Below are 115,343 nucleotides of genomic sequence, written 5' to 3'. Positions count from 1 at the left end.
AAAATGACGTCAATTCGGTAATTAGGCTCCCAACTGCGGAGGCTCACAGCGTCAAAGCCGGGTTTGGCTTCCCACGCCACTGGCGTGAACCGAGCCAGATCCACCCCCCAATGGATCAGCGCCGTACGCAATCCGTGTCGCAGCTTGACCGCAGCGGACAGAAGATCAGGTGAATCGCCCGTGATGAGGTCCGCCTGGCTCAAAGTCCAGGCTGTGAGCAAGCGCAGGGCAATGTTGCGCTGAGGTGTGAGCAGCAGATCACTACCCCACGCGGTCATGACCAAAGGCCGTCTTCCGCAGCGTGCAGCGAGATATCCGTAAGAGGTGATGTAGTGCGCATGCACGATATCGGGCTTTAATTGCTCCACCGCGCGGCGCGCTGCAGACACGCGCCAAAGCCAATCTACCGAGCGGGTAACTGGTGGCAGCACGATCTGCTCCACACCCGGTATGGGGTGCGGGCGCGCCGTGACCACCGAGATCCTCCAGCCACGCGCCAGCATTTCATTGGCCCACCGCTGCACATGCACGCTATTGGCATCGCCCAGTAAACATACGTGATGACTCATGGGCTCGAACCCCGGGAGACGAGCGCGGCCCGCCAACGCCCATAAGCGGCTTGTAAGGATGGGTTTCCCGCCAACCAGCGTTCATCAGCGTCGCGGGTATCGCCCACCAGTTTCGCCGGACTGCCAGCCAGCACCGCGAAATCCGGAAACACGCCGCGAACGCGGCTGTGCGCCGCAACCAAGGTGCCATGGCCGAGCGTGGTGCCAGCCTCTATGGTGCTGTGCGGGCCTATGAAAGAGCGCTCGCCAATGACAATGGGCGCGCGAATCACAGCCCCCGCCCCTTTACTTGGGTCCTGGCCGGAAAGCTCTGCCGCCACACGAACGCTGCGGTGCGTGCTGTGGCTGACAATGCTCACGAAATTGGTAATTTGTGTCCCACGTTCAATGGTGACGCCTGCACTGGCCTCAATGAAATTGAAGTGGCCAATGAACACATCGTCTCCCAGATTCAGTGACTGCTCGTGCTCTATGCACGTACTGGGTGAAATGCGGGTATTGGGCAGGTCCTGGCCTTGCAGGCGCTCGCCAAAGAGCATGCGAAAAAACAATCCATGCCACAGCCGTCTGCGGCACCGGTTGAGCCACGCGCGAAACCCGGTCATGAATGATCACCCTTGTGTTGTGAAGCGTCACGGGGAGCCGGGATAAGAGGCCACCGAGCCAGCCGATAAAAGTACCACCCAAAATAGGGCACCATCGCCGCGGACACCGCCCAGGCACCACCTTGCAGCCCACCAGCGCGCAAACCGAGCGCCAGCGCTAAAACAAACGCCACCTGCCCTACCAAGGCCCAGCGAAACGCCCACCGCTGAGCCTGCCAGGCCATGGTCACCACAGCGAGTGGAGCAGCTACGAAGTGAGTCGCAATATAGGGCGAAAGCGCGCGCGCCAACTCCCCTGCTTCGCGCCAGGTGGGGCCGAACACCAGCTCGAACAACCACGGCCCGGCCACGAGCAGCAGCCCCATCAATGCCAAACCGAGCACGGCTAGAAGCAACATTAATTGCCTCACCATAGCGCGTGCGGCATCAGGGGCCGCCCCGATCAGCCGGGGATATAGCGCCTGCGAGACCGCCGCGCCCACCAAAGTCGCAGGTGCTTTAAGGTAACGCAGTGCCAAACCCCAGAAGCCCGCCGCCGCTTCGCCGGTGTAAGCCACCAAGAGTGCGATGGCGATCGCATCCTGCAAGGTACCCAGGAACGCATGAGGGGTGTTAACCAACGCGAAATCCCGGTGCCGATGAGCGGTGGCATGCATGGCGATTCGCAGCGAGGCTGGCGTTGGCGGCAATACTGCGCGCCAACCACCCGTGGGGGCTGGCCGCAATAACCAAAGACTCGCCAAGGCCTGTGCAAGCAGAGTCGCCAAGACCAAGGCCCATGCGGAATCGGCTCCTAACGGCTTTCCTCCTGCACTACGCCAAAGCAGGTAACCCAGTGCCAGTTGCGCCACGGCAGCTCCGCCCCATTGAACGACTCGGCCAATGGCCAGCGCTTGAAAACGTTGCGCACGGGTCGCCCACATCATCAGCAGTTGCAGCAACGCTGAGAACGCCACCGCGACAGGCAGCAAAGCAGGCAGGGGAAGCAAACCAAGCACATGCAAACCCCAACTCAATGGAATGCACAGCAAGATCACCCCTGCCGCGATGCGCAAAGCGAGCGCTAGAAGCGCATTCGCTTCGTCATCATGCCGAGCCATGGGCAGCGCCCAGTCGTAGCGCAGGCAAGCCGCCACCGCCACGGAGGCGGCCACGGTACTGAACTGGGTGAAAAGCCCCATGGCCTCGGGGGTAAAAAGACGCGCAATGAAAGGCCCCAGCAGCAGCGGCAAAAGCTGCGCCAGCGCCCCGCCCGTCAGCAGCGTGAGTGTGGCTCTTAAAAGGCTGGATGATCGCGCCGTCATGCCGGAATTGCTTGCAGCCGTCTTCCCAAGCAAACGCAAGGAAAACTTGTAGCAATGCGGATAAAGTGAGCCGAGAACATGGGTGTGGCGGACGGCGCCTAAAATGAGGGGTTTGCCAAGCGGGGATTATCCCCGCGCATTTCCCCATCTCATTTCGTAGATCATGTCAGAACCCACCGCACTCAGCTCCGCCGCCCCCGAACAAGACGAGAACAAACTGATTGCGGAGCGGCGCGAGAAGCTCAAAGCCCTGCGTGAAACCCAGGCGCAGAACGGCGGAGTGACCTTCCCCAACGATTTCAAGCCAAAGGATCGGGCCGCTCAGTTGCATGAGGCCCATGGCGCGACGGAAAAGCCAGAGTTTGACGCAGACATTGCCGAAGGCAAGCAGATCAAAGCCAGCGTATCCGGCCGGATGATGCTCAAACGCGTGATGGGCAAGGCGAGCTTTGCTACTTTGCAAGATGCCTCAGGGCGTATACAGATTTACATCGCCAGGGACGATGTGGGCGAAGACATCTATACCGCCTTCAAACACTGGGATCTGGGAGACATCGTAGCTGCCGAGGGCTATCTGTTCAAGACCAAAACCGGTGAACTATCGATTCACGCTACCAGCATTCGCCTCTTGACCAAGAGCCTGCGCCCCCTGCCTGACAAATTCCATGGCATGCAGGACCAGGAAACGAAGTACCGCCAGCGCTATGTCGATCTCATCATGGATGAATCGGCGCGCAAACGTTTCGTGGCCCGTAGCCAGTCTTTGGCGGCCATGCGCGCCTTCATGACCGAAAGCGGGTTCATGGAGGTGGAAACGCCCATGCTGCACCCCATCCCCGGCGGTGCCAATGCCAAGCCCTTCGTCACCCATCACAATGCGCTGGAGCAGGAGATGTTCCTGCGCATTGCGCCTGAGTTGTACCTGAAACGCCTCATTGTGGGCGGTTTTGAACGCGTTTTTGAGATCAACCGGAGTTTCCGCAACGAAGGCATCAGCGTGCGGCACAACCCCGAGTTCACCATGATGGAGTTCTACGCCGCTTACTGGAACTATCTGGATTTGATGGACTTCACCGAGGCCCTCCTGCGCGACACCGCGCAGAAAGCCGTAGGTACGCTGCAATTGCAATACCAGGGGCGTAGCGTGGATCTTGGCCAGCCATTCAAGCGCATGACCATCCGTGAAGCGATCAACACCCATACGGACATTGGCGCGCAGGTGGATGATGCCGCCGAACTGATCAACCGCTTGAAAAAGCTGGGACTCTCAGAAGCCAAAGACAGGCTCTCCACCCGTAGCCTCCCTTCGCTGCAAGTCATGTACTTCGAAGAGTCTGTGGAAGACAAGCTGTGGGAACCCACCTTCATCATGGAGCACCCCACCGAGATCAGCCCCCTGGCACGCGCCAACGATCAGCGCCCCGAGGTGACCGAACGCTTTGAGCTCTACATCACCGGCCGCGAAATCGCTAACGGTTTCAGCGAACTGAACGACGCGGAAGATCAGGCCGCGCGCCTGCAAGCCCAGGTGGCCTCCAAGGACTCCGGTGATGATGAGGCCATGTTCTACGACGCTGACTTCGTACGCGCGCTCGAGTACGGTATGCCTCCCACAGGTGGGTGCGGTGTCGGCATTGACCGGTTGATGATGCTGCTCACGGATTCACCCAGCATTCGCGACGTGATCCTGTTTCCCGCTTTGCGGCGGGAAGCCTGAAGAGCGGCAGGTCAGCGTGGCCCGAACTGGCTTGCCAGTTCGGCAGCAAGCGCCTGCACGGCTTCACTCGGCATGTTTTTCAAGGCGTGAAAACGCTGAAGTTCCTCGTTGTCTTGAAACGCCTGAGTCCACTCATTACGGGAAGTTGAATCGTGGTGCAGGTGAACCAGCGGCGGTAAAAATGAGTGCCAGCGGACACCCAGCTGTGTGGCTCTAAACAGCAGTTCGTTATCTTCACCGCACCAACCCTCCATCCGCTCGTTGTAGCCCCCCACCCGGATGTACTCGCTGCGCTTGAACAACACCACACCGCCATTAGCGGAGGTGTAGAGCATGGTGACCTCTGGAGGGAGCGCGACTGGATCGAGTGCCCCAAAGGCGTCTACATTCCCCGTCTGCAAGATATCGTCCCTAAGTGAGCCCTCCACGTTGAGGACGGGGGAATAGGGGCAAATGGCATCCGACGCGGTGCCGTTTATCAGCGCATCCAGCGCACTGACCATTGAAGAAGGCTGGGCAATGGAGTCGGCGTCGTGAAAGCAAACGATGGCGCTATTGGATAGGCGCACCCCCATATTGCACAAGCGCGCCTTTGGAAAGGGACCGTCGTGCGAAATGAAGACGTGGCGAATTGACGCATCAGCAATACGGGACCAATCGAAGCGAGGCCGCGTATCCGCCTCCATCAGCCAGATGCGACAGTCTCGATAAGTCGTGACCAGATGCCGCAGCACTCCATAGAGGTTTTCGCGTCGCTCATCTGACGCCTCTCGATACGGCACGATCAGATCAATATGCTGGAGCGAAAGCTTTTCCACCTAACCACCTACCCGCCTGAAAAACGAAACCACGTCCGAGCTGTACGCGACAGACGCGCAAATAAGTATGAGCAGCTACGGGCGTCCGCTTTTCGCCAGAGCTCTCAGGGTACTTCCCGCCAAGAGACATCTTGCACTACGGCCGGCTCGCTGCCGCCGGCTGCACTGGTAGCGTCAGCGCGCGGAGTAGTTGCGGCAGCTTGCCGCTTTGGCCAGTGCTGGCGGGTCATTTCCCGGTAACGACGCCAAAGCAAGGTAACGGTAGCTGGGCGGCCGGTGACCAAGCTCATCACCAAGCTGGCGACCACGCCCACAGCCAACCAAATGAGCAGGCTAAGCGCAAAAACCAGGCCGACCAAGGCCAACGTCGCCCAAACCATCACGCCCAATACACGAGCGACGATGCGCTCCACAGTACTGGAACTGCGGGCGTAGGGTGGTGGTAATTGTTGGGAAAACATCTGGTTCATAGCAAATAGACAGTTTTTGAGCGCTGAAGTTCAATTCTGCGCTATTCCGAGCACACTCTAAAGCCCGTTGACGAGTGCCAGCGAGCGCAAATACTCTTGTGAGCGCATCAGTGCTTCCCAATTGAGGGCGCTTTGCCTGGGTAACAAGGCCTGTCTGCGTAATTCGCTGGCATTGCAAGGATTCCATTGGCCTGCCAGAAGTGCCTCCGCCAGGCCTTCTATTGCGTCGTCCAGCACCCTGCCCCCTTCCAGCGACTGGTTGCAGAGAAGTACCAGATCACAACCGGCGGTCAAAGCGGCCAAGATAGCCTCTACAGGGGTGACGGTTCGGCCATCGATGTGGCGTGCCGCTTCCATGCTGAGATCATCCGTGAAGATCGCCCCCTCAAATCCAAGCCGCCCGCGGAGCACCGCCTGCAACCAGCGCGCGGAATATCCAGCCGGCCTGGCATCTACTTTGGGATAAACCACGTGCGCCGCCATCACGGCATCCATAGCGGTTCCAAGCCAGCCATAAGGCGCGGCATCCTGAGCGAGGATGGGTTTTAATCCACGGTTGTCGCGCGGCAGGTGCGTGTGCGAATCAGCCGCGACAAAACCATGCCCGGGAAAATGTTTGCCACAATTACCCATACCCGCTCGCAACAGGCCGTGCATGACACTTTTGGCCAGCATGGTCACCACGCGTGCATCTGCATGAAAGGCGCGGTCGCCGATCACGCCTGAAGGCCCCCAGTCGAGGTCGAGCACCGGTGTGAAGGAAAAATCCACCCCACAGGCTCGCAACTCTGCCGCTAGCACATAACCGCAGGCTGTAGCAGCTTCCTGGGCACCCATCGCGTCTTTCATCCAGTGTTCACCCAGCGCGCGCATGGACGGCAGATGGGTAAATCCATCAGTACGAAAGCGCTGTACGCGGCCGCCTTCATGATCAACACAGATGAGAAGATCGGGCCGAAGCCGCTTGATGCTGGCCGTTAGCTGCGTGAGCTGCTCCCGGTTTTCCCAATTGCGGCTGAACAAAATCATGCCGCCAACCAGTGGGTTAGCTAGCCGGTGGCTATCGACGTCTGTGAGATTTTTACCCGCAATATCGATGATGAGGGGGGCGTGCTGCATGTGCTTCATCCGGCCTTGTTGCCCGCTTCAATGCAACGCAGGTACTCGCCCACCGTCGCAGCGTAGCCCAGCTCCAGCGCGTCTGCGATCAGCGCGTGGCCGATAGATACCTCCGCCACGCCCGGCACCTGCCGTAGAAACGGAGCAAGGTTGTCGCGATTCAAATCATGGCCCGCATTGACACCCATGCCAACATCCAGCGCGGCGCGCGCAGTGGCTGCGTAGCGCTGTAACTGCTCTTGAATGGAGCTTTCTACACCGCTAGCCCATGCTGCCGCATAGGGTTCAGTGTAGAGCTCAACGCGATCAGCTCCCAAAGCGCGTGCCGCAGCCATTTGCTCGGGAAGCGGATCCATGAACAGACTGACACGCACCCCCAAAGCCTTAGCCGCGCGAATCAGGGGTGCAAGGCGCTCCCGCGTGGCAGTGTCATCCAGATTCCAGCCATGGTCGCTGGTAAATTGATCTTCGCTATCAGGCACAAAGGTGCACTGGTCCGGCCGCACAGCGCCGAGAAAATCCATCAAGTTTTGAGTGGGATTGCCTTCGATGTTGTATTCGCGGCCCGGCCACTGCTTCATCAAGTCTGCCAGGTCATGCACGTCCTGTGCGCGAATATGGCGCTCATCAGGGCGCGGATGCACGGTGATCCCGTGCGCTCCAGCCCGCAGGCAGACTTGGGCAGCCTTCGTGACGCTGGGAATACCCAGGTGGCGCGTATTGCGCACCAAGGCGACCTTATTGACATTGACGGAGAGACTGGTGTTCACGATGTAAAGGATTGCAGATCAATCATCATCTGGCGGGTACGCAAAATGCCCCCCCCGCAATGGTAGTGCAGTAATTCCCGCAGTTGGTGGCGCAGGCTGGAACGTTGCTCGCCAGGCAAACCGGCGCAAACTGCCAAAGCCGTGGTGAATGGCGCTTCGTCGTCCAGTGCCGTAGCCAAGCTCAGCCAATGGCGCCCCAGCAGCCACGCGCCGCTTTGTTCTTCGTGCACGGTACGCAAACCACCTTCGGCGACCAGGCTATATCGCTCCTGCGGCATCAGCGGTGCAAAGGTGAGTGTCTGCACATCCAGCGCGGGCAAGTGTCCCGTTTCACGAAGCAACAGCAATTCAAAGGTTCGCAACGCGGCCGCATGAAGGGTTTCGCCTTTCTCCGCGGCGAGCACATGCACCAGAGCGGCGTAGATATCAAACAGGCGCGCATGACCGTCTTCCCGTGCCAGCAGGCGCATGAGCAGCTCGTTGGCGTAATAGCCCGACATGAGCGCATCGCCGGTCGGCATCACATGCCCTCCCGCCCATTCAGCGCTTTTAAGGGTACGAATTTCCGCATCACCGCCCCAACTCAACAGCAAGGGCTGTAGTGGCAGCAACACCGGACGAAAGTTGGAAGACGGGCGTTTGGCCCCTTTGGCCACCAAAGCCATCCTGCCGTACCCGCGAGTGAACGCCTCCACGATGACGCTGGTCTCACTCCAGTCATAGCGGTGCAGGACAAACCCGGGTTCGTGGCTAATGCGTTTCACAGTGCCGATGTTTGGTCGCTGAACAAGCAGCTTTTAATAGGGTGGAGGATTACCACCGCATTGGTGCTCATGGGTGCGCTGACCCTCACCCCTACCCTCTCCCGCCCACGGGAGAGGGAGTAAAAATCAGACGGCCGCGCAGCAGGCCAAGTCAATGGTTGCGCCCTTATCGAAAGATGGTGGAGCATGGCCGCACCCGTGCTCATGGAAGCGCCAACCCTCACCCCTACCCTCTCCCGCCTGCGGGAGAGGGAGTAAGACTCAGACGGCCGCGGAGCAGGCCAACCGGGGTGGTCGCGGAGCTGGCTTTGCCAGGCCGCTGACTGCGTCCCCCCCCAGGGGGGAAGGCGCGAAGCGACTCAGGGGGGAGCCTATTCATACCCAAAGCTACGCAATCTCGCTTCATCATCTGCCCACCCGGAACGCACTTTTACCCACAGCTCCAGGAAGACTTTGCAATCCATCAGCTTTTCAAGCTCTTGCCTGGCTTCAGTGCCAATGCGCTTGAGCCGTTCGCCTTTCTCACCGATGATCATGGCCTTGTGCCCGTCTCGCTCCACCACGATCGTGGCAGCGATGCGCACCATGCGGCCGTGCGCTTTGCTCTTTTCCTCATCGAACTTGTCCAGGATCACCGTAGAGGTGTAGGGCAATTCATCACCCGTGAGGCGAAACAGTTTTTCACGCACCACCTCACCAGCAAGAAATTTCTCGCTCTTGTCTGTGAGTTCGTCTTCCGAATACCACCAAGCCTGTTCGGGAAGATGGCGTTCGCAAATCGTGAGCAGGCGCGCCACATCCTTGGGGGCCTTGGCCGACATGGGCACAAACTCTGTGAACGCATGCCGCTTCTGCATATCTTTCAGCCATGGCGCAATTTCAGCCCGGCGGTGCACCGTATCAAGCTTGTTGGCCACCAACAGCGTCGGTGTACCCTCCTGAAGCAATGCCAGCACCTTGGCATCAGCCAGAGTAAAGCTCCCTGCTTCGACGACGAACAGCACCAGATCGACGCCATCTATCGCGCCCACCACCGTTTTGTTGAGCGATTTGTTCAGCGCCTTGCTGTGCACTGTCTGGAACCCTGGAGTGTCCACAAACACGAACTGCGTACCGCCGCCCGTCCCGTTTGGCAGCGTACGAATGCCTGTAATGCGGTGACGCGTGGTCTGAGCCTTCCGGCTTGTAATACTGATTTTCTGGCCCACCAGCGCATTCAACAGCGTGGATTTCCCGACGTTGGGCTTGCCCACGATGGCGATAAGCCCACAGCGCTGCCCCGCATCTGGCGTAACGGAGGAATCAATTTGGCCTTCGGCGTCCGGGGATTGCTCGCCCTCAGCCGTGCTATTTGTAGTTTCTGTCATGTTTGGTCTGGTTCAGGAGCTTCAGCATGGCTTGCGCAGCGGCTTGCTCGCCCGCCCGGCGTGAGGCGCCGCTTCCGATTTGCTGAAGATTCAATTCAACGATGGTGCACTGCACGTCAAAAGTCTGGCGATGTGCAGCACCGTGGACGCCCGCCACGGTGTACTGAGGCAATTGCATCTTGCGCCCCTGTAGCCATTCCTGCAAGGCAGTTTTCGGGTCTTTGACGGCGGCCTGCATACCTGGGTTGATCTCAACCTGATCGAACAGCCGACGTACCAAGGCCTGCGCGGCTGCGAAGCCGCTATCCAAGTAGACAGCCCCTATCAGGGCCTCGACCGCATCCGCCAAAATCGAAGGCCGCTTCTGCCCACCTGAACGCAACTCACCTTCACCCAAACGCAAGCGCTCAGAAAGGCCCAGGTCCAATGCAAGGCGATGCAAGGTGTCTTGCTTAACAAGATTGGCTCGGACGCGGGAGAGATCGCCCTCCGGTAGATCGGCCAGAGCCTCGTAGAGCAGGTGAGCCACGCAAAGGTTTAAAACCGAGTCGCCAAGAAACTCCAGCCGCTCATTGTGATCGGCCGAGAAACTGCGATGCGTGAGAGCCCGAGCCAGCAAAGCTGGCTCTTTAAAACGGTGCTGCAGGCGCGCCTGCAGAGTATCAAGCGCGGATTGCATAACGATACGAATACGGCTTCAGTTATATCCCCCGTCGGAGGAGCCTCGGTATTTGATCAGCAGGTAGGCTGGACCAAACAACGCAATTTCCTTCTCGTAGGCAAAATTGACCACCACCTTGTCGCCTTGTTTGGTGATATCAAGGTCTTTGCCGGAGATGGAACTGATGTAGTCCACCGATGCGGTCCGATCGAAAGCAGCGCGTACTGCGGGAACAGTGTCACCATCAGCCGCTGCTTTTTTGGCAGCCTTCTGGATAGACATGAACTCCGTTGCAGTGGGCACCACCTTGGCGCCAACAATCGCCAAAAAAGCGACGATCACGCCCAAAAACAGCAGGCCAATGAAAGAGATCCCTCGTTGCGAAGAGATTCGCCCGATGTTCATGCGCCTTCTGTTCATTTTAGTTTTTCGATCCATTGATTAATTAAATGCGCCTATGCGTTTCAGATTGCTGAAATTCATCCACACGAAGAACGCTCTGCCGACCACGTTGCCATCAGGCACGAAACCCCAATAGCGTGAATCCAGAGAATTGTCGCGATTGTCGCCCATCACGAAGTAATGGCCTTCAGGCACCTTGCAGCTCACGCCTTCAACACTGTAACGACAATTTTGCTTGTATTTGAAGTCGTCGACTCCGGGAATGAAGCTGGGTCGCTTCTCATCGACGATGATTCCGTGCTTTTTTGCTCCCAATTGCTCATCAAAGTACTTGAAGTACTCCATGACAGATTCATCAAAGAAATCTGAACCGGGGGTCTGCACCACTGGTTGGCCATTGATCGTGAGCTTCTTGTTCAAATAAGACACCTCATCGCCCGCCACACCCACCACACGCTTGATGTAATCAATACTCGGTTTGGGCGGATACCGAAACACCACCACATCGCCCCTTTGGACCGGGGTTCCTTCAGTGATGCGGGTGTTGAGTACGGGAAGCTTCAAGCCGTACGTAAACTTGTTCACCAAAATCAGATCACCGATGAGCAGCGTCGGGATCATGGACCCCGAAGGGATCTTGAACGGCTCGAACACGAAAGAGCGCAGCAGAAAGACGATCAAGATGACGGGAAACAAGCCCGCTGTCCAATCGAGCCACCAAGGTTGCGCCAGGATTCGCTCACGTGCGGTGGAGATATCTCCATCTACGTCCTGAATGCCTTGAGCGGCCAGATTGGCACGGCGGTGCTCATCATTGCCTTCCAATGTTTGTGCCACAGCGCGCCTGCGCGGCAAAAAAATGAAACGCTCAGCCAACCAGTACAACCCGGTCACCACGGTGGCTAGAAACAGCAGCAGCGCGAAGTTACCTTCGATCGAGCCGAAATACCAAGCTGCGCCGTATCCAACGAAGCCAGCCAGAACAATTGCGGTGAAAAACTGCATCATTCTTCCACCTGCAAAATAGCCAGAAACGCCTCTTGAGGAACTTCAACCGAACCAATCTGCTTCATTCTTTTCTTGCCCGCTTTCTGTTTTTCCAGGAGCTTGCGCTTGCGTGAAATATCGCCACCGTAGCATTTTGCCAAGACGTTCTTTCTCAGCGCTTTGATGTTCTCACGGGCGATGATGTTAGAGCCGATAGCCGCCTGGATCGCCACATCAAACTGCTGACGACTGATGATCTCGCGCATCTTCGCTGCTACAGCCCTTCCACGGTATTGCGATTGGCTTCTGTGCACGATGATGGAGAGTGCATCTACCTTCTCCGCGTTCAAGAGGATATCCACCTTCACTACGTCGGAAGGCCGATACTCTTTGAACTCATAGTCCATGCTGGCGTAGCCGCGGCTCACGCTCTTGAGCTTGTCGAAGAAATCGAGCACGATTTCACCCAGTGGCATCTCATAGGTGAGCATGACCTGGCGGCCATGGTAGGCCATGTTGAGCTGAACGCCGCGCTTCTGGTTGGCCAGCGTCATCACTGGCCCAACGTACTCCTGCGGCATATACAAGTGAACGGTCACGATGGGTTCGCGGATCTCATTGATCTGACCCGGCTCAGGCATCTTCGATGGGTTTTCGACCATCATGACTTGACCATCCGCACGCAGCACTTCGTACACCACACTAGGTGCGGTGGTGATCAGATCCTGATCGAATTCGCGTTCCAATCGCTCCTGCACAATTTCCATGTGCAGCAAGCCGAGAAAGCCGCATCGAAAACCGAAGCCCAGTGCCTGGGACACTTCGGGTTCAAAATGCAAAGAAGCATCGTTCAATTGCAATTTTTCCAGGCTGTCTCGCAGGGAGTCGTACTGGTTGGCCTCAGTAGGATAGAGGCCGGCAAAAACCTGCGGCTGAATTTCCTTGAACCCCGGCAGCGCCTTGTCGGCCGGCCCCAGGTTTCCTGGCAGCTTTTTATCCAAGGTGACGGTGTCTCCCACCTTGGCTACCTTCAGCTCCTTGATACCCGCAATGATGTAGCCCACCTCGCCCGCGGACAGAGCTTCACGCGGAAGTGGCGTGGGAGTGAAGACACCTAACGTGTTGGCCTCATAGGCCGCGCCGGTGGCCATCATCCTGAAACGCTCGCCCTTGTTCAAGCGGCCATCTACGACGCGCACGAGCATCACGACACCCACATAGGTATCGAACCAACTGTCGACGATCATGGCACGCAGTGGCGCGTTAGGTTCCCCACGCGGAGCCGGTACCTTGGCAACGATCTGCTCCAGCACATCGTCGATACCCATGCCCGTTTTCGCAGAGATGGCAATGGCCTCGCCGGCATCAATTCCAATCACGTCCTCGATCTCGGACTTGGCTGTTTCGGGATCAGCTTGCGGCAAGTCCATCTTGTTGAGAACGGGCAGCACCTCAACACCGAGTTCAAGCGCCGTGTAGCAGTTGGCTACCGTTTGCGCCTCGACGCCTTGAGATGCGTCCACAACAAGCAGTGCGCCTTCGCAAGCTGAGAGCGAGCGAGACACCTCATAAGAGAAATCCACGTGCCCCGGCGTGTCGATGAGGTTGAGGTTGTAGACCTGCCCGTCGCGTGCGGTGTAGTGCAGCGCTGCGGTCTGCGCTTTGATGGTTATCCCCCGCTCTTTCTCGATATCCATCGAGTCCAGCACCTGGGCTTGCATGTCACGGTCTGCAAGGCCTCCGCAGCGCTGGATCAACCGATCCGCCAGCGTGGATTTGCCATGATCAATGTGCGCGATGATCGAGAAATTTCTGATGTGGTCCATCAAGGAGTCGAGCCAAGTATTTGAAATAACGGGTAGTGCGCATGAAAAAAGGGCGCGCCAAAGATGTGACGCGCCCTCAACCAACAATCTATGGCAACTGCGATAGTTGGAAGCTTCATTGTAGGCAAAAAGCGCCTTTGTCGAAGCCTCTGATCACGAATCATCGGTCGTTGCGACGCAGCAACGGAATTTTATCAACAGCTTATCAACAGTCTGGGCGGAGTTCCCTTTGGACAAGCTGTGGTCTTTTTGTGGAATGCATGTAAAGTGGTGATGCCAATTTCCGCATGGTGGATTTAAGCACGATCCATATGCAGGTTCATCGGTCAATCGGTGCGTGATTCTATCTAAAACAATATGTAAGCCAAACGGGAACCTGTTGAAACAATTGGCGGCCGAAGCCTCCTGAATCTCATCGCTCAAAAAAGAGCGTCGCAAAAAAGCCCCAATCCCGACTGCGGGCTGGGGCTTTTTCAAGCTGTCACAGAACGCAAAACGCTGAGATCAACCCCTGACCCGACTCGCCCGGGCGCCTGACCCCTTGCTGGGAAAGCGCCTCCCCAGGTCCCTCCCCGGTAGCCCTTTTGTAGAGCAGGCGGGGCAGCCACTCAACGTTTGGCATTTCATGCACCGGGGTAGAACGTATCGAGGTCCCAAGGGCAGCCAAACGTGGCTGGCCCATCAGCGGGAAGGTTTGACAATCACGTATTGCACCAGGTCTCCGCGCAAAATCAGCACAGTAATGGGCTTGGCGCGATCAACCTTGGCTGCTGCCGCCTCGAACTCCTTCACGGAATTGACCTCAGTATTTCCTACCGAAAGAATCACATCGCCCTCGCGCAAGCCCGCACGGGCAGCGTTTTCAACGGCAGATTCAACACGCACGCCCCGCTTGACTTTCAGATCCTTGCGTTGAGCATCAGTGAGTGCGGTCACCGTCAGGCCAAGCGCCTGCACGGACGCCGGTGACTTAGGCGTATCACTGCTGCGCTCCGGTGTACGGAGAGTGCTCTTTTCTGCCTCCATCTCCGCCACGGTAATCGACAAATCGCGGCTGGCCCCGCGCCGGAATACCGTGATCGTGCCACGAGTACCTGGCTTGACGTTACCGACCTGGCGCGGCAAGTCTGAAGCTTTCTCAATCTGCTTGCCCTCGAACCGGGTGATGATGTCGCCCGCCTCGACGCCAGCTTTTTCCGCAGGCGAACCTGCTTCAACACTGCGTACCAACGCGCCCTGCGGTTTGCCCAAACCAATGGATTCGGCAACCTCTTTCGTGACCTGGTCGATCCGCACGCCAATACGGCCACGCGTCACCTTGCCGCTTGCGCGCAATTGCTCGCTCACACGCATGGCTTCGTCGATGGGGATGGCAAAGGAGATGCCCATGTAGCCACCCGAGCGCGAATAGATCTGGCTATTAATGCCCACCACCTCGCCGCGCATGTTGAGCAGAGGCCCGCCCGAATTGCCTGGATTCACGGCTACGTCGGTCTGGATCAACGGCAGGTAATCACCAGTATCTCGCTGTTTGGCACTCACGATCCCTGCGGTCACGGAGTTTTCCAACCCGAAGGGAGAACCGATGGCAACCACCCATTCACCCACTCGCAAGCGGTTTACATCGCCAATTTTCACGGATGGCAGGCCAGTGGCATCGATCTTGACCACCGCGACATCCGTGCGCTTATCAACGCCCACGATCTTCGCTTTGAATTCGCGCTTGTCAGGTAGCGTGACAATGACTTCATCCGCGCCATCCACCACATGCGCGTTGGTCATGACGTAGCCATCATTGGACAGGATGAACCCGGAGCCGACTCCGCGCGGTTGCTCCTGCTCAGGCTGAGGGCGATTTGGGCGTTGCGGTTGCCTTGGCGTAGGCACATTTGGCATGGGGATACCGAAGAAGCGCTTGAAGAACTCCTGCATTTCCTCGTCCATGGGCCCACCCGCACCATCGGATCCGGCGCGTACGCGTTCCATGGTTCGGATGTTCACCACCGCAGGCCCGACCTGCTCCACCAGGTCAGTGAAATCAGGCAATCCGCGAACCGATGTGGCCACTGGAGGCTGCGGGGCCTGAGCCCAGACCGAGCCTGAGAAGCCCACCATTCCGGCTGCCGCCAGCAACGGAGCAATCCACGCAGCCAAGGCCAGTTTCTTGAATTTCAGATTCACCATATCAGGATGCTCACTTCACATGAATATCAAAACGCGCAGCGGGCCAATCCAACCAACCCACGCAGACACGCAAAAAACGCACGTAGATGAACTGCATTGGCCCATTGGCGCTGTTGGCGCTCCAAGACCTGGGCAGTCTTCTAATTCTTTCGCTCCAGACTATCAGTAAAGGCCTTGAGCGTTATCGTTGGCACTTCGCCCACCGCGGTCACCCACCAGTCTCCAGCCTTATCGACCAAGCGCTTTGTCAGCGTATGTGTGGCACCCATGGAGGATTGGCCTTCACGTACGTGTCGCTCGCGACTAAAGGGCTCCATGAAAAGTGACACCGTAGCCAGACCGTCCGAGAAGATCCACTGCACCATCTGCGAGGAAGACGACGGTGGTTTACGGTAACAATTCTGACCACGAAATCCCGCGACAGGTGACTTCAACTGCCATCCTTCGGCAGCCGCAGTCGTTTTAACCTTGTCTGACTTCTCAAGTCGATAGCCGTCTGTTTGGGCCATCATCTGCTTGAGTTTGTCTATACGCACAGGGGCCTCGAGCTGCAGTTCCGAAAACGCCACTTGCTCAAGCACACGACCGTCGCTGCCGAGGGTCTGCATTTTCACTACAAGGCCGGTGCTTTTTTCACTCCAGATGCGATAACCAAAGCGCATGTCGTCGCGCGGCACGAGGTGCACGATGTCGGCATCAAAGCCTGCCACCCTTCCCTGCCCATGCTGGCGGGCGTTGTAGTACTCCGCTGTATCGAATTCTTCAGAAGAATTCAGCAGTGAGGGGAACGCTCCATTGGATTCGCGGCGCTCGTTTTGCATCACGCGCGCCTGCGGGAAAAATGTGACTACCGAATCATTGCGTCGGTATGTCAGGCGTGGCACCCCCGTGAGCGACTCCACACGTTCAATCTGCGTATCGCCTTCGCATATATGCCAGATGCGAGCGCTAGAGAGCGCTCCGGATGATGACGAAACAACAAACGTACCTGCATAGGACGGCACGCGCGAAGCCTGTTGCAAGCGCACCAGCCATTCAGCGACCGTGCGCTCTGGCGGCCCCACCAATTGCTGCCCACCAGGACCGAACTGGCCCATTGGTGAGTTCGAACGCTGAGCTCCGGGGAAAGGGGCTCCCCCGGGCCCAAACTGTCCCCCAGTTTGGGCGCAAGCCAGGCTCATTAGACCGCCAGCCCCAAAAGCAATTGCAGTGCGCAACAACCCACGCAACCAGGATCCAGTGCGGGAGTTACGGCTCACAAACGCGAGCGGGTACGGCGAGGGCGCCGCCAATTCGGTGCCGATCAACGCCCAGATCCTTCAAACGTGGCGTTGCGCAGGAATCCAGAGGCATTGCCCAAGGCAGATGCACCTGAAGCTTGCCTATGCTCGGACAGTAATTCGTCCAAGCGTGCATCGCGCAGCATGACAGGAGCCTCAGTTTCAGCCAGAGTCAACCCCGGTGTCGAGCTCTGTGCCATTTGAGGACCCGCAGCACGGGGCCCCAAGCTACCCAGCGTGCCCCAACCGATAGCTGCCACGGCGGCAAACGATGCCAAACCGGCCACCAGCTTCCAACGGAACACGCCATCGTTGGCAGCAGAGCGCCTAACGCGCTCCTCAACCACCACAGGAATTGGTATTTCCACGGCCACAGGCTTCACCGCAGCCGGCAGGGCAGCTTCCAGCTTCAAACGGCCACTCAGACGCTCCAAGAAGAGCGCATCACGCCGACAATCAGCCAACTCGGACGATCTAAGAACGTCGCCAATGACATGATAGGCGTGCCAACTCTCACGCATTTCGCCCAAAGAGGCGTTTTGCGCTGCGGCGTCGAATTCAGCGCCACTCAATTGACCATCCATCAGTGCTGAAACTTGTTCGCACAATTGGGTTTGTTCTTGCGTTTTCATATTGAACATCTTTAGCACTTCAGCATCAATTCCCGCCTCGTGAGCCATGTTTTCTGGTCGTTCTCAAAACTACCAGCGTTTGCCCATTTGATTACTCAGTAAAGGCTTGACCTTCACGGAAATCGCTTCACGCGCCCGAAAAATCCGGGAACGCACCGTACCAATAGGGCAATTCATAGCTTCCGCAATCTCTTCGTAACTCAAGCCCTCGATCTCGCGCAAAGTCACAGCTTGGCGCAAATCCTCAGGCAAGGCTTCCATCGCCGCATTGACCGCCGCGGCAATTTCGCGTGCTGCCAACTCCGTTTCAGGGGTCTCTTCAGAGGTTAGTTCGTTTTGTGGGCGGGAAGTTTCATCATCGTTATCCGCTGACAGTAAAGCTGCCTCGGACACAGTAGGATCGCGCTTCATTTCCAGCAGCGTTTTCTTGGCCGTATTGACCGCTATACGATAAAGCCAAGTGTAGAACTGAGCGTCTCCGCGGAATTGATGCAGGGCACGCCAGGCTCGAATAAAGGTCTCTTGCGCAATATCCTGGACCAGATCTACATCCCTCACCATACGGCCAATAAGGCGTTCAATACGGCGTTGGTACTTGATGACAAGAAGTTCAAACGCCCGCTGATCGCCCGCAGCGGCGCGCTCGACCAAACGTGCGTCGCTGTCGGCAGCGGAAACGGGAGGTTCAGAAGGTAGGGACAAGGATGAATTGGCCTGCGCTAAGCGCAGCTTGAAAGATCAGAGTTTGGGGGAGCCACCGACAGCCTCAGCTACCGGCCGGTTGGCGGGGGAATATAGCGCACAGCGCAGTAGATGCCAACGCGAAGGGACACTTGTCGACTCGGCCCACAGCCACTTTGCCCGTGTTGCGAACCCACTCCTTGCCTCCGGCCAACGCAAAAGCACTGCCCGCCGGGCATCGAGCACGACAGCTACACAGCCCTCTTCGTTGGGTAGCGGTTTCATATCTGGCCCATACAGCCACCATTGTCCTCCGTCGAAGACCAAACGGTGAGGAGTCTGGGCGCACCAAATCAGCAGCAACCCCAGGCCAGACACGAGTAAAACAACGAGCAACAGACTGAGGCGCCAAGCGAAAGAAGGCCGCCCAGACATTTGGCTGCCCCACCATGCGAGTACTACCATGGCACTCACGAACCAAAGCCCCAGCAGCGCCCATCCCAGCTGACGCGTGCGCCCGACTGGATAAACCACTAAAGGAACTTCGTTCATTTTCCATTAATAGGGAAACTTCGCCTCCCCTCCCCTGTAAGCCCAAGCAAACGTTCAGGCCCGAAGGAAAAGGTGCTATTTACAGGCAACGGCTTCGGGGCCGAGTGTTAGTGAGCCGTTATAGAGCAAAGTTCCCCAACCGATTGGCTGCCATCTCCAGGGAGATGGCCTACCGGGAAGGCGTTTGGTCACACGCGCTTGAATATCAATGACCCGTTAGTCCCGCCAAAACCGAAGTTGTTCTTGACCGCCACGTCAATTTTCATGTCGCGAGCGGTGTTGGCACAGTAATCGAGATCACACGCGGGATCTTGCTCGAAAATGTTGATGGTGGGTGGGCTCTTCTGGTGATGCACCGCCAGCACGGTGAACACGCTTTCGATACCGCCCGCACCACCCAACAAATGTCCGGTCATGCTCTTGGTGGAATTGACAACCACCCGTTTGGCATGATCTCCCAATGCGGCCTTGATGGCATTGGTTTCGTTGGCATCACCCAGAGGCGTTGAAGTGCCGTGAGCATTGATGTAATCCACCGCATCCACGTTGAGGCCTGCGTCGCGCAAGGCTGCTTGCATGGAGCGCTTGGGGCCGTCCACATCGGGTGCGGTGATATGAAAGGCGTCGCCACTCATGCCAAAGCCAATCAGCTCCGCATAAATTTTGGCGCCGCGTTTGACGGCATGCTCGTATTCTTCGAGCACCATCACGCCACCGCCCTCGCCCAGAACAAATCCATCGCGGTCCTTATCCCAAGGACGCGAGGCTGTTTTAGGGTCGTCATTGCGTGTAGACAAGGCCCTCGCCGCAGCGAACCCCCCTACACCCAACGGTGACACAGTAGATTCAGCTCCGCCAGCCACCATGACATCTGCGTCACCACATTGGATGAGCCTTGCGGACACCCCAATGGCATGCAGGCCTGTGGTACAGGCCGTGACGACGGCGATGTTAGGGCCTTTGAAGCCATTCTGAATAGAGACGTGACCGGAGATCATGTTGATGATCGAGGCCGGCACGAAAAAAGGCGAAACTCTGCGGGGGCCACGATTGACCAGTTCCCCATGGGTTGCCTCAATCATGGGCAGCCCACCGATACCGGAGCCAATATTGCAGCCAATCCGCTCTGCCAATTCTGGCGTCAGCGCATCTCCCGTGGGAAGCCCGGCATCGCGTATCGCCTGTGAGGCTGCAGCAATTCCGAGATGAATGAAGCGATCCATATGGCGCGCTTCTTTTTCGGGCATGTAATCAGTGACACTGAATCCCTTGACTTCGCCAGCGAACCTGCACGCGAACGCACTGGCATCGAACTGGGTAATGAAATCTATGCCCGAACGGCCCGCGAGCAAGTTTTCCCAGCTCTCAGCCACTGTGTTACCCACGGGGCTCACACAACCCAGACCTGTGACGACAACGCGGCGCCGGTTCATCGGAAAGCTCATCTCAGTACTTAGGCCTTCTTGGAAGTGGCGTAGTCGATCGCCGCTTGCACAGTGGTGATCTTCTCTGCGTCTTCGTCAGGGATTTCGATGCCGAATTCATCTTCCAATGCCATCACCAACTCCACGGTGTCCAGTGAGTCGGCACCCAGATCCGCTACGAAGGCTTTTTCATTGGTGACTTGTGACTCTTCCACGCCGAGTTGTTCGGCGATGATTTTCTTGACACGTGCTTCGATATCGCTCATGGATTCCCTCTAAGGGTTATAAAAAAAAGGATTTTACCCGCGCTTACAGAGCTACTGCCTGCGAAGCGCTGGAAGAAAAAAGTAAAGGGACTTCGATGTGAGTCGCTTGATGGGTGAAGAGGACTAGGAATGTATGGTTTTCAGGCTCAGAAGGTGTGAATGAATCCGGCGTGTCCGAAAGGACCGTCAAAAGCCGCCCGATCAAGGCGCAAAGCGCAGGCATAGCTTGGGCTATGGCGAGCATTTGCAACGCGGAGCGGGTGGTTTTTGACGGGCAAGGCGGGCATGAGGGATTCGTTCATACCTTCTTAGGCCATGAACATTCCGCCGTTGACATGCAACTCCTGCCCTGTGACATAACCAGCATCCGCGCTCGCCAAATAGGCTACTGCGTGTGCGATGTCTGCGGGCTGCCCAAGTCTACCTAGTGGGATCTGGCCAGTAAGGGCTTTTTGCTGTTCGTCGGTAAGGGCTGCCGTCATATCAGTAGAAATAAAGCCTGGAGCCACGCAATTGACCGTGATGTTACGGCTTCCCAATTCACGGGCAAGTGCGCGCGTCATGCCAGCCACGCCAGCCTTGGCTGCCGCATAGTTCGCCTGACCAGGATTGCCTGCCGCCCCCACCACACTGGTGATGTTGATGATGCGGCCATATCGCTGTTTCATCATGGGGCGTATTACAGCACGACTTGTGCGAAACACTGCTTTCAGATTGGTATCCAGTACGGCATCCCAGTCATCGTCTTTCAAACGCATTGCGAGCATGTCGCGAGTAATGCCGGCATTGTTCACCAGGACATGCAGTTCACCATGCTCCTTGACGGTGGCCTCAATCAGCGCCTCGCAGGCCGCTGCATCGTTCACATCAAGGCGGGCACCACGGCAGCCAGGATGAGCGGCAAGCGCAGCGCTGATTCCAGCGGCGCCTTCATCTGTGGTGGCTGTGCCTACCACTTTGAAGCCGCGTACGGCGAGCTCGCGCGCAATGGCTGCGCCTATTCCACGTGAGGCCCCTGTCACCAGAGCGACCTGGCCTGAAGTGCTTACCGACATTCAATCTCTCCCGGCCACGTTGGCCACCAACACTTTGGCTTGTTCAAGGGACGCTGGATCGTAGACCGCCAAGCCTTCCATGCCAGCATCGATTCTCTTTGTCATTCCGGCCAATACCTTACCCGGGCCGAATTCAACGAGTGTATCTATCCCCATTGCCTTGATCTTATGGACACATTCGACCCAGCGGACCGGGCCAAAAGCCTGGCGATACAAGGCATCGCGGATTCGATCAGCTTCATCCTCGATGGAAACGTCGATGTTATTGACCACCGGAATGCGCGGAACGCTCAGAGCGATTTCAGCTAATTTTTCTCGCAGTTTTTCGGCTGCAGGCTTCATCAGGGTCGAATGAAACGGAGCGGATACCGGCAACGGCAACGCGCGCCTGGCGCCCAAGCCCTTGAGTACTTCACAAGCTTTCTCAACCGCAGCTTTACTGCCTGCAATAACGGTCTGAGCAGGGTCATTGAAGTTAACAGCTTCCACGATTTCGGCATCCGAGCCCATCGCGAGGGTGGCTTCAGCGCAACCAAGGATGACCTTCTCGGCATCGAGCCCCAGAATGGCCGCCATGGCACCTGTGCCTACCGGGACCGCCTCCTGCATGGCCGCAGCGCGAAAACGCACCAGCGGCGCAGCCTGCGTGAGCGTCATCGCCCCGGCGGCGACAAGCGCGGAGTATTCGCCCAGAGAATGGCCAGCCAGCGCAGCGGGCATGTCCCCGCCTTCAGCAACCCAGGCTCGCCATGCGGCGACACCAGCCACCAGCATGACCGGCTGTGTATTGGTGGTCAGCGCCAAGGCTTCCTTGGGCCCGTTGTGAATCAGCGCCGCTATATCTTCGCCCAGGGCGTCAGAGGCTTCGGCCAGCGTTTGCAGCACCGCAGGATGATCACCCCAAGCGTCGAGCATGCCGACCGCTTGAGAACCCTGACCAGGAAAAACGAAAGCAACAGGTTTCATGAATGCAAGGATCCTTTTACCGGATCTTCTGAATCGAAAAATAGCTCGATGGAACTGTGAACAGGAGCTTGGAACATGCCGAAGTGCCGTTTTGGCACTCCAAGTGTCCGGCAGGTTTCCTGGGACGGGGTACTAAAACTCCATGAGGACAGCACCCCAGGTGAAGCCTCCGCCGACGCCTTCAAGCAGCAGTGTCTGGCCTTTGGAGATCTGCCCCGCACGTACTGCGTGATCAAGCGCCAGCGGGATCGATGCCGCCGATGTATTCCCGTGCTCATGCACGGTGACCACCATTTTCTCCGGAGGGAGATGCAGCTTTTTGGCGGTGCCCTGCATGATGCGGATATTGGCTTGATGAGGAATCAACCAATCGATGTCCGCCTCCGATTTCCCCGCTTTGGCGAGCACGGCGCGCGCAGCCTTGTCGAGCACGCCCACGGCGAGCTTGAAAACGGCCTGCCCATCCATGGTGAGCAACGGGCTACCCGTCACCTTGCCGCCAGACACATGCCCCGGCACGCAGAGAATCCCTACGTGTTTGCCATCGGCGTGCAAATCAGTAGCCAAAATCCCTGGCGTGGTACTGGCCTCCAGCACCACTGCCCCAGCACCGTCACCAAACAGCACGCAGGTGGTACGGTCGTTGAAATCCAGTAAACGCGAAAAGACCTCTGAGCCAATCACCAGCGCTCGATTAGCCGTACCGTTGGCAATCATGGCGTCTGCTACCGCGAGCGCATAGATAAATCCGCTGCAGACAGCTTGAACATCAAATACCGGGCAGCCAGCAATGCCAAGCTTGTGTTGCACGATCGCAGCGGTCGCAGGAAAAACCATGTCAGGCGTGGACGTGGCCACTACGATGAGATCAATATCAGAAGGCTGCAACCCCGCCGCCTGAATGGCCGCCTTTGCCGCCGGAACCGCCAGATCGCTGCATGCCATATCAGGATTGACAAAGTGGCGAGCCTTGATTCCGGTGCGCTCAACAATCCATTGATCGGAGCTTTCGATGCCTCGTTGCGCCAGTTCTGTCACCAAGTCTTCGTTGCTGACGCGGCGTGGCGGCAAATAACTGCCGGTACCTGTAATACGGGAATAGCGACGGGTCATGTCTACTTGTGGTCTTCAAACGAGGCGAAACAGCCTCTTTTTTATGCGGTGTCCGCCGCCCACGCTATACGTCCCAGAAGCAACGAACCACGCAAGCGTGGGACGCTATTTTGCCCTTAGAACGTAAACACGTTTAAGCAGCCGTGGGGGCCTGCGGCGCCTCGCTACCGGCAACCGCACCATTAGTGGACGCCATCAGCAAAGGAGCCGCTTGAGCGATACGCGCTTGCACACGACTCAGCAATTGGCGGCTAGCGGCATCATACGCGCGCTCCAGGGCTTGCTCGAACGCCACGGCATCCGCTGAACCGTGACTCTTGAAGACCAAACCACGCAGGCCAAGCAGAGCCGCGCCGTTATAGCGCCGGTGATCCATTCTCTTTTGAAGAGATTTAAGAACAGGATAGGCAAAGATCGCTGCAATTTTCGTAAAGATATTGCGCGAAAACTCTTCTTTCAAAAAGCTCACGATCATGCCCGCGAGCCCTTCACTCGTTTTCAGAGCGACGTTGCCAACGAAGCCGTCGCACACAACGATATCTACTGTGCCCTTGAAAATGTCATTGCCCTCGACATTTCCGAAGAAATTCAAATCATTGGATTTGCCAGCCGCTCGAAGCAAATCACCGGCACGCTTGATCTCATCACTCCCTTTGATCATCTCTTCGCCAATGTTGAGCAACCCAACACTAGGGTGTGGATCATTCTTGAGCACAGAGACAAGCGCGGAACCCATGACGGCAAATTGCAGCAGATGCTCGGCAGTGCAATCGACATTGGCGCCGAGATCCAGAACGGTGGTGGCCCCACCTTTCGCATTGGGCATCTGCGTGGCAATAGCAGGCCGCTCTATGCCTTCAAGGGTCTTGAGAAGATAGCGTGCGATAGCCATGAGCGCACCTGTATTGCCGGCTGAAATGGCAGCCTGCGCGGCGTTTTCCTTGACCTGCTGAACGGCAATGCGCATGGAAGAATCCTTCTTCCTGCGCAAGGCGATTTCAACGCTGTCGTCCATGGTGACGACCTCGCTGGCGGCAACCACTTGAGCCCGCGGGTGCTTGAATGACGCCAGCGCTTCAGGCTGACCAACCAGCAAAAGCTTGGCTTCGGGATGTTTTTCGAGGAATCGCTGGCAAGCCGGCATCGTGACCTTGGGGCCATGGTCACCACCCATGCAATCAACTGCCAAAACGATCATGCATTCCCCATGAAGCTCGGCGCCCCAATGCGCCGGATCCTTTGAATAAGATAAATGCCGTCCAAAAACAGCAAGGGCCCGACGCTACGTATGAGCGTAGACTCGGGCCCGGCAAGTATATGCAAGGAAATCAAGCCAGCGTTGCTGCCGACTTCCTATGCATACTTAGAAGTTCGACTTCAGGCTTCAGCCTTAGGCTTGATGACCTGGCGCCCACGGTAAAAACCATTGGGGCTGATGTGGTGACGCAGATGCGACTCACCTGTAGTAGCCTCTACGGCAGTACCCGGCACGTTAAGTGCGTTGTGCGAACGATGCATGCCGCGCTTGGACGGCGATTTTTTGTTTTGCTGTACGGCCATGGTGGCTCCTTCGAAGTCTAAGGCGGGCTCCAACCATAAGATCGCACGTTAACCGAACGTTCAAACAGCAGGGACCAAGTTGAAATGGTTTTCAAGGCGCTCAAGGCTTAAAGAAATACCCCTTTAGCGCACTAAGCCCGCGATTATAGCCTGAAAAAACAAAGGTTTGTTAGGTATCCTGTTTGTTTTGACAGTAGCACGGAATGTTAATGTCAATTCCCGCAGAAACCGCAGCATGCTCCGCCGTTATTTCGGTTTGGTGCCGATCTTGAGTGAAGCCAGCGCAGCAAATGGTTTGGGCTTGTCTTGCAGCGCGGTTTCGAAATCTGCATCCTGCACGGAACGCGGTAGCACCTCAGGGCACTCCTCATGACGCGGCACCAAGGGCAATGCCATGATCAACTCGTCTTCGATCAGCGCCTGCAAATCGAATTCCGCAGAGAGCGTGAGCACATCGTCGTCTTCCGAGGCGTCGTCCAGCGTGGCCGCCGCGTCTTCGCCTTCAACAAAGATGAAATGGCGATCCACCTCTAGAGGTTCAGCCAACTCGCCCATGCACAACTGACAAGTCAGTGGCACGAGAGCAGCCGCGTGCAAGTGCAAGGCCGGATAGGTAGCGCCATCGACCGCGCGCCGGTGCTCGCCTTCAACCCGCCATTCGATGGTCACTTCAGTTGCGGGCGCGCGCAACTCGTTTGACAGGCGTTCATAATCCTGCAGCGAATCGCGGCCGGACAACTGTGCGTTAGCTTGTGAGAATGCCGCGACGTCAAGCGATTGCGGACTGAAAGTTCTGCTCATCGGAGCAGTATAAGAGCGTGCTTATGATCCCGGCATCGACACCCGGCAAAAAACCAGGCAAGTCCGGCAGCCTCCAGGCATCCAGCCCCTTCAATTGGGTCCGATGGGCGGATATCCGCTCCCGAAATCATTAATTCGCTCTCGCAAAATCAAAGCTATGGCACCGATTTCCTCTACGCCCTCCACTTCCACGCCCACCACTCCGCCAAGCACCGTTCGACCGCTCATTCTGGGCTCCACTTCGCGCTATCGGCGCGAGTTGCTGGAGCGCCTTGGCCAAGACTTCAAAGTCGCTGCACCAAACGTCGATGAGACACCCCACCCGGGCGAAGCACCTCGCGCCTTGGCGGAGCGCCTCGCACTGGCGAAAGCACGCGAGGTGGCACTGCGCCACCCGCACGCGATCGTGATCGGCTCAGACCAAGTGGCTGATTTGCATGGCGAACCTCTAGGCAAGCCCGGAACGCATGAGCGCGCCGTGGAACAACTTCGGCGCATGAGCGGTCAAACTGTGATCTTCCAGACCGCTCTGGCAGTCGTGTGCATGGACACTGGGTTCGAGCGCAGCGATCTGGCCGCTGTTGAAGTGCAATTTCGCACGCTCGACGGCGCTGAAATCGAACGATATTTGCGTGCCGAAGAACCCTACGATTGTGCCGGCAGCGCCAAAAGCGAAGGCCTGGGCATTGCACTGCTGGAAGCCATCGTGAGCGATGATCCTACAGCGCTCGTGGGGCTGCCACTGATACGTACGGCTCGCCTGCTGCGCGCGGCAGGCAGGACACTCCCATGAGCTCAAAACCCATGCAAAAAGGCAAGCTTTACCTCGTACCCGTACCACTGGATCATGGCTGCGAGCAGCAGACGGCCGTCGATGAGGTGTTGCCTCTTGGGACAATCAAGCGCGCGGCGATCCTGAACCAATGGATCAGTGAAAACGCCAAATCTACGCGCGCCTTCCTCAAGCGGGTGAATGTGCTCACTCCACTGGCGCAGCCCATCCAAAACCTGCAGATCACCGAACTCCCGCGAGAAGTACATAAAAAGGGAGACCACGCAGGCGCGGGGACCCAATTCGATGCACGTCCACTGCTCGCGCCCGCGCTCAGCGGAATGGACATCGGCCTGGTCAGCGAAGCGGGTATGCCGGGTGTGGCTGATCCCGGAGGGTCTGTCGTGCGCGCAGCCCACGAACTGGATATAGAGGTGGTGCCGCTGGTTGGACCGGTCTCTATCTTGCTGGCTTTGGCCGCGAGCGGTTTAAATGGGCAAAATTTTGCCTTCGTAGGCTACCTGCCGCAGGACGCAGCAGCGCGCGCGCAACGCATAAGGGAGTTGGAAGCCCTTGCCTGGAAATCCGGCCAAACGCAGCTTTTCATTGAAACGCCCTATCGCAACCAAGCTCTGCTACAGGCTCTGGTGAGCACACTTCGGGAAGATACGCGCCTTGCCGTGGCAGGCGGCCTGACCCTGGAAAGCGCCAGGATCCGGATGCTCACTGCCCGCCAATGGAAACGGGCTGGCGCGGCAGCCATGGATGCGGAAACATCCTTGAAGCTGCCCTGCGTCTTTGCTATCGGGCCTTAAAGTAGTTTTCCAGCTCTTCGACCGCGCCTATGAATGCGCCTATTTAAAGGTGTAGTTGAACTGGAACATCAAGCCTGCGGTACCCAGCACGTTGACTTGTGCGGCCATCTCAGGCGTGAACTGCCAGCCGACGGCCGGAATCGCGGTGACGCCCCAACCGCTTCGCGAGTTGAACGGGATTTTCTTGTGAAACGGCTCTTTGTAGCCATGGATCACACCTGCGGTCACCTTGAGGAATAGCTTTGGCGCGGACGACAAGGGCTCAAAGCGCCATCCGTAGTAGAGATACTGCGTGGGCTGGCCAAACGAATTGCTGAACCATGCAAAACCAGCGAAGTTGCGTTCGCTGAGCCGCTTTTCAGCCGTCAGTAGCCACACGTAGGAATGTGGGACATCGGGCTCGAAGTCGTTCTCTTTCTTGGCTCGGTTGAAGTGATAGGTGTAGGGAGCAACGCTAAAGGTCCAGCCAGACAATGCCGAAGCAGGTCCCTCGGCCTTGTTTCCCTGCGCTGCGGCCGGGGCGGCGACCGAAGCAATGATCGCCAGCGGCAAAGCCGCTTTCCAGAAACCATGGCGCACTTGTAGAACCTTTCTATTTTTTGATTTTTACTTTTGCCGACGCTGCGGGATGTAAGCGCGGAAAATTCAACCCGGAATCATAATATGCAAGATCGTGTTTACAAATTTTCCTGGATCTCAGGACAAATCGTCAACAGGATCTCCAGCTGTGAATGCGCTTACCGCAGCTTTGGAAGCGTATGCAATGCGGCTCCAGCAGCGCCCTGCCCTATAGCGGCACCAAAGCGCTTGGCGAGGCGCTCGGCAATATTTTCTGTGTTGGAGTAGTCCACCAATTTTTCGGCCTTCACCACATCTCGAGCCACTGAATCCAGGCTTCCAAGGCTGTCGGCCAAACCCATGTCTACCGCCTGCTCACCGGTCCAAAACAAGCCGCTGAATGTTTCAGGGGTTTCCTTCAAGCGATCGCCGCGCCCCTTCTTGACCGCGGAGATGAACTGCTTGTGAATCCGCTCCAGCATGACCAGGGCATATTTTTTCTGCTCTTCAGATTGCGGACTGAACGGGTCAAGAAAGCCTTTGTTTTCTCCGGCGGTCAGAAGCCGGCGTTCCACGCCGAGTTTTTCCATGGTGCCCACAAACCCGAAACCATCCATCAATACGCCAATGCTGCCCACGATGCTGGCTTTATCGACGTAAATGCGGTCAGCAGCCGCAGCAATATAGTAGGCTGCGGAGGCGCAGGTTTCTTCAACCACAGCGTAGATTGGCTTGTTATGCAGTTTGCGAAGGCGCGTGATTTCATCATTGATCATGCCGGCCTGCACGGGGCTTCCGCCGGGTGAGTTGATCAGGAGAACCAAGGCCTTGGAACCTTCATCCTCCAATGCACCACGCATGGCGGACAACACGTTTTCCGCACTGGCCTCTCCGCCGTCGGATATCTCTCCCTTGATATTGACCAGAGCAGTGTGAGGACCGGTGGGAGCGGTGTTGGGTAAGCGATTGGATGCCACCACCCAGATCAGAGCACCGAACAACAACATCCACACCAGCCCTTTGAACATGCGCCACCGGCGCGCAGCCCTTCGTTCTCGAACATCGGCTAGCAAGAGCTTTTCAATGGCCTCACGTTCCCAGGAACTGGCTTCAGATTTCACCGCGACTTCACTTTCCATGACTAATGACTTGACTTTCCCGCAGGCTCAACGTTGCCTAATCCAAGAGCACGACGCTCTTAAGTTGACAACGAAAATTCGCGATGACTTAAAACACAAGGGGTTTGAGCAGGTACGAAGTATGCCAACACACCACGTTGTCTCGCTCCGATAGTTCAATTTTCACCAATCCGCCCCGGCACGGCCCGCCCGCACATTCGCCAGAGTCCGGAGCGTAGGCGGCACCGTGGGAGGCGCAAAGCAGCCATTGACCGCTGTCATCGAAGAATTTGCCTTCCTGATAATCCATCTCCATCGCCACATGCGTGCATCGATTCAGGTAAGCATGGACCCCGCCCTCGAAACGAATGGCGAAAGCGCGAGAAGTCTGCCCTCCGTAAATGAGATCAAAAGACACAGCCAGACCGCCTTCTTGCAGATCCGCGCTATTGCACAGGGGTATTGCTTGGGAGTCTTCGTCAACCATGTGAGGGCACTATTGATTTGTGAGAGCGCGAAAGACAACTTTCGTGCGCTTTAAGCATGCTCAGACAACCACTGATGCAGTTCGGCCACGGTATGGGCAACAAAGCGCGGGCCAAGAGCTTCAAAATCGGTGGGCTCGTGGGCGCCGTAACTGACGCCCACACTGGCGCAACCCGCATTGCGTGCCATTTGAAGATCGTGAGTGGTGTCACCAATCATCAGGGTGCGCTCAGGCTCTACGCCAAATTCACGCATTAGCTCGTGCAGCATGCGGGGGTCTGGCTTACCGGCAGTTTCATCGGCCGTACGGGAGCCATCAAACACCCCCTCCAGTTGGCGGGAGTGCAAAACATCATCCAGCCCTCTACGGCTTTTACCGGTTGCGACCGTCAACCAATGGTGACGCGCCTTCAACTCTGCCAACATGGGAAGGACTCCTGGGAACAGGGTTATCACATTTTGCTGCGCAATGTAATGATGACGATAGCGAGCCCCCAGTTCAGGGTACTTCTCCGGGGGCACATCAGGCGCGGCATGCGCCAGCGCAGGTGCCAGCGCCATGCCAATCACGTAGGCGGCGGCTTCGTCGCTCGGCCTCGCAGCGCCTACGTCCACCGCAGCTTGCTGGATGCAGCGCACGATGATCGCGGTGGAATCGAATAACGTTCCATCCCAGTCAAAGGCAATGAGATCAAATTGGCGCGGGCGGCTGGACATGATTTATGAAGGTTTGAAGTTCTGGCGGCAAAGGGGCTAACAACTCTACGCGTTCCCCACTGACCGGATGTGAGAACTGTAAACGCCAAGCGTGCAGAAACATGCGCTTGAGGCTCTGCTTTTGCAAAGCTTTGTTGCGATCAAAGTCGCCGTATTTATCATCACCCGCGATAGGGTGTCCGGCCGACTGCAGGTGCACACGAATCTGATGGGTGCGCCCGGTCTTGATCGTGACTTCAAGCAGCGAGAACCCTGGCAGACGCTCGCGCACCTTCACCAGCGTGATGGCCCGCATGCCGTCCGGGTCGTCTTTGGACACCACCTTGACTCGGCGCTCGCCATCGCTCTTTCCACCTTCGATCAGGTATTTGTGCAACGGCACATCAATGACCTTCAGGTTGGCAGGCCAGTCGCCCAATACCAGCGCCAGGTAGGTTTTACCTGTCTCGCGCTCGCGAAACTGCTCCTGCAGATGCTTCAGCGCGCTGCGCCGCTTGGCAATCAGCAAGATACCGCTGGTTTCTCTATCCAGCCTGTGTACGAGCTCCAGAAACCGAGCTCCGCCCACTTCTCCATAGTGCCGGGAGCTGCGCAATTGCTCAATCACGCCAAAGCTCACCCCGGATCCACCATGCACTGCCACCCCGGAGGGTTTGTCAATGGCCATCAGGTGCTCATCTTCCAGGAGGACCGGAAACTCCCGTGCCGGCCCTGGTCTTTCAGCTTTTTCGGCTATTCGATCTGAAACGCGTACCGGCGGTACGCGCACAGTGTCGCCCGCCTCTACCCTGGTATCAGCGCCGGCCCGCCCCTTGTTCACACGCACTTCGCCCGAGCGAATGATGCGATACACATGGGTTTTAGGCACGCCTTTGAGATGGCGGATCAGGAAATTGTCCAGGCGCTGGCCAGCGCTCTCGGTATCTACGGTCAGCCAACCTACCTCGGGTTTTCCCTGGGACGCGTTTGCCATGTCTTTGACACTTATAATTCTGTTCACTGGCAACCAGCTGTAAGGGGTTGAATTTGATAGGACTTACGCGAACGGGAATGCACAGAGGCCGATTCCACTGGAACAGCGCCTCGTTGGAGCCTTATGCGCGCAGGTCATGTCTGAAAATGGAAGTGAATTCCCTATCCGGGAGTTTAAAGCCACAGAACACCTAGGGAGCTTCTGCACGAATCGATCGGATTTTTGCAAAGGCTCCCTGGCTCATGCCAGTACAGGTCGATGCCGCCCTTGCACAAGAAAGCGCCCTGCCCCGAGCCAAACGCCGCGGCAGCTACGCCAAGAAAAGCGCAAGACGGGCCGACGCGATGAAACATGAATACGGAATACCCAAGGCGTGCAGATTGCTTCTCAGTAAGCCTTCTGCACAGCCGGATCGAAGCGAGACTTACGTCGTGTCTATGATGCTGCCGCCCGCCGAATGGCGCGGGTTTTTGTTCACGCCCTGCAAGGCAAGCAAAGTGCTTGTCGGCGTGAAGCATGGGCGTCAAGCTGCATACCGAGTCGCAACAAGGCCTTGCGCCACCGCTTTCTTCCACGCGCCCCCGCTCGATAAACCGCCACTCGGTCGCTGACAAACAGCGCACCCGCGGCTGCCCGAGCGCCCCGGCAGTTCCTTTCGTTTCACTGCGAATGCCTAGGCATCGTTGTGCCCCCAACAGGGCACACGAACGTGATAGATAACGAAAAGGAACGCATCATGAAGCGGATGCTGATCAATGCCACGCAGGCCGAAGAGCGCCGGTTGGCCATAGTTGACGGGCAAAAACTGCTCGACTACGAAATCGAAGTTGAAGGGCGCGAGCAGCGCAAGGGCAACATCTACAAGGCGGTTGTGACACGAGTGGAGCCTTCGCTGGAAGCTTGCTTCGTGGATTACGGCGAGGAACGCCACGGCTTCCTGCCATTCAAGGAAATCTCCCGCCAGTACTTCGCAGAGGGCGTGTCAGTCAGCCAGGCGCGCATCAACGACGTCATCCGGGAAGGCCAGGAACTGCTGGTCCAGGTGGAAAAAGAAGAGCGTGGCAACAAAGGTGCCGCGCTGACCACTTTTGTGAGCCTGGCCGGCCGCTACGTGGTGTTGATGCCAAATAACCCTCGCGGCGGTGGCGTGAGCCGTCGCATCGAAGGCGATGACCGCGCTGAGCTGAAAGAGGCCATGGATCAGCTCGAATACCCCAAGGGTATGAGCATCATCGCCCGCACGGCAGGGATAGGCCGGACTGCACCTGAACTGCAGTGGGACCTGAATTACCTCCTCAAACTGTGGGAAGCCATCGACGGCGCTTCCACAGGTGGGAAAGGCGCTTACCTGATTTACCAGGAAAGCAACTTGGTGATTCGCGCCATTCGCGACTATTTCAACAACGACATTGGCGACATCCTGATCGACACCGACGACGTGTACGATCAAGCGCACCAATTCATGAGCCACGTGATGCCCGAGCACGCGGCCCGCGTGAAGCGCTATCGCGACAACGCGCCGCTATTCTCGCGTTTCCAGATTGAGCATCAGATCGAATCGGCCTATAGCCGTACGGTTCAGTTGCCCTCCGGCGGCGCGATCGTGATCGATCACGCTGAAGCGCTGGTCGCCATTGACGTCAACTCGGCCCGTGCCATCAAAGGCGGCGACATCGAGGAAACCGCTACCCGCACCAACCTGGAAGCCGCCGATGAAGTGGCGCGCCAGATGCGTTTGCGCGATCTGGGCGGCCTGATCGTGATCGATTTCATCGACATGGAAGAGGCGAAGAATCGCCGTGAGGTTGAAAATCGCTTGCGCGATGCGCTGCGGCAAGACCGCGCACGTGTTCAGTTCGGCAGCATCAGCAAGTTTGGTCTGCTTGAAATGAGCCGTCAGCGCCTGAAGCCAGCGCTCTCCGAAGGCGCCTCCATCCCCTGCCCTCGCTGCGGTGGCTCCGGCCATGTACGCGATACAGAGAGCAGCGCGTTGCAGATCCTGCGCATCATTCAAGAAGAATCGATGAAGGACAACACGGCAGCTGTCAACGTGCAGGTGCCCGTGGAAGTCGCCAGCTTCCTGCTGAACGAGAAACGCCCTGAGATCGCCAAGATCGAGCTGAAACAGCGCGTGAACGTCACGCTCGTGCCCAACAAGACCCTGGAGACGCCGCACTACAAGCTCGACCGCTTGAAGCACGACGATCCTCGTCTGGACGACGTCGATGCCAGCTACAAGATGGCAGAGGAGTTCGAGGACCCCACTACCGTCACCCGTCGCAGCCAGGAACCCACAAACCGGCAGACACCGGTCATCAAAGGCGTTCTGCCAGATGCGCCAGCCCCTCAGGCGGTGCCCAAGCCCGAGCCGGTCAAAGCGGCCGCTCCGCCTGCTGTAGCAGTCACACCCGTACCAACACCAGCGCCTGCTGGTCTGGTGGGTTGGCTGAAAAATCTGTTCGGCGTGGCTCCTCCACCGGCACCTGTCGTGGCACCTGCTCCGGCCGTTCCAGCACCTGAAGAGAAGCGTGAATCGCGCGGTGGCCGTGATGGCGAACGCCGTGGTAGCCGCGGTGGACGCGGACGCGGCGAGGGTCGCTCCAGTAACGGCGAAGGCCGCTCCAGCAACGGAGAAGGTCGTCGCAGCGAAAATGGCGAAGCTCGTCGCAACGAACCTCGCGGGGAAGTTCAGGGCGAAAGCCGAAACGCCGGTCGCGACGGAAGCCGCCGCGGCGGCGCTGAACGTGGCGAACGTGGCGAACGCGGAGAACGCGGTGAGCGTGGCGATCGCCAAGGCTCACGCGAGAGACGCGATGCCCTCGGCGCCCCCGATGCCGGTAACAACGCGCCTTCCGAAATAGCCAACACGCAAGACGCGGCACAGCCGTCGCGTCCTGAACGCGGTGAGCGTGGTGAGCGCAACGAAAATCGACGCGGCAGAGGCGAACGCGGTGAAGGCAATCGCCGCGAGCGCGGTGAGCGCAGTGAGCGCTCCGCTGAACCTCGTTCAGAGCAATCGACTGAGAACGCAGAAGTAAGGGTCTTGGGCACCGAAGCGCCTGAAACACCGGAAAACGCCAACGGCGCACAAGGCGAAGAACGCCGCGAACGCAGGTCGAGGGATCGTTATGGGCGTGACCGCAAGGACCGCCCAGAACGCAACTCCGAGCAGCGTGCTGAGCAACAAAACGGCGAAGCCGAATTCAGCGCACCTGAAATGGTGCCTGAAGCCGCAGTGGCTCATCCCGCAGGACGTTCATACTTCGACCGTGCCAATGGCGCGTCCGAAGCTGAAACGCCGGCACGGGCAGTCGTTGCCTCAGCGCCATCTACGGAGCAGATTGCAGCCCCTGCGGTTGCACCAGCACCTGTTGCAGCGCCGGTAGCGGCACCTGTAGCCACGGCTGCAGTTGCACCTGCGGCAGCACCTGTACCGGCACCTGCCGTACGGGAGCCAGCTCCCGCAGCGGCTTCTACTCCAAGCGCTTCGGTTTCCAGCCCGGTTGGCCTGCCAAAAGTGCAGCCTTTCACACTGTCACTGCCTGACTTAGTCCGAGTGGCCAATGATGCAGGCTTGCAATGGGTGAATTCGGATGCTGACAAGGTAGCCGCTGTGCAGGCAAGCATCAACGCCGAGCCGCGCCCCATCCACGTGCCACGCACGCGTCCTGAGTTGGTTGAAATCAACGACGGCCCGCTGGTTCTGGTGGAAACGCGCAAAGACCTGCGTGAGATGAAGCTGCCTTTCGAACAGCAAACGCACTGATAGCTCCTGTAAAATAGTAGCGTCCAAAGCCGGGCCCGACAGGGCCCGGCTTTTTTATTGCCCCAGGCCGTCCGAAAAAAGAAAAGCCCGTCATGGGGCAGCAGGCCTGGCGAAACGGGGGCGTGGAGGCCATTTAATTGGCATTCGCACTTGATCGATTCTTCACTCCCCTGGACCGAGCGGCATAGTTGCAGCAACAAACGAAACGGCTAAATAACAGTAGCGTCCCGCCCCTGCCATGGTTCTGATGTAAGCTGATGGAAGCGAATGCGTGTCGTCTGGCTTTGCGTTGGCCATGCCTCTCATGGGGTGGGTTCTATCAGCTCCATAGCCACAGACTAATGATAGGTTAGGCAAAATGAATCAAGAATTCAATAGCCTACGCCTATAATTCATCCATCGCCAAATCATTTCCTCACTCATCACTAACTCAAGGAGAAAACATGTCCCTTATCAATACCAAAGTTCAGCCTTTCAAGACACAGGCTTTCCATAACGGCCAATTTGAAGAAGTTACCGAGCAGACTCTGTCGAACGGTAAAAACTGGTCTGTCGTGATTTTCATGCCAGCCGCTTTCACGTTCAACTGCCCTACAGAGATCGAAGACGCTGCTGACAACTACGCTGACTTCCAAAAGGCCAACGCCGAGGTCTACATCGTCACCACCGACACGCATTTCTCGCACAAAGTGTGGCATGAGACCAGCGATGCCGTGGGCAAAGCCAAATTCTTCCTGGTGGGCGATCCAACTCACGCACTGACCAACGCTTTCGACGTGCATATTCCTGAAGAAGGTCTGGCACTGCGCGGCACTTTCGTGATCGATCCTAGCGGCACGATCAAAACCATGGAAGTGCATTCCAACGAAATCGCCCGTGACGTGAAAGAGACCGTGCGCAAGCTGAAGGCTGCTCAGTACACCGCTGCCCATCCAGGCGAAGTGTGCCCTGCCAAGTGGAAAGAAGGCGAAAAAACTCTGAAGCCTTCCATCGACCTGGTCGGCAAGATCTAAGCGGATTTCCCCGCCTTCGCGTCGGCCTCACAGCCAGCGCATGACAGCCGAACGCGACGGGGATCGCATGCCCCGCCGTTCGGCTTTTTATTTACTCAAAATTCTGCCTGGCAGCACCAGTTAAGGTATTGCCAGCAACCAAGCAAGGAGCCATCACCATGTTGGACGACGACATCAAGCAACAACTGACCGCCTATCTCGAGCGCGTGAAAGAACCGTTCGAGATGGTGGCCTCCCTGAATAGCAGCGAAAAAGCCACTGAAATGCGCGAGCTGCTGGAAGAAATCGTGGCCGCTCGCCCGGACATGATCAGCCTGCGCACCGATGGCAATGACGCACGCAAGCCTTCGTTCACTTTGCAGCGCAAAGGCACTGACACCAAGCTTCGCTTTGCGGCCATCCCTATGGGCCACGAATTCACTTCACTCATCCTGGCCCTGCTCTGGACAGGCGGCCATCCGCCGAAAGTTGAAGCCGATACGCTTGAGCAAATCAAGGCTCTGGATGCTGATCTCACGTTCGAGATCTACATGAGCCTGTCTTGCCACAACTGCCCAGATGTGGTGCAGGCACTCTCACTGATGGCCATCTACAACCCGCGCATCAATGTGACGATCATTGATGGGGGTCTCTACCAGAACGAGATCGAAGAACGCGAAATCATGGGCGTTCCCACGGTTTTCCTCAATGGCGAGTTCTTTGCGAACGGCCGGATGAGTGTGGAAGAAATCGTTCAGAAGGTCGACACGGGCGCCGCCAAACGCGACGCTGAAAAGCTGAGTGCCAAGGCTCCTTATGAAGTGCTGATCATCGGTGGCGGCCCAGCAGGCGCGGCTGCAGCGATCTACGCTTCGCGCAAGGGCATCCGTACAGGTGTGGTGAGCGAGCGCTTCGGCGGGCAGGTCAATGACACGATGGAGATTGCCAACTACCCAGGCATCCCGGAAACCAATGGCCCGGCATACGCGGCAGCCCTGGAACAGCACGTGCGCGGCTATGAGGTTGACATCATGAACACGCAGCGCGTGGCTGCGGTGACGCCGGCTGCAGTTCCTGGCGGTCTGATCACAGTCACGCTGGACAATGGTGGCACGCTTAAAAGCCGCACCGTCATTCTGGCAACTGGCGCGCGCTGGCGCAACGTCAATGTGCCAGGTGAACAAGAGTACAAAACCAAGGGTGTGGCCTACTGCCCCCACTGCGATGGCCCCTTGTTCAAAGGCAAAGACGTGGCCGTCATTGGCGGCGGAAACTCAGGCGTAGAGGCAGCCATTGACCTGGCCGGCTTGGTCAAACACGTGACGGTGATCGAATTCATGCCTGAAATGAAAGCCGATGCCGTCTTGATCAAGAAGCTCAAAAGCTTGCCGAACGTAACGGTACACACCAATGCCCAAACCACCGAAATCACCGGTGCGAGTGGCAAGGTCAATGGTCTGAAGTTCAAGAACCGTGGTGACGGAACGGATGCCAGTGTTGATCTGGAAGGTGTTTTTGTGCAGATCGGCTTGGTGCCCAACACCGAATGGCTAGGCACTACCGTGGAGCGCAGCAAGTTTGGTGAGATCGTGGTCGATGCGCGAGGCGCTACCAACGTGCCGGGCGTATTCGCTGCAGGCGATTGCACTACGGTGCCGTACAAGCAGATCGTAGTGGCTGCCGGTGCGGGCTCAACCGCAGCACTGAGCGCATTCGACTACCTCATCCGGACACCGGAACCCGAAGCCGCGTCGGAGGAAAACAAGGAAGCCGTGGCCGCCTGAAGTCAGCAGCCCTCCTGTTTCCGAGCCCGCTCTAGTAGCGGGCTTTTTTTTGGTTTTCTAGCCTTCGATATAATGGTTGCACTCGTCATTGGGGAGTAGCTGTCCTGCGCAATGCAGGAGCTCGCGTCAACATACTTGGCTGATTGGCCATGGCGCGCGCAGCTTGAGGCATCTGCCTCTTGCCTGGCAAGACCTTTGACCATACCGCTTCCGGATTTGGGCCGGAGAAGTGGTGTGGTCTTGTGTCTGTCCGGCCCCTATAAAAATTCCCACATCATGGAAGCATTCTTCGTATCACTCGGCGTCGTGGCGCTGGGAGAAATGGGCGATAAAACCCAATTGCTTGCGATCATTCTGGCCGCAACATTTCGTAAACCCTGGCAAATTGTGGCGGGCATCTTCGTCGCTACCGTGGTCAATCATGCCGTTGCGGGGGCTGTAGGCGGCTGGGTAGCGCAGGCGCTAGGACCAGACCTTATGCGCTGGATCATTGGGGTCTCTTTTCTGGCCATGGCCGTCTGGATGTTGATTCCGGACAAGATTGATGACGACTCAACGACAACGAAGCACGCTTACGGTGCCTTCGGTACCACCGTGGTTACCTTCTTCCTGGCTGAAATGGGAGATAAGACCCAGATCGCCACTGTGGCCCTGGCTGCACGCTACCCAGAACTGGTGCAGGTTGTCGTGGGAACCACGCTGGGCATGATGCTAGCCAACGTGCCGGCTGTTTTTCTGGGAGACAAAATTGCTCAGAAGGTGTCAATGAAGCTGGTTCACTCTGTGGCTGCCGCCATCTTTGCTGTTCTTGGCGTGCTCACGCTCCTGAACGTGGGCAATTTCTTCTAACAGCTGAGGCAGCAAATGCGCAGGATCATCGAGCGTCGGTTCAACGCGACGCCCGTTGATCACCCCTGGGCTGCACGCTTCCAAGCATCCGAAGCTGCCGCCACATCGCCTTTTTGTTCCGCCAATTCAGCAAGCGCGCGCCAGGCGCTACGGCGTAGATCTCCGTCACGCAACTGGCGTGCCGCCTGGGACAACAGCAAATGGGCTCGACCCCACAATTGCCGCTGCAGGCATGCCATGCCAGCGAGGTATTGCAAGGTGGGATCGCGGGGATTGGCCTGCTGCGCGGCTTCGATGCGGGCGAGCCAGTCTCGCTCACCCGGCTCATCCTGATCCAACCCGGCTTCGAGCACACGAATCAGGCGCGCGCCGTGAGCTTCAGCAAAACCTTCAGGTAAGGCCAACATCTGCTCCCATACGGGCTGCAGCCATTCACGCACGACCCCACTCTCACCACCCAGAGTCATCATGCGCTGAGCAGCACGCAGGGCAAGTTCTGGCATGGCGCGCTCATTAGGGTCCAGCGATGCCCAAATGGCTTTCAATTGAGCTGGATCGCGCGCTGTGTCTATCAACTCGCTTGCCAAGCTGCGCAGCAGGCTGCGCGCGGCATCAGGCGAGAAGGCTCGGTGTTTGGCCAGCAAGCGCGCTGTTTCCAGTGCAGCGGAGCTTTGCCGCGCCTGGCGAGCAGCCTTGAGCTTGATGCGCAAGGCCAGCGTGCGCCGGCTGGCGCCTTGTGGAAGCCCTTCGAGCCAATTGAGCGAGGCGGAAGGGTCATGGTCATCCAAGGCCCAACGCGCTGCACGCATGAGTATGCCTTCACGCAACTCCTGCGGCGCGGCGCCGCCCGCAGCGGCTTCCAGCGCCTGCTGCAGATGCGAATCCCGCAAAGCATGGTCTTGTAGTGAATGGGCGCTTGCGGCTACGGAGAGATGCGCGAGTGCTCGCACCGTGGCACCCTGAGGTAACCTCTCGCCAGATGAAGCCATGGACTGCTCCCGGGCCAATGCGTCTTCAGCCGCCTTACGCGCACGAAGGTAACGCCCCGCCGAGAGCTGAACCATGCTGTCCAGAAGCTGTGCATTCGCGGCGCGTTCGCGCTGCTGGGCTCGCCAACGGCGCGCCTGACGCGGCAGCTCCAGCACGGCAGCAAGCGCACGCAAAGCGGCGTAGATCAGCACAAACACCAGCACCAGACAAACCAGCACCAGATTGGCCGACAAATCCACGCGATGGGGAGGCCAGAAGATGGTGACTGTTCCCTGGTTGTCGCCCGCAAACAAGGCAAGAGCCACGGCGGCCGCAAACAAACCTACCAGCCAAAGTGCTGCGCGCATAGCGTTCTACTTGGCCCCAGAAATATGGTTAGTGGCCGTAGCCGAAACCGCAGCGCCCAGGGCCAGCAAAGTCTCGTCCACTCGGGGTAGATCCGCTGCTTTGGTCGCCGCCTGGATCTGCTGCAACAAGGTAGCCGCAGCCTGAGTGCGCCGCGATGCGGGATCAAAGTAAGCCCCCAGGGCGAACTGCGCAGCCGACAGGTTGGAACGGGCGGCTTCGTATTGGCGAGCCAAAATGGCCAGATGCGCCCCTTGCAGACGCAACTTCAGATTCTCTCTCAGGAAAAACACCTGTTCAGGACTCATCATGCTTGCGTCTGGCCGCTCAATCCGGCTCACGCTAAGCAGTTTTCTGGCTTCGTTCAACACCGCCTGACTCATGCGCGCCCACCATCCAGTGGCAGGCTCGCGGGCCGCATCAACGGGTTGTTTTTCTGTTCGGGAACGCCCGACGTCATTCGAGGCAGGCAACTCGTCAATTTGACGTAGCAATTGATCAAGACGTGACAGCAAACCTGCGGTGTCGGGAATGCTGGCCGACTTGACGCGTTCCAGATCGCGGGCCACTGCTCGGCCCACCGGGATCAGACGAGGGTCGCCAGAACGCGCGACTCGCCGCTCAGCGGTGCGTAGTGCAGCCAGCAGAGGCTCGATACGACCGGTCAGCTGTGTCTGGTCCTGGGCGACGTTCAGTGCAGCTTCCAGATCGACGGCCAGATTTTCATCGCGCGTACGAGCTACGCTCTGCACGGCTTCATCGAGTTGGGCCCGGTAGGCGGACAGATCGGCAATACGGGTGTCCAGGATAGCCACCTTGGCTGCTGTTTCGCGCACGGTTTCTTCAGCCTGTCGTGCCAGTGTGCGGGCCTCTACGGAACGGGCGCCGGATTCTCCACTCTGCCGTGCCAGTTGCTCCTGCATGGCAGACACTTTTTGCCACAGCATCAGACTGGCCGCGAGAGCGGCTGCGGCAAGCGCCCAGGCAACGATCAACCCGGGCCGCACTACGGTGCGGCGCGCACGCATGTAGCTTGGCGGAGGCGGTGAAGGGGGTGGCGTTGCAGGTGCTGCAGGTGCCGCTGGTGCCCCACTCTGGGGAATCTCCACAGCAGGAGCAGACACCGATGGAGTAGGTGTGGGCCCCGGCGGAGGTGTCGGCAAGGCAAGCGGTTGCTCGTCGTTCATTCCGTGGATTCTATCGAGGCGGCCACAGCATCCAGTGTTGGTCGTGTCTGGGTGACTCGCCCAAAGCCCGCTTGGCGTGCCGTTTGTGCAATACGCTCATGGGTAGCCAGCGCACGCGCATGGGACCAGTCCTGCGCGGGTAGCAGGGCACAAAGATTGGCAATGGCCTCTGAGCTGCTGAATAGCCACACGCTGCCATCTGCGGCCGCCGCTTCGGCTAGCGTGCGCTGCGCCGCGCCCAGCACCGGCAATGCACGGCGATAGGCAGCCACTTCTTCGACCGTCACTCCCGCTGCACGTAATTGGGTAGCCAGCCACGCGCGCCCAGCCACCTGGCCCTGTGCATCAGCACCACGCACGATCAACACACGCTTGCCCGCTGACGCCTGCGCTTGCACCTCGTCCCAAAGCGATTCGGAGTCAAACTGCGGAGCATCAGGGCTGGGTGCATCGATGGCGGAGGCTGGCCAGCCGGATTCCAGCAACGCGCGTGTAGTGCCGGGACCTGGAGACCATGCCCTGGGGCCCATGGCCAGTGACTCCATCTCAAGCGCCCCGCCCTGCCCTGACGCCTGCATGAACCCGCTCACAGCATTGACGCTGACAAACATCACGGCGGCGTAGCTATCAAGCTTGGATCTCGCCTGGTGGAGCGGCGCGGTCTCGAGCGGCGGCTCAATACCGATCAGAGCCAGCGCGTGCGCCTCCAGGCCTCTCGCTGCAAGCTCAAAAACCCAGCGTTCGGCTTCTTTCGCAGGGCGGGTAACGATCACGCGCGGCATGGTTTTCGAATTTCTTCCGTTCCACGCTTTGAAGTCACTGCGGTCAATGCGCGCCGCCAGCACGGAGCTCGCCTGCAACCCGCGCGCCCAAGGCCTCAGCGACGGCAAAGTCACCGGCGGGGGCAAAGCCTTCTGCGGTGACCAACGTGGGGTCACCTGCGGGATCGCCCCAGGCCGCACGCAAATGAATTTGACCGCCGGCAAGCGTTGCGTGGGCCGCCAAGGGCATGGAGCAACTCCCTCCCATGGCCCGACTGACCGCTCGCTCGGCTGCCACCGCCAACCAGGTAGTTTGATCTGCCAATGGCGCGAGGGCTTGCACGAGCTCAGGGCGCAATGACCGTGTCTCAATGCCCAGGGCACCTTGGCCGGCAGCCGGCAGCATTTCTTCAGGACTGAAGATATGACGAATACGATCACCCATGTTGAGCCTTTTCAGCCCCGCTGCCGCCAGCACAATGCCCGCGTATTGCCCCTCATCAAACTTGCGCAGCCGGGTATCGAGATTGCCGCGCAGCGGTTCGATGCGGACGTCTGTGCGGCCTGCTGCGGACAGCATGGCACGAAGCAGCACCGTGCGGCGCAGGCTTGAGGTGCCAATCACCGCATCCTGAGGAAGATCTGCTGGGGTAGCGCAACTGGCGGAGACCCATGCATCCCGCGGGTCTTCACGCTCCATCACGCAGGCGAGATCGAATCCTTCGGGCAAATCCATGGGTACATCCTTGAGGGAATGCACGGCGATGTCGGCGCGGCCTTCTTCGAGCGCAGCCTCCAGCTCCTTCACGAATAGACCCTTTCCACCTACTTTGCTCAGCGTACGGTCGAGAATTTGGTCTCCCCGAGTGGTCATGCCCAGCAGTTGAACCGCATGGCCGCGTGCCTCCAGCAGCGTTTTGACATGCTCGGCCTGCCACATGGCCAATCGGCTTTCACGGGTGGCAATGGTGATGGGTAAGGCTACGGACATACTCAAATCAGAATGAAATCGGGGAAAGGGAGATGCTATCGCATGCGAGGCACGCCTTTCGGTTACTCGCCCAGGGCTTCTCGTACTGCTGCCACCTGCCTTCGTGACACCACGAGCAGCTCTTCGGCATCTGCCAGGCGCACCGCCCAGCCTTCGGCCTCTTCACCCTCCTCGCCTTGATGGCGCATGAGCTCGCGAATAGCGCTGCGAGCCACCAAGGTGTTGCGGTGGATACGCAAGAAACGGCCCGGGTGTCTTTCTTCCAGCTGGCTCAGGCTGCCATCAAAAAGATGGCTCGCGTGCGGAGTTCGTACAGTGACATACTTCAGTTCAGCCTTGAGGTAACGCACCTCAGACAGCGGGATACGCACCGTACGCCCTCGCTCGGCAATGAGCAGCCACTCGGGCCCGGAGTCTGCCTGCGGCACCTGAGACAGGTTGCCCATGCGCTGCGCCTTATGAAGCGCCGCCTGCAATCGCTCCAGCCGAACGGGCTTGGTCAGGTAATCCACCGCGTCGAGTTCGAAGGCGTTAACGGCGTACCCGGCGTGGGCCGTGACAAAAATCACCATGGGTGGCTCGGGCAGTTGCCGCAGCGCTTCAGCCAGTTGGATGCCATCAGCACCCGGCATCTGGACATCAAGCAAGACCACATCGAATGTTTGGTGTTGCACCAGTGCAAGCGCCTGAGAGGCATTGGCGGCCTCCCCCGCCACCAGCGCGTCTGGTTGGCGGCAATCCCCCAGCAGTGTGCGCAGGCGCGAACGTGCCAACGCCTCGTCGTCCACGATCAGCACCTTGAGCGCCATCAAACGCCCCATCCAGGCATAGGCACCTCTATGCGAGCCAGATACACCTCGCCGTCCATGGCCGCATGAAAGCTGCTTTCGATATCGTGCAGCAGATTGAGGCGATCGCGGACATTGGCCAGAGCGATTCCGTGCCCACGGCGCCCCTCGCCGGCGGGCATGGTGTTGGAAATCTCGATGATGGCCATTTGGCCTTTCAATTCAGTAGAAATACGCAGCTCCGCCCCTGTGGCACTGGGCTCCACCCCATGCTTGACAGCATTTTCAACCAGGGGCTGCAATATGAGCGGCGGCAAACGCGCGCCATGAGCACGCTCGTCCAGCGCCCATTCAATGCGCAGGCGCTCACCAAAGCGCACTTGTTCTATCTCAAGATAGCGCCGCGCCAGCGTAAGCTCTTGATCCAGCGTGGAATTGCCCTCGTGCTCTATGAGGGCGTGGCGAAACAACTCGGCCAGATCCTCCAGCACCATCTCAGCTTTGGCTGGCTCCTGCCTGACCAGGGCAATGGCCGTATTGAGCGTATTGAAGAGGAAATGAGGCCTGATGCTGGACTGAAGCTGCGCCAATCGGGCCTTGGTGGTGGCCGGTAACTGGCCGCGCACCCGCCAGGCCAGTGCCGCCACCAGTCCAGCAGCGAGCGCAGCGCCTGTAAAGGCACTGGCCAGCCAGCGGGCTTGGTCGAAAAGCCCGGCCAAGCTCAGCATGCCGCAGGCATATAACCCCGCCAGTGCCCCCAGCGCCATGCCCGCCGCATACTGCCCGGCCAAGGGAAGCCGGGCGATCTGGCGCTTGGCAGCGCAGCCGATCACCAGCCAGAGCAGCGTAGCAGGCAGCGCCCCGCCTGTAACAATGGCCACCAGGGCCATCCATTCAGAGAAATCGGAGGCCGCATACATCAGCGCGACAGCGAGCACCGTCTCTACATAAAGTACTGCGCGCAGGATCACGCTGACCTGGCAGGCATCGAAAACCAGAGGCCGCGTGGCCGCATCCGCCCCGTGAGTCGGGCCCGGGCCTTGGAAGATCGATAGAATTTGCGGATCTTTCATGAAGCAATCTCTACAGTGTAGAGGCGCTTTGCCTGCTTTCACCCATCCGCGGCGCTCCCGGCCTGTCACGGCACACGTTCCCTATATATGTCTATCAATCAATTCGATAAGAAATCCCAGGCCTGGTCGGCGCTGTTCTCAGAGCCCATGAGCGAGCTGGTTCAACGCTACACCGCCAGCGTGGATTTCGACCAACGCCTGTGGCGCGCGGACATTGCCGGTAGCTTGGCTCACGCGGGCATGCTCGCCACTCAGGGCGTGATCTCAGAACAAGACCGCGCCGAAATCGAGCGCGGCATGGGCCAAATTTCCAAAGAGATAGAAAGCGGCGCGTTCGAATGGAAGCTGGCGCTGGAAGACGTGCATTTGAATATCGAGGCGCGCCTTACCCAACTGATTGGTGACGCGGGCAAACGCCTGCACACGGGTCGCAGCCGCAACGATCAGGTAGCCACCGATATTCGCTTGTGGCTGCGTGAGGAAATCGACCTTATTGCAGACCTGCTACGCGAAATGCAGGGCGCACTGGTTGAGGTGGCTGAAAAGAATGTCGAGGTCATCCTGCCCGGCTTCACCCATTTGCAAGTGGCTCAGCCGGTCAGCTTCGCGCACCATCTGCTGGCCTATGTGGAGATGTTTTCACGCGATGAGGCCCGCATGGCGGACGTACGCAAGCGTGTGAACCAGTTACCACTGGGCTCCGCAGCTCTGGCTGGTACCACCTACCCGCTTGATCGCGAGCTGGTCGCCAGAACCCTGGGAATGGAAGGTGTTTGCCAGAACAGCCTGGATGCCGTGAGCGACCGGGATTTTGCGATTGAATTCACTGCCGCCTCCTCGCTCATCATGGTGCACATCAGCCGCTTGTCGGAAGAGCTGATCTTGTGGATGAGCCAGAACTTCGGTTTTATCAAGATCGCCGACCGGTTCACCACCGGCTCGTCCATCATGCCGCAGAAGAAAAACCCGGACGTACCGGAGCTCGCCAGAGGCAAGACCGGCCGCGTGGTGGGCCATTTGATGGGCCTGATCACGCTCATGAAAGGGCAGCCGCTGGCCTACAACAAGGACAACCAGGAAGATAAGGAGCCCTTGTTCGACACGGTGGACACGGTACGCGACACGCTGCGCATCTTCGTTGAAATGATTGCAGGCCAGGCTGACGCACAGACTGGTGTCCGCCAGGGCGGTATCACCGTCAACGCTCCGGCAATGGAGCAGGCCGCGCTGAAAGGCTACGCCACAGCGACCGATCTGGCCGATTACCTGGTCAAGAAAGGACTGCCTTTCCGCGATGCACATGAGACCGTAGCCCACGCGGTCAAGGCCGCACAATCACACAACTGCGATCTCTCAGAGTTGCCACTTACCGTTTTGCAAGGTTTTCATCCAAGCATAGAAAAAGACGTTTATGAAGTGCTTTCTCTGCGCGGCAGTTTGAACGCACGCAATACGCTGGGTGGCACAGCGCCAGCTCAGGTGCGCACGCAGATTGCCCGACACAAGACGAGGTTGAGCACAGCGCACTGATTAATACGTAATACTGCGTTCCTGCAACGACATGACATGGAACGCAAAATCAGGGTCTCACAGTGAAACGCTCCCGGTTTTTTGCCCTGAACTACCGGCGATACATTGGCATTTGCTACCCTATTAGCGCTGAACGCCCTCCCTGGAGCTCCACATGCAATTTCACACTCATTTTCGCCAAGCCGGACGGGCATTTGCGCTGTCTGCGGCGTTTTGGGCTCTGGGCGCACAAGCGCTCACCATTACCAGTGTGTCGCCACAGGGAGAGGTGGCCAAGGTCAGGCAATTGGTGGCCAAATTCAGTGAGAACGCTGTCAATTTTGGTGACCCCAAGGCCCCCTCCCCTCTAAAACTCACTTGTGATGACGCCACCGCCTCACGCGGCCAGGGCCGATGGAACAGCGCCCGTGAATGGGTGTATGAATTTGAAAGCGATCTTCCACCGGGCGTTCGCTGCCGCGCTGAGGCGGTCGCAGGCTTCAAAACGAGTTCAGGATCGGCGCTGACGGGTACCACCCAGTTTCAGTTCAATACCGGCGGCCCTTTTGTCCAACAAATCAGCCCGTCAACCCCGGGCCCGATTGAGGAAGAACAGGTTTTCATACTTCGCTTGAATGGTGATGCCACGGCAGATAGCGTGCGCAGCAACGTTTGGTGTGCCATAGACGGTGTAGGCGAGCATGTGCCGGTGCGCTTGATAGAAGGCACAGAGAGAACGGGTTTGCTGAAAGCCATTGGCAACGAGCAGGAAGCCACCAAGACGCCACAGCGCTATCACGCCCTGGTGTGCAACCGGCGGCTCACGCCAGCCACGCGAGTGCAACTGGTGTATGGCAAAGGCGTGGCCACTCCCAGCGGCATCGCCAACACGCAAGAGCGGCGCTTTACCTACAAAGTGCGCGAACCCTTTACGGCCAGCATGAGCTGCGAGCGTGAAAACGCCCAAGCTGCGTGCATGCCTATCCGGCCGGTCACCCTCAATTTCACCGCACCCGTATCGCGGCGCATACTGGAGACGGTACGCCTGCGCTCCAGCAAGAACGAGTTCAAGCCCAGCTTTGATGAAGGTGATGCTGACGCGCTGGTTGACCGCATCCAGTTCAACGGCCCGCTTCCAGAACGCACGCCCCTCACCCTGGCACTACCACCAGACCTCAAGGATGCCAGCGGTCGCGCCTTGAGCAACGCCTCCACTTTCCCGCTCCAATTTGCCACCGCGCCGATGCCGCCACTGGCCAAATTTGCGGCCCAACCCTTTGGCATCGTCGAGCGCTTTGCGGATGGCCCTGAGAGCCAGCCCCTGTTTCCGGTGACCCTGCGCCGGGTCGAATCCAACCTCAACGCCAGCGGCGTTCAGGTCAGCGGCCTGCGGCCCCAGAGTGATCCAGACATCATTGACTGGTTCCGGCGCATTCAGCGCTACGACGGCTTCTACATCTCGCGCAAGCTCGCAACCAAGGATTTACGCCGTGGCCTGCCTCCAGTGGTCGATGCGGAAAGCAAAGAGACGGTGCAGTCGCGCATGGTGTCATTGCTGGCAGGCGTGAACGGTGTGCAGACCCTGCACGTTCCACCTTCAAATGATGGCCAGAATGCCCGTCCATTCGAAGTGGTGGGCATCCCTCTCGTCCCGGGCTTTCATGTGCTGGAGATTTCCTCTCAGCTCTTGGGCGCATCCTTGCTGGACGAAAAATTCGGACCCTCCCGCACGATGTACGTGCGCAGTTCGGCGCTGGTCACCAATCTTGGTGTGCACTTCAAGCTTGGGCGAGACAACTCCCTGGCCTGGGTCACCTCGCTTGACAAAGGCCAACCGGTGGCAGGCGCCACGGTTCGCGTCTCCGATTGCAGGGGCCGTGAGCTGGCCAAGGCCACCACAGACATCGAGGGCATTGCGCGCTTCAAGGGGCTATCTCCTGCAGCGCCTGTTTGCCAGGCAGAGAGAGACGATTACAGCGACTACCCTGGCGGCTATTTCGTTAGCGCCCGCACCACGCGGGACACCGTGGATGACTTGGCCTTCACCTGGTCGTCCTGGCAAAAAGGCATTGAACCATGGCGTTTCAATGTCCCGACGAGCAACGATGTTCGCCCGGATGAGCGCGCGCACACCGTGTTCGATCGCACTTTGCTGCGTGCAGGTGAAACCGTCTCCATGAAACACCTGCTGCGCTCGGAAACGAGTGCTGGCTTTGGATTGCCTCAGGAGAGCCCGGACACCCTGGTCGTCACGCACGTGGGCAGCGGGCAGGAATACACCCAGCCACTCGCCTGGCGCCGCACCAAAACCGGCGGGCGCAGCACGGAAAGCACCTTTGCCATTCCCCAAGCCGCCAAGCTTGGTGTTTACCAGGTCACGCTGCGGCAAACCAGCCAAGGCAAAAATGCTGGTGAGGGAAGCCGCAGCTTCGAAACGGGGCAGTTCCGCGTCGAAGAATTCCGCTTGCCCGTCTTTCAGGGCCGCGTGAGTACCGTGAGCAAGGAGCCCTTGATAGCCGCCACCAACGTTCCTGTGAACGTGCAGGTCAACTATGTGGCCGGCGGTGCCGCCGGAAATCTTCCGGTGCGCATTTCAGCGCTCACGCGCGCCAAGGATCTGCGCTTTACGGACTACGATGATTTCAAGTTCGATCCACCTCGTACGCGCAGCGAGCAGGAAAGCGGCAGCGAGGGCGAGGAAGAAGCAACCTCGCGTGAAGATCAGCGGGTGGTGGCCGACAAGCTGGCCGTGACGCTCGATCGCAATGGCAGCGGAACAGTCGCCATAGATAAATTAGCCGTTCCCACCCGCCCTCAGGATCTGCTGATCGAAGCCACCTACGCAGATCCCAACGGAGAAATCCAGACCCTGCGCGGCAACGGCACGCTGTGGCCAGCCGGTGTGGTGGTAGGGATCAAGACCGAGGGCTGGGTTTCCGCCAGCCAGGCGGTTCAGATGCAGGCCCTGGCGCTTGACCTGGCAGGCAAACCCAAAGCAGGCGTCACGCTGGATGTAAAAGCCATTGCACGGATCACCACCACCAGTCGCAAGCGGATGGTGGGCGGCTTCTACACCTACGACAACCGAACCGAAACCAAGGATCTGGGTACCGTCTGTACCGGCTCCAGCGACTCGCGTGGCTTACTGACCTGCAGCATCAAAATGAACCAGCCGGGAGAAATTGAGCTGGTGGTCACTGCGCGTGATGACAAGGGCCGTACCGTCAACGCTGCCAGCTCGGTGTGGGTCACCAAGCAAGGCGAGTTGTGGTTTGGCGGAGAGAACCATGACCGCATGGACCTCGTGCCTGAGAAAAAGCTCTACCAGCCCGGTGAAACTGCCCGCTTCCAGGTACGCATGCCCTTCCGCTATGCCACGGCCCTGGTGGCCGTCGAACGCGAGGGCGTCATGCACACACAACTGGTGCAGTTGCGTGGTGACGACCCCACCGTGAGCCTGAAAATTGAAGAGGCTTGGGGCCCGAACGCCTATGTCAGCGTACTGGCCTTGCGCGGCCGGTTGCGTGATGTGCCTTGGTACAGCTTCTTCAGCTGGGGCTACAAAGCGCCGCGTGAATGGTGGCAAGCCTTCTGGCATGACAGCAAAGACTACGTAGCGCCCACCGCCATGGTGGACCTCAGCAAACCCGCGTTCCGCCTGGGCATGACGGAGATCCGCATAGGCACCGGAGCACACCGCATTGATGTGTCCGTGAAAGCTGATAAGGAAAGCTACACCGTCCGCGGCAAAGCCAAGGTCACCATTACGGCCAAGCTTCCCAATGGCCAACCCGCGGCAGATGCGGAGGTGGCACTCGCCGCCGTGGACCAGGCCCTGTTGGAACTCATGCCTAACGGCAGTTGGAACCTGCTCGATGCCATGATGCAACGCAGAGCCTGGGGCGTGGAAACTTCCACCGCGCAAATGGAAATCATCGGCAGGCGCCACTATGGCCGCAAGGCGGTTCCCACGGGCGGTGATGGCGGCGGCAGAAACCCCACACGAGAGCTTCTAGATACGCTTCTTTTATGGAATCCGCGCGTGCAACTCGATGCACAGGGCCAAGCTGTGGTGGAAGTGCCTCTGAACGATGCGCTCACCACGTTCCAGATCGTTGCCGTGGCTGATTCAGGTACGGGGCTCTTTGGCACTGGACAGACCGCCATCAAAGCCACGCAAGATCTCCAGATCATCAGCGGCCTGCCGCCACTGGTGCGCGAAGGAGATCAGTTCAAAGCCATGCTGACCTTGCGCAACACGACACAAAAAGCCATGAAGGTGGAAGTGTCCCCACGCGCCACACTGCTCGAATTGAAGCCGCAGACCATTGAAATACCCGCAGGTGAAGCCCGTGAGTTGCAATGGGACGTAACCGCACCAGCGCAATTGGCTGCCACCCGTGCAGAAGCATTGATGTGGGAGATTGAGGCCAAGGACAGCGCCGGCACCGCTCGCGATGCACTGAAAGTGAGCCAGCGCATCATCCCTGCTGTGCCACTCACCGTGCAGCAAGCCACCCTGGAGCAGCTCAATGGCTCCCTGACGCTTGATGTCGCCCCTCCGGCGGATGCACTACCACTTGGTAGCGAAAAGCGCGGTGGTGTCCGCATATCCTTACAGCCTCGGTTGTCAGAAGGTCTACCCGGCGTGCGTGACTGGTTCGCGCGCTACCCCTACTCCTGCCTGGAGCAGAAGACGAGCAAATCCATTGGCCTGCGCGATGAAAAGCTCTGGCAACAGACCGTGGCGCAATTACCAGCCTATCTGGATAGCGATGGTCTGGCCAGCTACTTCCCGCCAAACAACGGAGAGTCCAATCGTGGGAGCGATACTCTGACCGCCTGGCTGCTGGCAGCCACGCACGCAGCCGGCCAGATCAATACGGCGTTTACGCTGCCGGATGAGCCCCGAGCCCGCATGATTGCTGGCCTGACGCAATTCGTGGAAGGCAAGATTGAGCGCAAATTCTGGTCGCCTCGCAACGACCTGGATGTACGCAAGCTGGCGGCCATTGAAGCCTTGTCTCGCTACGAGGCCGCCAAGCCCGCCATGCTCAGCAGCTTGACGATTGCGCCCAACCAGTGGCCCACCAGCGCCGTGATCGATTGGATCAGCATCCTGAAGCGCTTGCCTACTGTGCCGAACAAGGCGGCGCAACTGGCGCAAGCCGAACAGGTTCTGCGCGCTCGTCTGACCACCCAAGGCACGCGGCTGGCCTTCAGTACCGAACAAGACGATTACTGGTGGTGGCTGATGGCCGGCGGCGACGTGAACAGTGCCCGCCTGCTGCTGCTGGTCATGAATGATCCCGCCTGGAAGGATGATCTTGGCCGCCTGGTAACCGGCTTCATCGCTCGCCAACAAGGTGGCGCATGGAACACCACTACCGCCAACCTTTGGGGAGGCTTGGCTTTGGAGCAATTCTCGAAGCAGCACGAGTCCACGCCTGTAGCGGGGAAAACCACCGCTACCCTGGGTGCGTCCTCTGCTGAAATCGAGTGGTCCAAGGTCACACGCCTGACGAGTAGCGACAGCCTAGGCGCTGCGCACCAAACCAGCATTTTTGGTGCGCCCTCCTCGCCTGGCCAGTTGACCAACAACACCGCCCTGCTCTCTTGGGGAGATGCCAAGCCCGGCACCAAACAACCGCTCGTAGTCACTCAGGTCGGAACAGGCAAACCGTGGGTCACTCTGCAGTCGCTGGCAGCAGTAGACCTGAAAGCGCCTTTCAACTCTGGCTATCAGATCAAGAAGACTGTCACGCCTGTAGAGCAAGCGAACAAGTCTCTACCTTCAGGGCAGTACACCCGCGGCGACATCCTCCGAGTGACGCTGGAAGTCACCGGCAATAGCGATATGACCTGGGTGGCAGTGACTGACCCCGTGCCCGCGGGCGCCACCATTCTGGGCGGTGGCCTGGGGCGCGATTCGCAGATCGCCACTCAAGGCGAGCAGCGCAGCGGTGCAGGATGGCCGGCTTTCGAGGAGCGCAGCTTCGAAGCTTTCCGCAGCTACTACGAGTACCTGCCTAAAGGCACCGTGAAGGTGGAATACACCGTTCGCCTGAACAATGCCGGCGCATTCAGCCTGCCCCCTAGCCGGGTGGAAGCCTTGTATGCGCCCGAAATGTTTGGGGAAATACCGAACGCGCGGGTCACGGTGCAAGCGCCGTAGCAAAGTCATAACAACTCACGGGGGCTGGCCCCCCTGTGTAAACGTAGCCACCCGAACTTTCTCTGATCAAGATCGGCAAAAAACCCATGGATCTCAAGCAGGAACTGGAAGAATTTAACCAATCGATTGAAGAGATCGATCCAGATTTTTTCAATTTCCATATTCTGCGGTTTGACGCTCCATCCACTGATGAGCAACTTGGGTTGCTTCAGGAGCGCTGCAATATTTCAATTCCGGAAGACTTGAAAGACTTCTACCTGCAATATGGAGGTCTTGAACGGAATGAAAAATACAGTGAGTGCTATTTGGAAATTCCAGGTGTTTCCAAAGTCTTGAAGTTGCTCAATAGCATCGGGGAGCTAGCTAGCCTGGGGCTGATTGACGGAATCAAGCATTCCTGGGGAAATGATCGTTGGGAGTTCGAGGAAGATGAGTTTTTCTCATCTGCAGAACTCCAATCATTGAATGACAAATACAAATTCTTCGGCCTCTACAGACCAGACCTAGAGCGAGCACATTATTTGTATTTCGATCAACAGGGAAATTTCGGCGAACTATTCTACGACCAAGATTTATTTGACGATGCCGAGACCGAACTGAGATCCATGCTTCTAAAAAGCCCTGCGTCCCTGGATTTCCATTCACTGTTGAAAAACGGTTTGCAAGCCTTGCTGGAGTTCAGACGGGACGCTGCAGAGTAACCCCTCGGCAAAGCCGGCGGCTTTCGACACGTGAGTTGGGCAGCACAGCTAAACGGGGCCACTTACGTCGCCCCCACTCTTGGGCAGCCTGCTAAGGCCGTTCTCCGTAGCCCCTACTTTTTTGCTCAACTCGATTGTTCGCCGGCGACCGCCCGGTTAATTCCGGGGTCATAGCTACCGCATCAATCCGCCTTGATCCCGCGTGCTTTCACGATAGGCCCGAACAGCGCGCTTTCCGCCTTCACCATGGCAGTAAGTTCTGCAGGTGACAACGCAACTGGCTCCGCGCCAACGTCCGCGAACCGAGCCTTGATGGCCGGCTGCATCAGTAGCTTGTTGAGTTCACGGTTGAAATGTGCCACGTTCGCCGCCGGCATGGCTGCGGGTGCATAGACCGCGAACGGTGTATCTACATAAACCGGGCCAAAGCCTAACTCGTTCACAGTGGGCGCTGCGGTGTAGTAAGACGCTCGTTGACGGCTAGCCACGGCCAGCAACTTGAGTTTGCCGGCCTTCACGCTGGGAAACACGGTACCCGGCACGAAGGCGTAATCGATCTGCCCGGCCATCACATCCTGGATGGCTGGTGCCATACCCCGGTACGGAATGTGCGTTGCGAAGATGCCCGCCGTCTGTTTGAACAGCTCGCCGCCCACATGTGGCGTCGTGCCATTACCGGCTGAGCCATAACTTAGCTTACCGGGGTTGGCGCGCGCGTAAGCCACAAACTCGGCCAGCGTGTTAGATACGAGCGTGGGTCGCGTGACGAGGAATAACTGAGTGTTGGCCAGCAGTGCGACGTGCTGCAGCTCTTTGGCCGGGTCCAGCGGCATGCGCCCGAACATGAGGGGGTTCACCGACTCCAGTGTCGTCACGTTCACGAGCAGCGTATGGCCATCCCCGCCATTGCGCGCCACTTCCACCCCTGCCACGTTTCCACTGGCACCTCCCCGGTTGTCGATCACCACGGGCTGGCCAAGCACCTCAGTAAGCTGCGGCACCAGCATGCGAATCAACACATCGGCTAAGCCACCGGGGGGAAAGGCCACCACGATGCGTAGCGGCCGGCTGGGCCAGGGCGCGGGCTGGGCTGACACGTTTGTGGCGGCCAATCCGGCGGCAAGGCCGAGCAAGTGTCTACGCGTAAGAGCAAGGTGTGATGCGTGCATTGAACTTCTTCCGGAAGAAAAATTAGAGCGCCTGGCAGTCAACAATGGTCGCGCTAGCGTGCAAGCCTAGGTCCGTCCCGCAACCATTGGCCGCAGTAGCAATGCACGCAACAGCGCGTGACCTACCGACCGATTCCCTTCCACGTTTGGAAGGAGATAAGTCAATGAAATCCATGATTTTGGATTGATTGTATTGACGAAGAACAAAAAGTAAATACATCCATATTCATGGATTTCCCTAAGAGACAATAGCCAAATCCGGCGCGCAATGTGCTTTCGTAGAAGGCATGAAGCAAGTCGATCTGGCGCAGAAGCGGACCATGGAGCGAACGAGAGTTTCTCGACGAGATGAAGGGTGTGGCACCGTGGACGGCATTGGTCGATCTGACCAAGCCCCATGCAGACGAAAGCAAGCAGCGCACGGTTCCTGGGCGCATGCTTGTTGCAGGCAAAAAATCCCGCGCTACAGCCGGCCCACGACGATGAGCTGGAGCTTGATGGCCGAGCGGATGCGTTTGAACTAGCGGGCTTGGGCGTCACGTCCGGCCTTGAGAGTCAGCTCTTGGCCTTCCTTGGGAAAGCGTTGCTTGAACGCGATGCCCACGTCTTTGGCAGCCTCCATCAGCTCGGTGCGCGCTGTCCCCAGCAAGCAGCTATCGGTGGGGTGGGCAATCGCTTAGTGTTGCACCGGCCTATGGACTATGGCCTGGGCAAGCTCCTGCAACTTGATCAGCTTGAGATCTAGGGCCACGAAAATGGTAGGGCAATGCAGTTAGCTCCACAATCTGCACATAAGGTCGCGACCGGAAGCTTGCCTCATGCAGGCGGCGTATCCGAAGGGGCGGCAAGCCCCAATTTATGAGAATTGATTAAATGTCTCGAAAACTCAACTACAGCAGCAGTGCTCACGACAGAGCGTACTTCTCTCCAGCCTCAGAAGAGAAAATTAAGATCTTTTGCTCAGATTTCGATATCGTTCTACCTAAAGACTATTTTGGGTTTCTAAAAAAATACAATGGCGGGAGCTTTATTGAAAGTCACTTACCAAAAACCACCCTTGGCGAATTAACAGTATCGCGCTTCTACACATTAACGGATAGTGAAAATTACTCAATCACAAATTCAATAGGAAATTTGGAGGGCTATGTACCGATCAAATTTATTCCAATCGCAGATGACCCCGGTGGGAATTTATATCTGCTTGCACTAGATGAAAAACACTACAGCGAAGTTTATTTTTGGAATCACGAAGCTCCATTATTCAGCCAGGACGGGGATTTTGATGAATTTGAAAATCTAACAAAACTATTTAATTCTTTTGAAGAATTTATAGAATCCCTTGAAAAATCAATTTAATACAATTACAGACCCATGGCCAGGTGCTATTTTTTCAAAAACGGCATTACCACCGTAAAAAACTCCTATCACACGCCGGCCCGGACCATAAGGGTATTTAAAATCTCCCCGAGCTATTCGATCTCAGGGAACTCTCAAGGGGAGATTATTTAGTCAATTGCACCTTCGCCGCGAACGCCTTGGTGTCTTCGTATTCGAACTTTATCTTTTTAGCGAAGTCCGCTCCGTTCACACCGGTAATGGGAGACATACCCGCTGAGCTGAACTGTGTGCGCAACTTGGGATCCTCCATGGCGGTTGCTACAGCGTCAACCAGCGTTTTGGTGATCTCGGCAGGTAGTCCCTTGGGAGCCACTATGCCGTACCAAGGACGCATGTTGAGATCCTTGTAACCCAATTCATCCAGCGTGGGCACGTTAGGCAGGGACTTCAACCGAGAGGGCCACATGACGGCGATTGGCTTAGCTTTGTTGGTTGTGATCAACGGAATGATCAACTGCTCTACGTCGAACATGAGGCTGAGATTTTTTCCCATGAAATCGGTGACGGCTGGCGCGGAGCCTTGATAAGGCACGTTCCGGATCTTTGTGCCGAGGCGGTGGTTGATTTTTTCGACAATCATGTGCCCCAGAGAACAAATACCCGGAGTGCCTTGGGTAAGTTGCGCGGGTTCTTTCTTGGCGGTCTCAACCACGTCTTTGAAGTCTTTCTCGGGCATGCTGGGCTGCATGACCCAAACCATTGGCATGTCCGCGACTTGAGCAATAGGGGTGAAATCATTGACGGGGTCATACCCCGCGTTGCTATTGCACACCGGATTCACCACATGCGTGGACACAGCAGCCACGGCCAAGGTGTAACCATCTGCTGGAGCGCGCACAAGCTGGCCCGTTCCAACGCCTCCTCCGGCGCCTGCCTTGTTCTCCACGAACACCGTCTTTCCCAGCGCTCTCGACATGGAATCAGCCAGGCTCCGAGCGACCACGTCAGTAGGCCCGCCTGCCGCGAATGGAACAATGAGACGAATAGGTTTCTCTGGGTAGGCAGCGTTCGATGCCGCCGCTGCGAACAAGCCGACAGCGGCAACGATAGAGGTGATCTTTGAATTCATCATGGATGCTTTATGTCTTTGAATATTATGGTTTACAGAACTCGTCAGCGCTGAACGATCTGACATTCAACTGATCCTGAAATACCGAGTTTTTCCATTCAGGCAAAAAATAACTACCGACGGTTTTACCGTGAGCCCTCACTGTGCTCACCACCGAAGCCAATCGATCTGGCCAAGCGGAAACATCCCTCCAATCCTCGATTCGAAAATCTTTCGAAAGGTCCACGAGTCCAAAGTGAAAACCAAACACATTGGGCATTTTGGCTATAGATTCGATTAATGAGAAATCGGCACGCGACTCCAACATGACATATATCCCTGTCTTGGTTTCACCGTGATCTGTTAAAGAAGAAGAAATGTATTCAATGAACTCAAGGGTGTAGCCCCCCGAAATCAGATAGTTGCGCCCCCCAAACTTCTTTATCTTGTCAAACAAGTAAGCACCGTTCGGCGGAATTCTAAAAATCGGATTCAAGACACCGTGCTGCTCAAGCATGGTCATCGCCTGGAGATAGCGCTCGTCCACGCAACCACCTTCACAGTCAACTTGAAAATGAGACCAACCCACCTTCTTCAGCTTGTTCACAAGATTCAAATCCCATGAGATCGGATTTATCCAGTCCATGGAACTCAGTGATTTTTGGTTGAATACTTGGCCAAGCCCACGGGCCTGTCCTCTTGAGGATCAATGCCTTGCCGGCCTTGCGGGTTTTGGTAGACCAGCATCTCCTTGCACATAGGCCGCGAAGGAAAGTCCTGGAGCCAAAGCCGATAGAGCAAGCGGCCATTCGATAGGTCGTCCGGATTCACGAACGAGCGTCGGGCGTGCAGGATCTGGTAGTTGTTCATCCACGCCATATCTCCTGTTTGCAGCTGATAGTCGAAAGCCACTTCGGGCCTGTTTGCCACTTCATCAAAGTAGTCCAAGGCCTCTTTCTCAGTGCCTTCCAGAGGCTTGCCCAGATCACGGTACGCCACTTCGATGATTTCACGAACATACCTGCAGCTGACCAGGCCGTTGGTCGTGGAGAAAACCGGAATTCTGTAAGGGGTGACGGGTTCTGCGTCAGGAGGCTCCTCCCCACGACGGTGGTAGGGGTAGCCCGCCTCAAGCACCTTAAGAAGATCGGGGCGCTCAACCGCAATGATGTCGCGAATCTTCAAAGAACTGGCGAATACGCTTTCTCCCCCACTGGTGCTTCGGCGAATGCACATCAGACAGATGATCTCAGCGGAGTCCGTATGCAAATCCAACTGGCGGTCGCTGGTGTAGCCGCGGGCGCTTGTCTTGTCGCGCACAGCCACATGTCCTAGCAAATCTCCATATGAGCTTTGAGATACGGCATTGCCAAAGTGCAAGCCCAATCCCATGTACATAATCTCCAATTCTTGTGGAGTATATTTTTCCGCATCGACTCCACGTGCCACCAACAAACCGGCCCCTCTGCGAATATCTTCCAGAATGCTGCTCATCGTTTCCACAATTGAGGGAGACGAGAAATCGTCTTTGACAACGGATTCGATTGTTTTGCCGGCGGCTTTGCATGCGCTCATGCAATCATCCAGCTCTTTTAAGAACTGCGGCGATAGATGTTTCACCATTTCAGTGGAATCAATAAATTCCGAACCCCATCCACTGGGGTATTTTTCCTGCGACCACTGAACATCGGGGCGTTTTGTATCTGTTCTCAGCATCATTTTTCCTTTCAAGACGAAGGTGACTTTAAGAACCTTGACCGCAGTCAAGCAATGCGAGATTTTTTATGCCCTATGCAAGACTTTTGAATGGCTGGGGCGAACACACCAAGCAGGTGCGGTACACGCGGGAAAACCCTGACAAAAAAGGCATATGCAAGATACCGATCAATCGACTTTCCAGGGGCACACTGCTCTTTTGATAAACGAGTTCAGGCATCATCGCGAACATGAACACACTTGCATCCTGCTGGCGGCATCCCCCGAACCGGTAAGCGACTAGTCACCGAGACGGCATCGGTTCACCAATGACTATGTGCATACACCGCATCTTGAGATGACACTCCATCTAAACGTGAACTGGTACGAGCAACAAGTCCGAAACGCATCTCGACGTTTTTCATGACCGCGCTGAAGCCACTGCAAAGCACCCGGCGGCGACAGGAATCGACGGCACTTAACAAGTCGTTCAAGAAGAAACTGCAATCCCCATGAAATTTCGTTAGCATGAAAATTACTAGAAATAGAGGGTTACCTCCAATCTCCAACATCGAATCTTTTATTAAGGTCGTTGAGCTTGGAAGTGTGAGCGCTGCAGCTGACGATTTATCACTTACTCAGAGCGCTGTAAGCAGGCATGTCATTGATTTTGAAAGATTCATCAATAAATCGCTATTGACACGGGGCGCTACAGGCTTGGTAATTAATGACGAAGCAAAGCAACTCGCCGCCAAGCTTTCCCTGGTGCTTGGTGATTTGAATTCCTTACTTTCTGGCGTAGAAAGTGGAAATTCTGAAAAAACCATTAGAATTTCAGCACCGCCTATCTTTTGCATCCACCTGTTTTCCAAGTATTGCGACCAAATTCAGTCACTTTTTGGTGCAAATGTTGAAATAACTTCCAAACTGGGAACACCAGACCTCATTGAAGACGATATTGATATCGCCATTATCAATACACCTACGTCTCCAGCAAACTATGTAGGTGAGCTCTTAATGACCACCGAATACTTTCCATATGTCTCCAGAAAACTACTTGGGAACCGATCTCCAGATAGCCTGGATGTTTTCCTGACAGAAAACCTTATCGATCAGCGATCACTGAATGACGCATGGACGGTTTATTTTCGCGAAAAAGGAATTGGGCGGCCGCCTGGGATCAGAACGACCTTCTCAATCATAGACGCGGCTTTGGCAGCCGTAGTAAATAATCAAGGACTGGCATTTATCCCTGAATTTGCGGCCAAGGATTTTGTGGCAAACGGCACTATTATTCGGCTTGGCGCTACATCCTACCAATCTGCACGCAGCCGATATTACTTGGTTGCATCACGTTCTTTTTCAGCCGATCCGCGGTATGCACAATTTCACGAATGGCTTAAAGTGATTATGACCAAGACGCAAGCCTGAAGCAAAGTAGTCACCTCAGGTTTAGCAAAGCTCAATCTTTCAGCAATGAAAGCGTTGTAACGGTCAACGCGGAGCGGAGCAGTTGGCCCTGCCTAGCGTCCCAGCTGAGTGCGGCGCCCTGGCCGCAGCGAAGCTCAACTTAACCTTCCATTCGATGCATCTTCGCGCGCTCCCAAGCAGCCCGCACTGCAGGGCTCGCTTCTTTCCAATCCAGGCGCGAGTCGCCACGGAAAACGGCCCAGTCATGCGCCAAAGTACTCTCATGCTCTTCGTACGGATGATCTGGGTGTTTGGCTATCAGATCCAGGCCAGCGGTGTACGCGGGGCCGTAGTCCTCGTAGGTATAGCCTTCGATGTAATACGCTTCGCCTTGGTATTTTTCCTGCCAGTACGAAAGGTGCACTCGCGGATCGAGGGGGCTTGCAGATTTGTCTCTTGGGCTTGTTGACATGACTGTCTCTCCTAATCGCCGTCCATGGCGTAGAGCTAAGACTATGCTCATCGGATGAGCTCTGCTGTAGGACAAGGCAGAATTCGTCCATGATGTTGTTGCTTCGTTTTACCGAAACCAGACGCGTGTGGATAACACGCGTGGCAGCTTTGGCATTTCTGATCGGGTTGGCTGGGGCGGCACAGGCGATCACCTTTGATGAGGTGCGCCGCTCGCATCAACCATCCGAAACCTTGCTTCTGGACCGCCACGGCGAGCTGCTGCAACGTGTGCGCACGGACCTCACAGTACGCCGCGGGCCCTGGATCCCCTTGAATAGCGTCTCCCCCTCATTGCGCACAGCGCTGGTCCTGTCCGAGGACAAGCGTTTTTACGAGCATTCCGGGGTCGACTGGCGAGCCGTTTCCTCAGCGGCCTGGGCCAACCTGTGGAACACCCGCACGCGCGGCGCTTCCACTTTGACCATGCAACTGGCGGGCCTGCTGGATGAAGATCTGCGTCTGGGTGGCAGCCGCAATCTGCGGCAGAAAATCGGCCAGGCGGTAATGGCGACGCGCCTGGAATCCAGCTGGCGCAAAGACCAGGTTCTGGAGGCCTACCTCAACCTCGTGCCTTTCAGGGGAGAGCTGGTGGGCATAGACGCCCTCTCACGCACATTGTTTGATAAAGCGTCTCATGGCCTGAACGAGAGCGAAGCAGCCCTCGCTGCAGCTTTGGTGCGCGCGCCCAATGCACGGCCTCCCGCTGTTGCGGCACGTGCATGCGGAGTGCTCAAAGCTATGCGCGGAGCGCGCGAGAAAACCGATTGCCTAGCGCTTGAGATGCAGGCTGAAATCATGCTGTCCCGGCGCGCTTATGCCGCCAGCGAAGGTATTGCGCCCCATCTTTCACGCCGACTGCTCGCCAATGCCAAGAATGGCGATGCAAGCGAAAAACCCGCAGCGCCTGGAAAGGCTCCTGAGCTGTCCTTGCGCAGCACGCTGGATGCCCGCATACAACGCGTGGCATTGGAAAGCCTTGTTCAGCATGTGAAGGAAATGCGTGGCCGCAACGTGGAAGACGGCGCGGTTGTCGTGCTGGATAACGCCAGCGGCGAGGTGCTGGCGTGGGTGGGCTCCACAGGCAGTTTGAGTGCCGCAGCGGAAGTAGACGGCGTATTGGCCCAGCGCCAGCCCGGCAGCACGTTAAAGCCCTTCCTCTACGCCCAAGCCATCGCAGAACGCAGACTGACCGCCGCCTCGCTGCTTGATGATTCGCCCGCTTACCTGCCCACAACGAGTGGCCTGTACATCCCGCAAAACTACGATAGGCAGTTCAAGGGTTGGGTTTCAGCGCGCACGGCGCTGGCGTCTTCGCTGAACGTGCCCGCTGTGCGCACTCTGGTCATGGTCTCGCCTGCCGCGTTCGCGCGGCAATTGGGAGCTTTGGGTATCGCCCTGGGTCAACCGGGATACTACTACGGGTATAGCTTGGCGCTAGGAAGCGCGGAGGTGTCTCTGCTGCAACTCACCAACGCCTACCGCACGATGGCCAACGGCGGGCGTTACAGCCCCGTGGCGTATCAGCCTCGCCTTCCCTCCGCCCGGCCCGTTGAGTTCACTCCGGCCTTGGACCCTGCCGCCAGCTTTGTCATTTCAGACATTCTGAGTGATGGAAACGCACGCGCCCGTACATTTGGCACCGATTCCATTCTCGCCACCCGCTTTTGGACCGCAGTAAAAACAGGCACCAGCAAGGATATGCGGGACAACTGGGCTGTGGGCTACAGCCAGCGCTACACCATTGGCGTATGGATAGGCAATGCCAGTGGCAAGGCCATGTGGGATGTCAGCGGAACCAGCGGCGCGGCGCCGGTATGGGCTGCACTGATGCGTGAACTCCACGCCCGTACGCCCTCCACTGCTCCACGCGCGCCGGCAGGTGTGGTTAAAACTGCCGTCAGCTTTGGAGAGCAGCTCGAAGCAGCCCGCAGCGAGTGGTTTCTGGCTGGCACGGAGCAGCCTCTTTTCGCGGTCAGCACCGCTCCTTCTGTTGCAGATTCAAAGGCACGCGCCAACGCGAGCAACGACGGACGCGCTGCGGTGCCCTCCCGCATCCTGAGCCCCGCGAATGGCACCATTTTGGCGCTGGACCCTGATATCCCCCCCGCTCGCCAGCGCCTCACGCTGCTCGCCGATGCCGGAACGAATTCAGCCTCCTCCTTGCGCTGGTTCATAGGGACTCGCGAAATCGGTCGTGGCCTGCGCGCTCAATGGTTGCCTTGGCCTGGCCGGCACAAGGTACAGCTTCGCGATGCCAAAGGTGAGGTTCAAGATGAACTGAGCGTGGAAGTGCGTGGCGCGGGCGTCAAGGCGGCTGTTGCCAAACGGTAGGAAAAGTCTAGTGTCGTGAGTTGGACGTTCGCTGAAGATACAAATCTGTCGAAATCAGAGTCAGGCAAGGAGCAAACCGCCGCCGGCATTGCCGGGGCCGTGATCTTCCGGGCCGGCTTTTTGCTTCGGGAGATGGCGCCTTTGTTTGCCGGCGTATGGAACCCCCATGCAATCTTCTCCCCCTTTCCCCCCACGCACATAGGTATCTATACATCTCCCGGTTCTCCGCTTCGTCATCCCCGGATGGCACGGGAAGAGGTGTGTAGATACCTATGCACCATTGTCACGAGTAGATTTTTGAGCGCCCATCATGCATAACTTGACGATGCTGCACGCAATAGAAGCGCGCCACCATTTTCGCTACCCGGAGCTCTACTACAGGCTCTGCACGCAGGGTCTGTTGAACGAATCCTCATCGCACTTTCTAGAATGGGGCGAGGACTTCGAGGCACTTCCGGTCGAAGACATCGAAGCGTCTATACATAGGCTGTATGAACGCGGCGGTATGTTTGACTGCGCACCAGAACATCGATTTATTCCGTTTGGCTGCACAGGTGCCGGCGACTACTACTGTTTCCAACTGGACAGTCGCCAGGACGGGGCAATGGACGCAGATTGGCCGGTACTACTTGTCTGGCACGATAACGGGGGCTTTGCAGATCATGTATCCGCCAATCTGCACGATTTCATTTTTAAGCAGCTCCTGGGCGCTGTGGCAAATCCGTGGCAATGGAATCGTGAACTTGAGGACGGTGTTGCCGCAATGTGGGCAGATCACGCATGCTTGCTCAAACCTGAGCACCAAGCCGTTGTGAGTGAAATTTACGCACGGCCCGCTTTCGAATATGAAATCCCCTACCCCAATAAGCAGGGATTCGCGCTAGCCAAGGGTCGCTTGACAGGTGATGAATACGAAGCCCTGATCGACACACACACTCGATATGCGCTGGCGTGGAAACGATTTTCTTATGCCCGGCCTCAACCGGTGGTTCAAGTGACCGAAGCCAACGTACGACGAGTTGGCACGCTCACGTTAACGCTTCACGGTTACAGCCGCATCAGGGAGGCCATCGCACCAGCCTTGAAGGCGCTGAACTGGCGAAAGAATGAATCGAGCGTGGATGATCGCTGCATACTCACACGCAAAAACCACGTTTTTCTGGGTCCCCCATTGTTCGAAGAATTAGACGCGGCACTACGGCTCAGATTGCAAGCTGTTTTGCAACATTCAACTACCATGGAGATACGTTTCACTACCGAGGGCGAAGGGGAATGGACGCTGTGAAACGCGCCCAGCGAGATCACGCTGCTGCGCCTGGTGGCGGCGCACTGCATCAGCCTAACCAACCGGCTCCAGGGAGGGTCTGGGAGAAACGGCACCCGCTGCAAGACCCGTCGTAGATGCCGGGCGCTGGCATCTGGGTAGGTATTGCAGAGGATCCCTATAAGTACTATATTGAAATACAGAAATTGATTTCCAATATACAGAATAAGAAATGAATCAGCCTCAAACTTTGATCCCGACTATTGATTGCGATTTGACGATTGCCCACTGGGGGGCCTACGAGATCACGCGTCAGCTTGAGAAGCCAGCACTCAATCACTGGAGGGAAGATCCGTTCCCTTCGGAAATTGGTCTTTCGATGCTGGACGCCTACCGCTCAAACCTGCGCGTAAAACGCCCTGCGGTACGCGAGGGCTGGCTCAAAGATCGCCGAAAAAGCGGCCGTGGATCTGACAAGTTCGTAGAAGTTAGCTGGGATACCGCACTCGATCTGGTCGCGGAGGAAGTGCAGCGCGTCAAAGGGGCGCACGGCAATAGCGCGATCTTTGGCGGCTCCTACGGCTGGGCCAGTGCCGGCCGCTTCCACCATGCTCAGAGCCAGGTCCACCGATTTCTGAACGCCGCCGGTGGGTATGTGAGACATACCGACTCCTACAGTCTGGGCGCCGGGCGCGTGGTGATGCCGCACATCGTGGCAGAGATGGATTACCTGAAGGATTCGCACACCAGCTGGGATGTGCTGGCGCAGCACACTCGCGTATTTCTCACATTCGGCGGCGTAGTCACCAAGAACGCTCAGGTGAATGCTGGCGGTGTCATGACGCACCACGCGCCTGGTGGCCTGGCGGCGCTGGCCGCCAATGGATGCCGCTTCGTTCATATAGGCCCGGTTCGTGGCGACCTGCCCTTGCCGGATGAGTCAGTTGAATGGATTCCGATCCGCCCCAATACAGACACCGCCGTACTCCTGGCCCTTTCCTATGAATTGATCGTCAACGGCCTTCACGACGACGATTTTTTGCGCAAGTACACCCACGGCTTTGAGAATTGGAAACCCTACGTTCTGGGAGAGACCGATGGAACGCCCAAGACACCTGACTGGGCCGCTGCGATCTCTGGCATGCCGGCTGCGCGAATTGCAAGCCTGGCGCGCGAGCTTGCGGCGCAGCGTAGCCTCATTAACCTGGCGTGGTCACTACAGCGCGCAGATCACGGGGAGCAACCCTTCTGGGCAGGCATTGCTTTGGCGTCAGTGCTGGGGCAGATAGGCCTGCCTGGCGGTGGCTTCGGCGTAGGTTACGGGCCAGCCAATGTCATGGGGAGTCCCTTCGAAAAACTGCCGGGGCCCACCTTCTCCCAAGGAAAAAATCCGATCAGCGCATTTATTCCGTGCGCCCGCATTGCTGATCTGCTTTTACATCCTGGCGAAAAATTTGACTACAACGGTGCCAACCACACCTACCCAGATATTCGGATGGTGTACTGGGCTGGCGGCAACCCCTTCCACCATCATCAGGATCTGCACCGCTTAGTCCGTGCCTGGGAGAAGCCAGAGACGATCATCGTGCATGAACAGGTCTGGAACTACCATTCCAAAATGGCCGACATCGTGCTGCCCGCCACCAGCACGCTGGAGCGCAACGATCTGGGTTTTTCCTCGCGAGAACCGCTGCTGGTGGCCATGCGCCAATTCGAAACCCCTCCGGGTGAAGCGCGGGATGACTACGACATCTTCGCCGGCATTTCGCGGCGCCTGGGTACGGAGCAAACCTTCACTGAGGGCCGTAGTTCAGACCAATGGCTACGCCAGATGTACGACTCCTGGGCGGATGTAATGCGCCAGCGCGGCCATGATTTAGTGGATTACGACGAGTTCTGGCAGGCGGGCGCTCTGCGCTTTCCACTACCCAAGCGGCCCCCCGTGATGCTTCAGGATTTCCGTGAAGACCCGGATGCTCACGCACTGAAAACACCCAGCGGCCGAATCGAAATATTCAACGACAAAGTGGCCGCGTTCGGCTATGACGACTGCCCTGGGTATGCACGCTGGTATCCGCCTGCCGAGTGGCTGGGCTCTGAGAAAGCGAGCGAGTATCCGCTGCACATGTTGTCAGACCAACCGCTGACCAAGCTGCACAGCCAACTGGATTTTTCCGCCTACAGCCTGTCGAAGAAAATTCAAGGGCGCGAACCCATCGTGCTTTCCACCCAGGATGCGCTGGCCCGAGGCATCGCAGACGGCGACATTGTGCGTGTCTTCAATGACCGGGGTGCCTGCCTGGCCGGTGCGGTAGTGACAGACGGCATCATGCCCGGCGTGGTGAAGCTGTCCACTGGCGCCTGGTGGGACCCGGCACGCCCAGGCCAGCCTGAGGAGCTAGACCGGCATGGCAACCCGAACACACTGACACGCGATGCCGGGGCCTCGCGCCTCTCTCAAGGCTGCACTGCCCAGACTTGTCTGGTGCAGCTGGAAAAATTCGAAGGCAAGGTGCCCCCGATGCGGGCCTTCGAATTGCCTGAATTCACATCCAGCGGGGGCGCCGAATCTCCAAACCCGAACGCCTGATCGGCCAGTGGCGCCACCCAAACTCCCACAGGTGCATTGCTATCATCCAGACTCCTCGACGATGAGGAGTGGAAAACAAGAATGAACAACACACTTATCAAGGGGTTGCAGCTGCTAGAGCATCTCGCCCGCAGCGAAACGGCTCTGGGCGTCACGGAACTCGCTGTGGCGCTCGATCTCGGTAAGAGCAACGTGCACCGGCTGCTGCAGGCGCTGGTCGAGTTAGGCTATATACAAAAAAATGAAGCTCGCGGGACTTACCGGGCCACGCTCAAACTCTGGGAATTGGGCACGGCGCTTGAAGCGCGCCTGACCATCAAGAGTGCGGCGCGCGAAGCCATGGAACACCTGCTAAAGACCACTCGCGAAACGGTGCATCTTTCCTTGCTCGACGGCGACGAAGTGGTCTACATCCACAAGCTCGACAGCCCGGAGCCGGTGCGTGCGTACTCAGAAATCGGCGGCCGGGCACCTGCCCATTGCGTGGCCACGGGCAAGGCCATCCTCGCCTGGCAGAAAGAGTCGTATCTTGAAGATCTGTCCCAACGTTTGGTGCAGCACACGGGTAAAACCATTACCAAGCCAGAGGAGTTCCTCCAGGAACTTGAACGTATCCGCAGCACCGGATACGCGGTCAATCGCGGGGAATGGCGCGAGACCGTATGGGGTGTGGCCTCGCCTATTCTGAACAGCGAAGGCACCGTGCTGGCAGCCATTGGCGTTTCGGGGCCCGCTGTGCGTATCAAGCAGCCCGTAATCAAACGACTGGCTGCGGAAGTTCAGTTAGCTGCCGAAACCATTTCTGCCAAATTGGCACGCAGCTAAAACGTTCTTAATTGAAGTAATCAGCGAGGCTGGTTACAGCCTACCCTCGCCTTCTCTTCACTGCTTCGTCTCCGTGTTCACTGCACTCATGGGCAGCCACCCGCGGGAAAGACACCTGTGCGGTGCCCCCGCGACGCGCGCCCGTAGCTGAAACACTCTCTCGCCGTGTCGAGCGATTTCGGTATCCGCATCCCAGACACGCTAAAGGCGTTGGCAAGCGCGGCCAATAGCGCCCCCACGAAGATCCAGCCACTTCTGATCTAGCTTTATCCGCTCACTCGATGGCATGTTTACTCCATCGAGAAAGAAATTCCTGGTGCAACGGACTCGTGTTCGTAGCACCACGGTTGACACCACTCCCTACTTAACGCTAGTATTTTCATCTATATAGAATACCTGTTCTATTTTATGGAACTATAAAAGTCATCATAGGAGACATCTTCAAGCTGACCTCTACTGATCGCAATGCTGCGGCTCGCAGTGGCGCTCACATCCAGGCAAAGATCCGCGCGTCAGTCACCCTGATGACTCCAGACATGCCGGTCGCATCGACATGAACACCAAGCTATTTATGCGGCCTTATGAAGTTTGGATTCCATTCGCCTTGGGAAGGGTCTAAGCCCTTCGACAAGCTCAGGACGAACGGTTATTAAGTTCCCGTGCCCGATCTAGTGCAAGTGGCTCCTTCTCAGGCAGCGGACACACGAACTCGGAACAGCGGGCTTGTTCGCATATATAGAAAGATTTATTTAGGATATAGAACTAGGTAGCATCTGCGCAAATACATGAAAACTCAAACTACCCCCAGTACGCCCACCTCGGATCGCCCTTTAGCTGGTGTCAAGGTCATCGAATTCTGCCAAGTAGCCGCTGGGCCTTTTTGCGGCATGCTGCTGGCCGATTACGGCGCAGATGTCATCAAGATCGAACCTCTTGAGGGGGACACTCTGCGCCAATGGCCACCTATCAAAAATGGTGATTCTGAAAACTTTGCCTCGCTCAACCGCTCCAAGCGCTCCATCGCGCTTGATCTGAAGAAAGCATCTGATCTGGAATTGGCGCGCCGATTGGTCATGGAAGCCGATGTACTGGTGGAAAACAACCGGGCGGGCGCCATGGAGCGCCTGGGCCTGGGCTGGTCCTGGTTCAAGGAACACAAACCAACACTCATCTACTGCTCTATCTCGGCCTATGGCCAAGACGGCCCCCGCTCAGGCGAAGGCGGTTTTGATCTGACCATGCAGGCAGCAGCCGGTGTGATGAGCGTGACGGGCGAAGCTGATGGTGCGCCAGTGAAATGCGGTGTGCCCATTGCCGACTTCACCGCCGGCCTCTATGCCGCGTTTTCGATCAGTTCGGCCTTGGCACGTTTGCGCGGTGGCGGCGAAAACGCCCAGGGTTGCCATATAGACGTACCGATGTTCGCCACCACCATTGCCGTGGGCGCGCTCCAAACCAGCGAATATTTCGGCACAGACCGCAATCCGCGCCGCCTGGGCTCTGCCCATCCTCGCAATGCCCCGTATCAGGCATTCAAATGCGCTGATGGCTGGTTCGCGATTGCTGCGGGTAACAACAAGCTCTGGCGCTCAGTCTGCGAGGTCGCGGACACACCGGAGCTGCTGCAAGACGAACGCTTTGCCACACCGGGCCTGCGAGCGGCCAATCAAGAGCAACTGAAAGACTTGTTGGAAATCAAGTTTGCGCACGCCAGCATCAATGACTGGGTCAGCCGCTTTGCTGCGGCGGGCGTGCCTTCAGCCCCTATCAACGGATTCGCTGAAGCGCTGGCTGACCCCCAATCCGAACACCTGCAACTGGTGCACCCCCAGACCTTGCCTGGCGGCACTCAAACACGTACCGTCGGTTGCCCTGTGCGCTTTGACGGCGATGTGATTGAAGTCAATACACGCCCTCCTGCTCTCAATGAACATGGCGAGGCGCTTCGAAGCGCGTATGAGACTACAACTACAGCGATGGAAAGGTAAGAAATGAACACTTCCACAGAACCCCGGATCGATCCGCTGGCGCAGGCCCAATCGCTCGCACCGCTGCGCGAATTCATAGCCACCACAACCCGGATCGTGGAGCAGGACCAGCCTGAACACGAACGTGTGGAAGCCGTTCGTGTGGCGCTGGCCAAGCTGATTTCCAGCGACACTTGGCTGCCTGAGTCAGCGGCAGTACCGCATCCAGACTATTACCAACAGCACCTGCTCCATTGCGATCCACTGGAACGTTTCAGTGTGGTCAGCTTCGTGTGGGGCCCAGGCCAGCGCACGCCAGTGCATGACCACATGGTGTGGGGACTGATAGGCATGCTTCGAGGCAGTGAAACCGGGCAGAGCTTCAAGCGAGACGCTGCGGGCGCACTGATTGTTGACGGGCCAGCCGCCACGCTTGCTCCCGGTGACATAGAAATGGTGTCCCCTCGTACGGGGGATATCCACCAAGTGTCCAACGTCTACGATGACCGTGTTTCCATCAGCATTCACGTGTACGGCGGCAACATTGGTGCGGTGGCGCGGCATGTTTTTGATCCACAAACCGGCGCAGCCAAATCCTTCGTTTCAGGCTATTCATCGCCCCAAACTCCCAATCTTTGGGATCTCTCGCACATCGTGCGCGACCGCCTCCAGCGGGAGGCTGCGTGATCGAGTTCGCCTGCACCGACCAAGTCGCGGTGGCCACACTGGCACAACCTGCGCGTGGCAATGCACTTTCCGAATCTATGGTGGAAAATCTGATCGCCTGGATTACCGAGAGCGTGGCCGATGAATCCATTCATACGCTTGTACTGACTTCCACAGGATCGCACTTCTGCACGGGCTTTGACCTCGGAACCCAGCCTACTGATACCTGCGATGAAGGCGTGGTCAGCCGGGCGGCCTCAGATGGCCCTCTTCTTTGGCGCTTCGCCCGGATTGAACACCTGCTCTCACTGCTGTGGAATGCGCCTCTTCGCACGGTAGCCGTGGCACGCGGGCGCACATGGGGTGCGGGTGCCGACCTCTTTGCTGCTTGCGACTTACGCTATGCGAGCGCTCAAACCGAATGGCGCTTTCCAGGCGCGGGCTTCGGGCTGGTGCTCGGCACGCGCAGGCTCGCCAGCCTGGTGGGCCAAGCGCGCGCGATGGATTGGGTAGCCCATGGCCGCCGAATCGACTCAGGAGATGCCATCTCTGCTGGCTTGGCCACAGCTCTTGTGAACGAGCCCGATCACTGGCAGGAGCAACTCCCCAAGCTGGCTGTTGACCGCTCAACCTATGCGCAACTCAAGGCAGCCACACGGCCTGACCTTGGCCAAGCCGACCTCGCTGCGCTGGTGCGGTCCGCCGCACTGCCCGGCTTGGCTGACCGCCTTGAAAAGTACAAGAACAGCAGCAAGCCTCGCAAATAGTTTCGATCCCGGAGACAACTTTTTTATAAAGGAAAGATCATGAGCAAACCACAACGCCTACGCCTGCTGGCCCCCCTGGCCGTCATGTTCCCTTCCTTGCTGGTGGGCACGAAAGCCTCCGCGCAAGCCAGTTGGCCGTCTACGCCCATTCGCATGGTGGTGCCCTTCCCGCCCGGCGGATCGTCAGACATCCTCACCCGGTTGGTGGCAGAGCACATGAGCAAGCTCCTGGGTGCCAACATCTTCATCGACAACAAGCCCGGCGGCACTACGCAGGTGGGGACCGAGTTCGTAGCCAACTCGCCTGCCGACGGCAACACACTGCTGATGGCTGCGTCGAGTAGCTTCACTCAGCTACCGAACTTGCGCAAGCTCAACTACAGCTTTAACAGCTTTGAAACCGCAGGTGGCGTGGCCGACTACATCGCCGTGATGGCCGTGCGCAAGACACTGCCCATCAAGACCATGAAGGAATTTATTGCTTACGCCAAGGCGAATCCTGGCAAGCTCTCCTTCGGCTCTGCAGGCGAGGCTTCTGCGGGTCACGTGTTTGGCCTGACGCTCGCACACGACACCGGTATCAAGGTGCTGCACGTACCCTATAAAGGTTCGGTAGCCGCCGTAAACGACCTGGTGGCGGGCCAGATTGACTTCATCATCGACGGCGCGGCCACTCCCATGGTCAAGGCAGACCGCATCCAGCCGCTTTCAGTGTTCTACAAAAAACGCCACCCTGATCTTCCTGATGTGCCCACACTGCAGGAAACCGGCTACGACATCAACCTGGCAAGGGGTGCTGGCTGGGGCTTGATGGCGCCAAAAGGCACGCCCAAGGCCATCATGGACAAGCTTTCCAGTGCGCTGCAAAAATCCCTTGAAACCAAGGAATTGCAAGACGCCATGGTTCGCGCCAACACCATTGCGGCCTGGACACCACCTGAAGAGTTCAAAAAAGCGATCGCTGCCGATGAAAAAATGCTTGGCACTCTGCTGCCCGCCATTGGCATCCGCGGTAACTGATTGACCTTAATTCTCCAATGACGACACCCGTTTCCGATCAGATGAGCTCGCCTGTGACTCCCAACCAAACTGTACGACAAATCCTGCATCCAACCGGAGTGGCCATCGTCGGCGCTTCCGGCGACGAAACCAAGTGGGGTGGCCGCCTGCTGCGCTACATGATGAAGCATCAGCACAACGGGCCTATCTACCCAATCAATGCGCGTGCCACAGAATTGTTGGGCCTGCCGGCCTATCAATCGGTCAAGGATTGCCCCGGCCCCGTTGATCTCGCCATCCTTTTGCTGCCCCGTGAGCACATCAAGGCGGCCCTTGAAGACTGCGTGGCCAAGAAGGTAGGCTGCGCACTCTGCATCACGGCTGGGTTCGCCGAAACAGGCCCGGAAGGTCGCGCAGAAGAGGAAGAATTGGTCGCCATCGCCCGCGCCGGCGGCGTGCGGCTGATTGGCCCCAACTGCATGGGCCTGATGAACGCGCATCACAACCTTTGTGCCACCACCGGTGTCGTCATGGGCACTGTGGAAAAGCTGCCCGCAGGCGGCATCGGCATGGCCAGCCAGAGCGGCGCCCTCATGGGTGCCATGATCTCGCGCGGCGTGGATGTGGGTGCGGGTTTCTCATCCACCATTTCAGTGGGTAACCAAGCCGATCTGGATCTGAACGATTTCTTCGAGTATTTGATTGATGACCCGATGACGGAAGTCATCACGCTCTACATCGAAGGCATCAAAGACCCGCAGCGCTTTACCGCCCTGCTGGAACGCGCTGCGGCCGTAGGGAAACCCGTTTGCGTGGCGAAATCTGGCCGCAGTGAAGCAGGCGCCCGCGCCGCTGCATCGCACACCGCTAGCCTGGCTGGCGCCTGGCCCTCTTTTGAGGCCACATGCAGGCGCTGGGGTGTTTACCTCTTTGAGTCCATCTACGATTTGCTGCAAGGTGCGCAGATGCTGCAGCTGGGAAAACGCAGCACATCGAACAACGTTGCCGTGTTCTCAGGCTCCGGCGGCGGCGGTGCTTTGCTGGTCGACGGGTTGGAAGCGCACGGCCTTGAATTGCCACACCTGTCTGATGCCACCGTGCAAGCCGTTTCGTCTGTGTTGCCGGCGACCCACCGTCAGTTGCCCTTCGACTTCGGCATGCTCAACCATCAAGCTACGCCGGACCCTGAAGTGGCTGGCGGCTCGATCGGTATCGCGCTGGACCGCGCCATGTCTGATCCTGGTGTCGGCGCAGGTTTGCTACTGCTCACCACCCAGCCAGGGCAAGAACTCGTTGTGAAGGCGGCCATTTCCGCAGCTACACGTTCGAACAAACCGCTGGCTTTCGTCCAAGGCGCTGGCAATCACGGGGAAATTGCGCGCCGCATGATGCGTGAAGCACGCTTGGGCTACTTTGACAGCCTGCACGATGCGCTCAAGGTACTTGCGGTGCTGGCCCACCGTACGGAGCCGCAACCGGCTGTGAAACCCCTGGCCGACAGCGGTATTCCCAAAGATCTTCCAAGCGGCTTTTTGACTGAACCCGATGCACGCCGCCTGCTCGAAGCCAACGGCATTCCCACCACGCGCTGGTCGTTTGCAGTAGATGCTGAGGCAGCGGTCAAGGCAGCACAGGAGATTGGTAGTGCGGTTGCCATCAAGGCTGTCAGCGCGCAGATTGTGCATAAGAGTGACATCGGCGGAGTGCGCCTTGGAGTCCAAGGTGATGCTGCCGTGCGCGAGGCTTGCCAAGCTATCGCTGATGCCGCAAGAACCGCTGGCGTGAACAATCTTGATGGCTATCTGGTCACAGAGATGTGGCGCGCTGATGCGGAGCTGATCCTCGGCATCCAGAACGATCCTGAGTTTGGCCCGCTGGTCATGGTGGGTGCAGGCGGTGTGCTGGTGGAGCTGATGAAAGACGTACAGCTTTGGCCAGCACCGCTTTCTCATGCCATGGCTCGCTCCATGCTGGACAGATTGCGCAGCCGCGCCCTGCTCACCGGCTTCCGCGGCCGCCCGCCTGCCAACCTGGATGCCATTGCAGATGTGCTGGTGCGCCTGGGTTCGCTAGCGGCCACCTCCAACGGCCGCTTGCGTGAGCTCGACATCAACCCACTATTCGTTGCAGGCGATCGCATCGTGGCCGCTGACGCCAGAGCCACCCTGGCTTAACGTCTCTAGCGCTTAATTTTCTCGAAAACCAATTCAATCACACACAGGAGACTATTCATGTCAGAAATCACATACGAAAGCGTTGACGGCGTTGCACGCATCACCATCAATCGCCCCGAAGCACGCAACTCCATCAACAATGCCGTCGTACAGGGACTGAACGCCGCATGGCGCCGTTTTGCAGATAGTGATGACCGCGTGGCCGTTTTGGGTGCCGCCGGTGACCAGGCGTTTTCTGCTGGCGCCGACTTGAAAGACATGCCACGCGATGTGTGGATCTGCATGCCCAATCTCTCCGTGCCTTGCGACAAACCCATCATCTGCGCCGTCAATGGCTTTGCAGTGGGTGCGGGTTCCACCATGGTCATGCTCGCCGATATGGCTGTGGCCGAAGAGCAGGCGCAATTCATCTACCCTGAAGCCAAGATTGGCGCTTTCGCCGGCATCATGGCGGGTTTTCCTCCCCGCATGCAGTACAAGGCTGGCCTGGAATGGCTGATGACCGGTGACCCGATGACGGCTCAACGCGCCTATGAAATCGGCCTGGTCAACCGCGTGGTGCCCAAGGGGCAGGCCATGACAGTGGCACTGGAACTTGCAGCAAAAATCGCTCGCAATGCCCCGCTGGTCGTTCAAGCCATGAAGTCCATCGCCTCGGGCACCCTGCCCGTTTCACCCTCCGCGCAGCACTACCCGCAGCGCGCCATGCTGGAGCGCATTGCGACCAGCCATGATGTCAAGGAAGGCGTGGCCTCATTCAAGGAAAAGCGCGCCCCGAAATTCACCGGCAGCTGATTTCAGCGAGCTCAATGCAAGGAGACTTCATGATTCAAAAAAGACGCCTCATCACCCTGATGGCGCTGGCTACACTGCCTGCAGCCTTCACTTCGGCCATGGCCCAATCCGCTCCGGCGAACTGGCCCAACAAGCCGATTCACTTCGTCACGCCTTACCCTCCCGGTGGCTCTTCTGACATCATCACGCGCTTCATTGGCGATCGCCTTTCCAAAGCGCTGGGTCAACCGATCATCGTGGAGAACAAGCCGGGCGCGGGTGCCATTCTAGGAACCGAATACGCCTCCAAGGCAGCGCCTGATGGCTACAACTTCTTTGTCGGCCCCACGGCTACGGTAGCCGTTGCCCCCTATTTGCGCAAGACCAGCTACACATGGGAAAGCTTCGCCCCTGTGGCCAAGCTCAGCTCATCCTACGGCCTGGTTTCTGCCCGAAAAGATGCTCCGTTTTCCAACTACAAGGAGTTCGTTGCGGCGGCCAAGGCCAATCCGAACAAGTACAACTTCGCCTCTAATGGCGTAGGCTCCATTGTTCACCTGACGGGCGTGTTGCTGCATAAGCAAACCGGCATTCAAGTCACGCATATTCCGTACAAAGGCGCGGTGGAGTCCATGAGCGACATGATCGGCGGCCGCATCGACGTGATGTATGACCCCGTACCTGCGCCCCGCGTCAAAGCAGGAGAACTCAAGGGCTTGGCCACCGCGAGTGACGAACGCAATCCACAATTGCCCGACGTACCCACGCTGAAGGAACAAGGCTTTGATGTCAACGTTCCAAGCTGGTTTGGATTGTTTGCACCCAAAGGCACCCCACCAGCCATTGTGGCGCGTATGGCCGAGGAAACACGCAAGGTTCTGGCTTCTCCAGGCGTGCGTGAGCAGTTGCTGCTCTCTGCCATGTACCCTGATTTTGAAGGGCCGGCGGATTTCGGTAAGCGCGTTCAGCAAGATGCCAACTATCTGAAAGAAGTGATTCAGAAAGAAAGCATCAAGGCTGATTAAGGCGATTGCGGGAATCTGCACCGTGGCTGTCGCCTCAGCAAAGCCTCAGACGTCCGACGACAGCTAACGACGGATCGCTTTAGCTAAACCCAGCTCTTCAGCAACCTAAAGCCAAGTGATTCAAGTCTCTTGGCTTTTTCGCTTCACCCTTTGGAACTCACTTTGCTCACGAACCCGCGACCAGGCTGTGAAAACCACCCACCACGAAGAGAGAAACGCTGCTCGCCAACTGAGTGACTTCTGACGACTGGAATTGCATTTCCGAAAGCCGCTCAATGCGGCCAGGTCGTGCGCAAACGGCAAGCATCACGGCGATCATAAAGAAGAACGCCTGAAGGACCTTCTCTGAGTCGGCGTTGGGGTATGAGCGCTGAAGTTCCTTGACGTAAGCCCGAGCGCCGTCATCGTAGTGCTTGCTGATCAGGTTGCCCCATTGCGCGGCGTTGGCCAGATTGGCGACCAAGGTGGCGTAGTTTCGCCATCCAGCGTCGTTGCGCGATGGCCGTGCAAGAAAGCAGGCGGCGAAACCATCAAACAGTTCTCCGACGGGAATCGGCTGCGCACCGTAGCGCTTGCGTGCCTCTTCGAGAAAGGCCATGCGCTCACCGTAACAAACAGTGGCCCGCCGGGCAAGGACGCTGTCCAGCAAATCCTCCTTTGAGCCAAAGTGGTAGCCCACCAAGGCAAGCTGCACATCTGACAAAGCTGCAATGTCTCGAATGGACGTGCCGTGAAACCCGTGCTCGGCAAATAGCTTTTCGGCGCAATCAAGAATTTTTGCCCTTAACTGCTCAGATTCACCCTTCGGCCGGGGCCCGCGGCGTTTCGGTGGCGAGGCAGGTGCCACTGGTGCCACCGATGGCGTTTTCTGAGTTTTTTTGGATACGGTCATAAGAGGACTGTAGCTTTAATGGTGCTCGGGTATTCACCTATTTAGACATACGTATAAATAAATAAGATTGCTATCCAGATTAGTTCATTTGTCGGCCGTTCCCAAACGTCTGACTAAAAACCAGATAGCAAGAATGCATCCCAACGACCCAACATTGCGATCATTTCTCGAAGTGCCCTCCGAGTCGCACTTCCCGATTCAAAACCTGCCCTTCGGAATTTTCAGCCCCGCCGGCGGCAGCCCCCGTGCAGGTGTGGCGATTGGCGACACGGTGCTGGACCTGGAAGCCCTTGAAACGGCCGGATTGCTAAAGATTTCGGAGCTTCCCGCAGGCGCCAGCCTGTTTGCGCGCCCTGTGCTTAATGACTTCATTGCATTGGGCCGTGAAGCTACCACGGCCGTGCGCACACGCGTGAGCCAACTGCTGCGCCATGACAACCCCATCCTTCGCGACGATGCGGCGCTGCGCGCAAAAGTATTCCATACCATGTCGTCCGTGAAGTTGCACATGCCCGTCACCGTGGGCGGTTTCAGTGACTTCATGCTCTCACGTGAGCATTCGCTCAATTGCGTTGACATCGTGGGTGGCGCTGCGGCGGGGCAACTCTGGCGCAACTGGACCTACCTGCCCATGGCTTACAACGGCCGCGCGAGCTCTGTGGTGGTGAGCGGTACACCCGTCAAGCGGCCGCGTGGGCAGGTGCTGAGCGAAGGCCAGACGGCGCCGGCCTACCAGCCGACAGCCAAACTCGACTTCGAACTTGAAGCCGCCATCGTGGTTGGGCGCGGCAACGAACTAGGCAGCACGGTGGGCATAGCCGATGCAGATGCACACATGTTTGGCGTGGTTCTGCTGAACGACTGGAGCACTCGCGACGTTCAGGCCTGGGAGGCGCAACCCTTGGGCGTATTCGTATCCAAGAGCCATCGAACCAGCATATCGCCGTGGATAGTGACCTTCGATGCACTGGAGCCATTCCGCACCGACGGCCCAGAACAGACGCCACCGCCGCTGGCCTACCTCGACCAAAAGGGGCCGCGCAACTTCAACGTTCACATGGAAGCATCCATCAAGCCCAAGGACCACACCAAAGCATCCGTGGTTTGCCGCAGCAACCTCCAGGCCCTCTACTGGAGCTTTGCGCAGCAAGTGGCGCACCACACCAGCACCGGCTGCAACCTGATGCCAGGCGACCTGCTGGCCACCGGAACGGTGAGTGCCAGCGGCCCGAACGCGCAGGGTTGTCTCTATGAAGCCACCCGCGACGGAAGGCAGGCCATCACCCTCGAACAAGGCGGCACCCGCCTGTATCTGGAAGACGGCGACGAAGTGGCATTGACAGCCTGGGCGCAGGGCAAGGGCTACCGCGTGGGTTTCGGCCATTGCACGGGTCTGATAACGCCGGTAGACAGCAACAAAAACGGAGCAGCATCATGAAACCCAGCAATCCCCTGCGCGGCTGGCAGGTAGACCGTGAAGCCATCAGCTGGACCGGTCACGATCTTCAGCGCCCCGAATGCATCCTGGCCGAACGCGACGGCACTCTATGGTCTGCTGACGCACGGGGCGGCGTGATGCGCATAGACCCGAACGGCACACAACAACTCATCGCCCCCAAGGCAGACAAGCACTTTGACCTGAGTGCCGATGCCCAAACCAGCCTGTTGCAGGGAACCCTGCCAAACGGGCTGGCGTTTGCTGAAAACGGCGACATCCTGATCTCCAATTTTGGCACCGATGCGCTGGAGCTGATGACACGCCAGGGTGAATACAAGCTGCTCTTCAACAGCCTGGATGGCAAGCCGATGGGCAAGGTCAATTTCGTGCTGCGTGATTCGCGCAACCGCATCTGGATCACCGTATCCACACGCATCAACCCCTGGAGCGACGCGCTGCGCTCCACTTTGCAAGACGGCTACATCTGCCTGCTGGACGAGAAAGGGCTGCGAGTTGTGGCCGATGGCTTTTCGTTTACTAACGAGATCCGGCTGGACGCGAAGGAAGAGTTTCTTTACGTGGCAGAGACCACCGCCAAACGCGTCAGCCGCCTGCGTGTGCAAGCTGACGGCTCACTCACAGACCGCGAGGTCTATGGCCCTGGCAACCTGGGCACCGGGCTGATCGACGGGATCACCTTTGACAGCTTTGGCAACCTCTGGTGCACCATGATTTTTGCGGACAGGCTGGTAGCCATCACACCCGAAGGCGATGCGCTCACACTGCTTGATGACGGTGACCCGGCCACAACAGCCCAATTTGAGGCTGATTTTGCTACCGGAAAACCCATGCCGTTTTCAACGCTGGAGAAAACCGGCGGCAAGATCGCACCCTGGTTGGCGAGTGTGACCTTCGGCGGGCCAGACCTTAAAACCGCCTACCTCGGTCACTTGCGTGGTTCGCGCATCCCAAGCTTCCAGTCGCCCGTGGCAGGCCTGCCGATGGTTCACTGGAAATAAGCCCCGAACACCCAGGCACGAGACAACCATGAACCTCACAGGCAAAAAGCTCATCGTCACCGGAGCCGCCAGCGGCATCGGCTATGGCGCTGCGAAAGCGTTCCGCCAGGCGGGCGCAATGGTGTTTTTGGCCGACCTGGAGGGGCCTTCGCTTCACAAGGCAGGCAAAGACGTTGGCGCTGCAGGCGTTGCCGCCTGCGATGTGACTTTAGAAGCCGACTGCGAAGCGTTGGCCGCGTCCGCTGAACGCAGCATGAACGGCCTTGATGGCATGTTTCATTGCGCAGGGGTGGCTGACCAAGTTGCCAAAGCACTGGACATCGACATCGACACCTGGCAAAAAATCGTTGACACCAACCTGCGCGGCACCTTCCTGGCTTGCCGTGCTGTGGGGCGCATTCTGGTGGCACAGCGTTCCGGCGCTATCGTCAATGTGTCATCGATCCAAGGCTTAAGTGCTGCGCCACGCCGGCATGCCTATGGCCCGGCCAAAGCGGCGGTTGCCCACCTGACGCGCACCCTTGCATGCGAGTGGGGCGGCTCATCAGTACGTGTGAATGCCATCGCACCCGCCTACATTGACACCCCCATGGTTGCGCAACTCAAGGCCGATAAAAAGATTGATGTCGCACGACTGGAAGGCCGCACGCCTTTGGCCCGTTTCGGCAAGGTCCATGAGGTAACCGCTGCTGCCAGCTTCCTGCTGTCAGACGCCGCCAGCTACGTCACCGGCGTCGTCCTGCCTGTAGATGGTGGCTGGTCCGCCTATGGCGGCGCTGGCGAAGTGGCGTCTGCCTAAGCAGGTGTGATCCACATCCGTTCCTTACCCCTTTTTTCCACATAGCGCTACTACAGGAGACACGTATGAAATCAGTCAAGACTTCGAAGTTCGCCGCATTCACCTCAAACCGGCGTTCTGCCCTTGCGATGATCGCGGGGCTGGCCGTTGCTGGCGCAAGCTGGGCACAAGGCGCCTTCCCGGACAGGCCAATCCGCGTCGTCGTGCCCTTTGGCGCCGGCAGCTCGCCTGATGTGATTTCCCGCGTGTGGGGAGAGCAGCTTTCGAAGGCCGTTGGCCAGCCGGTCGTCATTGACAACAAACCGGGCGCCGCCACCATCATCGGCACACAGGCCGTACTGGCCGCGCCGGCTGATGGCTACACCCTGCTGTATACGGTGTCCAACACCACTTCCATCAACCCGTATATCTACAAGAGCCTTCCCTATAAGGCTGAAGATTTGATGCCTGTCAGTCGCATCCTGTCTGTGCCGCTGGTGATGGTGGTGTCCGCCAATTCGCCTATCAAGTCAGTTCAGCAGTTGGTGCAAGCCGGCAAGGACAAGCCAGGCAAGATGAACTACGCCAGCTATGGCATAGGCATCTCCACCCATGTGGCGATGGCGCGCTTCTTGAGTTCCGCCGGAATCAGCATGACCCACGTGCCCTACAAGGATGGCGGCCTGATCGATGTGATGAACGGCAATGTGGATGTATCGTTTGAACCGAGCACCACGGCTATGGGCCAGCTCAAGGCCGGCAAGCTGCGCGCACTTGGCGTGTCTTCGCTGAAAAGCGTGGCAGCCCTTCCAGGCGTGCCGCCGATTGCAGACGTGTACCCAGGCTTTGTGGGTGACTCCTGGCATGGCATCCTGGCTGCCAAAGGCACCCCCGCTGCGGCGATCAACAAGATTGCAGGCATCTCTCAGCAGATCATAGATTCCGAAGAATTCCGCAAGCGCCTGACCGACCTGGGTTTGGTCCCTGCGGGTGGCTCCATCCGCGAATTCCAGGCTTTTCTTGCGGAAGATGCGAAAGCTTGGGCCAAGGTGGTCAAGGATTACGACATCAAGGCTGAATAAGCGCGTCGCGCTCTATTAATACGACCTATGAAGTTTGAGTTTCGGTCGCCCTGAGAAGGGTCTAAGCCCTTGGATAGGTTCAAAAAATCCGTTCGCGCTGAGCTTGTCGAAGCGTTGCGCAAGGTTTCGACAAGCTCAACCCGAACGGTATTTTTGTTTCAACGCCACTCACAGTTTGACCGAAACCATAGAACCTCAGGGCGAACGGTTATTACATCAACGTGTCGGACCAATAACTGGTCAATTGAATTATTTTTCTCTGCGGAGGGGCTGGTTGAGCGGCCTTCAATGAACGGCCGCTTGACTTGCCTCTATCGAGAGCTAAAGAAAGCCTCCCATGGACCCTCGGTTAATGAAACCACGTTTTGTCGATCTCTCTATCTTTCTTGAAAACGATGTGGTCTCTGACCCGCCCGCCTACGCGCCGAAGATCAACTACCTGACCCACAAAGACACACTGGACGAGGCCACCGCATTTTTTCCCGGCCTGCAGCCTGGTGATCTGCCTGATGGAGAGGGTTGGGCGTTGGAAAAAATATCGCTCACCACTCACAACGGCACGCATCTTGACGCGCCCTACCATTTTCATTCCACCATGGACGGCAAGCTCGGCGAAAGCCAACCGTCAATGACCATCCATGAGGTACCGCTGGAGTGGTGCTTCCAACCGGGTGTGAAACTGGACTTTCGCCACTTCGCGGACGGGTATGTGGTGCAGGCCGCGGATGTTGAAGCCGAACTGAAGCGCATAGGTCATACCCTCAGCCCCATGGAGATCGTGGTGATCAACACCCGGGCGGGCATGCGTTATGGCCATCCGGATTACGTGACCTCCGGGTGTGGCATGGGCTATGAAGCGACTATGTATTTGCTGGAGCGCGGCATCCGCGTGACAGGCACAGATGGCTGGAGCTGGGACGCACCCTTTGTCTACACTGCGGAAAAATATGCGGCCTCAAAAGACGCTAGCGTGATTTGGGAAGGCCATAAGGCTGGTCGGGACATCGGCTATTGCCATCTTGAGAAACTGCACAACCTGGAAGCCCTGCCAGCGAGCGGCTTTCATATCTCCTGCTTTCCACACAAGATACGCGCCGCCTCAGCCGGGTGGACACGAGCCGTGGCGATCTTCTTTGGTGAGTGATTGCGCCCTAGTACGTCGCCCGTCCCCCGGACAAGTCAAATACTGCGCCAGTACTGAAGCTGCACTCGCTGGACGATAGCCATAAAAGCATGGTGGCCAGTTCATCCACCTGGCCGAAACGACCCATTGGAATCTTCTCCAGCAGCTTCTGCGTGCGTTCGGGTGCGATTTCAATATTGCGGCGTGTCATGGGGGTATCGAGAACGGTGGGTGCGACGCAGTTCACCAGCACGCCCTGCTTGGCGAACTCCTTGGCCAAGCTCTTCGTCATGGCCATCACCCCGGCCTTGGCGGCGGAATAGGCGGGCGTGAAGGGGTTACCTTCCTTGCCCGAGGTAGAGCCAATGTTGACCACGCGGCCATAGCCCACCTCTGCCATATGCGGTATGACCGCTTGGCAGCACAAGAAGGTGCCGGTCAGGTTGATGTCCAGCACGTCTTGCCAGTCCTTCAGCGAGACTTCTGCCAGTACGCTGGGGGGGCGGATGATGCCGGCGTTGTTGATGAGGATGTCGATACGAGCCCAACGCTTCAGAACCTCGCGGGTGGCCACAAGGATGCTTTCCTTCTGGCAGACATCGACCACACGGGTGTCAACCCGATCGCCGCTGCCCAGTTCTTGCGCGGCCCGTGACAGGGCAGCAGCGTCAATGTCCCAAAGGCTTATGCGCGCGCCGCTATCGTGCAGGCGCCGGGCAGTATGCAAGCCTACGCCGCTGGCGGCCCCGGTAATAATGGCCGTCTGGCCGGAGAAATCGTACTGAATCATGGAGTGACTGGCGTTGGATCGAGAAAGAATGGGGCGCTCACGAATCGGCCTTGATACCGGCATCGCTTGCCAGCTTTCGGTAGAGCTGGCGTTCCTTTTCCAGGAAAGCGAGGAAGTGTTCCGGGGTGGCATCAGCTGGCACACCGGCGTTCTCCAGCACTTTGTCGCGTACAGCGGGTTCAGCAAGACTGCGCCGGATAGCGGAGCTCAGCACATCAATGCGCTCTCGCGGTGTACGTGAGGGCACTAAATAGCCCTGCCATGCCGAGATGTCCATGCCGGCTACGCCTGCTTCAGCCATGGTCGGTATGTTCGGTGCGAGCGCTGCGCGGGCGCGCCCGGTGACCGCGAGAATTCTCAACTCGCCACTGCGGTGGCGCGGAAACACGGAGTTCATGTCGGAGAAGACCAGTTGCACCTGGCCTCCGAGCACATCGATGATGGCCGGGCCAAGACCTCGATAAGGCACATGCAATAGCTTTGTGCGCGTTAGAACCTGAAATAGCTCTCCCGCGAAATGGGGTTGGCTGCCCATGCCCGAGGACGCATACGTCACCTGACCGGGCGCCCGGCGGGCCAGCGTCAGCAGATCTTCAATAGTGCGAATGTCTGATGTGCCATTCACCGCCACACAATATGGCGCCGTGAACATCAAGCTCACAGGTGCCAGCGAGGAGAACAAATCAATCCCCGTGCGTTGTAGCGCAGTGCCCCTTTGCTGCAGTAGCACCCCGCTCGTAACGTAGCTGCCGGTAGCCACGTAAATGGTTTGGCCGTCGGGATCAGAGCGAGCCACCGCTTCGGCCGCCAGCGTTGTCCCAGCCCCTGGCCGGTTCTCCAGCACGATGGGTTGCCGCAAATGCGACTCCAGGCTTCTGAAGAGCACGCGCGAAAGCGCGTCCGCCCCCCCTCCTGCGCTCAATCCGAGTAAGGCCTTGACTGGTTTGTCGGGATAGGCCTGAGCCCTCGCCGGTACGACGGCGGCACCCGCAACAGAGGCGAGGCCCCCTATAAAAATTCGGCGTTTCATCATTTTGTCTCCTTTGGAATGTGCAAAGAGGGACCGGAGTCAGTTCCGGTTTATAAACATGGCCGAGATCCTTTCAGCGGCCATCATCACTGGTAGATTGGTGTTGGCACGCGGAACCGCTGGCAGCGCAGACGCATCCGCGACGTGCAACCCGATCACGCCGTGAACGCTTCCGTTGGGCGCGGTCACCGAGTCGAACTCCGATGTACCCATTGCGCAGGTACCAACCTGGTGGTATTGCAGAGCCAGCGCAGAGCGCAGCGCAGCGCACGCGCCTGCGTCGTCTACTCCCGCAAGGAACGGCAGAGGTAGCGGTTTGAGTGCGAGCGGATGCAGAGGACGAAGCAGCCTGGGAGAGACCCACGCGGCCGAGCCCAATGCCCCGCTGGCCGCACGGGTCCAAGGTGTTCGCATGCCCATCCACGAAGCAGCCCGCCCCATTTTTACCAAGCCAACCTCATCGCGAATGGCCCGGACTGAGGCGCTATCCAGAAAGTCCAAGGCCTTGCGTACAGCCAAGGCGAGGCGGCGCACATCACTCGGGTGGTCCAACATGTTGAAGTTCACCACGGGTGCCTGCGCCGGGTCTGCGCTGCTCAAGGTGACAGATCCCGCTGACAACGGCCGGTGCAGCACCACATTGAGTACGGCAATGTGCCCGCCGGCGGCATGCCATGCGGCCCGGTCCCAGACGGAGAAGTAGGTATCCCCCGATGAAGGATGCTCTCCAGAAGAAAGGCGCAGGGCCGCGTGGGCCGTTGGCAGATGGGGCGGTAAGGTGGTACGGCCGCGCAGAGACACGCCTAAAGGAATAGCTCCATGGTTCTGCAAGTTGCGGCCCACGGCCGGCAGAGGCGCCGCGATTCGAATACCCAACCGCTGAAGCGTCGCAGCGTCACCCACACCCGATCGCAAAAGTATGGCGGGTGTCTGCAAGGCCCCTGCGCACAGAAACACCTGGGGAGCGGCGACTTCGCGCAACTCGCCATTCACTTCGATGTCTACCCCTTGGACACGTGTGCCCTCCAACTTCACGCGCAGGCAGCGGGCACCCGGCAGCACCTCCAGGTTGCGACGCGCACGCGTGTGCTCTCCCAGGTAGGCCCGGTTGGCCGAACAGCGCCCCAAGGCATCGATTGACATGGGTTGGATGAAGCAGCCATCTCGAAAGTCAGAATTCGGGTCCTCAATGCGTTGCCATCCCGCCTCGCCCCAAGTTTGTAGCAAAGCGTTGCTAAGGGGTCGGTCCGTACTGCGCGGTTGTCGTGCCACCGCGATCGAACCGGCGTCGTCGCAGTGCCCTGCTGGCTGCGCCGATTCCAGTTTGCGAAAGGCAGGCTCCACATCTTCCCACGCCCAGCCGCTGGCTCCTGCGGCATGCCACTCGTCATAGTCGGCGGCTACGCCACGCATGGCCACCATTGCATTGATGGCAGACGACCCTCCCACCAAGCGCCCCTGAGGAATGCGTGCCACGCGATGGTCAGGACCATCGACCACCCTGCCCTTCAACCCAGGCCACTGAAGCGAAGCATCGTAGGCAGAGAGTGGATAGGGGTGTCGGATGTCTGGGGTCTCCAGAGGTCCGGGATCCGTACCTGCTTCAAGCAGCAATACACGGCAATGGAGGTTCTCTGATAACCGCCGGGCGACGATGCAGCCCGCCGATCCGGCGCCAACCACAATCACGTCAAAACTTTTTTGCATGTACGGAACGATACGGACATGCACTCTATCTTGATCACCTAAAAAGAGATTTTGGCTATCTGAAATAGAGGTATCCAGGAGGGGGCAAATGATATGCTGATGGGATGTCATCTCCCCTTTTGAGCACAGAGAGTGCTCGCCACTTTGTGGCTGTGGCTAACACGCGCAGTTTTTCGCGCGCAGCATTGGCGCTGGACACAACTCAGTCGAACGTTTCAGCGCACATAGCCCAACTTGAGGCGAAAGCCGGCGTGGTCTTGCTGCGCCGACACAACCGCGGTGTGAGTCTCACCGGCGCAGGGGAAGCCCTGCTACCGGGCTGTCGCGACCTGTTGCGCGTAGCCGCCCAAGCCATCGCGGCGATTCAGCAGGATGTACATGGGCGCCCCCTTTTGCGCGTTGGAGCCTTCCATACCTCGACTGCCAATCTGGTGCCCCGTCTGCTCTCCGGGTTCATTCGAGAAAACCGCGGCGTTTGTCTTACGGTGCGCACGGGCACGAGCGAGGAAGTAAAGAATCTGCTGATAGAGGAAGAGGTTGACTGCGCCTTTCTCGCTGGGGCCGCGGCCGATGGCACGATGACACTCCATGCCCGCTTCAACGAACCGCTGGGTTGGGTGACCAAGGCGGGTACGGTCAAGCCTGGTGGGCGCGCGCTGTTAGCGGTGCTGGCGGAGTTGCCGATCTACTCAGTGCGGCGTGGTTCGCTCTACGAGGGATCTGTGCGGCAACTTTTCCAGGACGCTGGCGTACTCCCTGCGATGCCTCTGCTCCACGAGGCGGGATCCACTGAAATTTTGCGCGCAATGCTGGCCGTTGGGGGTTGTTTCACCCTGGCCAGCCGCAGTGTGTTCGAAAAGGACATTCAGGCAGGCGTGCTTGAATTTCATCCGGTGCTGGGGTCGCCGCCCCGTCTTCAGCCCGTACTGGTCAGTAAGCGTGGGCGTGCCCTTGATGACATACCGGCCAGCTTCGTTCGTTTCACACGCGGCCAAGTGGGCTAGGCTCTGTCAGTGTTTCTCTAGAAAAGGTGTGCAGGTATTGCCGCATGGTGCGCAAAGCTCGCCCGGCGAGTTGTTCCGCATTTCGGGTGATCTCACCGTATTCGCCTGCGCCAGATGCCAAGCGAATGCCCACCTGCCCCTCCGCGGCGAAGGGTGAAAGTCCGCGGGCGATGAGAAGACTCCGGTACTCGTCTGCAGGCATATCCCGAGCTGTGATCTTTCGCCCCCATGCCTCGGATGCCAGATCGGCTACTTCAAAGAGATCCAAGGCTTCAGGCCCAGACAGCTCGTACGATGCTTCTACCTGGCTCAAGGCAAGCGCCCCCGCCGTTGCGGCAGCCACGTCTTGGCGTGCGATATAGGCGACCTTCCCTCTCGCACCAGGAAGCGAAAGTTCACCGGAAGTGTGAGCGCGCTGCAATGCAGTTTCCAGATTCTCGGCGTAGTGGTTGTTGCGCAGGAACGTGTACCTTAGACCGCTCGCGCGGGCGTGCGCTTCACTCGCTTCATGCACTTTGGCGAACGGGAACAAACTAGCTTTAGTGGGGTTGGTGAAGCTCGTGTAGTAGATGCGCCCGGTGCTGCAACGCTTGGCGGCGTCTATGGCGTCCATGTGCTGGCGTATGCGGGTTTCATTGCTACCGTGACCGCAGATCAACAACATCGCGGCAGCGCCCCGGAATGCCTCTTCCACGGAACTTGGCTCGTCAAAATTTACCGGCATCACGCGGTAGCCAGAAGCCCCAAAAGCTTGCAGACTTTCCGGCGAGCGCGTGCCCAGGGTGACGAGAGACACTGGCACACGACTAGCCAGTTCCTCGGAGATCGCGCGCCCCAATTTGCCAGAGGCTCCAGTGATAGTGATCGTATGGCCTGTCATTCAGTGGCTTCTTGCTTGTATTGATCTCGAAGAATGTTCTTCTGGATCTTGCCGATGGCGGTTCTTGGAAAATCGTCCCCCAGTTTCACAGTACGCGGGCGTTTGAATCTTGCAAGACGGGTAGTGCAGTACTCAATTAGCGCTTCTGCGCTGACGCTGGTACCAGGCTTTAATTGCACATGGGCCACGGGCAATTCCCCCCATGTCTTATCCGGCACACCAAACACCGCACATTCAGCCACCGCCTCGTGCTCATAGAGCACGATCTCAATTTCTTTGGGATAGATGTTTTCCCCGCCAGAGATAATCATGTCCTTGGAACGATCTACCAACGACAGGTAGCCATCCTTATCGAACGTAGCCAGATCTCCGCTCCACGCCCATCCGTGAGCCCTGAATTTCTCCGTTTGCACGGGGTCTCGGTAGTACTCGAGCATCACGTTCTCACCACGCGCGCAGATCTCTCCTACTTCACCCTGCGAAACGGGCTTGCCGTTGGTATCCAGCAGCGCGAGATCGGCGTTAAAAGCTTGCCGCCCTACGCTGCCCAGCCTGCCAGGAAGGTCCTCGTGCTTCATGACGGCAACAATGCCCATCTCGGATTGGCCGTAAAACTGAGTCAGGCGAACCTTGGATAAACGCTCCAACATGGCCTGCTGTACCCAATCAGGCATGGGCGCGCCAGAAAAATTGAGCTTTGCCCAACTTGCGTAGTCCGCAGCATTGAAGTCAGCGTCTGAAAGCACCATGGCCACCTGTGTAGGCACCATGAAGGCGGCGGTCACCGCGTGATCACGTACGCATTCGGAAAAAGCACGCACATCCCACTTAGGCAGGAGCACGACTGTCGCCCCAACCAAAATGGCAGGTTGGAGCATGATGTTGAGCGCCGCCACATGGAAAAGCGGCGTCACGATCGCAACCACATCCGATTCGTCGAGCTTGCTCTCCACCACCACCGTATGCGCCGTGACTGATCGTGCCCGGTGGTTGGCAAGCACGCCTTTCGGCCGCCCCGTGGTCCCCCCCGTGTAGGTGATGCAAAAGGGATCCGCGTCGCCGATCGAAACACGTGGAGGTGTTTCCGGGAAGCCCTTCAGCAGGCTAAAGAAAGATGGCAGCCCGGACTGCGCCTCACCAATGACGTAGCTGTGCCGAATGCGTGGGAGCAGAGGAAGAACTGCAAGAACACGTTCAGCGAAGGCGTCTTCGAAGAGCAGCACTTCAGCCTCGGCCTGCTCCAGAACGTATTGAAGCTCCTCGGGTGAATAGAGCACCGACACATTCACAAACACCACATCACTACGGGCAGCCCCGAAGAACGCTGAGGCGTACTCGGGCCTGTTGCGGCACAGAATGGCCACTTTGGCGCCCGGTGCAAGACCAAGGCTGCCAAGTGCATTGGCAAACTGATTGGACTGCGCCTCCAGTTGCCCATACGTGATCTGAACGTCTTGCCAGATCACCGCAGTTTTCTCAGGAAAGCGCTCCGCAGCGCGGCGCAACATGTCGCCAGTCAGCACGGCAGTTCCTTCTCTCTAATCAACCGTTGCGTGCCAGCGCGTGCCCGATGCGCATTTTCATCAGCTCATTGGGGCCATCCACCAACTGCGTGACCTTGGCATCGCGCAGCAGGCGCTCCACGTGGTTACTCCGGTAATTGCCATAGGCACCGAACATCTGCACTGCCTCGATCGTGACCTTCAAAGCCATATCGGAACAATGAGACTTCACCATGGCGCAGTACTTGCCGACCTCAGCAGTGGTGATGTCATCCAGCGTGTCCATCCATTGAGCCACCTGGTAGACGAATGCACGTGAGGTCTCGATCTGAGTCTGCATCTCTGCCAGTTTGAACTGCAGGGCCTGATGTTCGATCAATGGCTTGCCAAAAGTGTTGCGTTCCTTGGCCCGGGTCAGTGCCAGATCAAACGCCCCTTGCGCAATGCCCAAGGCTTGTGTACCGCCACCAAGACGCCCCACATTCAGCGCTTGCGCAAATATCTTGAGACCACCGCCCTCCTCTCCAAGGAGCTGAACTCCCGGCACGCGAACATCTTTCAAAAACACATCTGCAGGCGGAAGCTGCCGGTAGCCCATCACGTCATCGACTTCACCGGCGCGAATACCTGGGGTGTCACCATGAATGAGAAATGCGGAAATTCCCTTGGTGCCCTTGCTTCGATCCGTGATGGCAAAGACCAGGTACATTCCCGCCGCTGCTGCCAACGACGCCACACGTTTGTGCCCGTTGATGATCCAGCCATCACCGTCACGGCGCGCTTCGGTTTGCATGCGGGCTAGATCAGCACCGGTGTTGGGCTCAGTGATGGCGATACAGGTGAGCACACCTTCTTGCATGCGTTTCAGGCAGTTATCCCGCAACGCTGCATCCCGAGCGTTGGTGAAGATCAGGTAAGAACAGGCTTCATGCGAAACGATGTTGGCAAAGCCGCCATCAACCTTGGCAATCTCTTCCTCAGCGAGCACCACTGTGAACAGGCCGTGGCCTCCACCCCCGAGCTCCTTGGGCATATGGAGCTTCAGCATTCCTTCCTTCTCCAGAAGGTGAATGGCATCCCACCATTCTTTGGAGTGCCCGGTCTGGCGATCGATGTCGATGATGGTTTCGGATATCTTGCGTGCCACTGCTGCAGCGGAGTCTCGGACAGCAGCTTGTTCGGGGGTGAGGGTGTAGAGCATCGTTCTTCCTTGCAATAACTAGATAGTGAGAATGTGAATGGCTGTCGCGGCTGACTCACCTGCCAAGGTGCCGCCCGCGTTGTGCGCGAGCGCTGCCCGCGGATTGATAACCTGGCGATCCCCCGCCTGTTGACGCAGCTGCCATGTGAGCTCGCAGATCTGGGCCACGCCTGTGGCACCGACCGGATGGCCCCGTGCGATGAGACCGCCACTCGTGTTGACCGGAAGACGCCCCCCCAGACTGGGGCCACCTTCGTCTACGTAGGCGGGTGCTTCGTTTTTCTTGCAGAAGCGAAGGCGCTCATAGAGCATGAGTTCGCTGGCTGCAGTGGTGTCGTGAACCTCCGCAAGGGAGATGTCTTCAGGCCCCAGGCCAGCCATGTTGTATGCAGCATCGGCTGCATCGTCGACAGAACGACCTGCGAGTGGACCGGGAGTCCCGCCAGAGCGCAACACGGAAGCTGCAATGCGCACGACTTTCAATGAGCGCTCACGGCGGAATTTTTCCGAACAAATCACTACCGCTGCAGCGCCATCGCTGATGGGTGAGCACATGAGGCGAGTCAAGGGAGGGGCTGCCACTGGCGAGGCCAGGATTTCATCCACCGTATAGGTTTCGCGGTAGTGCGCCAGCGGATTAAGCGAGGCATGCCTGCGGCTTTTGGCCGCAACTTCCGCTACGTGGCGCAGAGTCGCGCCCGAGTCCTGCATATAGTTAGCAAGCCGCCTGCTTGACTCGGCAAGAAAACTGCTTTGCTGTGACTGGCCAGAGGAAAGCTCGACATCTGTAGCAGACGCCAAGGCTCGCATCGATACCAGACGGTCTTCGTGATAGAGCTTTTCGACTCCCAGCACCAACACCGAATCGTACAAACCCGCAGCCACACTCATCCAAGCCTGGTGAACGGCTGTTGCGCCGCTCGCGCAAGCGTTTTCGACGTTGACCACGGGAACTCCTGTGATGCCCATGGCATTCAGAACTACCTGGCCGCGAATGGACTCTTGCCCGGTCACGATGCCGGCCATGGAGTTTGCGCAGTACACCGCCTGTATGTCTTGCTGCGCTACGGAGGCATCCGCCAGGGCATTCGTGATCGCCTCTCGCGCAAGGTCCTTCATGGAGCGTTGCGGATGGCGGGCAAACGGCGTCATCCCTACGCCGCAGATATATGCTTTTTCCATTAGTGCGTCCTCTGTGGGGGATGCCATTTCATGACACGCCGCTCCACGAATTTCATCGCTTCGTTCAGCACAACCGCAAGGACTGCCAGCACGATGATGATGGCGAAGACCTGCGCGGTATCGAACATGTTGGCGGCTTTGGAGATCATCTGGCCCAGCCCATACTGGCCAGCAATCATCTCGCCCACAATCGTTCCGATCAGCGCGAGGCCAATGCTGACGCGCAGGCCCGCGAAGATAAAGGTCATGGAAGCCGGCAGGAGAATCCGGCGGGCTATGAGCCCATTGCTGGCCCCCATGGTCCGCGCGGCATTCACCAGGTTTTGATCGATCTCGCGCACCCCGGTATGGGTGTTGAGCAACATCACAAAGAAGACCAACGATGCGGCCAACGCCACCTTGGAGCCTTCTCCAATGCCAAACCACACCAGAAACAAAGGTGCAAGCGCAACTCTTGGCAAGCTGTACAGCGCCATGATGAAGGGCTCCAGCAGCCTGAATGCCCCGTTCCAGTGGGCCAGTGCAAACCCACCCGCCACACCGAGCACACAGCCCACCAGCAATCCCAGCAAGGTTTCGCGAACAGTCACACCCACGTTGACCCAGAAGAATCCACTCACGATGGCTTCAGACAACCAGGCAAAGATCTTGCTGGGCCGGCTCATTACGAAATCCTGAACAAGGCCCAGGCGGGCGATAAGCTCCCACAGCGCCAGGATGACGGCAAGGAACAATATTCGATACAGAACGAGTTTCATTCGAGGACGATCTCTTCCTTAAGGGACTGCCAGACACGCACAAACAACTCGTTGTAGGCGGGGTCACTCACAATGGTTTCAATCGCACGCGGGCGCCCTATTTCCACCTGGTATTCCTCCTTGATACGCCCTGGCCTGGCACTGAACAACATCACACGGTCTGACAGACCGATAGCTTCTGAAAGGTCATGAGTGACAAAAAGAACCGTGAGCCCGGTCGACTCCCAAAGCCGCAAAAGCTCCTCCTGCATCAGCAAGCGCGTCTGCGCATCAAGTGCACCAAATGGCTCATCCATCAGAAGCACTTTGGGTTGCTGCGCAAGCAGACGCGCGAGCTGTACGCGCTTGCGCATGCCACCTGAGAGTTGCCAGGGATAGGCATCCGCGAACTGGCCGACACCCACTTTCTTGAGCAGCGACATGCAAAGCCCGTCATCGGTACGCCCTGCAGCCATCAATGGAAATCGCACGTTCTCCAGTGCAGTGGCCCAGGGCAACAAGGTGTCTGACTGGAACATATAGCCGACAGCCGGATCGCCCAGGGAGATAGGCTTTCCGTCCAGCTCACATGTGCCAGAGTCAGGCTTCACCAAGCCGGAAATCACGGATAGCAAGGTACTCTTGCCACAGCCTGATGGCCCGACGATGGAGCAGAACTCACCCTCACGAATGGCGAGATTGACCTTGCCCAATACGGAGACACGAGATCCGCGAGGTGCAGGGAAAGACAGAGACACATCCCGAACGACCAGCTTTGGCGTTGTAGTGGGCACTGGCACAGTGTTGTTGCGCGATCCTTCGATCGCATCCAGACTGCTGATTCGCATTACTTCCATTCGGCAGCCAACCGTGGATCGACTATGTCTGCGTAGGCAACATCGCTCTTGGTAAGCCCCGCTCCCCTATACACCTTGCTCATATGGTCTATCGCCTCTTTGGTGATGAGCGGGCTGAACGCGGGTGCTTCCACACGTGCAATTTCGGTCAAAAGATCTGGAGACAACGAAGGGAACATGCGCTGCAGCGTGGGGACCATCAGATCCGGCTTATCATTGATAGCGCGGCTCGCCTTCGTGATGGCCCTGGCAGCAGCCTGGGCCTTGGCGAGATTGCTTGGGGTTGAAAGCCATTTGTCCGTGGCCTGCAACGAACTACCCAACAGGTTCTGAAGTGGTGCGGGCACATCATCGCCACGCAAATCCAGCAATACCGTTGCGGCCTTCTCCTTGCGGGTTAAGGTAACGGTAGAGGGCTCCCAGGTCATCTGGGCATCCACTCGCCCCGTTTGAAGTGCGGGCAAGTGAGCCGCCAGACCACCCGTGGCGACCACGGTGAGGTCCTTATCTGGATCCAAGCCAGCATCACGCAGCGCGATGCGCAGGAAAAGATCGCTCAGGCTTCCCGGTGAGCTCACACCTACCGTCTTGCCTTTCAATCCCTTCAGATCGCCTGGCTTGAGGTTGGCGCGATTGGAGGCAACCAAAGTGAAGATAGGCTTCTTCTGCAGAAGCACCACGTTCTTGGCCTTGATGCCCTGGTTGGCCATGAGGAGCGTGGTGCCTACACCGCCACCGCCCATATCCACCGCACCGGCCACCATGGCGCGCTCGGCCTCTGCTCCACTCGCAAACTCGGTGATCTTCACCTCAAGACCTTCTCGCTCGAAGAAGCCTTCGTCGCGCGCCACGTAGAGCACCACTGCGCTGGTGGAGGGCACCACCGAAATGGTGGAGCTGCCTAATTTTTGTTGTGCATAAGACGTTTGCACTGCACCAAAGGCGCAGAGCGCGAGAGCCGCTACGCGAAAAAGTGATCGCCGGGATGAAGTCATAGAACCTCCACAGGAGTCCAAGTTTCTGATCGTTCGTGTATAACGAACGGCGTTCGTTGAAATGTTATTATGCTTACTCTGCGAAATGACGCAACCTTTCGTACGTACGGAATTACCCTTAAACGAATCGAGAATTGAATGAGTTCAGAGACGCCTTCCAGACAGGTAGCTTCGGTATCGCGCGCATTGCAGATACTTGAACTGCTCATTGCCGCGCCTCTGCACGAGCTGGGTGTGAGTGAAATCGCGCGGGGAATTGGCGTGGTGAAAAGCTCGGCGCATCAACTGTTATCCACGCTGGCATTTCATGGCTTCGTGGAAACCAGTGCCGGGTCAGGCCGCTACCGTCTGGGGGTTGGCCTCATGGAGGCTGGTGCAGTGGCGTCCCAGCAGCTCGGGCTCGGTCAGGCGGTGTTGCCAATGCTGGAAGCACTGGTTTCCGAGGTAGGCGAGACCTGTTCACTGGGCGTACTTGTGGGCACCAACATCTCACTGCTTCAACGCGTGGAGGCACAATCGGTTCTTCGAGTGGATCTAAAAGTGGGTACCCGGTTTCCGGCACAAACCTCGGCGATCGGACGCGTTATCCTTAGCGAAATGCCCCAGGAACAGCGCGATCAGGTGCTGGAGCAAATGAACCTGCCGTCTGAAGAGCTTCAGGAATTCCTTCAGGAGCTGGACAAGGTACGCCGAGACGGCTGCTCCATCGTGAACAATATTCCCGTGGAGGGCATCGGTGCCATCGCTGTGGCGGTGCGCACATCAGTGCAAGGCCCTGTCGCTGGGCTAGTGGTCGCAGCACCTGCTTTCCGGTTCAACCCTGAGGCTTGGCGCGGTCCGCTTCAACGAACAGCTGCGATGATTGCTGCGCGAGGCAATCGGAAATATTGACGATCCCAACCGCTTTGGAGAACAGGTATGCAACGTCGATCTCTGCTGAGGTATTTGTCTCTGACGATGTTCCCCATCATTTCGCTTGAAGCAAGAGCCCAGGGAAATCCTCCGACCCTTGCCCTGCATACGACGGCAAAACAAGGCGATGTCGCGGCGGTGCGCAAATTACTGGCTGAGGGAGCTGGTCTTGAGGCGCGTGACAACACCGGCGCTACGGCGCTACTGGTAGCGACGCACGCCAACCAGATCGAAGCAGCCAAGGCGCTAATCGATGCTGGCGCCAATGTGAATGCCAAGGATCAGATCAGCGACAGCCCCTACCTCTACGCTGGTGCGCGCGGGCACCTCGAGATTCTCAAGATGACACTTGCGCATGGTGCCGACTTGAAGAGCACCAACCGCTATGGCGGCACCGCCCTGATCCCGGCCGCCGAGCGAGGGCACGTCGAAACAGTGCGAACGCTCATCGAGGCTGGCGTGAACGTGGATCATGTGAACAGTCTGGGGTGGACGGCACTCCTGGAGGCCATCATTCTCAGCGACGGCGGCGAGAGACACCAGCAGATTGTCCGTTTGCTGGTGAACGCGGGAGCCAACGTAAACCTCCCGGATGGCGCCGGCGTGACGCCACTCCAGCACGTGCGCGAGCGCGGTATCAGCTATCAGGCGATCGAGGCCATTCTCACTGCTGCCCATGCGCGCTGACGGGAGCATGGGCTCAATAGATGCCCCTGCGCTTCACGCTCCTAGCGTGAAACGAGCTCAAAACCGCTCTGCTCCGCGGATATGGATTTGCAGGTACCGCTATCCTTCTTTTCAATCATTCTCATGTCGCGGATAACCGCTCGCTTGGACACATCAATCTCCCAAGCCACCGTGCCTTCGTTCAAGCTGACTTTGTCTGCTGAAAATGTCGCCTTCGATGTTCTTTCGCTCCCGGTACTCGGCACAAAGACCCCCAGCGTGCTTGCAGACTCATCAAGCGCGAAATTGAAAACCTGAGGTTTTCCAGACGGATGTTTGAACTCACAAGAAAGATATACGGGCGCCGCCGCCACAGTTCCTGCGAATGACAACATGACGATGCTGGCGGTTACCACTTTTGTAGCTATTTTCATTATGTGATTTCTAGACTGCAGAGAATTTGGACGATTCTCAGGGATAGATCGCTGCGTTCTGTTTCAGTAGCTGCGACAAACTTAAAACTTCGGCAGTTTTAGCTGATGGCACCACTGAAAGCGGGTAGCAGTCACCATCGATTTCAAGGAAAAGCAACTCAAGGGAATGATTGCGCAGCTCCTTGGCTGCGATCAGCAATATCTGAGCACCAACTTCCGTACTATTTCTTAATGAAGAAAGCTGGATATTTCTAGACTTGCATGGATGAAGTTTTTCTAGCTGAAACGCCAGTTCATTTGGATCGAGCTTCCAGTCCATTTCACAGGCATAACCGCGAGAAATCAGACCATCGACAAGCGCCAACCACGGCCGAACAAATGAAGGTTCTTCTATCCCTCTTTCCCAGAGAGCGTCATCGAACTTTTCCAAGTAGCTTTGTGGATTTTCAATCGACAATTTGACGTCTTGGCGTAGGGAATCATCACCGGGGCATAAATGCTCACAGATGTCGTTCCAATAATGCTCTTGATCCATAGTTGCTCTATGTGAGGCTGCGGTGGTGAACCCAGCGGTGAGGTATTTCAGCAGTGCTAGCTCCAGTCCGCGCTGAATAGCTGGAAAGGCATCCAAATTTTAGTGCTGGCTCCCGGAGAGACCAGGAACTTGTTCACGATCCAAAGACCTCAGGCCTTGCGTAAGACGATCGCGACCACGATGAACGCGGCCATTCGCGGGACCAATCATCCTGATCGGCCAAGGGTAGCGCGAGACTTATCTAAAAAAAGACCGTCGCCGCACTTGTATTTGCCCTAGTGCCTACACTTGAGAGGTGTCCATTGATTTTTTGAGAGGCCGCTATGGCTGAGTTTGATTTCGACCTCTTTGTCATCGGCGGTGGGTCTGGGGGTGTCCGCGCAGCGCGTATGGCCGCCCAGCGAGGCGCGCGCATTGGAATGGCAGAAAGTGGCCCCATGGGGGGTACCTGCGTCAACGTGGGCTGCATTCCCAAGAAACTCTATAGCTATGGCGCCCACTTTCACGAAGCTTTTGAAGAGTCTCGCGGCTTCGGCTGGCAGCTTCCTGGAACGCCCGTGCTTGACTGGGAAATCCTCAAAGCCAACCGCGCCAGAGAAATCACCCGTTTGAACGGCATCTACGATGGCTTGATGATCAATGGAGGGGTGGAGCGCCTGCAAGGCCACGGACGGCTGGTGGATGCGCACACGGTGGAGGTCTCTCACCCTGATGGCCAGACCACCCGCCACACCAGCAAGAACATCTTGATCGCTACCGGTGGTGTGCCGTTTGTGCCGGAGTTTCCCGGGCGCGAATTGGCGGTTACTTCCGACGACATGTTCGACTTGCCCCAGTTTCCCAAACGCCTCGTGGTAGTGGGCGGTGGCTATATCGCCTGCGAGATGGCGAGCATCTTCCATGGGCTGGGCGCCGAAGTCACTTTGCTCTACAGGGGTGAGCAGATTTTGCGTAGCTTCGACGACGAAGTGCGCGCCTTCACAGCCAGTGAAATGCGCAAGGCGGGTGTTGATATCCGGTTGCATAGCGAGGTCTCTCGCATCGAAGCGGCAGGTGCCGCGCGCAAGGTGCATCTCAAGGATGGCCAAGTGCTCGATGCCGATGTCGTGCTTTACGCCACTGGACGCAAACCCCGGGTGGACAACCTGGGTTTAGCGGAATTGGGCGTGCAGCAGGAGGAGAACGGCAGTATCCGGGTGGATGAGCACTTCACCACCAGTGTCCCCAGTGTTTTTGCGCTGGGCGATGTCGTAGGCCGCTTGGAACTAACACCAGTGGCGCTCGCTGAAGGCATGGCATTGGTTGACCACCTTTTCGGCGCCGCTCCGGGCAAACCGGCGCGTACCGTGGATTACGAGCTGATCCCCACGGCGGTGTTCACCCACCCACCTATCGGTACCGTGGGTCTTTCGGAAGAAAAGGCGCGCACAAAATACGGCGCGATTCGAGTGTTTCGCAGCGATTTCAAATCTCTGAAACACACGCTTTCTGGAAGCAGCGAGCGCACGCTGGTGAAGATGGTGGTGGATGCCGCCACTGACCGCGTAGTGGGCCTGCACATGGTGGGCGCAGACGCGGGCGAAATCGTGCAAGGGTTTGCTGTCGCCCTCAAGTGCGGCGCTACCAAGGCGCAGTTCGACTCTACGATTGGCATTCACCCCACGAGCGCTGAAGAGTTCGTGACGATGCGGGAAGTCTCACGCACCTAAGGCCATGCTTGATTACAGCAGTCCGTTCGCGCTGAGCTTCGCCTGTCCAGCCCGTCGAAGGGTCGAAGCGTTGCGCAAGGCTTCGACAAGCTCAGCCCGAACGGTGTTAAATAATCAAATGCAATTCGGGAAACAGATGGTGGGCATCGTGCGCCGAGGTTGTCCATCACCGCCTCCCTCAATCTGCTCGTGATCTACTCACGAATATTGGCATCACGCACGATACGTTCGTAACGAGCTTGTTCGTTCTTGACGAAGGTGCCAAATTGGGCCGCCGTGCCGCTGCCCGGCACGATGGCCAGCTCGGCGAACTTGGCGCGCACCTCAGGCAGCTGCATCACCTTGTTCATCTCCAGGTTGAGTTTTTCAACCACGGCTGATGCGGTCTTGGCAGGTGCGAACACGCCTATCCAGGAATTGATGGCCAAGTCTTTGAAGCCTTGCACCTCGGTGATCGAAGGTACGTCCGGCAGCGCCGCGAGCCTATGGGCATCCGTAACGATCAAACCCTTCGCTTTTTTAGCAGTGATTTGAGGAATGGCCGAACCCGAAGGCAAGATGGCCATATCCACCTGGTTTCCAATCAAATCAGTGATTGCCTGAGCGCCTCCGCGATAAGGTACGTGCAGCAGTTTGATGCCTGCCTGCTGCTGGTAACGCTCCATGGCGAGGTGAAGAATGGTGCCGATGCCGGAAGTGGCATAGCTCAGCTTGCTGGGTTCTGCTTTGGCCTGTGCGATCACGTCTTTGAACGAATTGGCTGCCAAACCAGGCCGGCCCATGATGACCAGAGGCTGAATGGCGAGCATGCCCACAGGGGCAAAATCTCGCTGAGTGTCGTACTTCACGGCATCCGGATTTACAAACTGGGCAATGGCCGCCGGGCTATCTACCGCCATGAGGATGGTGTAGCCATCAGGCGTGGCCTTGGCGGCTTTTTGCGTACCAATGGCGCCGCCCCCTCCTCCCACGTTATCGACCACCACCGACTGACCAATCTGCTCACCCAATTTCTGAGCAAAAAGGCGTGCAATCCCATCAGTGGCGCCGCCTGCAGTAAAGGGCACGATCAATGTAATGGGTTTGGCGGTGGGCCAAGCGGCTTGGGCGTGGGCGCCAGTCGCGCTGGCCACAAGGGCGGCAGCCAGAAGTGTGCGGCGAAGGATGACGGTCATGAAGAAACTCCGGAAAAAAGCGCGATGGAAAAATGATCAGAGCGCCGGGGTGCTTGGAAAATACTCTTGCAGTAATTGATCAAAGCGGGCGTCCCATTCGGTGCGCCAGGCTTCACGGCGACCGGTTTCGATCCAGGCGCCATCGAGCCCGTTGTGCATGAGCGCGCGCAGCTCCGCTGGCGCGCAACCAAACTGCTCCACCATCATGGCCCATGCTTGGGTAGGGGTGATGTTGTGCAAAGTGGGATCGTCGCTGTTGGGATGGATCTTCAGGCCCAATGCGAGCATGCGCCGAATGGGGTGATCCAGCGCCCAGCGCTCAGGCGCCAACGTGCGCAGATAGTAGGAATTGGCGGGAACGACCGTGAACACCATGCCGCGCTTACGCAAGCGCTCGGTGAGTTCGGGGTTGTCAATCGCTGTATAACCATGATCGATGCGGTCTACCTGCAGGGTGTCGAGCGCAGTCTTCACGTTAGTCCATGGCAATCCAAACTCACCTGCGTGCGCAGTGGTCTTCAAGCCAGCCGCGCGAGCATCTGCGTAAGCTTGTGTAAACAGCTCAGGTGCACCGAGGCCTTCACGGTAATCAATGCCAATGCCGGGGACTTCTTCGCGGCGGGCTGCAGCCATCCAGCCCACCATCTCCACAGCGGCCTGCGGCGGCGCCTCCCGATCAATGGCTGGAACCAGACGGCCAACAATTCCCAGATCCCGCTCGGCATCTAGCGCGGCCTGAACGATGGCATCTTGAAGCACGGCGTAAGACAAGCCTGAATGTTGCACCACGCCTGTGGGGTTCCAGAAAAACTCCGTATAGAGCACGTTGTGCGCGCGGGCATCTTCAAGGTATTCGCGCGTCAGCCGGTACAAATCATCTGGGCGGCGCAATACGTGGTTTTCCAGCGCTCGCAAGCCTGGAATTGCCCCTTGGCGCTTTTCACCATGCGCGAACAAGCCATCGATCTGCTCCGTGCTGATACCACCGGAGCGCCGGGCCAATTCATGAAAGGTGTCTTGGCGAATAGCGCCCAGCAAATGGCAGTGAATTTCCACCTTGGGCAAGGCGTGGCAAAAGGCATGCACGGCCGACCCTTGCGCGAGGGCGTCCGCGGAGGGAACAAAAGTACTAGTCATGAACCTGAACCGGATGAAACTGTAGATGAATGCGCGGAGACGTTGGAATTAGCGGTCATTCGGTTTCCTGCCTATTATCGGCGTCCTTGCCACCAGCGAAACGCTCCGTATAGCAGGCCCGCAGCGAACAAACCCAGAGCCAGCCACTTTTCAAGGTGGTGCATATGTCCTAGAGTGCGTTGGGCGGCTTCCCCAAAGAACCATCCCAGACTGGTGAAGAGGCTGGCCCAGAGCAACGCGCCCAGGGCGTTAAACATGACAAACGCAGGCACTGGCGTGCTCGACATGCCGATCACCACAGGCCCGGCGATCCGGAAACCGTAGGTGAAACGCACTGCGATGATCACCGCCGCGCGGTAACGCCCAATCCAGCCATCCACCTTTTCTCTCTGGCGCGCCAACGAAGGCCACCGCGCGAGCAAGGCCGGACCGTGGCGCCGCCCCAACCAAAAGAAAAACAAATCGCCGGCAAAGCCTGCCACTGTGGCCACTGCGACCACTCCGGCGAAATCCAAATAGGCCCGGTGTGCAGCAAAACCAGCTAAAAGCAGCACCGCTTCGCCTTCCAGCAAGCAGCCTATGGCTACCGCGCCATAGCCATAGCGGGCGATCAGTTCAAATAAATCCATGGCTAGATGTTAAGACGCCGTGCCGGTATTGCATGAAATGGACTTACGATCCAACAAGAGGAGAGCGAAACCATGACCGATTTAAGCAAAATCACCTGCATAGAGGATCTGCGCCGGATCGCGCAGCGCCGCGTACCCCGTATGTTCTACGACTACGCGGACTCTGGCAGTTGGACAGAAAGCACCTACCGCGCCAACGAATCTGATTTTCAGACCATGCTGCTGCGCCAGCGTGTGGCGGTCAATATGGAGGGGCGCTCCACTGCGACCACCATGATCGGGCAACCTGTCACGATGCCGGTAGCCCTCGCGCCTACTGGCCTCACTGGCATGCAGCACGCGGATGGCGAAATTGCAGCCGCCCGGGCAGCCAAAAAATTCGGTGTGCCGTTCACCCTCTCAACCATGAGCATCTGCTCTATCGAAGACGTGGCACAGCATGCAGGCCCCGGATTCTGGTTCCAGCTCTACATGATGCGCGACCGCGATTTCATTGAACGCCTGATTGACCGCGCAAAACTGGCCGGCTGCGGCGCACTGGTGATCACGCTGGATCTGCAGATCATGGGCCAGCGACACAAGGACATCAAGAATGGACTCTCCACACCCCCAAAGCCAACGCTGGCTAACCTGATCAATCTGGCTACGAAGCCGAGGTGGTGCCTTGGCATGCTGCAAACACCGCGGCGCAAGTTCGGCAACATCCATGGCCACGTGAAAGGTGTCACGGACATGGCCAATCTTGGCGCATGGACCGCCGATCAGTTCGACCCCCGGCTCAATTGGGGCGACGTGGAATGGATCAAAAAGCGCTGGGGAGGCAAGATCATCATCAAGGGCATCATGGAAGCGGAAGACGCTCGCCTTGCGGTGGATAGCGGCGCTGATGCACTGATCGTGAGCAACCACGGCGGCCGCCAGTTAGACGGAGCGCCTTCCACCATCACTGCCCTGCCCGCCATCGTGGATGCGGTGGGCTCGCAGATCGAGGTGCATATGGATTCCGGCATCCGCAGTGGGCAAGATGTACTGAAAGCCCGAGCATTGGGTGCACACGGAACCTATATTGGCCGGGCTTTTCTTTACGGCCTTGGTGCCGCGGGCGAAGCCGGCGTCACCAAAGCTCTGCAGATCATCCATAAGGAGCTGGATATCACGATGGCCTTCAGCGGCCACACGAGCATTGAAACGGTAGACAAGACGATCTTCCGTCCGGGGACGTATCCGGTCGCTTGAGTGATCTCGCCGGAGGCGGCGAGATCACCCTTTCGATGGTTATTGGCGGCGGCGTACGCCCCGCACACCCAAGCCGGCAGCGAGTAGACCGAGCAAGAGCACGCCCCACTCCCCCATGGTGGGCACTGCTACGGGTTGCACGCCCCCCCCACTAGCGCCGCCACCGGTGCCGGTACCGCTCAAAGCAAGAGGACCGCTCACCGGCACGTTGGCCGTGACAGTGATGGATTGGCTCGCCGCTCCCGGCGCCGTGGGAGAGAACACGTAGCTCAGGGTACATGAAGCTCCCCCCAGCAGCATGAAGGGTGGCGTGCCGCACGAACCGCCTGACAGGGCAAAAGGTCCGGTAGCTGCTGTCAACGCGGTCACCGTCAGGACTTCATCTCCGGTATTGGTCAGCGTGACGGTTTGCGCACCACTGCTGCCGCCTACGGGCATTGAGGCAAACGCTATGGTCGATGGCGAAATACCCAACATGCCCGGAGCCAACAAATTGGTGGTGTCGGTCGCGCTGTTGTTCTCCAGATCAGGATCAGTGACACCGCCTGTCGACGCAACCGTAGCCGTATTGGATAGGACGCCTGTGGCGGAAGCGCTGATTGAGCATACTGCCGAATACGTGACGCTGGCGCCCACAGGAAGGTTCACGCTATCCGAAATGGCGCCTGAGCCGCTGGTTGAGCAGGTGCCGCTGCCGCTGGCAGTACAAGTCCAGTTCACGGTGGTGCAAGCAGCCGGGAAGGTATCGCTCACCAAAGCTGTTGTTGGAGCCGGACCGGCCATATTGCTGGCCACAATGGTGTAGGTTACGTTGCTGCCTGCCACCGCAGACGGTACGCCATCGGACTTGGTGATGGAGAGGTCAGCACCTAGCCCAAATGTGCCAAATTCATCTCGAGCCGACACCCCACCGATGCCGTCGAAAGGCAAGCCTTCGGCTATCACGACGAAACGGTACGGTAATGCGGTGTCGGCCGTATTCACGCCCAGATTGAATTCCACCGCCACCGACGCGCCGCTAGCCAACGGAGCCGTCGTGGTAATGACTCCTGCGGTGAGGCTCGAATTGAGCCCCCCGCCCAGCGTCTGCGCAGCAGGAGTTTGCAATGCCAGAGCAGCCAGTGACCGTGTACTGGAATCCGTCAGCGTTACCGTCTGAACCGGTGAGCCGAGCACCCTTAGATCCAGGCCCCCTAAAGGCGGCGCGCCCCCTGCTTGCGTACTGATGTCCACGATCCTGAATCGCAGAGCGAGCAGATTCTTACTTGAGTCATTGCGATAAACGCGTCGGATCTTCAAAGTCCCACTGCTGCCGTTGGCGACAGGCGTGGGATCAAACACCATGTTCGGTCCCGTTGTTGGCGTTTGAGCAGGATCCAACACCAGCGGCGTCAACGCCAGTGAACCATGCATAGGGGCAGCAGTGGTGGTGAATGCCGTTGCGGTATGGCCGCGCTGGGGGCCGGGGGCACCCAGAACGGCTGGCACGCCATCGAGCGTTCTACCCAACGTGTCCACCAGTACAAAGTCGGTGGCATTGTTGCCGGTGTCGCTTGGAAAGCCTGAGGCCTCGCGGCGTACCCAGCTATGCTGGCCAGCCGTGGTGATGGGCGTCAGCCCCGTACCTTCCTTGTAATCCGCTGCGGTAACGCCGGTCGAACCCACCGAATCCAGGCGACGCGCCGAATCTGCTGCTGCCGTTGAAAAGATGGCTATGCCTGCATCGTCCGGTAAAAACCCATTCGCCGATGCAGGATTGATGACGATATTTCCGGAGCCACTGGAGGTGATGCCAGTACCAGTAGGATAGGTGGATAGGCTATAGGTATTACCCGCTGGGCTGGGCGCCGTAGGTTGACTCGAAAACAGAAAATAGCTGCGCGGCGCAATCGCCAAGGGGCCTGTCGTGCCGATAGTTTGCGAGATCACCACGAAATCATTTTCCGCCGCGCCTTGAGCAACGCCGATGCGCCAACCGGCCCCAGCCACGGAGGTCGGATCCGCACCGGGAATGGCATCTATGAGCGTAATAGATTGATCCGTGTTGTTGTACAGCTCAATGAATTCGTCCACGGAACCATCAGACCCTGGTGGCGTGGTGCCCGCCCCTCGTGTGCGGAATTCAGAGATCAGGATATCCCCAGCTGCGGGCGGCGCAGGCCTGGAGTCAAAGGTAATCGACCATCCACCGCTTAGTGAACCGCCGTCGAGATTGGCGTCGTCAACGATGTACAGATTCCACGTGCCATTAGGACTGTCACCGTTGAATGCTGACAGGGTGTAGGTGTACGGGGCCGCTGGAGCAGGTCCGGGAAAGGCATCCGTCGCGCCCGAGTTGGCTGGCCGGTAGTTGCCAGTGGTAAATGGAAAACCTGTGTTGCCGGTGACGACTGAGGGAATGGGCCGCTCGGCATAGTCGTCCAAGGTGACGTTGATGTTCGATACCCCAGGACCTCCTGCTCCAAAATCGGACATGAGGACTGATTTGCGGCCGCTGGGTGAGACAAGCAAAAAGTCAGTGTCAGATGGAAATGCGTGGCTGAAACCGTTCAACGTGATCGACACCCGCTCCACTACGCCGGTGACGCCCGACACGGTGATTGGTGATGGATATAACGACGCCGCCTGTCCGGGTGAAGCACAAGGATTGGGACAATCTGTGATGGTGATCGCCGTAGAATTTGTGAATGTGACAGGAGCTGCCTGGGCGACTTGCATAAGTGCGCACAAAGACAGCCCAACCACGCTCACCATCATCGCCATGTGGCGGCCCCAACGGCCACCCTGCGTAGCGAATTTTTGTACTTGCCCCATACCTTCTCCCTAACCGTGACACGTCACCATTGATCTCCTACTAATGTAATCATTTATTACATTTTTAGGTGGATACTTTTACTTATCCATTACTCTTGACGCGTTATCCGATTGTCGTGAGTTAGGAGTCAGGTGGAAATCTTGAGTTACCTGCCGACGAATCTGGCCTGCCCAGGGCGCGCAGATCAGTCACACGGTGCTCGTTTGACGAGGTCCTTGTACGGTCATACGATCTCAGACGCGGCGAACAAGAACCTCCTCACCCTGCTCTTTTTTGAGGTTGGAGTTTCCCTAGACATCTGCGATGTGCTCTGTGCGCACCAGATAGGTGTCCACCGCGAAGTGACAGATACAGATACGCCTAAAAATGAAGGACCCCGCTATGCCCAACACGATCCGACTGCACCGCGTTATTACAGCCAAACCGGAAAAACTCTTCCGCGCATTCGTGGAACCTGACGCCATAGCAAGCTGGCTGCCGCCGTTTGGCTTCACCTGCACGGTTCATGAACTGGATGCCACGGTCGGTGGAAAGCACAGAATGTCGTTCAGGAACTTCACTACTGGCCACAGCCATTCATTTGGTGGCACCTATCTGGAGTTCACCCCAGGGCAACGCCTGGTCTACACGGACAAGTTTGACGACCCCAACATGCCTGGCGAGATGACAGTCACCGTGGAGTTGAAAGCTGTACTGGTAGGAACCGAAATGAACATCGAGCAGAAAGGCATCCCTGACTTCATTCCCCCTGAAGCGTGCTATCTGGGATGGCAGGAATCTCTGCGGAAACTGGCGAAACTAGTGGAGCCTGAAATCAACCAATAGGCGCTCGAAGGAAGAAGCGCAAGAAGGCATTTCCCTGGCTCAGCTCTATTCCGGGCGAAGTGAAACTTGCGCCACCCTTTCGCCAATCGCCAGGCTGCTTGTAAGCCCGGGTGACTCGATGCCGAAAAGATTGACCAAGCCGGGCACCCCATGCTGACCCGGCCCTTGAATAAGAAAATCAGCCGCAGGCTCCCCGGGGCCGCTGATCTTGGGACGAATTCCAGCGTAGCCAGCCTGCAGCGCGCCCTCTGGCAGGCCCGGCCAATACTTGCGAACTTCGGCATAGAAGGCGTCTCCACGAGCAGGATTCACCTGAAGATCATCGGCCGTTTCCACCCATTGCACATCTGGGCCAAACTTGGCCTGTCCGCCCAGATCGAGCGTGAGATGCACACCTAGGCCTCCTGCCTCAGGCACCGGATAGATCAACCGGGTAAAAGGCGCCCTGCCCGCCAGGGTGAAATAGTTGCCCTTCGCGAAGCTCGCTTTGGGCACGTGGCGGGCATCCAGACCTTGGAAGCGCCTTGCAAGATCAGGAGCCTGTAGGCCAGCAGCGTTGACGAGCTGCCGAACTTCCAGCTCGGTTCCGTCAGCCATCGTCAGAACATGGCCTTCCCGCGCCGGCCCCGCATTGAGCCCAACAGTCACCAGTTCTGAGTTGAGTGCGATCAAGCCACCTGCCTGCTCCACATCCGCAAGCAGGGACAACATCAACCCATGGCTGTCCACAATCCCTGTGGAAGGTGAATGCAAGGCTGCGATGCATTCGAGTGTGGGCTCCAGCGTGCGCGCCTCGTCACGGGTGAGCAGCACCAGATCATGAACGCCGCTAGCAACCGCGCGCTCACGGATGGTTTGCAAAGCGGGTAGTTCAGACTCACTGGTCGCGACGATGAGTTTGCCGCAGCGACGATGAGCCACGCTGCGCTGTTCGCAATACTCGTAAAGCAAGTGTTTTCCCCGCACGCAGAGCGCTGCCTTCAGGGAACCAGGTGGGTAATAGATGCCCGCGTGAATCACCTCACTATTGCGGGAGCTGATGCCGCTGCCGATCGCGCCCGCAGCTTCAAGAATGAGCACTTCTTGCCCCTGGAGCGCCAGTGCACGCGCGACAGCGAGCCCCACCACTCCGGCACCCACTATTGCGGTATCTATCTGATCCATCGTTGCCCCTCTAGAAACGCCTGCGTATCTCAGGCTGGTTTGCGTTAACCAATCCGGGCTCCATGGCCTTCGAACTCTTCGTAGTCCTTGACCGACGCCGCATCGTCGCCAGCGCTTACTACCTAGGTTCGCATACCGGCATAAAGTTCTTTCACGGTACTTTTCACCGAGACATGAAGAAGGAGTTCACATGAAATTTTCACCCGCTCTGATGGCTATGGTCGCATCCAGCTTGTTTGCCACGAGCAGCTTTGCACTCACTCAGGCTGAGTACAAAACTGAAAAAGACCAAATCGCTGCTTCATACAAGTCTGCCAAAGCGCAGTGTGACACGATGAAAGACAACGCAAAAGACGTTTGCAAGAAGCAAGCGGAAGGTGCGGAAAAAGTAGCCAAGGCGGATCTGGAGGCGCGTAAGAGTCCCACCGAACGCAATCATCACAAGGCCCGCTTGGCCAAAGCGGATGCCGACTACGAAGTAGCCAAGGAAAAATGTGACGACCAAGCCGGCAATGCCAAGGACGTTTGTAAAAAAGACGCCACCACAGCCCACGTGACAGCCAAGGAAAATGCCAAGGTTGCCAAAGCTATAGAGACACCAGCTCGCACTCCAGCTGTTCACAACGCCAACGTCTCGGAAGCTCGCCAAGATGCGGCTGTCGAGAAAAACGAAGCGAACTACAAAGCTGCTGCCGAGCGTTGCGACACACTGTCAGGCGCTGTCAAAGACAAATGCGTGGCCGATGCCAAACTGAAGTTTGGTCAGAAGTAATCAGTTGGAACCATGCGCTGAAGCCTCCTAACCTGGTCGCTTCTGCAAGGGGGATGGCGCAAATCCGTGATTTAACGGACCTACGCCCTCCCCCGTTTTCACGTCTGCGCCAGAGATCAAGGCCTGACGAACGTAGTCCAGCCCGGCTTCCACAGCCTGCATGAGTGGCAAGCCCAGGGCCATATGAGATGCGATGGCTGAGGATAAAGTGCAACCCGCGCCGTGGAGATTGTGCGAGTGAATGCGTTTAGCCCGCATCTCATGCAAAACCGGCTCATTCGAGTTGCCCGGCATGACCAGCAAATCATGCACCTCTTCCCCTGCGAGATGCCCCCCCTTTAGCAGCACCGCATGAGCGCCCAGGCCCAGCAAAGCGAGGGCAGCCGGAGTCAAGTCTGCAACCTCCTTAATAGGTTTACCAAGTAATAGCGCAGCTTCGTCCACATTAGGAGTAATGATGGCGGCGCGCGGAAACAGCTCTCGCACCAGGGCCTGCACTGCGGGTGTTTCTATGAGCTGGGCACCGTTAGCTGAGACCATGACCGGATCAAGCACCACATGTGGCAACGCGTGACGGTCAATAGCCCGGGCGACGGCACCCACGATCTCCACGCTGTGCAGCATGCCGATCTTGACTGCGTGCGCGCCAATATCGCCCATGACGGCGTCAATCTGCTGGGTGAGGAATTCTGCGGGCGCTGAATGTATGGCAGTGACACCTTGCGTGTTCTGTGCCGTCAATGCTGTGATCGCGCTCATGCCGAAGCAACCCAGCGCGGCCATGGTTTTCAGGTCCGCCTGAATGCCAGCGCCGCCGCCGGAATCTGATCCCGCGATGGTCAGCACGCGTACGTATTGGTACTTCAATGAACCGCTCATGGAATGTTCAGCCCTATGCATCAAGAGACGGATGCGGCATATTGGGAATTGGCAGCGCTTGCGCGGCTCGGCCTTGTTCAAGGGCGGCTTGCCATACCGGAATCGTCATGCTTGGGTTATCGCCAATGCCCCGCACCACACATACTCCACTTGCCCCGCTGCTTGCGGCTTGCGAAAGTTGGGCAGGCTCCAGAATGCCGCCAATGGCAACCACAGGCACGCCGGCCATTTGAACCCACCAAGCGAGGTTGTCCAATCCTTGTGCATGCCAAGGCATGTCTTTGGTCAATGTGGGCCAGACAGGACCACAAGCCACATAGAGTGGACTCAATGTGCGGGCTCGGGCAAGCTCCCACAGACTGTGGCTGCTGATGCCCACTCGCACCCCGGTACGTGCAAGGGCTGCGCGCCCTGCTTCGCCCAACGCCAGCAGATCTTCTTGCCCTACGTGCACAGCGCTTGCGCCTAGATCGTGGGCTAGCTGCCAATGGTCGTTGACGATCAGCAAGGCGCCGGCAGCATGGCACGCCGCTACGGATTTTTTAATGGCCTCGCGAAGCGCCGCACGCCAAGCGTCATCAGGCGTGGGGGGTTCCTTCACGCGTAGTTGCACCGTCTTAACCCCGGTTGCCACCACCTGCGCCACGCGCTCGGCGGAATCGACAATGGCGTACAAATCCAGAGCGGCCAAGAAAGGCGATGAACCAGACAAAGGCTCCGCTGAAAAATCTATGTTCTCGCCCCAGGACATCCAGGGCATAAGTTCCGGCTCTGTGGCGAAACCGGCTTGCGCGGCCACCGGACCGGCGCCCTGTCCAGCCGCGTAGCCATTTCGCAAAGCCTGCGTGGTGGCCATTTTGGCCAGCACCAGAGCATCTGCAACCACGAACCCCAAAGCCATCGCCGCCGCCGCACTGGTGGCAAAAGTGCAGCCTGTACCGTGATTGTTCGGTGTGTCAACGCGCGGCAGGGTCAGCCAGCCCGCGGCGTGAGGGGTGTCTATCCAGTCGACCGATTGACCGGAGAAGGACGATGAGTCGCCACAGGTGATCGCAACGGCTGCGGAGCCGAGAGCCCGCAAGGTTCGAGCGATGGTGGGAATGGATTCAGTAGTTGAGATGGAGGCGCCGCCGACCCTCACCCCCGCCCTCTCCCCCTCGGGGAGAGGGAGTAAATCCGCCGGCATGAGCTCTGCTGCATTGCTTCCTCTCCCCTCGGGGGAGAGGGTTGGGGCGCCCGGCTTCGGGGTGAGGGCTAGCGAGGCATCTCGACCATCAGCGGCCAACCTCCTCGCCTCACTCCCGCCCCCTACGAGCGAGGCATTGCTCCCTCTCCCCTCGGGGGAGAGGGTTGGGGCGCACGGCTTCGGGGTGAGGGCTGGCGAGGCATCTTGACCATCAGCGGCCAACCTCCTCGCCTCACTCTCATTGGGGGTGATCAGCGTTGCGCGCGGCAAAAGCCACTCGCGATACGCTTGAAGCATCTCGCCATTGGCGAACGAAGCCCCTGTGCTTGCACCCATCACGGGATCAATCACCAATGAAACCGGGCCCTGTGCGCGTAGCTTGTCGACCCAGCGCGCTACGACCATCACATTGCCGACACTGCCCAGCATGCCAGTCTTGATCACAGTAGGAGGCATGTCTTCGGCCAACGCGGCCAACTGCGCCTCCAGCATCTCGGAGGCGACTGCTTCTATGCGCGTCACGCCCACAGAGCTTTGCGCCGTAATAGCCGCCACCACCGGGCACAGGTGCACGCCAAAAGCAACCGCTGCGCGTTGATCAGCAGAGAGCCCAGCGCCCCCGCCGCTGTCGTTGCCAGCAATGCTCCAGACAAGGGGAGGTCTTGTGGACGGCACTTCAGTCTCCAATCAGAAACGGATTGCCAGCCACCGGTGTGGTGGCTACCGCAAAATCTTGCCGCGCCATGACGCCGGCAAGGTACGCCGTGCGCCCCGCAGCAATGGCTTGACCAAAAGCAGATGCCATGCGCGTGGGGTCACTAGCCTGGCTCACGGCGGAATTGAGCAACACTGCGTCGAACCCCATTTCCATAGCCTGAGCAGCGTGGCTGGGCGCACCAATGCCGGCGTCTACGATGAGCACCACGCCGGGCAAGCGGGCGCGCAAGGTTTTCAGAGCAAATGGATTGAGCAAACCCTGACCCGAACCTATAGGAGCGCCCCAGGGCATGAGCAGAGGGCAGCCGGCATCCAGCAGGCGTTTGGCCGTGACAAGATCATCAGTGCAATAGGGAAACACGGTAAAGCCATCTCTGGCGAGTTGGCGCGCGGCTTCCACCAACTCAAGCGGGTCTGGCTGCAAGGTGTATTCATCACCCACCACTTCCAGCTTGATCCAGGGCGTGTCATAAAGCTCGCGAGCCATGTGGGCCAACTGGATCGCCTCGCGCGCCGTCGTGCAGCCGGCGGTGTTCGGGAGCAAGCGCGCGCCGTGCTGAGTCATGGCACTGCGGATCATCTCCACAAAGCCATTGTCTCCGGCCGCCGCGAGTTGCCGCTTGAGACCGACAGTAATGATCTGTGAACCCGACGCTGCGATAGCGTCACCCAAGACCTTGGGTGAGGGATACCCGGCAGTGCCAAGCAAAAACCGGCTCGTAAGCGTTATATCGCCTACTGCCCACTGATCTGCTTGATGATCTGATTGGTCGCGTTGATCTCTTTGCACGGTCATTCTCTTTTCCACATAGGTGAATGGGACTTCGCCTATTCTTTTATAAATGCAGCCACCCCTGGCGAAGCCCCAAAGCGGCCACAATTGCGGCCGCCAACACCATTAAAAACACAGGCCATTCGCCACGCGTAAAGAGCGCGGTGCCTTGGCTTCGGCGTGTCCAGGCATAGAGCAGCGCTCCTGGCGTGTACAACAATGCAGACAGCAACAGATACTTCATGCCGCCTGCATACAGCAACCATAGGGCATACAGCACGGCCACGGCGGCAATAGCCATGTCGCGCATCCGCAAAGTCCTGTCGGCCGATCTGTAGCTCTCGCCTCGCCATGCCAGGCGCAGGCCGAAAAGCGCCGCCCACATATAGGGCAGCAAGATCATCGATGTTCCCAGATTCACCAATGACAAATAGGTGGAACTGCTCATCAGGGTGATTAACAGAAAAGTTTGCACAAAACCGCTGGTAAGCCACATGGCACTCACCGGGACTCCATGCGCGTTCTCCTTGGCCAGCCAGTCCGGCGCCGAGCCGTCACGCGCGGCCATAAAAAGCGTCTCGCTGGAAAGGAGCAACCAGGAGAGCAACGCTCCCGAAAGCGAGACCAGCAGGCCCACGCTGATCAATGCCGCACCCCAGGGGCCCACGACGTGAGCGAGGACATGCGCCATGGAGGGGTTCTTCAGCTTGGCCAACTCTGGTTGCGCCATCACTCCAAGCGAAAGCAGGCTCACTGCCACCATCAGCGCCAGGGTGAAAAGAAAACCCAAAAGCGTCGCGGTGCCCACCTCAGCCCGGCGTGCCGCGCGAGCCGAATACACGCTAGCACCCTCCACGCCCACAAACACCCAGGCGGTGACGAGCATCATGCCGCGCACCTGATGCGACACAGTTCCCAGTTCAGGGGTAGCACTTCCCCAGATATCCTGCGAAAAAATCCCCGGCTGGAACGCCAGCGCCACCAGCACCACGAACAGCAATAGAGGCACCAGCTTGGCGACCGTGGTCAACTGATTGATAAACGCCGCCTCCTTGATTCCGCGCAGCACCAATGCGTGCATTCCCCACAGCAACGCAGAAGCGCACGCGACTGCAACGGGCGTGTTGCCTTCGCCAAACACCGGGAGGTAGTGGCCCAGAGTGCTGAAAAGGAGTACGTAATAGCCCACGTTACCCAGCACCGCCATGAACCAGTAGCCCCAGGCCGAACTGAAGCCCAGAAAGGGGCCAAACGCCGCGCGTGCGTAGGCATAGACCCCTGAGTCAAGGTTCGGTTGGCGTAATGTGAGATTCACAAATACGAAGGCCAGCGCCAACATGCCCAGGCCCGTAATGCCCCAGGCCAGCACCGTCGCACCCGCGGCCGCACTGGCGGCCGTGTTCTGAGGAATCGAGAAAATCCCCCCGCCTATCATCGAACCGACGACGAGAGCGGTAAGCGGGCCGAGATTGAGTTTTCTGGATGCGTTCGTGACTGAGTTGGTCACACTAGCCGCCCACAATGGGTTGGAACAGCAGAACGGCGTCGCCCTCACTCAAAACATAGTGGCGCAAGGTACGCGCGACGAAATCGCCATTGACCGCCGTGCTGACGGCCTTCTCATCATGGCCGAGCGATGCCACCAACTGTGCCAGCGTACTGCCATTGGGCACCTTGCGTGCCTGGCCATCGAGTTGGATAGTGATAACGGACGCCCCTGGCACAGGCTCTTCGAGGTGAGAATTCAGAATACTTGTCATTTTTATAACTGGGGCACCAAGGAACCATTTACGGTTAAAGCACTGAAAGGCTTCAACTCCGCAGCTCGCGCGCCTTCGGCCGAGAAAGCCTGTTCGATGAGCGCCGGTGCCAGCAACCAGCCGTGTCTAAACAATCCATTGATGGTAAGGCGGCGCCCTGCCCATTCGATAAGCGGGTTATTGTCAGGCAAAGCGGGGCGCAAATTGACATCGAGCTTCAGAATGCGTGCTTCTGCCAACCCCGGCACCACACTATGGGCTGCAGCCATCAACTCCGTGGCACTGCGCAAGCTGACTGGCGAGCGATCTTCGCTTTCGATCTCGCTGGCGCCCACCAGCACGTCGCGGGCAGAGCGAGGAACTATGTAGACGCGGTGGCGAGGGTGGAGCAGGCGAACCGGGCGCGTTAGCCCGTGGCCCGGGCTATCCAGCCAGATTACCTCACCGCGCACGCCGCGCACGGCCCCTGCTCCGGCTCCCACTCCCATTGGGGGAGTAGCTGAAGAGAGGCGGTCGGCCTTGGCGCCAACGCCTCGCACATCTATCACCACGTCAAAGGCAAGCGTCCGGCCATCTTGCAGGCGCAGCGTTCCGCCGCCCTCGCCCGCCTCCACAGCCAAAACACGCTGGCCCCAGTGGAAATCTGCCTGTTTCGCGCTCACGTGCAAAGCAGCCATCGCGGCCACGCTATCGATGAAACCCTCGCCGGGCAGCAGCCAAGCGTGTGCTGGGCCCTGGATGGAAGGCTCAAGCGCCTGCAACGCAGCAGCATCAAGCGGTTGCACGTTCTCACTGGGACTTGCTGATTTCCACTCCGTCGTGGCCGTAGCCGCCCGCAGGCGATCAAGCACTCTTTGCGCCGAGCCCAGATCAGCGCGGTGGGCCACCAGGAGGCTGCCGCGCGCCTGCACCAGATCTGCCTTGCCAAGTGCTGCTGCGATCTGCGTCCACATGGCCAATGAGCGCCAACCCAGCGCTGCCACCGCCGGCTCGGCGTTGTCCAGCTCGGCGAGGGGGCTGAGCATGCCGGCTGCAGTGAAGCCTGCCGCAGTCGGCACGTAAACCTCTCCGGCCTGACTGCGTGGCACGGGCGCGGGACTGTGGGAAGGGTCGAATACTGAGACGCGGTGGCCGGCGCGGGTCAGGTGCCACGCCAAAAGGCGGCCAAGCAAGCCTGCTCCGGCAATACCGATGTTTTTGGATTCAGACATGTACAAATTCGTGAGAGCGAGCCGGTTCGCTTTGGCAGGAACATAGGGACCTCCCACAAAACCCCTCGCGGCGGCGGATCGTTGGCGTCGGGCGGTCTGCGGCGTTGATTTTTTTGCCAATAGCGCCAGCTATTGGCTGCAAAACTCGCCTTGCATACCATCCCGACGCCAGCGCCCGGCATCCACGATGGGTTTTGCAGGAGGTCCCTGGAAGAATGTGCAGATTATTCACCTCAGTTGTCTTCACTTCTTTTCCCGGTTGTATGGGGCTGATTATTTAGAGTTCCGTGACTCATGCATGCGCCGCATTCCCTCAGCCTGCCCTGCTCCACGGCCGTCTGATTGTCCCCCTCTCCCGCTTGCGGGAGAGGGAGGGGTGAGGGTCGGCATGTGCTGGTCTAATTTCGAAAGACATCCCGATAAGGGAAATCAATGTCTCACAGGAATAGAAATGACCAAAGCCAAGACTAGGCGATCGTTCGACGCGGCGTTTAAGCTGCAGATCGTCAAGATGATTCGAGAGCAGCACCTGAGCGTGTCTCAGGTCTGCCGTGATATGGAGCTGACTGATAGCGCCGTCAGGCGCTGGCTCGATCAATATGAAGCGGAACTGTCGGGCCAGCGCGGCATTGGTAAGCCGCTGACGCCCGAGCAACAGCGTATCCGGGAGCTCGAAGCGCAGAATCTTCAACTTCGCCAGGACAACGACTTCCTAAAAAAAGCATCGGCCTTCT

The 115,343-nt window shown here is 58.0% G+C and carries 104 protein-coding genes and 1 riboswitch (1 of these 105 running past the window's edge); of the genes, 38 read left to right on the top strand and 66 right to left on the bottom strand.

Annotated elements, in window-relative coordinates; all coding sequences use genetic code 11:
• The 3 genes in view from G518_RS0113880 to G518_RS35145 are tightly spaced (each overlapping or abutting the next) and all read right to left on the bottom strand, a layout consistent with a single transcriptional unit that may run on beyond the window.
• On the bottom strand, positions 1-569 hold the 5' portion of the coding sequence (locus tag G518_RS0113880) for a glycosyltransferase (protein WP_028603061.1). It extends 502 nt beyond the left edge of the window; only the first 569 of its 1,071 coding nucleotides appear in the window; its start codon is at positions 567-569; its stop codon lies beyond the left edge, outside the window.
• Positions 566-1,174 carry an acyltransferase gene (locus G518_RS35150; protein WP_051236645.1) on the bottom strand — a complete coding sequence of 203 codons (609 nt, stop codon included), beginning with the start codon at positions 1,172-1,174 and terminating at the stop codon, positions 566-568. The genes G518_RS0113880 and G518_RS35150 overlap by 4 nt, the downstream gene beginning before the upstream one ends.
• Positions 1,171-2,478: a lipopolysaccharide biosynthesis protein gene (locus tag G518_RS35145; protein ID WP_051236643.1), complete on the bottom strand. Its 1,308-nt coding sequence runs from the start codon at positions 2,476-2,478 to the stop codon at positions 1,171-1,173. The genes G518_RS35150 and G518_RS35145 overlap by 4 nt, the downstream gene beginning before the upstream one ends.
• Positions 2,479-2,641: 163 nt before the next feature.
• On the opposite strand from G518_RS35145, the gene lysS reads away from it, so the two are divergent.
• The gene (lysS, locus tag G518_RS0113865) at positions 2,642-4,195 is read left to right on the top strand and encodes a lysine--tRNA ligase (RefSeq protein ID WP_028603060.1); all 1,554 of its coding nucleotides are present in this window, start codon (positions 2,642-2,644) and stop codon (positions 4,193-4,195) included.
• 11 nt (positions 4,196-4,206) lie between these two features.
• Here lysS and G518_RS35140 read toward each other — a convergent pair whose 3' ends face one another.
• The 23 genes from G518_RS35140 to G518_RS0113750 all read right to left on the bottom strand — a co-directional run bounded on the left by G518_RS35140 (position 4,207) and on the right by G518_RS0113750 (position 25,893).
• Positions 4,207-5,013 (bottom strand): galactosyltransferase-related protein, encoded by an 807-nt coding sequence (locus tag G518_RS35140; protein ID WP_051236641.1) that lies wholly within the window; start codon positions 5,011-5,013, stop codon positions 4,207-4,209.
• Between the two features lie 104 nt (positions 5,014-5,117).
• Positions 5,118-5,474, bottom strand: a complete 357-nt coding sequence (locus tag G518_RS0113855; protein ID WP_156909391.1) for a hypothetical protein — start codon at positions 5,472-5,474, stop codon at positions 5,118-5,120.
• A gap of 66 nt (positions 5,475-5,540) precedes the next feature.
• A complete protein-coding gene (gene nagZ, locus G518_RS0113850) occupies positions 5,541-6,602 on the bottom strand; it encodes a beta-N-acetylhexosaminidase (protein WP_028603058.1) in 1,062 nt (353 codons plus the stop codon).
• Between the two features lie 5 nt (positions 6,603-6,607).
• Positions 6,608-7,372 (bottom strand): pyridoxine 5'-phosphate synthase, encoded by a 765-nt coding sequence (locus G518_RS0113845; protein WP_028603057.1) that lies wholly within the window; start codon positions 7,370-7,372, stop codon positions 6,608-6,610.
• On the bottom strand, positions 7,369-8,145 hold the full coding sequence (recO, locus tag G518_RS0113840) for a DNA repair protein RecO (RefSeq protein WP_028603056.1): 777 nt from the start codon (positions 8,143-8,145) through the stop codon (positions 7,369-7,371). The genes G518_RS0113845 and recO overlap by 4 nt, the downstream gene beginning before the upstream one ends.
• A 362-nt stretch (positions 8,146-8,507) precedes the next feature.
• Entirely contained in the window at positions 8,508-9,503 is a 996-nt protein-coding gene (era, locus tag G518_RS0113835; RefSeq protein ID WP_051236639.1) for a GTPase Era, read from the bottom strand.
• Complete coding sequence (rnc, locus tag G518_RS0113830; protein ID WP_028603054.1) at positions 9,484-10,182, bottom strand: ribonuclease III; 699 nt, start codon at positions 10,180-10,182, stop codon at positions 9,484-9,486. The genes era and rnc overlap by 20 nt, the downstream gene beginning before the upstream one ends.
• Positions 10,183-10,200: 18 nt before the next feature.
• Entirely contained in the window at positions 10,201-10,584 is a 384-nt protein-coding gene (locus tag G518_RS0113825) for a DUF4845 domain-containing protein (RefSeq protein ID WP_028603053.1), read from the bottom strand.
• A 21-nt stretch (positions 10,585-10,605) separates the two neighbouring features.
• Positions 10,606-11,571: a signal peptidase I gene (gene lepB / locus G518_RS0113820; protein WP_028603052.1), complete on the bottom strand. Its 966-nt coding sequence runs from the start codon at positions 11,569-11,571 to the stop codon at positions 10,606-10,608.
• Positions 11,571-13,379 carry a translation elongation factor 4 gene (gene lepA, locus G518_RS0113815; protein WP_028603051.1) on the bottom strand — a complete coding sequence of 603 codons (1,809 nt, stop codon included), beginning with the start codon at positions 13,377-13,379 and terminating at the stop codon, positions 11,571-11,573. Before lepA ends, lepB begins: the two co-directional genes overlap by 1 nt.
• A gap of 681 nt (positions 13,380-14,060) precedes the next feature.
• Positions 14,061-15,494 (bottom strand): DegQ family serine endoprotease, encoded by a 1,434-nt coding sequence (locus G518_RS0113810; RefSeq protein WP_245597971.1) that lies wholly within the window; start codon positions 15,492-15,494, stop codon positions 14,061-14,063.
• A gap of 209 nt (positions 15,495-15,703) precedes the next feature.
• The gene (locus tag G518_RS35135) at positions 15,704-16,660 is read right to left on the bottom strand and encodes a MucB/RseB C-terminal domain-containing protein (protein WP_051236636.1); all 957 of its coding nucleotides are present in this window, start codon (positions 16,658-16,660) and stop codon (positions 15,704-15,706) included.
• A gap of 206 nt (positions 16,661-16,866) precedes the next feature.
• Positions 16,867-17,475 (bottom strand): sigma-E factor negative regulatory protein, encoded by a 609-nt coding sequence (locus tag G518_RS0113795; protein WP_028603049.1) that lies wholly within the window; start codon positions 17,473-17,475, stop codon positions 16,867-16,869.
• Positions 17,476-17,544: 69 nt separating this feature from the next.
• A complete protein-coding gene (gene rpoE, locus G518_RS0113790) occupies positions 17,545-18,177 on the bottom strand; it encodes an RNA polymerase sigma factor RpoE (RefSeq protein ID WP_028603048.1) in 633 nt (210 codons plus the stop codon).
• 36 nt (positions 18,178-18,213) lie between these two features.
• Entirely contained in the window at positions 18,214-18,708 is a 495-nt protein-coding gene (locus tag G518_RS39955; protein WP_156909389.1) for a hypothetical protein, read from the bottom strand.
• Positions 18,709-18,896: 188 nt separating this feature from the next.
• A complete protein-coding gene (fabF, locus tag G518_RS0113785; protein WP_028603047.1) occupies positions 18,897-20,141 on the bottom strand; it encodes a beta-ketoacyl-ACP synthase II in 1,245 nt (414 codons plus the stop codon).
• A 20-nt stretch (positions 20,142-20,161) separates the two neighbouring features.
• The gene (acpP, locus tag G518_RS0113780) at positions 20,162-20,398 is read right to left on the bottom strand and encodes an acyl carrier protein (RefSeq protein ID WP_028603046.1); all 237 of its coding nucleotides are present in this window, start codon (positions 20,396-20,398) and stop codon (positions 20,162-20,164) included.
• 308 nt (positions 20,399-20,706) lie between these two features.
• Positions 20,707-21,453 (bottom strand): 3-oxoacyl-ACP reductase FabG, encoded by a 747-nt coding sequence (fabG, locus tag G518_RS0113775; protein WP_028603045.1) that lies wholly within the window; start codon positions 21,451-21,453, stop codon positions 20,707-20,709.
• A complete protein-coding gene (gene fabD / locus G518_RS0113770) occupies positions 21,454-22,419 on the bottom strand; it encodes an ACP S-malonyltransferase (protein WP_028603044.1) in 966 nt (321 codons plus the stop codon).
• Between the two features lie 132 nt (positions 22,420-22,551).
• Entirely contained in the window at positions 22,552-23,532 is a 981-nt protein-coding gene (locus tag G518_RS0113765) for a beta-ketoacyl-ACP synthase III (protein WP_028603043.1), read from the bottom strand.
• A 133-nt stretch (positions 23,533-23,665) separates the two neighbouring features.
• Entirely contained in the window at positions 23,666-24,730 is a 1,065-nt protein-coding gene (plsX, locus tag G518_RS0113760) for a phosphate acyltransferase PlsX (RefSeq protein ID WP_028603042.1), read from the bottom strand.
• A 179-nt stretch (positions 24,731-24,909) separates the two neighbouring features.
• A complete protein-coding gene (gene rpmF / locus G518_RS0113755; protein ID WP_028603041.1) occupies positions 24,910-25,092 on the bottom strand; it encodes a 50S ribosomal protein L32 in 183 nt (60 codons plus the stop codon).
• 246 nt (positions 25,093-25,338) lie between these two features.
• Positions 25,339-25,893, bottom strand: a complete 555-nt coding sequence (locus tag G518_RS0113750; protein WP_028603040.1) for a YceD family protein — start codon at positions 25,891-25,893, stop codon at positions 25,339-25,341.
• 157 nt (positions 25,894-26,050) lie between these two features.
• On the opposite strand from G518_RS0113750, the gene G518_RS0113745 reads away from it, so the two are divergent.
• Complete coding sequence (locus tag G518_RS0113745) at positions 26,051-26,686, top strand: Maf family protein (RefSeq protein WP_036594641.1); 636 nt, start codon at positions 26,051-26,053, stop codon at positions 26,684-26,686.
• 11 nt (positions 26,687-26,697) lie between these two features.
• Positions 26,698-27,480: an SAM-dependent methyltransferase gene (locus G518_RS0113740; protein WP_084651807.1), complete on the top strand. Its 783-nt coding sequence runs from the start codon at positions 26,698-26,700 to the stop codon at positions 27,478-27,480.
• A 39-nt stretch (positions 27,481-27,519) separates the two neighbouring features.
• On the opposite strand, the gene G518_RS0113735 is transcribed toward G518_RS0113740, so the two are convergent.
• The 5 genes from G518_RS0113735 to G518_RS0113715 form a co-directional block, all read right to left on the bottom strand.
• On the bottom strand, positions 27,520-28,059 hold the full coding sequence (locus G518_RS0113735; protein WP_028603037.1) for a hypothetical protein: 540 nt from the start codon (positions 28,057-28,059) through the stop codon (positions 27,520-27,522).
• A 158-nt stretch (positions 28,060-28,217) separates the two neighbouring features.
• Positions 28,218-29,177 (bottom strand): S49 family peptidase, encoded by a 960-nt coding sequence (locus G518_RS0113730; RefSeq protein ID WP_028603036.1) that lies wholly within the window; start codon positions 29,175-29,177, stop codon positions 28,218-28,220.
• A gap of 88 nt (positions 29,178-29,265) precedes the next feature.
• Positions 29,266-29,643: a Rieske (2Fe-2S) protein gene (locus G518_RS0113725; protein ID WP_028603035.1), complete on the bottom strand. Its 378-nt coding sequence runs from the start codon at positions 29,641-29,643 to the stop codon at positions 29,266-29,268.
• 50 nt (positions 29,644-29,693) lie between these two features.
• Positions 29,694-30,359: an HAD family hydrolase gene (locus G518_RS0113720; RefSeq protein ID WP_036594638.1), complete on the bottom strand. Its 666-nt coding sequence runs from the start codon at positions 30,357-30,359 to the stop codon at positions 29,694-29,696.
• A complete protein-coding gene (locus G518_RS0113715; RefSeq protein WP_051236632.1) occupies positions 30,334-31,332 on the bottom strand; it encodes an RluA family pseudouridine synthase in 999 nt (332 codons plus the stop codon). Before G518_RS0113715 ends, G518_RS0113720 begins: the two co-directional genes overlap by 26 nt.
• A 736-nt stretch (positions 31,333-32,068) precedes the next feature.
• Here G518_RS0113715 and G518_RS0113705 point away from each other — a divergent pair.
• The 4 genes from G518_RS0113705 to G518_RS0113690 all read left to right on the top strand — a co-directional run bounded on the left by G518_RS0113705 (position 32,069) and on the right by G518_RS0113690 (position 38,723).
• On the top strand, positions 32,069-35,098 hold the full coding sequence (locus tag G518_RS0113705; protein ID WP_028603031.1) for an Rne/Rng family ribonuclease: 3,030 nt from the start codon (positions 32,069-32,071) through the stop codon (positions 35,096-35,098).
• Between the two features lie 443 nt (positions 35,099-35,541).
• Positions 35,542-36,111: an alkyl hydroperoxide reductase subunit C gene (gene ahpC, locus G518_RS0113700; protein ID WP_028603030.1), complete on the top strand. Its 570-nt coding sequence runs from the start codon at positions 35,542-35,544 to the stop codon at positions 36,109-36,111.
• 158 nt (positions 36,112-36,269) lie between these two features.
• Positions 36,270-37,874, top strand: a complete 1,605-nt coding sequence (ahpF, locus tag G518_RS0113695) for an alkyl hydroperoxide reductase subunit F (RefSeq protein ID WP_028603029.1) — start codon at positions 36,270-36,272, stop codon at positions 37,872-37,874.
• Between the two features lie 78 nt (positions 37,875-37,952).
• Positions 37,953-38,133, top strand: a riboswitch (yybP-ykoY riboswitch).
• A 17-nt stretch (positions 38,134-38,150) separates the two neighbouring features.
• The gene (locus G518_RS0113690; protein ID WP_028603028.1) at positions 38,151-38,723 is read left to right on the top strand and encodes a TMEM165/GDT1 family protein; all 573 of its coding nucleotides are present in this window, start codon (positions 38,151-38,153) and stop codon (positions 38,721-38,723) included.
• A gap of 59 nt (positions 38,724-38,782) precedes the next feature.
• Here the strand turns inward: G518_RS0113690 and G518_RS0113685 are convergent, their stop codons facing one another.
• From G518_RS0113685 to G518_RS0113660, 6 genes are all read right to left on the bottom strand, one after another.
• On the bottom strand, positions 38,783-40,060 hold the full coding sequence (locus G518_RS0113685; protein WP_028603027.1) for a heme biosynthesis protein HemY: 1,278 nt from the start codon (positions 40,058-40,060) through the stop codon (positions 38,783-38,785).
• A 6-nt stretch (positions 40,061-40,066) separates the two neighbouring features.
• Positions 40,067-41,245 (bottom strand): uroporphyrinogen-III C-methyltransferase, encoded by a 1,179-nt coding sequence (locus G518_RS35130; RefSeq protein WP_084651805.1) that lies wholly within the window; start codon positions 41,243-41,245, stop codon positions 40,067-40,069.
• Positions 41,242-42,027 (bottom strand): uroporphyrinogen-III synthase, encoded by a 786-nt coding sequence (locus tag G518_RS0113675; protein ID WP_028603026.1) that lies wholly within the window; start codon positions 42,025-42,027, stop codon positions 41,242-41,244. Before G518_RS0113675 ends, G518_RS35130 begins: the two co-directional genes overlap by 4 nt.
• 43 nt (positions 42,028-42,070) lie before the next feature.
• Positions 42,071-42,997 (bottom strand): hydroxymethylbilane synthase, encoded by a 927-nt coding sequence (gene hemC, locus G518_RS0113670; protein WP_211231712.1) that lies wholly within the window; start codon positions 42,995-42,997, stop codon positions 42,071-42,073.
• Positions 42,998-43,059: 62 nt separating this feature from the next.
• Positions 43,060-43,806: a LytR/AlgR family response regulator transcription factor gene (locus tag G518_RS0113665; RefSeq protein WP_028603024.1), complete on the bottom strand. Its 747-nt coding sequence runs from the start codon at positions 43,804-43,806 to the stop codon at positions 43,060-43,062.
• Positions 43,806-44,858 carry a sensor histidine kinase gene (locus tag G518_RS0113660; protein WP_028603023.1) on the bottom strand — a complete coding sequence of 351 codons (1,053 nt, stop codon included), beginning with the start codon at positions 44,856-44,858 and terminating at the stop codon, positions 43,806-43,808. The genes G518_RS0113665 and G518_RS0113660 overlap by 1 nt, the downstream gene beginning before the upstream one ends.
• Positions 44,859-44,945: 87 nt before the next feature.
• On the opposite strand from G518_RS0113660, the gene argH reads away from it, so the two are divergent.
• From argH to G518_RS0113645, 3 genes are all read left to right on the top strand, one after another.
• Entirely contained in the window at positions 44,946-46,388 is a 1,443-nt protein-coding gene (gene argH / locus G518_RS0113655) for an argininosuccinate lyase (protein WP_028603022.1), read from the top strand.
• Between the two features lie 154 nt (positions 46,389-46,542).
• Positions 46,543-52,542, top strand: coding sequence for an alpha-2-macroglobulin family protein (locus G518_RS0113650; protein WP_051236630.1), 6,000 nt, complete (start codon positions 46,543-46,545; stop codon positions 52,540-52,542).
• Positions 52,543-52,628: 86 nt separating this feature from the next.
• Positions 52,629-53,243: an SMI1/KNR4 family protein gene (locus G518_RS0113645; RefSeq protein ID WP_028603020.1), complete on the top strand. Its 615-nt coding sequence runs from the start codon at positions 52,629-52,631 to the stop codon at positions 53,241-53,243.
• Between the two features lie 182 nt (positions 53,244-53,425).
• Here G518_RS0113645 and G518_RS0113640 read toward each other — a convergent pair whose 3' ends face one another.
• A complete protein-coding gene (locus G518_RS0113640) occupies positions 53,426-54,412 on the bottom strand; it encodes a Bug family tripartite tricarboxylate transporter substrate binding protein (protein WP_028603019.1) in 987 nt (328 codons plus the stop codon).
• A gap of 397 nt (positions 54,413-54,809) precedes the next feature.
• Here G518_RS0113640 and G518_RS0113635 point away from each other — a divergent pair, with 397 nt between their 5' ends.
• Positions 54,810-55,157 (top strand): hypothetical protein, encoded by a 348-nt coding sequence (locus G518_RS0113635; RefSeq protein WP_028603018.1) that lies wholly within the window; start codon positions 54,810-54,812, stop codon positions 55,155-55,157.
• Between the two features lie 128 nt (positions 55,158-55,285).
• Positions 55,286-55,768: an SMI1/KNR4 family protein gene (locus G518_RS0113630; protein ID WP_028603017.1), complete on the top strand. Its 483-nt coding sequence runs from the start codon at positions 55,286-55,288 to the stop codon at positions 55,766-55,768.
• Between the two features lie 145 nt (positions 55,769-55,913).
• Here G518_RS0113630 and G518_RS0113625 read toward each other — a convergent pair whose 3' ends face one another.
• From G518_RS0113625 to G518_RS0113615, 3 genes are read right to left on the bottom strand one after another with little or no spacing between them, the layout of a single operon-like run.
• A complete protein-coding gene (locus G518_RS0113625) occupies positions 55,914-56,879 on the bottom strand; it encodes a tripartite tricarboxylate transporter substrate-binding protein (protein WP_028603016.1) in 966 nt (321 codons plus the stop codon).
• Positions 56,880-56,904: 25 nt separating this feature from the next.
• Positions 56,905-57,504, bottom strand: a complete 600-nt coding sequence (locus G518_RS0113620; RefSeq protein WP_028603015.1) for a hypothetical protein — start codon at positions 57,502-57,504, stop codon at positions 56,905-56,907.
• A 5-nt stretch (positions 57,505-57,509) separates the two neighbouring features.
• Positions 57,510-58,433 carry a TauD/TfdA family dioxygenase gene (locus G518_RS0113615; RefSeq protein WP_169457946.1) on the bottom strand — a complete coding sequence of 308 codons (924 nt, stop codon included), beginning with the start codon at positions 58,431-58,433 and terminating at the stop codon, positions 57,510-57,512.
• A 648-nt stretch (positions 58,434-59,081) separates the two neighbouring features.
• On the opposite strand from G518_RS0113615, the gene G518_RS0113605 reads away from it, so the two are divergent.
• Positions 59,082-59,984, top strand: coding sequence for a LysR family transcriptional regulator (locus G518_RS0113605; RefSeq protein ID WP_084651802.1), 903 nt, complete (start codon positions 59,082-59,084; stop codon positions 59,982-59,984).
• 139 nt (positions 59,985-60,123) lie between these two features.
• Here the strand turns inward: G518_RS0113605 and G518_RS35125 are convergent, their stop codons facing one another.
• Positions 60,124-60,435 (bottom strand): hypothetical protein, encoded by a 312-nt coding sequence (locus G518_RS35125; protein ID WP_051236629.1) that lies wholly within the window; start codon positions 60,433-60,435, stop codon positions 60,124-60,126.
• 92 nt (positions 60,436-60,527) lie between these two features.
• Between G518_RS35125 and pbpC the strand changes: the two genes are divergently transcribed.
• The 11 genes from pbpC (at position 60,528) to G518_RS35115 (ending at position 75,858) form a co-directional block, all read left to right on the top strand.
• Complete coding sequence (gene pbpC / locus G518_RS0113595) at positions 60,528-62,807, top strand: penicillin-binding protein 1C (RefSeq protein WP_028603012.1); 2,280 nt, start codon at positions 60,528-60,530, stop codon at positions 62,805-62,807.
• A gap of 319 nt (positions 62,808-63,126) precedes the next feature.
• Complete coding sequence (locus tag G518_RS0113590) at positions 63,127-64,092, top strand: SMI1/KNR4 family protein (protein ID WP_156909388.1); 966 nt, start codon at positions 63,127-63,129, stop codon at positions 64,090-64,092.
• A gap of 211 nt (positions 64,093-64,303) precedes the next feature.
• A complete protein-coding gene (locus G518_RS0113585) occupies positions 64,304-66,661 on the top strand; it encodes a molybdopterin-dependent oxidoreductase (protein ID WP_028603010.1) in 2,358 nt (785 codons plus the stop codon).
• Positions 66,662-66,742: 81 nt separating this feature from the next.
• Complete coding sequence (locus tag G518_RS0113580; protein ID WP_028603009.1) at positions 66,743-67,486, top strand: IclR family transcriptional regulator; 744 nt, start codon at positions 66,743-66,745, stop codon at positions 67,484-67,486.
• A 785-nt stretch (positions 67,487-68,271) separates the two neighbouring features.
• The gene (locus G518_RS0113575; protein WP_028603008.1) at positions 68,272-69,474 is read left to right on the top strand and encodes a CaiB/BaiF CoA transferase family protein; all 1,203 of its coding nucleotides are present in this window, start codon (positions 68,272-68,274) and stop codon (positions 69,472-69,474) included.
• Between the two features lie 3 nt (positions 69,475-69,477).
• Complete coding sequence (locus G518_RS0113570) at positions 69,478-70,140, top strand: cysteine dioxygenase family protein (RefSeq protein WP_028603007.1); 663 nt, start codon at positions 69,478-69,480, stop codon at positions 70,138-70,140.
• On the top strand, positions 70,137-70,886 hold the full coding sequence (locus G518_RS0113565; protein ID WP_028603006.1) for an enoyl-CoA hydratase/isomerase family protein: 750 nt from the start codon (positions 70,137-70,139) through the stop codon (positions 70,884-70,886). Before G518_RS0113570 ends, G518_RS0113565 begins: the two co-directional genes overlap by 4 nt.
• Positions 70,887-70,925: 39 nt before the next feature.
• Positions 70,926-71,906 carry a Bug family tripartite tricarboxylate transporter substrate binding protein gene (locus G518_RS35120; protein WP_051236626.1) on the top strand — a complete coding sequence of 327 codons (981 nt, stop codon included), beginning with the start codon at positions 70,926-70,928 and terminating at the stop codon, positions 71,904-71,906.
• A gap of 17 nt (positions 71,907-71,923) precedes the next feature.
• Positions 71,924-74,059, top strand: coding sequence for an acetate--CoA ligase family protein (locus G518_RS0113555; protein WP_084651800.1), 2,136 nt, complete (start codon positions 71,924-71,926; stop codon positions 74,057-74,059).
• A gap of 57 nt (positions 74,060-74,116) precedes the next feature.
• The gene (locus G518_RS0113550) at positions 74,117-74,854 is read left to right on the top strand and encodes an enoyl-CoA hydratase/isomerase family protein (RefSeq protein ID WP_028603004.1); all 738 of its coding nucleotides are present in this window, start codon (positions 74,117-74,119) and stop codon (positions 74,852-74,854) included.
• Positions 74,855-74,883: 29 nt separating this feature from the next.
• Positions 74,884-75,858: a Bug family tripartite tricarboxylate transporter substrate binding protein gene (locus G518_RS35115; protein WP_051236624.1), complete on the top strand. Its 975-nt coding sequence runs from the start codon at positions 74,884-74,886 to the stop codon at positions 75,856-75,858.
• A 166-nt stretch (positions 75,859-76,024) separates the two neighbouring features.
• Here the strand turns inward: G518_RS35115 and G518_RS38470 are convergent, their stop codons facing one another.
• Positions 76,025-76,750, bottom strand: a complete 726-nt coding sequence (locus tag G518_RS38470; RefSeq protein WP_028603003.1) for a TetR/AcrR family transcriptional regulator — start codon at positions 76,748-76,750, stop codon at positions 76,025-76,027.
• Positions 76,751-76,838: 88 nt separating this feature from the next.
• Between G518_RS38470 and fahA the strand changes: the two genes are divergently transcribed.
• From fahA to G518_RS0113515, 5 genes are all read left to right on the top strand, one after another.
• On the top strand, positions 76,839-78,188 hold the full coding sequence (gene fahA, locus G518_RS0113535; protein WP_425414286.1) for a fumarylacetoacetase: 1,350 nt from the start codon (positions 76,839-76,841) through the stop codon (positions 78,186-78,188).
• A complete protein-coding gene (locus G518_RS0113530; protein ID WP_028603001.1) occupies positions 78,185-79,207 on the top strand; it encodes an SMP-30/gluconolactonase/LRE family protein in 1,023 nt (340 codons plus the stop codon). Before fahA ends, G518_RS0113530 begins: the two co-directional genes overlap by 4 nt.
• A gap of 28 nt (positions 79,208-79,235) precedes the next feature.
• Complete coding sequence (locus G518_RS0113525; protein ID WP_028603000.1) at positions 79,236-80,006, top strand: SDR family NAD(P)-dependent oxidoreductase; 771 nt, start codon at positions 79,236-79,238, stop codon at positions 80,004-80,006.
• A gap of 65 nt (positions 80,007-80,071) precedes the next feature.
• Positions 80,072-81,067 (top strand): Bug family tripartite tricarboxylate transporter substrate binding protein, encoded by a 996-nt coding sequence (locus tag G518_RS35105; protein ID WP_051236623.1) that lies wholly within the window; start codon positions 80,072-80,074, stop codon positions 81,065-81,067.
• Positions 81,068-81,419: 352 nt separating this feature from the next.
• Positions 81,420-82,211: a cyclase family protein gene (locus G518_RS0113515; protein ID WP_028602999.1), complete on the top strand. Its 792-nt coding sequence runs from the start codon at positions 81,420-81,422 to the stop codon at positions 82,209-82,211.
• A 7-nt stretch (positions 82,212-82,218) separates the two neighbouring features.
• Here the strand turns inward: G518_RS0113515 and G518_RS0113510 are convergent, their stop codons facing one another.
• From G518_RS0113510 to G518_RS0113500, 3 genes are read right to left on the bottom strand one after another with little or no spacing between them, the layout of a single operon-like run.
• Positions 82,219-82,980, bottom strand: coding sequence for an SDR family NAD(P)-dependent oxidoreductase (locus tag G518_RS0113510; protein ID WP_028602998.1), 762 nt, complete (start codon positions 82,978-82,980; stop codon positions 82,219-82,221).
• Between the two features lie 37 nt (positions 82,981-83,017).
• The gene (locus tag G518_RS35100) at positions 83,018-84,010 is read right to left on the bottom strand and encodes a Bug family tripartite tricarboxylate transporter substrate binding protein (RefSeq protein WP_169457945.1); all 993 of its coding nucleotides are present in this window, start codon (positions 84,008-84,010) and stop codon (positions 83,018-83,020) included.
• Between the two features lie 39 nt (positions 84,011-84,049).
• The gene (locus tag G518_RS0113500) at positions 84,050-85,717 is read right to left on the bottom strand and encodes a GMC family oxidoreductase (RefSeq protein ID WP_028602997.1); all 1,668 of its coding nucleotides are present in this window, start codon (positions 85,715-85,717) and stop codon (positions 84,050-84,052) included.
• Between the two features lie 104 nt (positions 85,718-85,821).
• Between G518_RS0113500 and G518_RS39950 the strand changes: the two genes are divergently transcribed.
• Complete coding sequence (locus G518_RS39950) at positions 85,822-86,721, top strand: LysR family transcriptional regulator (protein ID WP_051236619.1); 900 nt, start codon at positions 85,822-85,824, stop codon at positions 86,719-86,721.
• Here G518_RS39950 and G518_RS0113490 read toward each other — a convergent pair.
• The 7 genes from G518_RS0113490 to G518_RS0113460 are packed head-to-tail and all read right to left on the bottom strand — an operon-like array spanning position 86,699 to position 94,075.
• Complete coding sequence (locus tag G518_RS0113490; protein ID WP_028602996.1) at positions 86,699-87,601, bottom strand: NAD(P)H-binding protein; 903 nt, start codon at positions 87,599-87,601, stop codon at positions 86,699-86,701. The genes G518_RS39950 and G518_RS0113490 overlap by 23 nt on opposite strands.
• Positions 87,598-89,124, bottom strand: coding sequence for a class I adenylate-forming enzyme family protein (locus G518_RS0113485; RefSeq protein WP_028602995.1), 1,527 nt, complete (start codon positions 89,122-89,124; stop codon positions 87,598-87,600). The genes G518_RS0113490 and G518_RS0113485 overlap by 4 nt, the downstream gene beginning before the upstream one ends.
• Positions 89,125-89,143: 19 nt before the next feature.
• Positions 89,144-90,304 carry an acyl-CoA dehydrogenase family protein gene (locus G518_RS35090; RefSeq protein WP_051236617.1) on the bottom strand — a complete coding sequence of 387 codons (1,161 nt, stop codon included), beginning with the start codon at positions 90,302-90,304 and terminating at the stop codon, positions 89,144-89,146.
• Positions 90,305-90,322: 18 nt separating this feature from the next.
• Positions 90,323-91,486 (bottom strand): thiolase family protein, encoded by a 1,164-nt coding sequence (locus G518_RS0113475; protein WP_028602994.1) that lies wholly within the window; start codon positions 91,484-91,486, stop codon positions 90,323-90,325.
• Entirely contained in the window at positions 91,486-92,244 is a 759-nt protein-coding gene (locus G518_RS0113470) for an ABC transporter permease (protein ID WP_028602993.1), read from the bottom strand. The genes G518_RS0113475 and G518_RS0113470 overlap by 1 nt, the downstream gene beginning before the upstream one ends.
• Entirely contained in the window at positions 92,241-93,071 is an 831-nt protein-coding gene (locus G518_RS0113465; RefSeq protein ID WP_084651790.1) for an ABC transporter ATP-binding protein, read from the bottom strand. The genes G518_RS0113470 and G518_RS0113465 overlap by 4 nt, the downstream gene beginning before the upstream one ends.
• Entirely contained in the window at positions 93,071-94,075 is a 1,005-nt protein-coding gene (locus G518_RS0113460) for an ABC transporter substrate-binding protein (RefSeq protein WP_028602991.1), read from the bottom strand. Before G518_RS0113460 ends, G518_RS0113465 begins: the two co-directional genes overlap by 1 nt.
• 138 nt (positions 94,076-94,213) lie before the next feature.
• Between G518_RS0113460 and G518_RS0113455 the strand changes: the two genes are divergently transcribed.
• Both G518_RS0113455 and G518_RS0113450 read left to right on the top strand, forming a co-directional pair.
• Positions 94,214-94,966 carry an IclR family transcriptional regulator gene (locus G518_RS0113455; RefSeq protein WP_028602990.1) on the top strand — a complete coding sequence of 251 codons (753 nt, stop codon included), beginning with the start codon at positions 94,214-94,216 and terminating at the stop codon, positions 94,964-94,966.
• Positions 94,967-94,993: 27 nt separating this feature from the next.
• Positions 94,994-95,674: an ankyrin repeat domain-containing protein gene (locus G518_RS0113450; protein ID WP_028602989.1), complete on the top strand. Its 681-nt coding sequence runs from the start codon at positions 94,994-94,996 to the stop codon at positions 95,672-95,674.
• Positions 95,675-95,715: 41 nt separating this feature from the next.
• Here G518_RS0113450 and G518_RS40650 read toward each other — a convergent pair whose 3' ends face one another.
• Positions 95,716-96,087 carry a hypothetical protein gene (locus G518_RS40650; RefSeq protein ID WP_028602988.1) on the bottom strand — a complete coding sequence of 124 codons (372 nt, stop codon included), beginning with the start codon at positions 96,085-96,087 and terminating at the stop codon, positions 95,716-95,718.
• Positions 96,088-96,124: 37 nt separating this feature from the next.
• Positions 96,125-96,718 (bottom strand): DUF6630 family protein, encoded by a 594-nt coding sequence (locus tag G518_RS0113440; RefSeq protein ID WP_028602987.1) that lies wholly within the window; start codon positions 96,716-96,718, stop codon positions 96,125-96,127.
• A gap of 227 nt (positions 96,719-96,945) precedes the next feature.
• Here G518_RS0113440 and gorA point away from each other — a divergent pair, with 227 nt between their 5' ends.
• The gene (gene gorA, locus G518_RS0113435) at positions 96,946-98,331 is read left to right on the top strand and encodes a glutathione-disulfide reductase (protein ID WP_028602986.1); all 1,386 of its coding nucleotides are present in this window, start codon (positions 96,946-96,948) and stop codon (positions 98,329-98,331) included.
• 194 nt (positions 98,332-98,525) lie between these two features.
• Here gorA and G518_RS0113430 read toward each other — a convergent pair whose 3' ends face one another.
• From G518_RS0113430 to G518_RS35080, 3 genes are all read right to left on the bottom strand, one after another.
• On the bottom strand, positions 98,526-99,506 hold the full coding sequence (locus G518_RS0113430; protein ID WP_028602985.1) for a Bug family tripartite tricarboxylate transporter substrate binding protein: 981 nt from the start codon (positions 99,504-99,506) through the stop codon (positions 98,526-98,528).
• A 36-nt stretch (positions 99,507-99,542) separates the two neighbouring features.
• Positions 99,543-100,643 carry an adenosine deaminase family protein gene (locus tag G518_RS35085; protein WP_051236615.1) on the bottom strand — a complete coding sequence of 367 codons (1,101 nt, stop codon included), beginning with the start codon at positions 100,641-100,643 and terminating at the stop codon, positions 99,543-99,545.
• A gap of 74 nt (positions 100,644-100,717) precedes the next feature.
• Positions 100,718-101,272, bottom strand: a complete 555-nt coding sequence (locus G518_RS35080) for a DedA family protein (RefSeq protein ID WP_036594629.1) — start codon at positions 101,270-101,272, stop codon at positions 100,718-100,720.
• A 72-nt stretch (positions 101,273-101,344) separates the two neighbouring features.
• Here G518_RS35080 and G518_RS0113415 point away from each other — a divergent pair, with 72 nt between their 5' ends.
• Positions 101,345-102,508 carry an alpha-hydroxy acid oxidase gene (locus G518_RS0113415; RefSeq protein ID WP_028602984.1) on the top strand — a complete coding sequence of 388 codons (1,164 nt, stop codon included), beginning with the start codon at positions 101,345-101,347 and terminating at the stop codon, positions 102,506-102,508.
• Positions 102,509-102,547: 39 nt separating this feature from the next.
• On the opposite strand, the gene G518_RS0113410 is transcribed toward G518_RS0113415, so the two are convergent.
• Positions 102,548-104,983, bottom strand: a complete 2,436-nt coding sequence (locus tag G518_RS0113410) for an IPTL-CTERM sorting domain-containing protein (protein ID WP_169457944.1) — start codon at positions 104,981-104,983, stop codon at positions 102,548-102,550.
• Between the two features lie 43 nt (positions 104,984-105,026).
• Here G518_RS0113410 and G518_RS40410 point away from each other — a divergent pair, with 43 nt between their 5' ends.
• A complete protein-coding gene (locus G518_RS40410) occupies positions 105,027-105,335 on the top strand; it encodes a hypothetical protein (protein ID WP_169457943.1) in 309 nt (102 codons plus the stop codon).
• A 369-nt stretch (positions 105,336-105,704) separates the two neighbouring features.
• A complete protein-coding gene (locus G518_RS0113405; protein ID WP_028602982.1) occupies positions 105,705-106,148 on the top strand; it encodes an SRPBCC family protein in 444 nt (147 codons plus the stop codon).
• Positions 106,149-106,193: 45 nt separating this feature from the next.
• Here the strand turns inward: G518_RS0113405 and G518_RS0113400 are convergent, their stop codons facing one another.
• Positions 106,194-107,312 (bottom strand): NAD(P)/FAD-dependent oxidoreductase, encoded by a 1,119-nt coding sequence (locus tag G518_RS0113400; protein ID WP_028602981.1) that lies wholly within the window; start codon positions 107,310-107,312, stop codon positions 106,194-106,196.
• Between the two features lie 190 nt (positions 107,313-107,502).
• Here G518_RS0113400 and G518_RS0113390 point away from each other — a divergent pair, with 190 nt between their 5' ends.
• On the top strand, positions 107,503-108,084 hold the full coding sequence (locus G518_RS0113390) for a hypothetical protein (protein ID WP_028602980.1): 582 nt from the start codon (positions 107,503-107,505) through the stop codon (positions 108,082-108,084).
• A gap of 27 nt (positions 108,085-108,111) precedes the next feature.
• Here G518_RS0113390 and thiD read toward each other — a convergent pair whose 3' ends face one another.
• From thiD to G518_RS0113360, 6 genes are read right to left on the bottom strand one after another with little or no spacing between them, the layout of a single operon-like run.
• Positions 108,112-108,963 (bottom strand): bifunctional hydroxymethylpyrimidine kinase/phosphomethylpyrimidine kinase, encoded by an 852-nt coding sequence (thiD, locus tag G518_RS0113385; protein ID WP_028602979.1) that lies wholly within the window; start codon positions 108,961-108,963, stop codon positions 108,112-108,114.
• Positions 108,964-108,976: 13 nt separating this feature from the next.
• Complete coding sequence (locus G518_RS0113380; RefSeq protein ID WP_028602978.1) at positions 108,977-110,824, bottom strand: bifunctional hydroxymethylpyrimidine kinase/phosphomethylpyrimidine kinase; 1,848 nt, start codon at positions 110,822-110,824, stop codon at positions 108,977-108,979.
• A gap of 1 nt (position 110,825) precedes the next feature.
• A complete protein-coding gene (locus tag G518_RS0113375; RefSeq protein ID WP_051236613.1) occupies positions 110,826-111,662 on the bottom strand; it encodes a thiazole synthase in 837 nt (278 codons plus the stop codon).
• A 40-nt stretch (positions 111,663-111,702) separates the two neighbouring features.
• Positions 111,703-113,145, bottom strand: a complete 1,443-nt coding sequence (gene arcD / locus G518_RS0113370) for an arginine-ornithine antiporter (RefSeq protein WP_028602976.1) — start codon at positions 113,143-113,145, stop codon at positions 111,703-111,705.
• A gap of 1 nt (position 113,146) precedes the next feature.
• Positions 113,147-113,398 carry a sulfur carrier protein ThiS gene (gene thiS / locus G518_RS0113365; protein WP_051236610.1) on the bottom strand — a complete coding sequence of 84 codons (252 nt, stop codon included), beginning with the start codon at positions 113,396-113,398 and terminating at the stop codon, positions 113,147-113,149.
• Positions 113,399-113,400: 2 nt separating this feature from the next.
• The gene (locus tag G518_RS0113360) at positions 113,401-114,609 is read right to left on the bottom strand and encodes an FAD-dependent oxidoreductase (RefSeq protein ID WP_028602974.1); all 1,209 of its coding nucleotides are present in this window, start codon (positions 114,607-114,609) and stop codon (positions 113,401-113,403) included.
• A 451-nt stretch (positions 114,610-115,060) separates the two neighbouring features.
• Here G518_RS0113360 and G518_RS40405 point away from each other — a divergent pair.
• Positions 115,061-115,343: transposase (locus G518_RS40405; RefSeq protein ID WP_028602973.1), on the top strand; the 283-nt coding region annotated here is incomplete at its 3' end.

Origin of the sequence: Ottowia thiooxydans DSM 14619 (genome assembly GCF_000422885.1) — a bacterium.
GTDB lineage: Bacteria > Pseudomonadota > Gammaproteobacteria > Burkholderiales > Burkholderiaceae_C > Ottowia > Ottowia thiooxydans.
This window is presented reverse-complemented; position numbering and strand designations above follow the sequence as displayed.

What these genes read in the sequence shown, in the direction of transcription:
- G518_RS35150 (WP_051236645.1), bottom strand. Translation starts at nt 1,174, where the DNA reads ATGACCGGGTTTCGCGCGTGGCTCAACCGGTGCCGCAGACGGCTGTGG.
- G518_RS35145 (WP_051236643.1), bottom strand. Translation starts at nt 2,478, where the DNA reads ATGACGGCGCGATCATCCAGCCTTTTAAGAGCCACACTCACGCTGCTG.
- lysS (WP_028603060.1), top strand. Translation starts at nt 2,642, where the DNA reads ATGTCAGAACCCACCGCACTCAGCTCCGCCGCCCCCGAACAAGACGAG.
- G518_RS0113855 (WP_156909391.1), bottom strand. Translation starts at nt 5,474, where the DNA reads ATGTTTTCCCAACAATTACCACCACCCTACGCCCGCAGTTCCAGTACT.
- nagZ (WP_028603058.1), bottom strand. Translation starts at nt 6,602, where the DNA reads ATGCAGCACGCCCCCCTCATCATCGATATTGCGGGTAAAAATCTCACA.
- era (WP_051236639.1), bottom strand. Translation starts at nt 9,503, where the DNA reads ATGACAGAAACTACAAATAGCACGGCTGAGGGCGAGCAATCCCCGGAC.
- rnc (WP_028603054.1), bottom strand. Translation starts at nt 10,182, where the DNA reads ATGCAATCCGCGCTTGATACTCTGCAGGCGCGCCTGCAGCACCGTTTT.
- G518_RS0113825 (WP_028603053.1), bottom strand. Translation starts at nt 10,584, where the DNA reads ATGAACAGAAGGCGCATGAACATCGGGCGAATCTCTTCGCAACGAGGG.
- lepB (WP_028603052.1), bottom strand. Translation starts at nt 11,571, where the DNA reads ATGCAGTTTTTCACCGCAATTGTTCTGGCTGGCTTCGTTGGATACGGC.
- lepA (WP_028603051.1), bottom strand. Translation starts at nt 13,379, where the DNA reads ATGGACCACATCAGAAATTTCTCGATCATCGCGCACATTGATCATGGC.
- G518_RS0113810 (WP_245597971.1), bottom strand. Translation starts at nt 15,494, where the DNA reads ATGGTGGGCTTCTCAGGCTCGGTCTGGGCTCAGGCCCCGCAGCCTCCA.
- G518_RS35135 (WP_051236636.1), bottom strand. Translation starts at nt 16,660, where the DNA reads ATGGGCCAGTTCGGTCCTGGTGGGCAGCAATTGGTGGGGCCGCCAGAG.
- G518_RS0113795 (WP_028603049.1), bottom strand. Translation starts at nt 17,475, where the DNA reads ATGAAAACGCAAGAACAAACCCAATTGTGCGAACAAGTTTCAGCACTG.
- G518_RS39955 (WP_156909389.1), bottom strand. Translation starts at nt 18,708, where the DNA reads ATGAACGAAGTTCCTTTAGTGGTTTATCCAGTCGGGCGCACGCGTCAG.
- fabF (WP_028603047.1), bottom strand. Translation starts at nt 20,141, where the DNA reads ATGAACCGGCGCCGCGTTGTCGTCACAGGTCTGGGTTGTGTGAGCCCC.
- acpP (WP_028603046.1), bottom strand. Translation starts at nt 20,398, where the DNA reads ATGAGCGATATCGAAGCACGTGTCAAGAAAATCATCGCCGAACAACTC.
- fabG (WP_028603045.1), bottom strand. Translation starts at nt 21,453, where the DNA reads ATGTCGGTAAGCACTTCAGGCCAGGTCGCTCTGGTGACAGGGGCCTCA.
- fabD (WP_028603044.1), bottom strand. Translation starts at nt 22,419, where the DNA reads ATGAAACCTGTTGCTTTCGTTTTTCCTGGTCAGGGTTCTCAAGCGGTC.
- G518_RS0113765 (WP_028603043.1), bottom strand. Translation starts at nt 23,532, where the DNA reads ATGACCCGTCGCTATTCCCGTATTACAGGTACCGGCAGTTATTTGCCG.
- plsX (WP_028603042.1), bottom strand. Translation starts at nt 24,730, where the DNA reads ATGATCGTTTTGGCAGTTGATTGCATGGGTGGTGACCATGGCCCCAAG.
- rpmF (WP_028603041.1), bottom strand. Translation starts at nt 25,092, where the DNA reads ATGGCCGTACAGCAAAACAAAAAATCGCCGTCCAAGCGCGGCATGCAT.
- G518_RS0113750 (WP_028603040.1), bottom strand. Translation starts at nt 25,893, where the DNA reads ATGAGCAGAACTTTCAGTCCGCAATCGCTTGACGTCGCGGCATTCTCA.
- G518_RS0113745 (WP_036594641.1), top strand. Translation starts at nt 26,051, where the DNA reads ATGGCACCGATTTCCTCTACGCCCTCCACTTCCACGCCCACCACTCCG.
- G518_RS0113740 (WP_084651807.1), top strand. Translation starts at nt 26,698, where the DNA reads ATGCAAAAAGGCAAGCTTTACCTCGTACCCGTACCACTGGATCATGGC.
- G518_RS0113730 (WP_028603036.1), bottom strand. Translation starts at nt 29,177, where the DNA reads ATGGAAAGTGAAGTCGCGGTGAAATCTGAAGCCAGTTCCTGGGAACGT.
- G518_RS0113725 (WP_028603035.1), bottom strand. Translation starts at nt 29,643, where the DNA reads ATGGTTGACGAAGACTCCCAAGCAATACCCCTGTGCAATAGCGCGGAT.
- G518_RS0113720 (WP_036594638.1), bottom strand. Translation starts at nt 30,359, where the DNA reads ATGTCCAGCCGCCCGCGCCAATTTGATCTCATTGCCTTTGACTGGGAT.
- G518_RS0113715 (WP_051236632.1), bottom strand. Translation starts at nt 31,332, where the DNA reads ATGGCAAACGCGTCCCAGGGAAAACCCGAGGTAGGTTGGCTGACCGTA.
- G518_RS0113705 (WP_028603031.1), top strand. Translation starts at nt 32,069, where the DNA reads ATGAAGCGGATGCTGATCAATGCCACGCAGGCCGAAGAGCGCCGGTTG.
- ahpC (WP_028603030.1), top strand. Translation starts at nt 35,542, where the DNA reads ATGTCCCTTATCAATACCAAAGTTCAGCCTTTCAAGACACAGGCTTTC.
- ahpF (WP_028603029.1), top strand. Translation starts at nt 36,270, where the DNA reads ATGTTGGACGACGACATCAAGCAACAACTGACCGCCTATCTCGAGCGC.
- G518_RS0113690 (WP_028603028.1), top strand. Translation starts at nt 38,151, where the DNA reads ATGGAAGCATTCTTCGTATCACTCGGCGTCGTGGCGCTGGGAGAAATG.
- G518_RS0113685 (WP_028603027.1), bottom strand. Translation starts at nt 40,060, where the DNA reads ATGCGCGCAGCACTTTGGCTGGTAGGTTTGTTTGCGGCCGCCGTGGCT.
- G518_RS35130 (WP_084651805.1), bottom strand. Translation starts at nt 41,245, where the DNA reads ATGAACGACGAGCAACCGCTTGCCTTGCCGACACCTCCGCCGGGGCCC.
- G518_RS0113675 (WP_028603026.1), bottom strand. Translation starts at nt 42,027, where the DNA reads ATGCCGCGCGTGATCGTTACCCGCCCTGCGAAAGAAGCCGAACGCTGG.
- hemC (WP_211231712.1), bottom strand. Translation starts at nt 42,997, where the DNA reads ATGTCCGTAGCCTTACCCATCACCATTGCCACCCGTGAAAGCCGATTG.
- G518_RS0113665 (WP_028603024.1), bottom strand. Translation starts at nt 43,806, where the DNA reads ATGGCGCTCAAGGTGCTGATCGTGGACGACGAGGCGTTGGCACGTTCG.
- G518_RS0113660 (WP_028603023.1), bottom strand. Translation starts at nt 44,858, where the DNA reads ATGAAAGATCCGCAAATTCTATCGATCTTCCAAGGCCCGGGCCCGACT.
- argH (WP_028603022.1), top strand. Translation starts at nt 44,946, where the DNA reads ATGTCTATCAATCAATTCGATAAGAAATCCCAGGCCTGGTCGGCGCTG.
- G518_RS0113650 (WP_051236630.1), top strand. Translation starts at nt 46,543, where the DNA reads ATGCAATTTCACACTCATTTTCGCCAAGCCGGACGGGCATTTGCGCTG.
- G518_RS0113645 (WP_028603020.1), top strand. Translation starts at nt 52,629, where the DNA reads ATGGATCTCAAGCAGGAACTGGAAGAATTTAACCAATCGATTGAAGAG.
- G518_RS0113640 (WP_028603019.1), bottom strand. Translation starts at nt 54,412, where the DNA reads ATGCACGCATCACACCTTGCTCTTACGCGTAGACACTTGCTCGGCCTT.
- G518_RS0113635 (WP_028603018.1), top strand. Translation starts at nt 54,810, where the DNA reads ATGCAGACGAAAGCAAGCAGCGCACGGTTCCTGGGCGCATGCTTGTTG.
- G518_RS0113630 (WP_028603017.1), top strand. Translation starts at nt 55,286, where the DNA reads ATGTCTCGAAAACTCAACTACAGCAGCAGTGCTCACGACAGAGCGTAC.
- G518_RS0113625 (WP_028603016.1), bottom strand. Translation starts at nt 56,879, where the DNA reads ATGAATTCAAAGATCACCTCTATCGTTGCCGCTGTCGGCTTGTTCGCA.
- G518_RS0113620 (WP_028603015.1), bottom strand. Translation starts at nt 57,504, where the DNA reads ATGGACTGGATAAATCCGATCTCATGGGATTTGAATCTTGTGAACAAG.
- G518_RS0113615 (WP_169457946.1), bottom strand. Translation starts at nt 58,433, where the DNA reads ATGAGCGCATGCAAAGCCGCCGGCAAAACAATCGAATCCGTTGTCAAA.
- G518_RS0113605 (WP_084651802.1), top strand. Translation starts at nt 59,082, where the DNA reads ATGAAAATTACTAGAAATAGAGGGTTACCTCCAATCTCCAACATCGAA.
- G518_RS35125 (WP_051236629.1), bottom strand. Translation starts at nt 60,435, where the DNA reads ATGTCAACAAGCCCAAGAGACAAATCTGCAAGCCCCCTCGATCCGCGA.
- pbpC (WP_028603012.1), top strand. Translation starts at nt 60,528, where the DNA reads ATGTTGTTGCTTCGTTTTACCGAAACCAGACGCGTGTGGATAACACGC.
- G518_RS0113585 (WP_028603010.1), top strand. Translation starts at nt 64,304, where the DNA reads ATGAATCAGCCTCAAACTTTGATCCCGACTATTGATTGCGATTTGACG.
- G518_RS0113580 (WP_028603009.1), top strand. Translation starts at nt 66,743, where the DNA reads ATGAACAACACACTTATCAAGGGGTTGCAGCTGCTAGAGCATCTCGCC.
- G518_RS0113575 (WP_028603008.1), top strand. Translation starts at nt 68,272, where the DNA reads ATGAAAACTCAAACTACCCCCAGTACGCCCACCTCGGATCGCCCTTTA.
- G518_RS0113570 (WP_028603007.1), top strand. Translation starts at nt 69,478, where the DNA reads ATGAACACTTCCACAGAACCCCGGATCGATCCGCTGGCGCAGGCCCAA.
- G518_RS35120 (WP_051236626.1), top strand. Translation starts at nt 70,926, where the DNA reads ATGAGCAAACCACAACGCCTACGCCTGCTGGCCCCCCTGGCCGTCATG.
- G518_RS0113555 (WP_084651800.1), top strand. Translation starts at nt 71,924, where the DNA reads ATGACGACACCCGTTTCCGATCAGATGAGCTCGCCTGTGACTCCCAAC.
- G518_RS0113550 (WP_028603004.1), top strand. Translation starts at nt 74,117, where the DNA reads ATGTCAGAAATCACATACGAAAGCGTTGACGGCGTTGCACGCATCACC.
- G518_RS35115 (WP_051236624.1), top strand. Translation starts at nt 74,884, where the DNA reads ATGATTCAAAAAAGACGCCTCATCACCCTGATGGCGCTGGCTACACTG.
- G518_RS38470 (WP_028603003.1), bottom strand. Translation starts at nt 76,750, where the DNA reads ATGACCGTATCCAAAAAAACTCAGAAAACGCCATCGGTGGCACCAGTG.
- G518_RS0113530 (WP_028603001.1), top strand. Translation starts at nt 78,185, where the DNA reads ATGAAACCCAGCAATCCCCTGCGCGGCTGGCAGGTAGACCGTGAAGCC.
- G518_RS0113525 (WP_028603000.1), top strand. Translation starts at nt 79,236, where the DNA reads ATGAACCTCACAGGCAAAAAGCTCATCGTCACCGGAGCCGCCAGCGGC.
- G518_RS35105 (WP_051236623.1), top strand. Translation starts at nt 80,072, where the DNA reads ATGAAATCAGTCAAGACTTCGAAGTTCGCCGCATTCACCTCAAACCGG.
- G518_RS0113515 (WP_028602999.1), top strand. Translation starts at nt 81,420, where the DNA reads ATGAAACCACGTTTTGTCGATCTCTCTATCTTTCTTGAAAACGATGTG.
- G518_RS0113510 (WP_028602998.1), bottom strand. Translation starts at nt 82,980, where the DNA reads ATGATTCAGTACGATTTCTCCGGCCAGACGGCCATTATTACCGGGGCC.
- G518_RS35100 (WP_169457945.1), bottom strand. Translation starts at nt 84,010, where the DNA reads ATGAAACGCCGAATTTTTATAGGGGGCCTCGCCTCTGTTGCGGGTGCC.
- G518_RS0113500 (WP_028602997.1), bottom strand. Translation starts at nt 85,717, where the DNA reads ATGCAAAAAAGTTTTGACGTGATTGTGGTTGGCGCCGGATCGGCGGGC.
- G518_RS39950 (WP_051236619.1), top strand. Translation starts at nt 85,822, where the DNA reads ATGTCATCTCCCCTTTTGAGCACAGAGAGTGCTCGCCACTTTGTGGCT.
- G518_RS0113490 (WP_028602996.1), bottom strand. Translation starts at nt 87,601, where the DNA reads ATGACAGGCCATACGATCACTATCACTGGAGCCTCTGGCAAATTGGGG.
- G518_RS35090 (WP_051236617.1), bottom strand. Translation starts at nt 90,304, where the DNA reads ATGCTCTACACCCTCACCCCCGAACAAGCTGCTGTCCGAGACTCCGCT.
- G518_RS0113475 (WP_028602994.1), bottom strand. Translation starts at nt 91,486, where the DNA reads ATGGAAAAAGCATATATCTGCGGCGTAGGGATGACGCCGTTTGCCCGC.
- G518_RS0113470 (WP_028602993.1), bottom strand. Translation starts at nt 92,244, where the DNA reads ATGAAACTCGTTCTGTATCGAATATTGTTCCTTGCCGTCATCCTGGCG.
- G518_RS0113465 (WP_084651790.1), bottom strand. Translation starts at nt 93,071, where the DNA reads ATGCGAATCAGCAGTCTGGATGCGATCGAAGGATCGCGCAACAACACT.
- G518_RS0113460 (WP_028602991.1), bottom strand. Translation starts at nt 94,075, where the DNA reads ATGACTTCATCCCGGCGATCACTTTTTCGCGTAGCGGCTCTCGCGCTC.
- G518_RS0113455 (WP_028602990.1), top strand. Translation starts at nt 94,214, where the DNA reads ATGAGTTCAGAGACGCCTTCCAGACAGGTAGCTTCGGTATCGCGCGCA.
- G518_RS0113450 (WP_028602989.1), top strand. Translation starts at nt 94,994, where the DNA reads ATGCAACGTCGATCTCTGCTGAGGTATTTGTCTCTGACGATGTTCCCC.
- G518_RS40650 (WP_028602988.1), bottom strand. Translation starts at nt 96,087, where the DNA reads ATGAAAATAGCTACAAAAGTGGTAACCGCCAGCATCGTCATGTTGTCA.
- gorA (WP_028602986.1), top strand. Translation starts at nt 96,946, where the DNA reads ATGGCTGAGTTTGATTTCGACCTCTTTGTCATCGGCGGTGGGTCTGGG.
- G518_RS0113430 (WP_028602985.1), bottom strand. Translation starts at nt 99,506, where the DNA reads ATGACCGTCATCCTTCGCCGCACACTTCTGGCTGCCGCCCTTGTGGCC.
- G518_RS35085 (WP_051236615.1), bottom strand. Translation starts at nt 100,643, where the DNA reads ATGACTAGTACTTTTGTTCCCTCCGCGGACGCCCTCGCGCAAGGGTCG.
- G518_RS35080 (WP_036594629.1), bottom strand. Translation starts at nt 101,272, where the DNA reads ATGGATTTATTTGAACTGATCGCCCGCTATGGCTATGGCGCGGTAGCC.
- G518_RS0113415 (WP_028602984.1), top strand. Translation starts at nt 101,345, where the DNA reads ATGACCGATTTAAGCAAAATCACCTGCATAGAGGATCTGCGCCGGATC.
- G518_RS0113410 (WP_169457944.1), bottom strand. Translation starts at nt 104,983, where the DNA reads ATGTCCGATTTTGGAGCAGGAGGTCCTGGGGTATCGAACATCAACGTC.
- G518_RS0113405 (WP_028602982.1), top strand. Translation starts at nt 105,705, where the DNA reads ATGCCCAACACGATCCGACTGCACCGCGTTATTACAGCCAAACCGGAA.
- G518_RS0113400 (WP_028602981.1), bottom strand. Translation starts at nt 107,312, where the DNA reads ATGGATCAGATAGATACCGCAATAGTGGGTGCCGGAGTGGTGGGGCTC.
- G518_RS0113390 (WP_028602980.1), top strand. Translation starts at nt 107,503, where the DNA reads ATGAAATTTTCACCCGCTCTGATGGCTATGGTCGCATCCAGCTTGTTT.
- thiD (WP_028602979.1), bottom strand. Translation starts at nt 108,963, where the DNA reads ATGAGCGGTTCATTGAAGTACCAATACGTACGCGTGCTGACCATCGCG.
- G518_RS0113375 (WP_051236613.1), bottom strand. Translation starts at nt 111,662, where the DNA reads ATGACCGTGCAAAGAGATCAACGCGACCAATCAGATCATCAAGCAGAT.
- thiS (WP_051236610.1), bottom strand. Translation starts at nt 113,398, where the DNA reads ATGACAAGTATTCTGAATTCTCACCTCGAAGAGCCTGTGCCAGGGGCG.
- G518_RS0113360 (WP_028602974.1), bottom strand. Translation starts at nt 114,609, where the DNA reads ATGTCTGAATCCAAAAACATCGGTATTGCCGGAGCAGGCTTGCTTGGC.